This is a genomic window from Campylobacter sp. JH32 (assembly GCF_017846535.1).
In the GTDB taxonomy this organism is placed as follows: domain Bacteria; phylum Campylobacterota; class Campylobacteria; order Campylobacterales; family Campylobacteraceae; genus Campylobacter_D; species Campylobacter_D coli.
The window spans coordinates 57,253-141,206 of sequence record NZ_JAEQBS010000005.1 but is presented as its reverse complement, the minus strand read 5'-3'; the positions used below and the strand labels follow the sequence as shown (position 1 = coordinate 141,206).

General features: G+C 31.3%; 89 protein-coding genes, 4 tRNA genes and 2 pseudogenes. 40 read left to right on the top strand and 55 right to left on the bottom strand.

Annotation, left to right across the window (positions count from 1 at the left end; translation table 11 throughout):
• Positions 1-68: 68 nt before the first annotated feature.
• Together KAR67_RS05325 and KAR67_RS05320 are read left to right on the top strand one after the other, a co-directional pair.
• Complete coding sequence (locus tag KAR67_RS05325) at positions 69-923, top strand: hypothetical protein (protein WP_101348729.1); 855 nt, start codon at positions 69-71, stop codon at positions 921-923.
• Positions 908-1,507 carry a C39 family peptidase gene (locus KAR67_RS05320; RefSeq protein WP_002804181.1) on the top strand — a complete coding sequence of 200 codons (600 nt, stop codon included), beginning with the start codon at positions 908-910 and terminating at the stop codon, positions 1,505-1,507. Before KAR67_RS05325 ends, KAR67_RS05320 begins: the two co-directional genes overlap by 16 nt.
• Positions 1,508-1,555: 48 nt before the next feature.
• Here KAR67_RS05320 and fliY read toward each other — a convergent pair whose 3' ends face one another.
• Genes fliY through aroQ form a run of 8 tightly spaced genes read right to left on the bottom strand, consistent with a single transcriptional unit; the run spans position 1,556 to position 7,777 of the window.
• Positions 1,556-2,392 carry a flagellar motor switch protein FliY gene (gene fliY, locus KAR67_RS05315; protein WP_002778750.1) on the bottom strand — a complete coding sequence of 279 codons (837 nt, stop codon included), beginning with the start codon at positions 2,390-2,392 and terminating at the stop codon, positions 1,556-1,558.
• The gene (fliM, locus tag KAR67_RS05310) at positions 2,389-3,465 is read right to left on the bottom strand and encodes a flagellar motor switch protein FliM (protein WP_002778751.1); all 1,077 of its coding nucleotides are present in this window, start codon (positions 3,463-3,465) and stop codon (positions 2,389-2,391) included. Before fliM ends, fliY begins: the two co-directional genes overlap by 4 nt.
• On the bottom strand, positions 3,465-4,157 hold the full coding sequence (locus tag KAR67_RS05305) for an RNA polymerase sigma factor FliA (RefSeq protein WP_002778752.1): 693 nt from the start codon (positions 4,155-4,157) through the stop codon (positions 3,465-3,467). The genes fliM and KAR67_RS05305 overlap by 1 nt, the downstream gene beginning before the upstream one ends.
• Positions 4,138-4,494, bottom strand: a complete 357-nt coding sequence (locus KAR67_RS05300) for a hypothetical protein (RefSeq protein WP_002778754.1) — start codon at positions 4,492-4,494, stop codon at positions 4,138-4,140. The genes KAR67_RS05305 and KAR67_RS05300 overlap by 20 nt, the downstream gene beginning before the upstream one ends.
• 19 nt (positions 4,495-4,513) lie before the next feature.
• Positions 4,514-5,380, bottom strand: a complete 867-nt coding sequence (gene flhG / locus KAR67_RS05295; protein ID WP_002778756.1) for a flagella biosynthesis ATPase FlhG — start codon at positions 5,378-5,380, stop codon at positions 4,514-4,516.
• Entirely contained in the window at positions 5,373-6,803 is a 1,431-nt protein-coding gene (flhF, locus tag KAR67_RS05290; protein ID WP_002778758.1) for a flagellar biosynthesis protein FlhF, read from the bottom strand. The genes flhG and flhF overlap by 8 nt, the downstream gene beginning before the upstream one ends.
• The gene (gene folK / locus KAR67_RS05285) at positions 6,804-7,286 is read right to left on the bottom strand and encodes a 2-amino-4-hydroxy-6-hydroxymethyldihydropteridine diphosphokinase (RefSeq protein ID WP_002778760.1); all 483 of its coding nucleotides are present in this window, start codon (positions 7,284-7,286) and stop codon (positions 6,804-6,806) included.
• Between the two features lie 2 nt (positions 7,287-7,288).
• Positions 7,289-7,777, bottom strand: a complete 489-nt coding sequence (gene aroQ / locus KAR67_RS05280; RefSeq protein ID WP_002784836.1) for a type II 3-dehydroquinate dehydratase — start codon at positions 7,775-7,777, stop codon at positions 7,289-7,291.
• A gap of 92 nt (positions 7,778-7,869) precedes the next feature.
• Between aroQ and KAR67_RS05275 the strand changes: the two genes are divergently transcribed.
• The 3 genes from KAR67_RS05275 (at position 7,870) to KAR67_RS05265 (ending at position 11,122) form a co-directional block, all read left to right on the top strand.
• A complete protein-coding gene (locus KAR67_RS05275) occupies positions 7,870-9,099 on the top strand; it encodes a metal-dependent hydrolase (protein ID WP_002778764.1) in 1,230 nt (409 codons plus the stop codon).
• Complete coding sequence (sppA, locus tag KAR67_RS05270; RefSeq protein ID WP_002778765.1) at positions 9,087-9,983, top strand: signal peptide peptidase SppA; 897 nt, start codon at positions 9,087-9,089, stop codon at positions 9,981-9,983. The genes KAR67_RS05275 and sppA overlap by 13 nt, the downstream gene beginning before the upstream one ends.
• A gap of 107 nt (positions 9,984-10,090) precedes the next feature.
• The gene (locus KAR67_RS05265) at positions 10,091-11,122 is read left to right on the top strand and encodes a Cj0069 family protein (protein WP_002778766.1); all 1,032 of its coding nucleotides are present in this window, start codon (positions 10,091-10,093) and stop codon (positions 11,120-11,122) included.
• Here the strand turns inward: KAR67_RS05265 and KAR67_RS05260 are convergent.
• The 7 genes from KAR67_RS05260 to KAR67_RS05230 form a co-directional block, all read right to left on the bottom strand.
• Complete coding sequence (locus tag KAR67_RS05260; RefSeq protein WP_002782117.1) at positions 11,119-11,304, bottom strand: hypothetical protein; 186 nt, start codon at positions 11,302-11,304, stop codon at positions 11,119-11,121. The genes KAR67_RS05265 and KAR67_RS05260 overlap by 4 nt on opposite strands.
• A gap of 45 nt (positions 11,305-11,349) precedes the next feature.
• A complete protein-coding gene (locus tag KAR67_RS05255; RefSeq protein ID WP_002778768.1) occupies positions 11,350-11,961 on the bottom strand; it encodes a bacteriohemerythrin in 612 nt (203 codons plus the stop codon).
• Positions 11,942-12,631 carry a hemerythrin family protein gene (locus KAR67_RS05250; protein ID WP_002778769.1) on the bottom strand — a complete coding sequence of 230 codons (690 nt, stop codon included), beginning with the start codon at positions 12,629-12,631 and terminating at the stop codon, positions 11,942-11,944. The genes KAR67_RS05255 and KAR67_RS05250 overlap by 20 nt, the downstream gene beginning before the upstream one ends.
• A 222-nt stretch (positions 12,632-12,853) precedes the next feature.
• Positions 12,854-13,510: a lactate utilization protein C gene (locus KAR67_RS05245; RefSeq protein WP_060787510.1), complete on the bottom strand. Its 657-nt coding sequence runs from the start codon at positions 13,508-13,510 to the stop codon at positions 12,854-12,856.
• Positions 13,503-14,942 (bottom strand): LutB/LldF family L-lactate oxidation iron-sulfur protein, encoded by a 1,440-nt coding sequence (locus KAR67_RS05240; protein ID WP_002778772.1) that lies wholly within the window; start codon positions 14,940-14,942, stop codon positions 13,503-13,505. The genes KAR67_RS05245 and KAR67_RS05240 overlap by 8 nt, the downstream gene beginning before the upstream one ends.
• Complete coding sequence (locus KAR67_RS05235) at positions 14,939-15,676, bottom strand: (Fe-S)-binding protein (RefSeq protein ID WP_002778775.1); 738 nt, start codon at positions 15,674-15,676, stop codon at positions 14,939-14,941. Before KAR67_RS05235 ends, KAR67_RS05240 begins: the two co-directional genes overlap by 4 nt.
• A gap of 152 nt (positions 15,677-15,828) precedes the next feature.
• Positions 15,829-17,496: an L-lactate permease gene (locus KAR67_RS05230; protein WP_002781351.1), complete on the bottom strand. Its 1,668-nt coding sequence runs from the start codon at positions 17,494-17,496 to the stop codon at positions 15,829-15,831.
• Positions 17,497-17,883: 387 nt separating this feature from the next.
• Between KAR67_RS05230 and KAR67_RS05225 the strand changes: the two genes are divergently transcribed.
• From KAR67_RS05225 to cydB, 3 genes are read left to right on the top strand one after another with little or no spacing between them, the layout of a single operon-like run.
• Positions 17,884-18,114, top strand: coding sequence for a DUF4492 domain-containing protein (locus KAR67_RS05225; protein ID WP_002778778.1), 231 nt, complete (start codon positions 17,884-17,886; stop codon positions 18,112-18,114).
• Entirely contained in the window at positions 18,114-19,676 is a 1,563-nt protein-coding gene (locus KAR67_RS05220) for a cytochrome ubiquinol oxidase subunit I (RefSeq protein ID WP_002778780.1), read from the top strand. The genes KAR67_RS05225 and KAR67_RS05220 overlap by 1 nt, the downstream gene beginning before the upstream one ends.
• Positions 19,676-20,800 (top strand): cytochrome d ubiquinol oxidase subunit II, encoded by a 1,125-nt coding sequence (gene cydB / locus KAR67_RS05215; RefSeq protein WP_002778781.1) that lies wholly within the window; start codon positions 19,676-19,678, stop codon positions 20,798-20,800. Before KAR67_RS05220 ends, cydB begins: the two co-directional genes overlap by 1 nt.
• A gap of 199 nt (positions 20,801-20,999) precedes the next feature.
• Here the strand turns inward: cydB and KAR67_RS05210 are convergent, their stop codons facing one another.
• Complete coding sequence (locus tag KAR67_RS05210; protein WP_002778783.1) at positions 21,000-21,623, bottom strand: Crp/Fnr family transcriptional regulator; 624 nt, start codon at positions 21,621-21,623, stop codon at positions 21,000-21,002.
• A 130-nt stretch (positions 21,624-21,753) separates the two neighbouring features.
• On the opposite strand from KAR67_RS05210, the gene KAR67_RS05205 reads away from it, so the two are divergent.
• Complete coding sequence (locus tag KAR67_RS05205; RefSeq protein ID WP_002778784.1) at positions 21,754-21,954, top strand: DUF2892 domain-containing protein; 201 nt, start codon at positions 21,754-21,756, stop codon at positions 21,952-21,954.
• Here KAR67_RS05205 and KAR67_RS05200 read toward each other — a convergent pair.
• Positions 21,951-22,643, bottom strand: coding sequence for an aspartate/glutamate racemase family protein (locus tag KAR67_RS05200; protein ID WP_002781345.1), 693 nt, complete (start codon positions 22,641-22,643; stop codon positions 21,951-21,953). The genes KAR67_RS05205 and KAR67_RS05200 overlap by 4 nt on opposite strands.
• 134 nt (positions 22,644-22,777) lie before the next feature.
• Entirely contained in the window at positions 22,778-23,473 is a 696-nt protein-coding gene (ung, locus tag KAR67_RS05195) for a uracil-DNA glycosylase (RefSeq protein ID WP_002778786.1), read from the bottom strand.
• A gap of 263 nt (positions 23,474-23,736) precedes the next feature.
• Here ung and aspA point away from each other — a divergent pair, with 263 nt between their 5' ends.
• The 8 genes from aspA to obgE all read left to right on the top strand — a co-directional run bounded on the left by aspA (position 23,737) and on the right by obgE (position 31,451).
• The gene (aspA, locus tag KAR67_RS05190) at positions 23,737-25,143 is read left to right on the top strand and encodes an aspartate ammonia-lyase (RefSeq protein ID WP_002778788.1); all 1,407 of its coding nucleotides are present in this window, start codon (positions 23,737-23,739) and stop codon (positions 25,141-25,143) included.
• Positions 25,144-25,158: 15 nt separating this feature from the next.
• Positions 25,159-26,499, top strand: a complete 1,341-nt coding sequence (locus tag KAR67_RS05185; RefSeq protein ID WP_002843412.1) for an anaerobic C4-dicarboxylate transporter — start codon at positions 25,159-25,161, stop codon at positions 26,497-26,499.
• Positions 26,500-26,568: 69 nt separating this feature from the next.
• On the top strand, positions 26,569-27,921 hold the full coding sequence (locus KAR67_RS05180) for a hypothetical protein (RefSeq protein WP_002792566.1): 1,353 nt from the start codon (positions 26,569-26,571) through the stop codon (positions 27,919-27,921).
• Between the two features lie 30 nt (positions 27,922-27,951).
• A complete protein-coding gene (gene lpoB / locus KAR67_RS05175; RefSeq protein WP_002778802.1) occupies positions 27,952-28,575 on the top strand; it encodes a penicillin-binding protein activator LpoB in 624 nt (207 codons plus the stop codon).
• Entirely contained in the window at positions 28,575-29,561 is a 987-nt protein-coding gene (locus KAR67_RS05170) for a CsgG/HfaB family protein (protein WP_002778804.1), read from the top strand. The genes lpoB and KAR67_RS05170 overlap by 1 nt, the downstream gene beginning before the upstream one ends.
• A gap of 156 nt (positions 29,562-29,717) precedes the next feature.
• The gene (gene rplU / locus KAR67_RS05165) at positions 29,718-30,026 is read left to right on the top strand and encodes a 50S ribosomal protein L21 (protein ID WP_002778820.1); all 309 of its coding nucleotides are present in this window, start codon (positions 29,718-29,720) and stop codon (positions 30,024-30,026) included.
• Between the two features lie 10 nt (positions 30,027-30,036).
• Positions 30,037-30,291, top strand: coding sequence for a 50S ribosomal protein L27 (gene rpmA / locus KAR67_RS05160; protein WP_002778821.1), 255 nt, complete (start codon positions 30,037-30,039; stop codon positions 30,289-30,291).
• 104 nt (positions 30,292-30,395) lie between these two features.
• Complete coding sequence (gene obgE, locus KAR67_RS05155; RefSeq protein WP_162284587.1) at positions 30,396-31,451, top strand: GTPase ObgE; 1,056 nt, start codon at positions 30,396-30,398, stop codon at positions 31,449-31,451.
• 43 nt (positions 31,452-31,494) lie between these two features.
• Here obgE and KAR67_RS05150 read toward each other — a convergent pair whose 3' ends face one another.
• From KAR67_RS05150 to KAR67_RS05115, 8 genes are all read right to left on the bottom strand, one after another.
• Complete coding sequence (locus KAR67_RS05150; RefSeq protein WP_002829429.1) at positions 31,495-31,998, bottom strand: thioredoxin domain-containing protein; 504 nt, start codon at positions 31,996-31,998, stop codon at positions 31,495-31,497.
• The gene (locus KAR67_RS05145; RefSeq protein ID WP_002778824.1) at positions 31,959-32,447 is read right to left on the bottom strand and encodes a TlpA disulfide reductase family protein; all 489 of its coding nucleotides are present in this window, start codon (positions 32,445-32,447) and stop codon (positions 31,959-31,961) included. The genes KAR67_RS05150 and KAR67_RS05145 overlap by 40 nt, the downstream gene beginning before the upstream one ends.
• Positions 32,444-33,091, bottom strand: coding sequence for an ABC transporter ATP-binding protein (locus tag KAR67_RS05140; RefSeq protein WP_002781337.1), 648 nt, complete (start codon positions 33,089-33,091; stop codon positions 32,444-32,446). The genes KAR67_RS05145 and KAR67_RS05140 overlap by 4 nt, the downstream gene beginning before the upstream one ends.
• Entirely contained in the window at positions 33,091-34,209 is a 1,119-nt protein-coding gene (locus KAR67_RS05135; RefSeq protein WP_002781335.1) for an FtsX-like permease family protein, read from the bottom strand. Before KAR67_RS05135 ends, KAR67_RS05140 begins: the two co-directional genes overlap by 1 nt.
• Positions 34,199-35,497: an ABC transporter permease gene (locus KAR67_RS05130; protein WP_072212046.1), complete on the bottom strand. Its 1,299-nt coding sequence runs from the start codon at positions 35,495-35,497 to the stop codon at positions 34,199-34,201. The genes KAR67_RS05135 and KAR67_RS05130 overlap by 11 nt, the downstream gene beginning before the upstream one ends.
• Positions 35,484-36,887 (bottom strand): Fe-S-containing protein, encoded by a 1,404-nt coding sequence (locus KAR67_RS05125; protein WP_002781331.1) that lies wholly within the window; start codon positions 36,885-36,887, stop codon positions 35,484-35,486. The genes KAR67_RS05130 and KAR67_RS05125 overlap by 14 nt, the downstream gene beginning before the upstream one ends.
• 81 nt (positions 36,888-36,968) lie before the next feature.
• Positions 36,969-37,508 (bottom strand): iron transporter, encoded by a 540-nt coding sequence (locus KAR67_RS05120; protein ID WP_002778842.1) that lies wholly within the window; start codon positions 37,506-37,508, stop codon positions 36,969-36,971.
• A complete protein-coding gene (locus KAR67_RS05115; RefSeq protein WP_162284586.1) occupies positions 37,505-39,574 on the bottom strand; it encodes an FTR1 family protein in 2,070 nt (689 codons plus the stop codon). The genes KAR67_RS05120 and KAR67_RS05115 overlap by 4 nt, the downstream gene beginning before the upstream one ends.
• 177 nt (positions 39,575-39,751) lie before the next feature.
• Here KAR67_RS05115 and KAR67_RS05110 point away from each other — a divergent pair, with 177 nt between their 5' ends.
• The 6 genes from KAR67_RS05110 (at position 39,752) to map (ending at position 44,360) form a co-directional block, all read left to right on the top strand.
• Positions 39,752-39,934, top strand: coding sequence for a putative motility protein (locus tag KAR67_RS05110; RefSeq protein ID WP_002778846.1), 183 nt, complete (start codon positions 39,752-39,754; stop codon positions 39,932-39,934).
• 125 nt (positions 39,935-40,059) lie between these two features.
• Entirely contained in the window at positions 40,060-41,208 is a 1,149-nt protein-coding gene (nhaA, locus tag KAR67_RS05105) for a Na+/H+ antiporter NhaA (protein WP_162284585.1), read from the top strand.
• Positions 41,205-42,374 carry a Na+/H+ antiporter NhaA gene (gene nhaA / locus KAR67_RS05100; RefSeq protein WP_002783063.1) on the top strand — a complete coding sequence of 390 codons (1,170 nt, stop codon included), beginning with the start codon at positions 41,205-41,207 and terminating at the stop codon, positions 42,372-42,374. Before nhaA (KAR67_RS05105) ends, nhaA (KAR67_RS05100) begins: the two co-directional genes overlap by 4 nt.
• Before the next feature lie 8 nt (positions 42,375-42,382).
• Entirely contained in the window at positions 42,383-42,847 is a 465-nt protein-coding gene (locus KAR67_RS05095) for an NlpC/P60 family protein (protein ID WP_002778850.1), read from the top strand.
• A gap of 1 nt (position 42,848) precedes the next feature.
• Positions 42,849-43,592 (top strand): glutamate racemase, encoded by a 744-nt coding sequence (murI, locus tag KAR67_RS05090; RefSeq protein ID WP_002778852.1) that lies wholly within the window; start codon positions 42,849-42,851, stop codon positions 43,590-43,592.
• Positions 43,593-43,601: 9 nt separating this feature from the next.
• Positions 43,602-44,360, top strand: coding sequence for a type I methionyl aminopeptidase (gene map, locus KAR67_RS05085; protein WP_002799207.1), 759 nt, complete (start codon positions 43,602-43,604; stop codon positions 44,358-44,360).
• Between the two features lie 321 nt (positions 44,361-44,681).
• On the opposite strand, the gene KAR67_RS05080 is transcribed toward map, so the two are convergent.
• The 13 genes from KAR67_RS05080 to dnaG all read right to left on the bottom strand — a co-directional run bounded on the left by KAR67_RS05080 (position 44,682) and on the right by dnaG (position 56,717).
• Positions 44,682-45,182 (bottom strand): flagellar FLiS export co-chaperone, encoded by a 501-nt coding sequence (locus KAR67_RS05080; protein WP_023361697.1) that lies wholly within the window; start codon positions 45,180-45,182, stop codon positions 44,682-44,684.
• Between the two features lie 51 nt (positions 45,183-45,233).
• Positions 45,234-45,836: an ABC-type transport auxiliary lipoprotein family protein gene (locus KAR67_RS05075; protein ID WP_002807495.1), complete on the bottom strand. Its 603-nt coding sequence runs from the start codon at positions 45,834-45,836 to the stop codon at positions 45,234-45,236.
• Complete coding sequence (locus KAR67_RS05070) at positions 45,833-46,729, bottom strand: MlaD family protein (protein WP_002841568.1); 897 nt, start codon at positions 46,727-46,729, stop codon at positions 45,833-45,835. The genes KAR67_RS05075 and KAR67_RS05070 overlap by 4 nt, the downstream gene beginning before the upstream one ends.
• A gap of 2 nt (positions 46,730-46,731) precedes the next feature.
• Positions 46,732-47,454: an ATP-binding cassette domain-containing protein gene (locus tag KAR67_RS05065; RefSeq protein ID WP_162284584.1), complete on the bottom strand. Its 723-nt coding sequence runs from the start codon at positions 47,452-47,454 to the stop codon at positions 46,732-46,734.
• On the bottom strand, positions 47,455-48,570 hold the full coding sequence (locus tag KAR67_RS05060; protein ID WP_002781966.1) for an ABC transporter permease: 1,116 nt from the start codon (positions 48,568-48,570) through the stop codon (positions 47,455-47,457).
• A 1-nt stretch (position 48,571) separates the two neighbouring features.
• Entirely contained in the window at positions 48,572-50,470 is a 1,899-nt protein-coding gene (tkt, locus tag KAR67_RS05055) for a transketolase (protein ID WP_002797823.1), read from the bottom strand.
• Positions 50,471-50,479: 9 nt separating this feature from the next.
• A complete protein-coding gene (locus KAR67_RS05050) occupies positions 50,480-51,319 on the bottom strand; it encodes a polyprenyl synthetase family protein (RefSeq protein WP_002778862.1) in 840 nt (279 codons plus the stop codon).
• Entirely contained in the window at positions 51,316-52,407 is a 1,092-nt protein-coding gene (locus KAR67_RS05045) for a PDZ domain-containing protein (protein WP_002778863.1), read from the bottom strand. The genes KAR67_RS05050 and KAR67_RS05045 overlap by 4 nt, the downstream gene beginning before the upstream one ends.
• Complete coding sequence (locus KAR67_RS05040; protein WP_002778864.1) at positions 52,404-52,709, bottom strand: YbaB/EbfC family nucleoid-associated protein; 306 nt, start codon at positions 52,707-52,709, stop codon at positions 52,404-52,406. Before KAR67_RS05040 ends, KAR67_RS05045 begins: the two co-directional genes overlap by 4 nt.
• Before the next feature lie 3 nt (positions 52,710-52,712).
• The gene (locus KAR67_RS05035) at positions 52,713-53,996 is read right to left on the bottom strand and encodes a UDP-N-acetylmuramoyl-L-alanyl-D-glutamate--2,6-diaminopimelate ligase (RefSeq protein ID WP_052779288.1); all 1,284 of its coding nucleotides are present in this window, start codon (positions 53,994-53,996) and stop codon (positions 52,713-52,715) included.
• Positions 53,980-54,537, bottom strand: coding sequence for a hypothetical protein (locus KAR67_RS05030; protein WP_002781959.1), 558 nt, complete (start codon positions 54,535-54,537; stop codon positions 53,980-53,982). Before KAR67_RS05030 ends, KAR67_RS05035 begins: the two co-directional genes overlap by 17 nt.
• Positions 54,524-54,796 (bottom strand): NifU family protein, encoded by a 273-nt coding sequence (locus KAR67_RS05025; RefSeq protein WP_002778869.1) that lies wholly within the window; start codon positions 54,794-54,796, stop codon positions 54,524-54,526. Before KAR67_RS05025 ends, KAR67_RS05030 begins: the two co-directional genes overlap by 14 nt.
• A 94-nt stretch (positions 54,797-54,890) precedes the next feature.
• Positions 54,891-56,717, bottom strand: a complete 1,827-nt coding sequence (gene dnaG / locus KAR67_RS05020) for a DNA primase (RefSeq protein WP_162284583.1) — start codon at positions 56,715-56,717, stop codon at positions 54,891-54,893.
• A gap of 69 nt (positions 56,718-56,786) precedes the next feature.
• Here dnaG and KAR67_RS05015 point away from each other — a divergent pair, with 69 nt between their 5' ends.
• The 10 genes and pseudogenes from KAR67_RS05015 (at position 56,787) to KAR67_RS04970 (ending at position 67,479) form a co-directional block, all read left to right on the top strand.
• Positions 56,787-57,770 carry a CDC27 family protein gene (locus tag KAR67_RS05015; protein ID WP_002781957.1) on the top strand — a complete coding sequence of 328 codons (984 nt, stop codon included), beginning with the start codon at positions 56,787-56,789 and terminating at the stop codon, positions 57,768-57,770.
• On the top strand, positions 57,757-58,197 hold the full coding sequence (rnhA, locus tag KAR67_RS05010; protein ID WP_002778873.1) for a ribonuclease HI: 441 nt from the start codon (positions 57,757-57,759) through the stop codon (positions 58,195-58,197). Before KAR67_RS05015 ends, rnhA begins: the two co-directional genes overlap by 14 nt.
• Positions 58,184-58,858, top strand: a complete 675-nt coding sequence (gene rnc, locus KAR67_RS05005; protein WP_002778874.1) for a ribonuclease III — start codon at positions 58,184-58,186, stop codon at positions 58,856-58,858. Before rnhA ends, rnc begins: the two co-directional genes overlap by 14 nt.
• Positions 58,858-59,949: a chorismate synthase gene (gene aroC, locus KAR67_RS05000; RefSeq protein WP_002778875.1), complete on the top strand. Its 1,092-nt coding sequence runs from the start codon at positions 58,858-58,860 to the stop codon at positions 59,947-59,949. Before rnc ends, aroC begins: the two co-directional genes overlap by 1 nt.
• Before the next feature lie 261 nt (positions 59,950-60,210).
• Positions 60,211-60,759 (top strand): filamentous hemagglutinin N-terminal domain-containing protein, encoded by a 549-nt coding sequence (locus KAR67_RS04995; protein WP_057037093.1) that lies wholly within the window; start codon positions 60,211-60,213, stop codon positions 60,757-60,759.
• Complete coding sequence (locus tag KAR67_RS04990; RefSeq protein WP_002778877.1) at positions 60,759-61,898, top strand: hemagglutinin; 1,140 nt, start codon at positions 60,759-60,761, stop codon at positions 61,896-61,898. Before KAR67_RS04995 ends, KAR67_RS04990 begins: the two co-directional genes overlap by 1 nt.
• 23 nt (positions 61,899-61,921) lie before the next feature.
• Positions 61,922-62,914 carry a hemolysin activation protein gene (locus KAR67_RS04985; RefSeq protein ID WP_192801064.1) on the top strand — a complete coding sequence of 331 codons (993 nt, stop codon included), beginning with the start codon at positions 61,922-61,924 and terminating at the stop codon, positions 62,912-62,914.
• Positions 62,878-65,828, top strand: a pseudogene (locus tag KAR67_RS09895) (hemagglutinin repeat-containing protein). Before KAR67_RS04985 ends, KAR67_RS09895 begins: the two are co-directional and overlap by 37 nt.
• A pseudogene (locus KAR67_RS04975) lies at positions 65,829-66,115 on the top strand (hypothetical protein).
• Positions 66,116-66,135: 20 nt separating this feature from the next.
• Positions 66,136-67,479, top strand: coding sequence for a ShlB/FhaC/HecB family hemolysin secretion/activation protein (locus tag KAR67_RS04970; RefSeq protein WP_002787613.1), 1,344 nt, complete (start codon positions 66,136-66,138; stop codon positions 67,477-67,479).
• 2 nt (positions 67,480-67,481) lie between these two features.
• Here KAR67_RS04970 and KAR67_RS04965 read toward each other — a convergent pair whose 3' ends face one another.
• Positions 67,482-68,465 carry a 7-cyano-7-deazaguanine synthase gene (locus KAR67_RS04965; RefSeq protein ID WP_002783028.1) on the bottom strand — a complete coding sequence of 328 codons (984 nt, stop codon included), beginning with the start codon at positions 68,463-68,465 and terminating at the stop codon, positions 67,482-67,484.
• Between the two features lie 94 nt (positions 68,466-68,559).
• Here KAR67_RS04965 and KAR67_RS04960 point away from each other — a divergent pair, with 94 nt between their 5' ends.
• Positions 68,560-68,721: a hypothetical protein gene (locus KAR67_RS04960; RefSeq protein WP_002778908.1), complete on the top strand. Its 162-nt coding sequence runs from the start codon at positions 68,560-68,562 to the stop codon at positions 68,719-68,721.
• Positions 68,722-68,724: 3 nt separating this feature from the next.
• Positions 68,725-69,594, top strand: coding sequence for a hypothetical protein (locus tag KAR67_RS04955; protein ID WP_002778909.1), 870 nt, complete (start codon positions 68,725-68,727; stop codon positions 69,592-69,594).
• Positions 69,595-69,828: 234 nt separating this feature from the next.
• Here KAR67_RS04955 and exbD read toward each other — a convergent pair whose 3' ends face one another.
• Together exbD and exbB are read right to left on the bottom strand one after the other, a co-directional pair.
• Positions 69,829-70,218 carry a TonB system transport protein ExbD gene (gene exbD, locus KAR67_RS04950; protein WP_002778912.1) on the bottom strand — a complete coding sequence of 130 codons (390 nt, stop codon included), beginning with the start codon at positions 70,216-70,218 and terminating at the stop codon, positions 69,829-69,831.
• Positions 70,211-70,636, bottom strand: a complete 426-nt coding sequence (gene exbB / locus KAR67_RS04945; protein WP_002782436.1) for a TonB-system energizer ExbB — start codon at positions 70,634-70,636, stop codon at positions 70,211-70,213. Before exbB ends, exbD begins: the two co-directional genes overlap by 8 nt.
• A gap of 152 nt (positions 70,637-70,788) precedes the next feature.
• Between exbB and KAR67_RS04940 the strand changes: the two genes are divergently transcribed.
• From KAR67_RS04940 to KAR67_RS04925, 4 genes are all read left to right on the top strand, one after another.
• Positions 70,789-71,526, top strand: coding sequence for a DUF4261 domain-containing protein (locus KAR67_RS04940; protein WP_002783024.1), 738 nt, complete (start codon positions 70,789-70,791; stop codon positions 71,524-71,526).
• A gap of 68 nt (positions 71,527-71,594) precedes the next feature.
• Positions 71,595-72,011, top strand: a complete 417-nt coding sequence (locus tag KAR67_RS04935; RefSeq protein ID WP_002782432.1) for a PepSY-like domain-containing protein — start codon at positions 71,595-71,597, stop codon at positions 72,009-72,011.
• A 229-nt stretch (positions 72,012-72,240) separates the two neighbouring features.
• A complete protein-coding gene (locus KAR67_RS04930) occupies positions 72,241-73,563 on the top strand; it encodes an aromatic amino acid transport family protein (RefSeq protein ID WP_002799213.1) in 1,323 nt (440 codons plus the stop codon).
• Between the two features lie 10 nt (positions 73,564-73,573).
• The gene (locus KAR67_RS04925; protein ID WP_002799211.1) at positions 73,574-74,938 is read left to right on the top strand and encodes an L-serine ammonia-lyase; all 1,365 of its coding nucleotides are present in this window, start codon (positions 73,574-73,576) and stop codon (positions 74,936-74,938) included.
• Between the two features lie 59 nt (positions 74,939-74,997).
• Here KAR67_RS04925 and KAR67_RS04920 read toward each other — a convergent pair whose 3' ends face one another.
• The 12 genes from KAR67_RS04920 to KAR67_RS04870 form a co-directional block, all read right to left on the bottom strand.
• Positions 74,998-75,519, bottom strand: a complete 522-nt coding sequence (locus tag KAR67_RS04920) for a hypothetical protein (RefSeq protein ID WP_002778922.1) — start codon at positions 75,517-75,519, stop codon at positions 74,998-75,000.
• On the bottom strand, positions 75,500-76,480 hold the full coding sequence (gene ribD, locus KAR67_RS04915) for a bifunctional diaminohydroxyphosphoribosylaminopyrimidine deaminase/5-amino-6-(5-phosphoribosylamino)uracil reductase RibD (protein ID WP_162284582.1): 981 nt from the start codon (positions 76,478-76,480) through the stop codon (positions 75,500-75,502). Before ribD ends, KAR67_RS04920 begins: the two co-directional genes overlap by 20 nt.
• 9 nt (positions 76,481-76,489) lie before the next feature.
• Positions 76,490-78,214 carry a hypothetical protein gene (locus KAR67_RS09650; protein ID WP_223209524.1) on the bottom strand — a complete coding sequence of 575 codons (1,725 nt, stop codon included), beginning with the start codon at positions 78,212-78,214 and terminating at the stop codon, positions 76,490-76,492.
• Positions 78,215-78,308: 94 nt separating this feature from the next.
• The gene (locus KAR67_RS04905) at positions 78,309-78,638 is read right to left on the bottom strand and encodes a hypothetical protein (RefSeq protein WP_002794891.1); all 330 of its coding nucleotides are present in this window, start codon (positions 78,636-78,638) and stop codon (positions 78,309-78,311) included.
• Between the two features lie 75 nt (positions 78,639-78,713).
• Positions 78,714-78,801 (bottom strand) — tRNA-Ser (locus tag KAR67_RS04900).
• A gap of 31 nt (positions 78,802-78,832) precedes the next feature.
• Positions 78,833-78,906: transfer RNA gene (locus KAR67_RS04895), tRNA-Cys, on the bottom strand.
• 20 nt (positions 78,907-78,926) lie between these two features.
• Positions 78,927-79,015, bottom strand: a tRNA-Leu gene (locus KAR67_RS04890).
• A gap of 9 nt (positions 79,016-79,024) precedes the next feature.
• Positions 79,025-79,099, bottom strand: a tRNA-Gly gene (locus KAR67_RS04885).
• 59 nt (positions 79,100-79,158) lie between these two features.
• The gene (locus KAR67_RS04880; RefSeq protein WP_002778926.1) at positions 79,159-79,917 is read right to left on the bottom strand and encodes a hypothetical protein; all 759 of its coding nucleotides are present in this window, start codon (positions 79,915-79,917) and stop codon (positions 79,159-79,161) included.
• Positions 79,918-79,969: 52 nt separating this feature from the next.
• Entirely contained in the window at positions 79,970-80,206 is a 237-nt protein-coding gene (locus KAR67_RS09645; RefSeq protein WP_002778927.1) for a hypothetical protein, read from the bottom strand.
• Positions 80,207-80,226: 20 nt separating this feature from the next.
• Complete coding sequence (locus tag KAR67_RS09640) at positions 80,227-80,565, bottom strand: hemerythrin domain-containing protein (RefSeq protein ID WP_002778929.1); 339 nt, start codon at positions 80,563-80,565, stop codon at positions 80,227-80,229.
• Between the two features lie 3 nt (positions 80,566-80,568).
• A complete protein-coding gene (locus tag KAR67_RS04870) occupies positions 80,569-81,204 on the bottom strand; it encodes a bacteriohemerythrin (RefSeq protein WP_002783480.1) in 636 nt (211 codons plus the stop codon).
• A gap of 323 nt (positions 81,205-81,527) precedes the next feature.
• On the opposite strand from KAR67_RS04870, the gene mutY reads away from it, so the two are divergent.
• Positions 81,528-82,547, top strand: coding sequence for an A/G-specific adenine glycosylase (mutY, locus tag KAR67_RS04865; protein WP_004284483.1), 1,020 nt, complete (start codon positions 81,528-81,530; stop codon positions 82,545-82,547).
• Here the strand turns inward: mutY and KAR67_RS04860 are convergent.
• Positions 82,533-83,795, bottom strand: coding sequence for an MFS transporter (locus KAR67_RS04860; RefSeq protein WP_002781389.1), 1,263 nt, complete (start codon positions 83,793-83,795; stop codon positions 82,533-82,535). The two genes, mutY and KAR67_RS04860, sit on opposite strands and share 15 nt — an antisense overlap.
• Positions 83,796-83,954 lie beyond the last annotated feature (159 nt).

The window sequence follows — 83,954 nt, the reverse complement described above, 5'->3', positions numbered from 1 at the left end:
CTTTTCAATATCAAGGATTAAATTTTAAAATTAACTTGAGCTGATTATTTAAAATATAAGGATTGACAATGAAAAAAATTTTCTTAGCATTTATGGTTTTAGTTAATTGTGTTTTTGCTAGTGATGAACTAAATATAGACAGTTTATTTAAAAAGCAAATAGGCTTAAGAAGCATTACAAGCTTTTCTTTACTTAGCACAGGAAATGCAAACTCGTATTCTCTTTATCCTAATATAACAATAGGCGGAGATCCTACAATTTGGAATGATACAAAGCAAGTGTTTTTAACTCAAACTTTCATTTATACCCTAACACCTAAGTTTGACATACTTATTTCAGGGGGCGGAAGTTATGCAAGACAAGAATATACAAACTTTTTTACAAATGAGTATTCTAGTAAAAACAGAATAGGTTTTGATAATTTATGGCTAGGTTTTATTTATACAGGCGATAGCATTGCAGATTTAATTCCACAAATTACCTTTCAAACTGCAGTCGTTCAAAGAGAAAAAGCAATCAATCAAACCAAAAACTTTTATCTAAAATCACAAAGCTTACAAGCTAGTTTAAGGGGATATAGCGATCCTGTAGTTTATAGTATTTATACAGGATTTGGTTATAATCAATCAAGAAAATTTAAAACTCTTAAAATAGAGTATGGAAATAGTATTTATGTGGGTGGAAATTTATCTATTATTCTAAGCCCCAAAATTACTTTAGATTTAGGAGCAGAGCAAAGATTTCAAATGAAACAAAAAATCAATGGCTATCAAAATTCTGAAGTGCGTTCTATTCCAACTTTAAGTTTAGGTTCTACTTATAGCATTAATTCAGATACCGCAGTTTCTGTTAATGCTAGTTTTGGAGGAAGCTCTGCTTCTCCTGATAGCATATTTGGGATAAGCTTATGGAAAAAATTCTAAAAATTTTATTATTTTTACCCATTCTTGCTTTGAGTACAAAAGCCGAATGGGTAGTTAAGTCTTATCAAGAAATTAAAAACGAAAGAGTAATAAGACAAACTTATGAGCAATCTTGTGGGGCTTCATCTTTAGCAACTTTACTTAATATACTTGATGATCAAAAAAAGTTTGATGAACTTGAACTTTTAAAGATTATGAGCGGACAAGAACTTTATACGGATATGGTAAGCTTTACAGATTTAAACGATGCAGTTAAAAAACTGGGCTTTCAAAGCAATTCATATCAAATCAATAGAGAAAACTTGGATAAACTTGTAAATATTCCAATGCTTGTAAAAATTGAAGATGATCCACGCTTTCCACATTTTGCGGTAATTATTAATCATAAAGGTAATTATTTACAAGTGCTTGATCCAAGTCATGGAGAATATATAAGTTCCAAAAATCAATTTTTTAGTATTTGGGATAGATATAATAAAGGCGGTTATGCTTTAATTGTTGCTCCTAAAAAAGAGCTAAAACCTTTTAAGTTAAACACTCCAAAATCTTTACATTTTGATTTCAGCCCTTTTAGTTTGTTTTAGTTTTAATTCGTTTATATTTATTATTCTTAATTTGTAGGCTAAAACTTTTTATCTTAGTTGTTCTAATCTTTCTTTTTTAGAACCAATTTCTGTAATTTGAACGCCGAAGTTACCATCGACAATTACTACCTCGCCATAAGCAATTCTTTTATCCCCAATTAAAATTTCAAGCGGATCGTTTGCAAGTTGATTAAGCTCCACAACTGAGCCTATATCCATAGTTAAAACATCTTTTAAAAGCATTTTTTTATTGCCTATACGCACACGAACAGGCAAACGCACATCCATGATGAGATTGATATTTTTAAGTTCTTCACTTATCTCAAAACCTTTATTTTCTGAATTTGAGCTAGAGTGTGCATGGCCATCATCTGCAGCTTTGCCGCTTAAAATATTATGAAGAGTTTGATCTACAATTAAAGAAATTTGCTCTTCTAAGTCTTCTATTTTGACATCAAAGAAATAAAGTTTTGTAAAATCTTTAAAATCAACATTTTCTGCTACAAATTCGCAAGAGCTGATTTCAAAATCCATTTTTGGTATGTCTTTTTGTGCGCCTAAAGTGGTAGAAAAAGCCGAAATGATGTTTTGAATTGCTTCTTTAGCAGCGTCCATTTCATCAGGGCCTAGTTGATCGTTTTTAGAAATTTCTTCTTCGCCCATCATCCATTCACCAATAGCACTCATAAGTACAGCACCTGCTAATATACCTATTTTGCCACCTTCTTTGATGTTAAAAACCGCATAAACAAGAGGCGGTTTGAGTGTATCTTGTGATGAAACATCAAATTCTTTATATTCGCTAAATTCTGCACTTTTTCCTGTAAGTCCTTCTATGGTGCTTGTGCATTCGTTTGTAAATAATTTTAAAAATTCATTGATCATATTTCTTCTTCCTCCTCTTCAGGCTCATCATAAACACTGGCTTTAGCTTTACGCTCTTCTTCGTATTTTTCCAAAATTTCTTTGATTTCATCTTTATCTGTGCGTATAAGTTCTAAAATTTTAATAGATTTTCTAAAACGATGCAATCCAATTTGTGCTAAGAAAACATCTTTTTTATCGATACTTACTATAGCTTTATCGTCTGCTTCTCTATCAAGCCTTAAAATATCGCCTTGTTTAAGTTCTAAAAATTCATGAACATTAATTAAGGTTTTTCCTAAAATTGCCTCATATACCACTTCAGCACGACCGATTAAAGTTTTAAGTTCTTTGTTGCGTGATTTTTTGGCTGAGGTTTCACCCATCATAATATCACGGTTTGCTAAACGACTCAAGATACTTTCTAAATGGACAACAGGATAGCAGATATTTACCATACCGCTTGAATTTCCTATGATGATTTCCATCACCACCATGATAACGATTTCGTTTTGCGATACGATTTGTACAACATTGGGGCTTGATTCTTTAGCTTCTATACTAGGATAAATTTCAGTTACTGTAGCCCAGCTTTCTTTAAGTCTTTGCATGATGATACGCAAAATAGAATCAAGCAAATTAAGCTCTATATCAGTAAGCTCTCGCGAAGCCTCATAGCTATCGCCTTGACCTCCTAAAAGTCTATCTATCATAGGAAAAGCAATGCTTGGGTTAATCTCTAAAACGCAGTTTCCATCAAGAGGCTTGATAGAGAAAACGTTAAAGCTTGTAGGGCTTGGTAGCGACATCAAAAACTCACCATAAGTCATTTGATCCACCGAGTGAAGTTTGGTTTCAACAATACTTCTCATCATGGACGAAATTTGAGAAGCTAAATTTCTTGCTAGTTTATCGTGTATACCTTTAATTGTCCTAAGTTGCTCTTTAGATACCCTATTTGGACGCTTAAAGTCATATACAACTATATTTCTTTCATCTTTTCCATCTTTTTCAGAGGCTGTAGGCGTATTGGTATTATCATCGACAACTTCAAGTAGAGCGTCAATTTCTTCTTGGGAGAGTATTTCTGCCATTACACTAGCCTTTCTCTAAGTTTTTTTAAAAGTTTTTTATGAATTTGTGAAATTCTACTCTCGCTAATCTCTAAAATTTCACTAATCTCCTTAAGACTGAGTTCTTCATAATAATAAAGCTGTATGATGAGTTGATCGCGTTCTTTAAGATCTTCTAATACTTCGTGAATTTTTTCTAAAAGTTGTTCTTTTTCTAATTTTTCTAAAGTATCATCTTCATTATAAAGCTCTAATTGATCATCAATGGGTAAAGTATAGCTAATAGCATGTGCGGTGCGCACTTCTTTAATCTTTTCTACATCCAAATCAAGCTTTTTAGCTAGATATTCATCATCAGGCTCTTCTTCATGTTCTCTAAAATATTCGTCGATTAAAATATCAATATCTTTAATGATTTTACGGTTATTGCGACTCATTACATCTAAAGAGCGTAAAAAATCAAGCATAGCGCCATTAACACGCTTTCTAGCAAATCCCCAAAAACTATCATTTTGCTCTTTATCGTAGCGGCGTGAAAGCTTGATCATTTCTTCAACGCCAATGCTAATTAGATCATTTACATCAATGCTAGAAGGCAAGCGTTCTTTTAGTCTAAAAGCCATTGCACGAAGTGCAGGCATATAGGATAAAACTAGCTGATCTTGTTCATCTTTTATCATTTGAGCATAGGCTTTAGGCGGCTCTTTTTGCATTTTTGCGTCTTTCTTTTGATTCGTTTTTCTTAAGCTCTTCTCTTTCTTCGTTAAGCTTTTCTAAGATTATATCCATTTTCTTTTCACGAATGACTAAGTCATTTATAATATTATTGCTAGTCTTTTCATAATCATGTTTATTGAAAATTCGCCCACTGATTTTTTTAATATCGATAAAATTCATAATAGCAATGTGTATAAAAACATAAAACATAAAAGTAATAAAACAAGTAGAAATTAAAATATCAAAAGCTTCTTCTATACTAATAATACTAAAAGCCAATCCTATAAAAAATCCGCAAACGGTAAAAAATGCTACATAATTTTCAGGTCTCATAATATCTTCTCTTTATTGCTTAGAATCGTTCGATGATTTTCCTAAAGAAATTTGAAAAACTTCGACTTGTGACATTATCAAGCACTTTCCGTTCCAACCTATATAAAAGCTTGGAAGCTAGGGCTTTAAGCTCGTCACTTGAAGCAGAATTTTCATCTGTAAACAAGGTGCGTTTTTTAATGCTACCACTTACATCTTTTGAAGCGCTCAAGTGTCCTAAAAATTCTAAATTTAAACGATTTTTTATATTTGCATCAGCAACTTTTTTAATATTTTCAAAAACTTTTAAAGCCTCATTTTCATTTTTGACAACATTAAATAGCATCAGTAAATTTTCTTTTGTCTTAGAGGTGGTTTTAATGGTTGCATATGCATCGGTAATCGCAGCAGGATCAGGAACGGTTACTACTACAACTTCATCTGACATTTCTAAGAAATTCAGTATATTTCCTCCTATTCCTGCACCTGTGTCGATGATAAGAAAATCAAGCTCATCTAAAATACTTGCTTGATTTAAAAATCTTTCATAAATGTTTTTATCGTTGTATTTTAAAATTTCATCACCGCTTTCACCAGGGATGAGCCATAAATTTGGCTTTACTTCGATCAAAATATCTTCTAAAGAGCATTCTCCGCGCAAAACATGTAAAAGATTTTTTTGAATGCGAACATTTAAAATAACATCAAGATTTGCTAAGCCAATATCTGCATCAAAAAGTCCTACTTTATATCCATTATTAGCAAGTACATTTGCCAAATTTGCGCTAATGGTGCTTTTACCTACTCCACCTTTTCCACTTGTAATCGCTATAAAATGAGTGTTTTGTGATTTTTTTCCTCCATTTTGATTCATAAGGCTACGGAGTTTATTGGCTTGATTATTCATTATCTTTTCCTTTGTTAAAACCTTCTAAGATACAGCGAACTAAAAAATCGCTATTGGCTACTTCTATATCATCAGGCACTTCTTGTCCTGTAGAGAAAAAGCTTAGTGGGATATTAGTTTCATAAATTAAAGAGAAAATATTTCCAAAAACCTTAGTTTCATCAAATTTGGTGATGATAAGGGTGTCGATATTTAAAAATGAAAAATTTTTGTAAATTTCCATCAGGTCTTCATGCTTGGTATTAGCAGAAACGACTAGACTAACATCAATTTCAGCATTTGAATGCATAAGAAATTCTTTTGTTTTGGCAAGTTTGTTTTGATCGTATTGCGAATTTCCTATAGTATCGACTAAAATTACTTCGCAGTTATTAAGACTTTTAATCGCCTCGTCCAAATCTTTTGGTTCTATACTATCGATGATGGGAAGTTTCATCATTTTTGCATATTGGAAAAGTTGTTCTACAGCACCGATTCTATAAGTATCTAAAGTGATTATACCTGTTTTATAGCGCTTATCTCCATAAGCATAACGAAAAGCTAGCTTTGCTAAAGTTGTGGTTTTTCCAACCCCTGTCGGGCCTACAAGCATCATAATTTTTTGTTTTTTGATTTCACTTTCTACCCTGCAAGGTAAAATATTTCTCAAAAGAGAATAAAAATATCGTTGCACAGCGTCTTTGTTTGTTTTCATGGCCGCAGGCATATTTTCTATAGTGGCTTTCATGATAGCTTCTAAATGCTTTTCAAGCATACCGCTTTCTTTGGCTTTTTTATAAATGGTTGCAAATTCAGGAGGAATGATAAGATTGTTGCGAGCTTCTGCTTTTTCATCCCACATCATGTCTGCGAGTAAATCGATTTTATCATTAAGCTTATTGATTTGTTTTTCAAAATTCTCTATTTTTTTATTATAGTTTGGATTGGGTGCATAATTATCTACCAAAGGGGTATTGGTTACTTTTGAAATTTCATTGCTTACTTCACTTAAGCGTTCTTTAAAATCGTTAAAACCCATGGTGGGATTAGGATTGATTTTACTTTGTGGAAAGTCTTGGTAATTAGTGTCGCTAGTTTTGGTTTTTGCTAAATTTGCCCTAGTATTTGAAAAATCAAGAATCACATCTTCATCTTCGTTATTTTGTGGTATTGAAGCATTGACTTTTTCTTCAAGATTTTGTTTTTCTAAAGTTTTAGCGATAGTTTTTTTAGGAGGCAAGGATTTTCCCATTTTTTTCAAATGCTCTTCATAATCACTCTCTTCTATAGCAACCATTACTTCATAAAGAGCAGCGCGGTTAAGTGTTTTGGGACGAATTTGTTTATTGGTAATAATTAAAGCTTTGTCGCCATAATCCTCTTTTACTTTCGGGATAATTTGCTCTGTATCTTCTACAGTAAAGGTATGGATAAGTTGTCCCATTTACAATCCTTTTGTTAAGCCCAAGGGCAAAATTACACTTATTCTTTGATTAGCCCCTATATGAGGCACCATACACCCCTCATCACGCTTGACTTTTTGTGAAAAATATAAAAGATCTAAATCAAGTGTTCTAGGAGCGTTTTTGAAAGTTCTTTTTCTTTTAAATTTAAGCTCATAAAAAAGTAAAACTTTCAAAAAAGCTCTTGCGTGTAGGTTTGTTTGTATAAGCATTGCTGCATTCGTAAAATCTTTTTGAGCTTTAAAACCAAAAGCTTCATTGATCAAAAATGGAGATGTGGCTAAAATTTTAAACCTTCTATCCTCCATCATTACACGAAAAAGCTTGTTAAACCTTTTTTTTTCCGGCTCTATATTGCTTCCTAGACCTACTAGAGCAAGGTATTTAAATTCTTTTTTGTTTTGGCTAAAATAAGGAAAAAAACGGCTTGTTTCAAGTCGTCTTGCTCCTTTTATTTTTAGCATTTTTAATTTTGAGCCCCAGCTTGCATTTGCTGTGCTTGCGCAGCATGCAAATTTTTTACTTGCTCGCAAATTTGAATAATGCCCATTAAAGCTAAATGATAACCAAAAGGACCAAATCCTACTATAGATCCAGAACATACAGGAGCTATAAGGCTTTTTTGACGAAATTCTTCTCTGCGATAAACATTACTGATGTGTACTTCTATCGTAGGTAAAGCCACTGCAGAAATCGCATCACGAATGGCTACTGAAGTATGAGTATAGCCTGCAGCATTGATGATTATACCATCTACTGTACCAAGACATTCTTGAATTTTATCTACAATTTCGCCTTCAAAATTGCTTTGAAAAAAATCTAATTCAACATTGTTTTGAGAAGCTGCCATCTTCATTTGAGTATGAATGTCTTCCATTTTCATTGCACCATAAATTCTAACTTCCCTTACGCCTAGCATATTGATATTTGGGCCTTGGATGACCATTATTTTCATAATTTTGCCTTAAAATTTTTATTTTTAACCTTTTATTATAACATTTTAAAATAAATTTTCGCTACAATGTGATTTTATTCAAGGAAAAAAGAATGTATATAATCAGTGCAAAATATATCTTTTTATGTGACGAGCAATTTAGTATTTTAGAAAACAAAGCCTTTGTTTTTGAGAATGAAATTTTAGAATTAGGCGAATTAGAAGAATTAAAAAAACGATACCCAGAGGCTAAGCTTATAAAAACAAGCCCTAATTGCGTCATTTTGCCTGCTTTTATCAATCCGCACACCCATTTAGAATTTAGCGCAAATTCGACCACTTTGCATTTTGGAGAATTTTTAATTTGGCTTAAAAGCGTGATTAACTCTCGTTCTATGTTAAATGAGCAAGCTAAAGAAGAGCTTATATTAAAAAACATTCAAAAAATGCAAAAAAGCGGTATAGGTACTATAGGTGAAATTTCAAGCTTTGGCAGCGATTTAAATCCTTGTGTTAGAGCAAGTCAAAATGGAATGCGTGTTGTATTTTTTAATGAAATTTTAGGCATAAATGAAGCCCAAATTCAAGATAAAAAACAAGAGTTTTTAACAAGATTTGAAAAATCTTTAAAATTTAAAGATGAGTTTTTTATACCTGCTATTTCTGTGCATTCTGCTTATTCAACTCATCCAGAGCTTGCAAAATTTGCAATCAATCTTGCTAAAAAGCAAAAGTTATTAATCAGTACGCATTTTTTAGAAAGTAAGGCTGAAAATGCTTGGCTTAAAGAGGCAAAAGGAGGGTTTAAAGAATGGTTTAAAAACTTTACGCCAGATCCTAAGCCTCTTTATAAAGCTAGTGAATTTATTCAATTATTTAAAGGTGTTAGGACGCTTTTTACCCATTGTGTGTATTTAAAAGAAATGGATTTGCTTGATAAAAATTTACATTCTATTACCCATTGTGCTTTTTCAAATCGTCTTTTAAGTCAAAAAACATTTGATTTAAAAAAGGCTTTAAAAAGCGGCTTAAATATCCATTTGGGTACAGATGGTTTAAGTTCTAATATTTCTTTATCGATTTTAGATGAAATGCGTGCTAATTTGCTTGTGCATACAGATTTTGATTTGTTAAAATTAGCTCCTAAGCTTTTACAAATGGCAACGCTTTATCCAGCTAAAGCTTTAAATTTAAATTTAGGTGAAATCAAGCAAGGAAAAATGGCTGATTTTAGTGTATTTGAATTAGGAGAATGCAACAAGGAGCAAGCGCCATTGCAATTTATTTTAAATGCTAAAGAAGTGCAAAAATTATTTATAAAAGGAAAAGAATGCAAATTTTAAAATCATTTTTTAAGGGTTTGGGTAGCGTGATAAAATTTATCAATACTTATTTTAAAACTTTTGTTTTATTGTTGATCGTGATTTGGCTTTTGGTACCAAGCTCAAATTCAAGCTCATCATATGCAAATTTAGAACGCATTGACTTAAAAGGCGAGATATTAGATAGCTCAGAACTTTTGGAAAAAATTATCAGTGCTAAAAATAATGATAATATTAAAGGCGTGCTTTTTGTGATAGATTCTCCTGGGGGTGCTTTTGCTCCAAGTATGGAGCTAGCTTTGGCTATTAAGGATTTAAAGACTAAAAAACCTGTTATAGCTTATGCAAGTGGGACTATGGCGAGTGGGAGTTACTTGGCTGGAGTAGGAGCAAATAAAATTTTGGCAAATCCTGCTAGTTTTATAGGATCTATAGGTGTGATTATGCAGGGTGCTGATTTGAGTGAGTTGGCTAAGAAAATAGGGATTAAAGAACAAACCATACAAGCAGGGGAATTTAAGAGTGCAGGAACTTTTACAAGGGCTTGGAGTGAAGAAGAGAGAGAATTTTTGCAAAATTTGATTGATGAAAGTTATGATCTTTTTTCAGAATTTGTAGCCAAAGAACGCGATTTGGAATTAGATAAAAGAAAAGATTGGGCAAATGCAAGGGTGTTTTTAGCACAAAATGCAAAAGATTTAGGACTTATTGATGAATTAAGCAATTATGAAAATGCAAAAAAAGAACTTCAAGAACTTGCTAAAGTTTTAAATCCTGTTTGGAAAGAAGAGGGTAGAATCGATAGATTTTTAAATCGTTTAGAGAGTCAAAGTTCCAATTTTTTAGGTAAAGTGATAAGTGATACTGTGCTTAGATTGAATGCGAATTTTTTAGAATTAAAATAATTCTAAATTTTTTATATCTTATAGGAGAAAAAGCCTCTTATTCGTTTAACTTTTATAACATTTTTATGAAATAATTGTTTATATTTTAACTTAAAAGGAGCAGTGCAATGAAAAAAAATATAGTCTTTTTTGAGGTTAGAGGCGGTAGCGATAAGGGTGAAGATGGCTATAGAAAAGATACTATGCCTATGGTAAATGCTTTAAAAGCTAAGGGTTGGAATGCCGAGGTGATTTTTTTTGAAGTAGGCAAAAAGAATGAAATTTATAACTATGTAAAAGAAAATTTTGATGGTTATGTTTCGCGTATTAATCCTGGCAATCTTAAAGAAGAAAATGAGTATTTTGATATGCTAAGAAAACTTTGCCAAGAAGGTCTTGTGGGTATGCCTCATCCTGATGCGATGATAGGTTATGGAGCCAAAGACGCTTTAACAAAACTTGCAGATACAGATCTTGTGCCAAGTGATACTTATGCATACTATGATATCAAGACTTTTAAAGAAAATTTTCCAAAAAGTTTGGCTAAAGGCGAAAGGGTTTTAAAACAAAATCGTGGCTCTACAGGAGAGGGAATTTGGCGTGTGAGTGTAGAGGGCGAAGTAAAAGGAGATATTTTGCCTTTAGATACTAAAATCAAATGTACCGAAGCAAAAGACAATCATGTAGAGCATAGAGAACTGGGTGAATTTATGGATTTTTGTGAGCAATATATCATAGGTGATAATGGTATGCTTGTAGATATGACTTTTTTACCACGCATTAAAGAAGGAGAGATAAGACTTTTAATGCTTTATAACACTCCTGTAAATGTAGTTCATAAAAAACCAGCTGAAGATGCCGATGCTTTTTCTGCAACGCTTTTTAGTGGGGCGCAATACCGCTATGATAAACCCGAGGATTGGCAAAATTTGGTAGATATGTTTTTAGGAGAACTTCCTAAGGTGCGTGCAAAATTGGGTAATTATGATTTACCGCTTATTTGGACAGCTGATTTTATTTTAGATAATGATGAAAAAGGCAACGATAAATATGTTTTAGGTGAGATAAATTGCTCTTGCGTAGGCTTTACTTCGCACTTAGAACTTGCTGATGAAGTTGCTCAAAATATCATCAATATTGTAAGCAAGGCAAAAAACTAATCTTTAAGCTTAATGTCCATTTTTGTTTTGCAAGATGGGCATTCTTTTTCTATTTTTTTCAAATTTGAAGCAAATTCTATCGAGTAAAAATTTTTGCAATTAGAGCATTGAATATCCTTGGTTAAAATAGGATAAGAATACTTTGTTTTATTTGAGATATAATATTTTATTTTTTTGTCCATAGTAGAATCAATTATTTTTTATTTCATTCTACTATAGAATAGTTATTATTCAAAAGATTCGGAATGTTTTTTATAAAATTGTATGGCCATCTTGCATTTTTTACACTTAAATTTAGCACCTTTTAATTGTATTTTTTGATGAATTCCAAAAGGCACATCGTGAATTTGTCCAACACACTCGCAAGTATAAAAATATAAAGCTGTTTCATCATCTTTTTCTTCTTTTACTTCTTCAAAACTTACTTCACTATCATCTTCAGAGGATAAAGAAGAGCGTCTGTATTGTTCTACTTTCATATCTTCATAAAGTATATGTTCTAAGAGCCATTTTTTAGAAACCGTGTAAAGTTTTTCTTTTAAATCATTGGTTGATTTTATGTTTTTAATGAGGTCTATCATGGATTGGATGATTTCTTTATGTATCTTTTTATGCTCTTCTAAGCCAGGATATCCTATAAGCTTCATATATTTTTCTTCATCATTAAAATGATCTTTCATATAGTTAAAAAAATCAGCCAATAGAGCTTTGATATCATCTTTATACACGGGTCGATCAAACATAAATTCAACCTTACCTGCTAATTCAAAAAGTTTTTTGTGTTGCTCATCAATCTTGGCATTATGAACGCTATAATTATCATCCCACTTTGGAAACATCATTATTCCTTTTTTCAGTTTTGATTTCACTTCTTACATAAAATAGATTTTTTTGACATTTTTTACATCTTAGTTGTTTTTTATGACAAATAATATCAAGATGCTCTATATAGGAAAGAAAGTGATTTGTTCTACAAGGGCAAGAATAGATAAAATCGTATTCTTTTTTGATTTGAGGAGGGCTTGGATTTGGATTGTTTTCATATTGTTTTTCTTGTTGAAGATCCTCTTGTTGAAGTTTTTCTAGCTCTTCTTCTTGTTTGGCTAATAATTGCTCTGAAAGCCAATTTCCTATCATAACATCATGATGTAAAATATGTTCTAATAGCCAATCTGACATTATAGTATAAAGTTTTTCTTTTAAATCATTGGTAGTCTTTATATTTTGGATAAGATGCGACATATCGTGGATAATGTTTTTGTGCATTATTTTATGTTCATTTAAATAAGGATAAGAAATCTCTTGCATATAATCCTCTTCATTACTGAAGTGATCTTTCATATAATTAAAGAGTTCGGTAAGAATTTCTTTAAGCTCATCGCGTTGAACGAATTTATAAACAGCATTTTCAATTTTAGCAGCTAATTCAAAAAGTTTTTGGTGTTGCGCGTCTATTTTCTCATCATTTATGCTGTATTTTTCATCCCAAGCAGGAATTAATTTATCCAAAGTTTTCTCCAAATAAATCTCAATTATTTGTATGTTTTGATATTGAGGTATGTTATCGTATTTTATATTAAATCAATATTAAAAATGATATATAGTTAAATAGGATATAAATATTCCCATTTAACTATATTTAAAATATGAAATTTTTAATATATCTCGTATAATATTTATTTAACTTAAGCTGGTTTTAGCTCTAGTAAATAACACTAGAGCTAAAACTTTTTAATAAATAACAATATGAGCAATTTGAGGCCCATGAACGCCAAAAACAGTGATTAATTCTATATCTGCTGTTCTTGAAGGACCTGCGATAAATAAAATATTTGTAGGTAAAATTTCATTTTCTTTTTTTACCAAATTTAAAGCTTCGCTAAGGCTTTTTACTATGTCTTCTTCTTTTAATAACACTATACAAAGCTTAGGTGCAAGACTTAGCATTCTAGGTTGTCCCTTGCTTGAAGGTATCAAAGCAACGCCATGAGAGCTTACTCCAGCTCTTGCATGAACTATAGAAAAATCGCTATGAAAAACTTCATATCGTAAATTTTCAATTTCCTTATCAAAGCAAATTTTTTCTTCGGCTTGAATTTTGTTTAAATCTAAGCCTAAATCAGTGCCATATATCATTTTTTTGTAATTATATTTTGTGATAATTTCATTGATTTTTTCTTCCAAAGTTTCTTTAGTAGCATTTTCAACAATGTATTTATTATCACTCATTTTTTGCTTCATTTCAGCTAAGGCATCTTCTTTTGTTTGAATATGCTCTACAGGATCTATACTGGCTTGATAAGTAAAATCTTTTGCTTCATAAGCTTCATTGAGTGCTGATAAAATTTTTTCTTTGCTTTTGTTAGAAATTTCATTGATTTTACTCATAAATTACTCCTTCTATAGCCTGAATTTCTTTATATAGATCTTTTTTGATTTGAGGTAATTCTTTAAAAGCATACCATTTTTTAATCACTGGTAAAGCTCCTGATAAGTTTTGCACAAACCAATTAAAATAATGCGCTTTTGAAAGTGCAAAACGCCATCTTTCACCTTTTGTTGCTGCTTTTTTGAATTGCTTAAATGCAAAGGCTTCCATTGCATTATGATGGATATTTTTTGCACCCATAGGTGGATTTTCTCCTTGTCCTATCTTATCGCATCTTAGTTTTCTAATCAGATCAGCTAAAGGAATTTGCACCGGACAAACTTCTGAACAGCGTCCACAAAGCGAACAGAAATTTAAAATATCACCTGTGTGATCTATACCAAAAATATTTGGACTGATTACTTCACCAATAGGTCCTGGATAGGTGGTTTGGTATGCGTGTCCGCCGATTTGATCATAAACAGGGCAAAAATTCATACAAGCCCCACATCGAATACAACGCAAAGCCTCATAATAATCTTTATGAGCTAGCATTTTGGTTCTATTGTGATCAAATAAAATCACATGCACTTCTTTTGGGCCATCTAAATCCCCATTTTTTCGTGGGCCTGTGATAATGTTGTTATAAGTAGGTATAAATTGTCCTGTGGCTGAAGGAGTAAGTAAAGAAACCATAGTTGCTGCATCTTCAAAGCTTTCCATAACTTTTTCTACACCACAAAGTGCGATGTGAATATCGGGTGCTGTGGTACACATTCTACCATTTCCCTCATTTTCTATAAGCCAAAAAGCCCCCTCTCTTGACATGGCAAAATTTACACCACTAAGTCCTAATTTTAAGCCTTCAAAGTCTTTTCTTAAATGATCTCTTGCTATGGCATTTAAGCTTTCAGGTTCGTCATTTTCTAATTTTGCACCAAGTTTATCTTTAAAAATTTGACCTATTTCGTGGCGATTTCTATGAATAGCAGGGACAACTATATGCAAAGGCGGTTCTTCATTGAGTTGTAAAATAAGCTCTCCAAGATCGGTTTCTATGGCTTTTAAACCTTTTTTTTCTAAATAATGATTTAATCCTATCTCCTCACTCGCCATTGACTTGCCTTTTAAAAGCTTGGTGATATTTTTTTCACGCATGATTTCATAGACTATTTCACAAGCATCCTTATCGCTACTTGCCCAATGCACTTGTATGCCATTTTTTGTAGCGTTTTTTTCAAATTCTAAAAGCCTATCTTTTAGGCTCATTAAGGCATTGTTTTTAGCTTGTTTTGCTTTGGCTCTTAATCCTTGCCAATCCCTAAATCTTGCATCAATGACCCCAAGTCTATTTTTTTGCAAAGTATGCATAGCAGTCATCAAATTTTCACGCATTTGAATGTCGTTTAATTTAATATGAACAATTTCTTCGTGTGGAATTTTTTGACTCATAATCTCTCTCCTTCCAAACGCTTAAATAAAAATTCATACAAGTGTATGCCTTTAACATCTAAACCCATTCTGCGCATAGTTCCATCTATATTTAAAAGACAGCCACCATCTCCACTGATGAGGTATTTTACTCCGGTATTTTGTATATCTTTAATCTTATTTCTTACCATAGCATTTGAAATTTCAGGTTCTTTTACAGAAAAAGTTCCCCCAAAACCGCAACATTCTTCTTCATATTGTAATTCTACAAGTTCAACATTTTTAAGTTTTCTAATGAGATTTTTACTTGCTTGTATACTTTTTTGAACTCTTAAAGCATGGCAATTAGAATGCCAAGTCACTTTAATAGGTTCTCCTTTATCTTCATAATTTACATTTAAAACTTCATCAAGATATTGTGAAAGTTCTATAACACGCGAGCTAAAATCTTTTACTCTAGAAAATTCAGGTCTATCCTTAAAAAGCTCTTTATAATCATGACTCATCATACCCGCACAAGATCCACTAGGTACAACGATAGGATAATCTTTGTCAAATAAATCTACATTGTATAAGGCTATTTCGCGACTTTCATTAAAATATCCTGAATTAAAAGAGGGTTGAGCACAACAGGTTTGGTTTTTTTTAAAAATAACTTCCACTCCTTCTCGGCGTAAAAGTTTAATACCATTAAGAACGCTTTCTTGCATGGCAGCAGTTCCTAAGCATGTGGCGTAAAAATACACCTTTTTCATTTCTTCTCCTTCATTTTAAGAGATTTAATATAAACAATTATTCTAACTTTAGAAAAATAAAATCAAAATTAAATCAATGATAAAAATATTTTCAAAATTTTTTCATTTAAAACTTGCTTAAACTTGCAAGAATAAATCTTGCAAGTTTGTTTTTATTTGGCTACTACCTCTGGAATGATTCCTTGTAAAAAGAATGCGATAATGCAAGTCCAAATTCCTATTAAAATGATAAAAGCTATAGAATATTTGAGTGTGAATTTGAAAAGATCAGATTCTTTGCCTACAAGTCCAACGGCTGCGCAAGCAATAGCTATACTTTGAGGGCTGATCATTTTTCCTACTACTCCACCTACAGAGTTTGCTGCTAAGAATAAAGCTTCACTAACGCCTAGTTTTTGCGCACTTACTTGCTGCAAGGTTCCAAAAAGTAAGTTAGCACTTGTATCTGATCCTGTTAGGAAAACTCCAATCCAACCTATAATAGGCGAAAAGAATGCAAAAGCATCTCCTGTATGAGCAAAAGCAAGTCCTAAAGTAGTACTCATACCACTATTTTTAGAGATAAAAGCAAAGGCTACAACCAAACCTATAGTAAGACAAGGGATAGCCATTTCTTTTAGGGTTGCCCAAAAACATTCAGCAGCATCTTCAGCTTTTATTCTTAAAATAGCTATGGTTAAAAAAGCTGCAAGTAAAATCGCAGTTCCTGCTTGAGCTACACTTTTACCATTGATAAGATCGATTCCAAGTCCTAAAGAAAGAGGTTTAGCTTCGCCTATACCTGTGATAGAAGGACTTAAAATACCGCTTGTAAGATTGCTAAATTGCAAGCTAATGCTTGTATAGCTTAAAAAACCATCTTTATCAAAGATAGCTTTAAACCAAGGCTGAGTCCAAATGATAATACAAACTATAAGTAAAATAAAAGGTGTCCAAGCTTTTAACACATCACCAAAATTTAGGGTATTATCTTCGCTAAAATGAGTTTCTCCATCTAGTCTAAAAATATTTTTTGGTTTCCAAAATTTTAAAAAGATAGTTGTAACTGCTAAAGACACAATAGCTGAAATAATATCAGGAAGTTCAGCGCCTAAGTGATTTGAGCTCCAAAATTGCGTTGCTGTAAAGCTTAATGCGGCAACTAAAATAGCAGGGAAAGTTTCTTTTACCCCTTTTAAACCATCCATTAAAAACACTATAAAAAAAGGTATAGTAAGACTAAGTGGAACAAGCATTCTACCCACCATAGCAGAAACAGAATGAGCTTCAACTCCTACTAAATTTGCCATAGCGATAATAGGAATCCCCACAGCACCAAAAGCAACAGGTGCGGTATTGGCTATAAGACAAAGTCCTGCTGCTTGTAAAGGACGCAAACCAAGTCCCACCAAAAGAGCTGCTGTGATAGCTACTGGACCACCAAAACCTATAGCACCCTCTAAGAAAGAACCAAAACAAAAACCTATTAAAATCACTTGAATTCTGTGATCAGGAGTGATACTCATCACGCTTTTTTTAATGATTTCAAAAGAACCTGATTTGATAGAAAGTTTGTAAAGAAAAATAGCCGCGATAATAATCCAAGCTATAGGCCACATACCATTTGTAAAGCCTTGTACAAAGCTAGCACCTACTAAATTCCAAGGCATATCATAAACAAATAAAGCTATGACGCTTGCTAAAACCACGGTTAAAAAACCCGCTTGATAACCTTTTAACTTGAAAAATACCAAACAAGCTAAAAAGCAAAGAATAGGTAAAAAAGCAAATAAGGCACTGAGCCAAATGCTATTAAACGGATCATAAATTTGTTGCCACATAATGTGTCTTCTCCTTTGTTTTATTTTATTTAAAGTTTCTCTTCATTCTAGCAAATTCTTAAAATATATATAATGAAATTAAAATTTAAGAAAAATCATAAGGCTTCTTGTGTATCATTTTGTGCAATTTGGTAACATATAGAGTATATAAAAATATAAATATAATATAAAAATATAACTATAATGAGAGTAAAATCTTTTTTGTTTTGTCATTTTCTAGAATATTTTTGTTAGTTAAATACCAAATTTTAGAATTTATAGTCAAAACTGGCTAAAGTTTTGACAATTATAAAAGCAAGTTTTAAGGATTTAATAACATAAATTTCATTATAATTTCAAGCTTTTTTCCAATTTAAATTTTTCATTATTTTTATAAGGTTTAATTTAATGTATTTAAAATGTTTTTATTTCTTTTTTGTGCGAATTTTTAACTTTTATAAAGAAGGGTTTAAAAACCTTACCCTTGGAAAAACTTTATGGAAAATTATTTTTATAAAACTTTTTATAATGCTTATTGTGCTTAAACTTTTTGTTTTTGACGTAAATTTCAATTCTATTTTTAAAAATGATAATGAAAAAAGTAATTTTGTCATAGAAAATCTTATTAAGGAGAAATAATGAACGAACTTAGCAGTGTGGATTGGTCAAGAGCGCAGTTTGCATTAACCGCGCTTTATCATTTTTTATTTGTGCCTTTGACTTTGGGCTTATCTTTTATCATTGCTATTATGGAAACCATTTATGTAAAAACAGGCAATGAAAGATGGAAAAAAATCACTAAATTCTGGCTTTCTTTATTTGCTATCAATTTTGCTATCGGCGTAGCTACGGGCATTATTATGGAGTTTGAATTTGGAACCAACTGGGCAAATTATAGCTGGTTTGTGGGTGATATTTTTGGTGCTCCTTTGGCAGTTGAAGGTATAATGGCTTTTTTCTTAGAGGCTACTTTTTTTGCTGTTATGTTTTTTGGCTGGGATAAAGTTTCTAAGAAATTCCATCTTATTTCAACTTGGTGTGTGGCTATAGGCAGTAATTTATCAGCATTTTGGATTTTGGTTGCAAATGGCTGGATGCAATACCCTGTGGGAATGCAATTTAATCCCGATACAGCAAGAAATGAAATGCAAAGCTTTTTTGAAGTTGCACTTTCTCCTGTAGCGATCTCTAAATTTTTACATACCATAGGCAGTGGTTATGTGATTTCTGCTTTATTTGTGATGGGAATTTCGGCTTGGTTTATATTAAAAGGGCGTCATATTATCGAAGCTAAGAAAAGTTTAGTTGTGGGTGCTAGTTTTGGGCTTGTTTGTTCGGTTTTCTTATTTTTTAGCGGAGATGAGAGTGCTTATCGTGTTACCCAAACGCAACCTATGAAACTTGCGGCTATGGAAGGGGTTTATCAAGGTGAGCACCGTGCAGGACTTGTTCCTTTTGGAATTTTAAATCCTAAAAAAACTATAGATAATAACGAAAGTGTGTTTTTATTTGATATTACTATACCTTATGCTTTATCTATATTAGGAAATCGTGATCCTAATTCTTTTGTGCCAGGCATTGAGGATTTAATACACGGAAACGAAGATAGAGGCATAGAGCCTATGCAAGAACGCATCGATAAAGGAAAAATCGCTATACAGGCTTTAAAAGATTATAAATTAGCTAAAGATAATAACGATACAGCAGCCATGGCAACTCACAAAAGTATTTTAGAGGCAAATTTTAAAGATTTTGGTTATGGTTATTTAGAAAAACCAACAGATGCTATCCCACCTGTGGCTTTAACTTTTTATAGTTTTCATATCATGGTAGCTCTTGGAAGCTTATTTTTCTTACTTTTTATCGCAACGCTTTATCTTACTATGGCAAATGATATTGAGAAATTTAGAAAAATTCTTTGGCTTTGTTTATTGTGTATTCCTTTAGGATATATCGCAGCAGAGGCAGGATGGATAGTGGCTGAAGTAGGTAGGCAACCTTGGGCTATACAAGATTTAATGCCTGTTCATATAGCAGCAACCGAACTTGGCAAAGTCAATGTTCAAATTTCATTCTGGATTTTTGCGGTTTTATTTACTGCACTTTTGATTGCAGAGATTAAGATCATGCTTACTCAAATCAAAAAAGGTTTTGATGCGTATGCTGGACATAGTACTCTTATGGGTAAAGGAGAAAAATAATGTTTTTCGGTTTAGAACTTGAGGGGTTACAAATTTATTGGTGGGTGATTTTAAGTTTATTAGGCGGACTTTTGGTTTTTATGTTTTTTGTTCAAGGGGGTCAAACTTTAATTGATGAATTAAGTTCTGACGAACTTGAAAAAACAATGCTTGTAAACTCACTAGGTCGTAAATGGGAGCTTGGTTTTACTACTCTTGTGCTTTTTGGCGGTGCTGCTTTTGCTGCTTTTCCGCTTTTTTATAGCACAAGTTTTGGTGGGGCTTATTGGGCTTGGCTTTGTATTTTATTTTGCTTTATTTTACAAGCCGTTGCTTATGAGTATCGTAAAAAAGAAAACAATGTCTATGGTTCTAAAACCTATGAAGTTTTTCTTAAAATCAATGGTTATTTAGGAGTGTTTTTAATCGGGGTTGCAATAAGCAGTTTTTTTAGTGGATCGCATTTTGTATTAAATGAGCATAATTTTGTTTCTTGGCAAAATTCTTTACGCGGTTTGGAACTTTTGTTTAATCCTTTTAATTATCTTTTGGGTATTGCTTTGGTGTTTTTATCTAGAATTTTGGGTGCTGCTTATTTTATGAATAATATCAAAGATGAAAATATCAAAGCAAAAGCTGTTAGAAAACTGAGTATAAACAGTATTTTATTTTTGCCTTTTTTCTTAGGATTTCTTGCGTGGATTTTTATCAAAGAGGGTTTTGGAGTGGACGAAAAGGGCATTGTGAGTATGACTGAAAATGTATATTTATACAATTTTTTAGATAATATTCTTTTTGCTATTTTATTTATCGTTGGAGTTGTATTTGTGCTTTTGGGTATGGTACAAGGTTCAAAAGGATGTTCTAAAACGATTTTTACTTTAGGTTTTGGATCGGTTTTGGCTGTTTTTGCTTTATTTTTAAGCATAGGACTTGGATCAAGCGCTTTTTATCCTTCACTTAGTGATTTGCAAAGTTCTTTAACTATACGCAATGCAAGTTCGAGTTATTATACTCTAAGCGTCATGGCTTATGTATCTTTGCTTGTGCCTTTTGTTTTAGCTTATATTATTTATGTTTGGAATGCAATGGATAGAGTAAAAATCACTCGTGAAGAAATGAAAGACAGCGAACATTTATATTAATCAAGGAGAAAAAATGCTACACGCTTTGTTTTTATTGGTTTGGCCTTTGGTGATTTATGTAAGCTATAAATTTATCATGCTTAATATCAATCAATTAGAAAAAGACAATAAGCTATAAAGTTCTTAAAGATTTAACCGATTTAGGATTAAATCTTTTCAAAATATTGCAATTTTGCCCATATTTATATGGGCATTTTTATCATAAATCTTTCAAAAGTGTAATCTCTTTACGATTTTGCTGAATAAAACCTTCCTTTTGCATTGTTTTTAAAATTCGTGAAATAACTTCTCTAGTACTGCCTAAATGTAAGGCTATTTCTTCATGTGTAAAAGTGATTTTTCCTTCTTTTGCGTTTTCTTTAAGAAACATTTTAACCCTATGATGAAGAGGGGTGAAAAGAGCTTGCTCTAAAATATTAATCAAAGAATTAAAGCGTTTGGCAATAAGATTAAGAGTATAGTTTGCTATTAAAGGATATTTATCTTTTAGTTGAGAATATATTTTTACAGGAACAATTAAAATTTGAGTATCTTCAAAGCTTTCTAGGGTGAGATTGTAAGATATAGTTTCAAAAATACAATGAGAACAAATGACACATTCTTCATTTTGTTTCAGTTTAAAAACGGTGATTTCTTTGGCGTTTTGACCTAAAATAAATGCACGAAATCCTCCTTTTAAAACTATCACAAATCCTAAACAATCATCTAAAATTGTATTTTTGTCAAATTCTTTAAAGTATGATTTTTCCACCATAGCTTCAAAGTCTTTGTTTTCAAGATTATAGTTTTTAAAATATTCTTTTAAAATTTTTTCCTTATCCAAGATAGACTACCTTTGTGAATTTAATTTTTATTGTATCTTTTTTAGATTAATTATTTTTTAGTGACTTTTATCACTGACAAGAAAATTTTTTTTGTTTATACTTTGATTAAATTATACAAAAGGAGAAGAAATGGGTAAACTAGAAAGAATAATAAGAATAATCCTAGCATTGGTTATCTTTAGTGTAGGGGTTTATTATGCGTCTTGGTGGGCTTTGATAGGATTTATTCCTTTGCTTACAGGTATTTTTGGTGTGTGCCCTATAAGGGTTTGGACAGGAAAGCAAGCTTGTCCTTTGGGAGTTTGTCCTATCTCTAAAAAGAAAGATTAATCTTTTAAAGCTAAATTTACAGCATCAAGGGCGTGAATTAAGGCTGTATCGAAAATTGGGATATTTGTATCTTCTTGGGAAATCAACAATCCAATTTCTGTGCAGCCTAAAACTATACCTTGAGCACCTTCGTCCTTTAGTTTTTGGATGATTTTTAAGTATTTTTCTTTAGAATTTTCTTTCATTTGTCCTTTGCAAAGTTCATTAAAGATGATGTCGCTTAGTTCTTGCATATCGCTTTGATTTGGGGTGATTGTATTTATATTTTCTTTTTTTAATGCATTTTTATAAAAATCTTCCATCATAGTATATTGGGTGCCTAGTAAGCCTATGGTGTGTATGTTTTGTTGCTTTAGAATTTTGGCTGTGCTTTGAGCAATATGAATGAGAGGAATTTTTATATTTTTTTGAATTTGATCAAAAATTTTATGCATGGTGTTGGTGGCAATAAGTATAAAATCAGCTCCACCAAGTTCTAATTTTTTAGCACATTCTCCTAAAATTTGCGCAGCTTTTTCCCACTCGCCATTTTTTTGCAAATTTGCTATTTCTTCAAAATTGACACTATAGAGTAAAATTTTTGCAGAATTTAAATTGCCTAGTTGATTATTAATGGTTTCGTTTATAGTTTTATAGTAGGTTATGGTACTTTCAAAACTCATTCCACCTATAATGCCTATCGTTTTCACTTCTATCTCCTTAAAATTTTTATATATTTTAACGATAAATTATAAAAATCTATATTAATTATTTTATTTTTGAATAAAATATGAAATTGGGCTTAGTATTTTTAAATTATTAAAAAAACATTTATATAATTTTTCTAAGTCAATTGCCAATTTATAGGTTTTTTTCCTAAATTTTTTAAAATTTCATTAGCTTTTGAAAAATGTTTACAACCTAAAAAGCCTGTTCTAGCTAGTGGACTAGGATGTGCTGCTTCTAAAATAAAATGTTTTTTTGTATCGATTAAAGCTTTTTTGGATTTTGCATAATTTCCCCAAAGTATAAAAATAAGTCCTGATTTTTCAAGACTTAACTTTGAAATCACTGCATCACTAAATTCTTGCCAACCCCACGAGCTATGACTTGCAGGCTTTCCCGCTTCAACGCTAAGAATGGAATTTAAAAGTAAAACTCCTTGTTTTGCCCAAGAACTTAAATCCCCGCTTTTAGAAGGTTCTATATTAAGATCTGCTTTTAATTCTTTATAAATATTTAAAAGACTAGGAGGAATTTTAACCCCACAAGGCACAGAAAAACTAAGCCCCATAGCTTGATTGGGTTGATGGTAAGGATCTTGTCCTAAAAGTACAATTTTAAGCTCGCTCAAAGGAGTAAGATTAAAAGCATTAAAGGTTAAATTTGAAGGGGGATAGATAATGGCTTTATTGTTTAAAGCTTGTATATAGCGTTTTTTGATTTCTAAAAAATAGCTTTTGCTAAATTCTTCTTTTAAAAACTCTTTCCAATCATTATTTATTTTGATATCTTCAATGTTTATAGTAATTTCTTTCATAAAAACTTCCAAAAATAAATTAAAGGTATATTTTATCAAACAAGCCAAGAAAAATATATTAATTTTTACTGAAATAAATAAAATTAATTAATAAATAAAAATTAAATATAAAAAGAGTTAAATTATCCTAAAAATCTATTTTATAGTATTTCTAAAGAATAAATATTGTTAACCAATTATTAACTAAAATTACAATATGATTATACTGATATGAGTACAAGTAATAAAGCTTGTATGAAAAATTAAATTAAGAAAGGTTTCAAATGGGAACAAGAAAAGAGCACGATTTTATCGGGGAATTAGAAATTTCTGATGAGGTTTATTATGGAGTGCAAACCTTTAGAGCGGTGGAAAATTTCAATATTTCACACGAGAGGCTAAAGGATTTCCCACGCTTTGTAAGAGCTTTAGCAAGGGTTAAAAAAGCAGCTGCTATGGCAAATTATGAATTAGGTCTTTTAGATAAAGATATCCAAGATGCTATTATTAAAGCTTGCGATAAAATTTTAGAGGGCGGATATTACGATCAATTTGTAGTTGATATGATACAAGGTGGAGCTGGAACAAGTACAAATATGAATGCCAATGAAGTGATAGCCAATATAGCACTTGAGCTTATGGGTCATAAAAAAGGTGAATACCAATATCTTCATCCAAATGATCATGTGAATTTAAGTCAAAGTACAAATGATGCTTATCCTACTGCTTTGCATCTTGCTTTGCATGATTATCTAAGTGATTTAGCAAAAGCTATGGAACATCTTAAAAAAGCTTATGAGAGAAAAGCAGAAGAATTTAAAGATGTATTAAAAATGGGTAGAACCCAACTTCAAGATGCAGTACCTATGACTTTGGGTCGTGAGTTTAAAACTTTTGCAGTAATGATGGGTGAAGATATACAAAGAGTTTTAGAAGCTAGAAAACTGATTTTAGAAATCAATTTAGGCGGAACAGCTATAGGAACAGGTATTAATTCTCATCCTAATTATCCAAAAGTAGTAGAAAGAAAAATAAGAGAAGTAACCGGCTTTGAATACACTGTGGCAGAAGATCTTATCGAAGCAACTCAAGATACAGGAGCTTATGTCCAAATTTCAGGTGTTTTAAAACGCGTTGCAACAAAACTTTCTAAAGTATGTAATGACTTAAGACTTCTAAGCAGTGGTCCAAAATGCGGTCTTAATGAAATCAATTTGCCAAAAATGCAACCAGGTAGTTCTATCATGCCAGGTAAAGTAAATCCTGTTATCCCTGAAGTGGTAAATCAAGTTTGTTACGCTGTAATTGGAGCGGATGTAACCGTTACTTTTGCAAGCGAGGGCGGACAATTGCAGCTTAATGTTTTTGAACCTGTAATTGCTTATAGTTTATTTAATTCTATTGTTATGCTTGAAAAAGCAATGCATACTTTAGCAGATAAATGTATAGATGGTATTAGTGCTAATGAAAAAATTTGTTCTGATTTTGTTTATAACTCAGTAGGGATCGTAACTGCTTTAAATCCTTATATAGGTTATGAAAATTCAGCCAGTATTGCTAAAGAGGCTATGAGTACAGGTAAGAGAGTAGCTGATATCGCACTTGAAAGAGGACTTTTAAGCAAGGAGCAAATTGATGAAATTTTAACTCCTGCAAATATGTTAAATCCACATATGGAAGCTAAAAAATAATATAAAGGCTTAACCATGGATACAATAATGATAATTTTGCAAGTAATCGTCCTTCTTGGGGCGATTTTTATCGGTATTCGCCTAGGCGGCATTGCTATAGGCTATGCAGGAGGACTTGGTGTTGTTGTTTTAGGACTTGTTTTGGGAATGAAACCAGGAAATATTCCTTGGGATGTAATTTTAATCATAGCTGCAGCTATTGCAGCTATTTCTGCGATGCAACAAGCTGGTGGGCTTGATTATATGGTTAGGGTTACAGAAAAAATTTTAAGATCCAAGCCTAAATTTATTAATTATCTTGCTCCAGCTTGCGGATGGTTGCTTACTATCTTAGCAGGAACAGGAAATGCAGTATTTTCTTTAATGCCTGTTGTAGTTGATGTTGCAAAATCTCAAAATATAAAACCTAGTGTTCCACTTTCATTAATGGTTGTTTCTTCGCAAATTGGAATCACTGCTTCTCCTGTGAGTGCAGCTGTGGTTTATATGAGCGGGGTTTTAGAACCACTAGGATGGAATTATCCAACTTTAATTGGAATTTGGATCAGTACAACTTTTATAGCTTGTATGCTTACAGCTTTTATAGTGAGTTTAATCACTCCTATGGATTTAAGCAAAGATAGCGTTTATCAAGAACGCTTAAAAGCAGGACTTGTTAAAGATGCAGGAGCTATTTTACATGGTGAAGATAAACCGGGTGCTAAACTTTCAGTAGGAATTTTTTTGATCACTGTTTTGGCAGTTGTACTTTATGCAACCGCAATTTCAAGCAATATTAAATGGATTGATCCTGTTGTGGTTCCAAGAGATGCAGCTATTATGAGCTTTTTACTTACTGCAGCAACTTTGATCACTTGGCTTTGTAAAGTTGAACCAGGTAAAATTCTTGATACCAGTGTATTTAAAAGTGGTATGACTGCTTGTGTTTGCGTTTTTGGTGTAGCATGGCTTGGAAATACTTTTGTTGCAGGACACGAAGCTTCTATTAAAGAAGTAGCAGGCGACTGGGTTAAACAAACCCCTGCTATGTTAGCAGTTGCATTTTTCTTTGCAAGCATGCTTTTATATTCTCAAGCAGCAACTGCAAAGGCTATTGTGCCTGTAATCGTTACTGCTTTAGGAATTAGCGCAACAAATCCACAGGATTCTTATATGCTTGTAGCTTGTTTTGCAGCAGTTTCGGCACTTTTTGTGCTTCCAACTTATCCAACCTTACTTGGTGCTGTGCAAATGGATGATACAGGTACTACTAGAATCGGAAAATTTATCTTCAATCACTCTTTCTTTATACCAGGAGTTTTAGCTATCGCAATCGCTGTAGCTTTAGGCTTTGTAATCGCTCCTATGTTAATGTAATAGCCCTTTTTTGGGCTATTATCAATTTTATGATATATTAAAATTATAATTTTTATTTTTGGAATTATAATGAAATATAAAACAATTGTTTTTTCTATTTTAGCGATAATTTTTTCAGCATGCTCTACTCACCAAGAACAAAATGTATTCTATCAACAAAATTTATTCTCTCAAACTTGCAATAAGCAATTTTTTCAAGAGCAACAAGAAAAGATCAGTCAAAATAAAGATGTGATTTTTACAGGTTTAAATACAGGTTATATCGCAAGAGATTGTAAGGATTTTAACTTAAGTAATTCTATTTTTGATAAGGTTGAAGATTCTTATAAATACGATGTGGATTTGCAAAGTTTATCCAAGAAAAGCACAAGAGCACTTGCATCTACTTTGATAAATGAGGGTGTAAATGATTATCAAGGTGCTTGGTATGAAAGAACCATGCTTAATGTTTATAAGGGTTTAAATTTTATGAGTTTGGGAGATTTTGTTAATGCTAGGGTGGAATTTAACCGCGCATTGATGAGACAAGAAAAGGCAAAAGAGTATTTTGCTTCCGAAATTAAAAAAGCATATCAAGAGGCTAGCAAGGAAGAAAAATTAAGGCAAAATATCGATAATAATATAAAAATTGTTTCAAAACAATATGAAAATCTTTTTAAAGACTTTAATGCACAAAAAGATTATACCAATCCTTATGTAACTTATATTTCATCTATATTTTTCTTTATGGATTATGATTATAAAAAAGCAGCGGATTTACTTAAAGAAGTTTATGTGCTGAATTTAAATAAAGAAATAGAAAAAGAATTTAAGATTTTTGATCAATATTCAAGCAGTTTAAATCCAAAAAAATTAAAAAAATATATTTTTATAATATATGAAAATGGATTAAGTCCTGCTTTGGATGAATTTAATCTAACCTTGCCATTTATCTTTGATGATTATATTACGACTGCTAGTGTTGCTTTACCTATTTTAAAAAAGCGTAATGCTTCTTATGAAAATTTAAATATTGCAAACAATCATCAGAAATTTACAACTTCTAATGCTTTTGATTTTGATCAAATTGTTGCGAGTGAATTTAAAGCCAATTTGACTTCAATCATCATCAAATCTTTAATCTCAAGCACTTTAAAAACAAGTTTAAATATGGCTGTGGCTAAAAATGATGAGAGTGGAATTTTAAGTCTTGCTACAAATATTTTTAGCATTGCAACCACAAGAAGTGATTTAAGATTTTGGAATTTTTTACCTAAAAATATACAAATTATGATGATTGAAAATGATGGATCGGTACAAATTTATGATGATAAAAATCAAAAAATTTATTCTAGTGAAGTGGATATTGATAAAAATGTATTGATTGTAGTGCGTTCTTTTGCTTCTCAATTTCCCGCTAGGGTTTACAAAATTGAAAACTAAAAGAGTATAATTACAAAAAAAGGAGAAATAATGAAAAAAAATATTTTTATAATCTTTAGCGCATTTTTCGCAGTATTTTTTGCAGCTTGTGGAGCGCCTGTTTATACTGATGGTTATGCAAGTCAAAAAAAACAAGGTGATGCTTTAACCTTAGGACTTGATAGGGAAGATTTTGAAAAAACTGCTCAAATTATGATAGATAGTATGTTAAGCGATCCTGCTTTTGCCAATATTCAACCAGGTCAAAGAAAGGTTATTGCTATAGGTAAAATTATCAATGATACTCCCCAACGCATTGATACAGATAAGCTCATTAGTAAGATCACTATAGCGCTTAGAAAATCAGGTAAATTTGTCCTAACAACAGCTGTTGCAGCGGGTGGAGCTAGGGATGAAATGAGTGAAGCAGTAAGAGAATTAAGAGATAATGATGAATTTAATCAAAACACCATTTCTAGCAAAGGAACTTTGGTTGCACCTGATTTTTCAATCAGCGGAAAGATCCGCCAAGACAATGTCAAGCTTAAGAATGGCGATATACAAGCAGAGTATTTCTTTTATCTAAGCGTTACGGATTTAAATTCAGGACTTGCTTATTGGGAAGATGAAAGAACGATTGATAAAACAGGCTCAAGTAAATCGGTAACTTGGTAATGAAAAAAATCTTTTTATTTTTAACCATCTTGAGTTTTATGTGGGCGCAAGATGATGTTATTATTTATGATTATGTTCCGCTAGAGGATGTTAATTTAAGTTCTTTAGATCCTGTTCAGAGTCTTAAAACCTTGCCACACCAAAGAAATAAATTTCAAAAAGTGGTGCAAGGTAATGGAACAGGAGAAAGCAAGGAAGAAGCTTTAAATAATGCTTTAATAGACGCTTTATCACAATTTAAAGGAGTTTCTAATGTCAATTTAAGACAAGAGCTTCAAAGTATTGATTTAAGCTTCTCTCATTTAGGACAAATTTCACAAAAATCTAAAAGTGTCCTTCAAAATGTAAGTAAGGGTTATATCGATACTTATAAAGTAGATAAAATTGATCAAAACGGAACGCTTTGGCAAGTTGAAATTTCAGCTTTTAAATCTTTGTATCAAAACGATAATAAACCTAAATTAGTAATTTTAAACGATAAAAACAAAGAAGAATCATATTTAAAAAGAGCTTTGTATGATGCTTTTTCACAGGATGAGAATTTTACTCTTTTGGAAAGAGAGCATGATTTTAAAGATGAAAATAAAATTATAAAAAGCGAAGATGGTTCTAGCGAAGAAAGCTATAAATTAGGCAATGTTTTGGGTGCTGATTATATTTTAGAATTTGAGATTTTAGATATTACTCAAGTAAAACAAAGTAAGATAAGCTATCAAAATAATACAAAAGCAAGTATAAATATAGCCTATAAGCTTATATTTTATCCTACAAGAGAGCTTGTTTTTTCTAAAACCTTCAATACAACTTTTACTTTATCTGGCGACAGCAAAAAAGAGCAAAAAAATTGGGAAAACATTGCGTTATTTATGCAAAGAGAAATGGAAAAATCATTATTTTTTGATACTTTAGAAGAAGATAACAAACAAGAAGGGAAAGAAAATACTTATAAACTTCATGAAAATGGCGGGGTCAATCTTGGCTTTTAAATTGCTTTAGGGTTTATTTTAAACTCTAAAGTCTTTCTTAAATTCATCAAATATTAAAGAAAATTTTTGTAAAATTAAAACTTTTCTAGCCATTAAAGCTTTTAAATCCGAATTTCGGTGCTTTGTGGTACTTACCAAATTATTAAGGAAAAAGCAATGTATGCTATTATTAAACACAGCGGAAAGCAGTATAAAGTTAGCGTTGGCGATGAGTTAAAGCTAGATCACTTTGAAGCTGAAAGCAAAGCAAGTATTGAAGTAAGTGAAGTTCTTGCTATCAATGATAAAGAATTAAAGGTAGGTGCGCCTTTCGTAGCAGGTGCAAAAGTTGTTTTGGAAGTGATTAATCACGGAAAAGATAAAAAAGTTGTGATTTATAAAAAAAGACGCAGAAAAGATTCTAAACTTAAACGCGGTTTTAGAAGACAATTCACTCGCGTTGTAGTAAAAGATATTAAAGCTTAAGGAGTAAAGAATGGCACACAAGAAAGGTCAGGGTTCAACTCAAAATAACCGCGATTCTATAGGTCGTCGCTTAGGTGTTAAAAAATTTGGTGGTGAATTTGTTAGAGCAGGAAATATCATTATTCGCCAAAGAGGAACTGCAACTCATGCAGGAAATAATGTAGGCATAGGAAAAGATCACACTATCTTTGCTTTAATTGATGGTTTTGTGAAATTTGAAAGAAAAGACAAAGACAGAAAAAAAGTTTCTGTATATCCTGCATAAGTTTTTAGGGCGTTTTTACGCCTTAGAAACTTTAAATTTATAAATTTAACTTCTATAATTTATTCTAATTTAGCTTTATAAATTTAAAATCAAAGGCAATTATAATGTTTATTGATAGTGTTAAGATTACTTTAGCTTCGGGCGATGGTGGCAAAGGCGCGGTGAGTTTTCGTCGTGAAAAGCATGTTCCTCTTGGCGGGCCTGATGGTGGCGATGGAGGAAATGGCGGGGATATCATCTTCGTTTGCGATAATAATACACATACACTTGTAAATTTTAAAGGTAAAAGAGAGCTTTGCGCGCAAAATGGCGCAGGTGGAATGGGACGCAACAAAAATGGAAAAAAGGGTGAAAATTTAGAACTTATTGTCCCTGAGGGAACGCAAGTTATTGATGCGCAGACTAATGAAGTTTTATTAGATCTTACAAAAGAGGGGCAAAGAGAACTTTTTCTAAAAGGTGGCAAAGGAGGGCTTGGAAATACGCATTTTAAACATGCAACCAATCAGCGCCCTGATTATGCACAGCCAGGCATTAAAGGCGAAAGTCGTTTAGTAAGACTTGAGCTTAAGCTTATCGCCGATGTAGGACTTGTAGGCTTTCCAAATGTGGGAAAATCCACCCTTATAAGTGTAGTTTCAAATGCAAAGCCTGAAATCGCAAATTATGAATTTACCACGCTCACACCAAAACTAGGGCTTGTAGATGTGGATGAGTATAATTCTTTTGTGATGGCTGATATTCCAGGGATTATCGAAGGTGCAAGTGGGGGCAAAGGCTTAGGGCTTGCATTTTTAAAACATATAGAAAGGACTAGCTTTTTACTTTTTGTACTAGATCCTATGAGAGAAATGCCTTTAAAAGAGCAATTTATAGTGTTAAGAAAAGAGCTTGAGAAATTTTCAAATGAGCTTTTTGGACGTGAGTTTGGCATAATGATTTCAAAAAGTGATAGTGTGAATTTGGGTGAAGATTTTGCCGAGCAGATCGCCCAAAATATAGCGAATTTAGAAGAATATTTAAAAAGTATTGATAATCCACAAAGCTTTTTAATCAAAGTATCAAGCCTTGAAAAAACTGGACTTAAAGAGCTTAAATTTATGCTTTTAGAAGAGATTAAAAAATTAAGAGAAAAGCGTGAAAAAAAGGTGATAAAATAATCACCTCGAGATATTTTAATTATAATCTTGATTTATAGCAAAATTAAATTTTTAACTTTTTAATCTCATTTTCAAGCACACCATAAGGCGTTAAGCCTATGAATTTTTCATCTATCTTGCCTTCTTTAAAAAAGCTAAGTACAGGTACTCCGTATATTTCTCCAACTGCACCTGAGAGATATTTGGCTGCTTTTTTTTCATAAAATAAAGCCAGATGCGACAAACCCTTTTCATTTGCCCAAGCTTTAGCATCCTTTGCATCTTTAGCATCGCCTAGTACTATAAAAATATTAAAATCATAATTTTTAGCTAAATCTTGCAAAATAGGAATTTGCTCTTTACAAACCCCACAATCTTTAGTAAAAAATACTAATGCAAAATTTTGTGTTTGATCGTCTAATTTTAAACTTTTTTCAAAACCATTATAAGAGAAATTATAAATTTTATTGCTATTTAAAGCTTTAAAATTTTCTCCACTATCGCAAGCTATAAAAAATAAAGCTACAATTAAAGCAAAGAGATAAGTTTGGATTCGAAAGTTTGCCATGGTTTTTCTCCTAAAATTCTTTCTTTTATAATCCCATCTTTAAGTATGATGGTGGTTGGAGTTGCAAATACAGCGTAGCGATCATTGGTGATTTTAAGATCATCGGTTAAAACTTTGATATTTTTAAAATTTAATTGTTCGGCCAAAACCTGAACGACTTCAACTTTATCTACCGAATTTATAGCATAAACGCTGATTTTATTTGGGTGTTCTTGCATAAATTTATCCAAAGAAGGCAGCTCTTGCAAACAAGAAGGACATCCATTTTGAAAGAAAACTAAGACTTTTATATTGCTTTTATCATCAGCTAATTTAACAGCCTTTCCCAAAGTATCTTTGGCTGAAATTTCAGCTCCTATTTGGCCAATTTTACCTTGGTCTTGATTTGTGTCAAAAGAGCAGGCATTGAGCAAAAAAAGACTTATGAAAAATAAAAATACTTTTTTCATTTTAAAATTCCATGTTGCAAGATAAGGGTGCGATCTGCAAATTTTGCTAATTCGGGATTGTGTGTGATCAAGACTATGGTTTTACCCTCATTTTTTAATTTTTGCAAGGTTTCAAGAACGATTTTTTCATTGGCTTCATCCAAATTCCCTGTAGGCTCGTCAGCAAGTAAAATTTCAGGATTGTTAATCAATGCTCTTGCTATACAAACTCTTTGTTGCTCTCCACCGCTTAGTTGGCTTGGTAAATGGCTAAGGCGATGTGAAAGCCCTACTTTTTCAAGTACAGCTTTTGCATCCTCTTCATCTACGCTAGAATGATAGTATTGCGAAAGCATAACATTTTCTAAGGCACTAAGATAAGGAATGAGATGAAATTGCTGAAAAATAAGCCCAATTTTTTCTCGGCGCAAAGTGATTTTTTGCTCTTCATTTATTTGTTCTAAATCTTCATTATCTAAAATGTATTTACCACTGCTTGGATCATCCATAAGAGATAATATATTTAAAAGCGTTGATTTTCCACTTCCAGAAGGACCCATGATGGCAAGCCATTCTCCTTTGTAAATATTTAAATTTATATTATCCAGTGCTTTTACTTTACCAAATTTTTTGCTTAAATTTTTAATTTGTATAAGTTCTTTCATTATTCACCTTTCAAATTTTCACAGACATTGATTTTTAATGCTTTTTTTATAGGAAAAAAGGCAGCTAAAAAAGCAAAAAACAAAGAAACAATTAAAGCCATAAATATAGCCTTAAATCTAAAATCTATACTTGCATTAAAAATCAAATATCCAAATATATTTGCTAAAAATATCCCACAAAAAGCTCCTATAATGCTAGCAAAAAGACTAATGATAAAATATTCACAAGCAAAAAGCTTGAAAATTTCACTTTTTTTAGCACCCAAGGCTAAACGCAAGGCAATTTCTTTTTTACGCGAAAATATAATCGAGCTTAGAGTGGTGTTTACACTTGTTGTGACTATGATTAAGACAACAAGTATGATTAAAAACATTAAAGCTTTTATTTTGTCTAAAACTAGGCCTTCGCTTAAAGATACTGATGAAATAGGTTTTGCATTAATGCTTTCATTGCTAATATTTTTTGTTTTTGTATTTATCTCATCAAAATTCCCATAAACAACCGCATTAGCATACTGAATTCCAAAGGTATCGCTTAAATTTTGTACTACGCTTAAAGGCGCTAAAACTATGCTGTCTAATTCATCATTACTTAAGAGTATGCCTTTTATCGTAAGCTTAGTAGTTTTGCCATTTTCTGGGTTGTAAATTTGAAGTTCATTGCCTACTTTAAGTCCTAGTTGTTTGGATAAATTAATACCCAAAAAAGCTGAATTTTCATCAAAATCACTTAGAGAAAAGCTCCCTTCTTTAACTTCTATAAAAGGCTTAGTTATCTTTAAGGCTCTAAAATCTGTACCCAAAACTACTCCACTAGTGCTACCCAAATTTAAAAATGTATACAAAAAAGGAGTTAAGGCTCTAGCTTTTAAATTCTTTTTTGCTTCTTCATAGTCTTGATTTAAGATAAGTTCTTTATCATTTTTAGGCTCGATGATAACATTTGCTCCATAAGCTTTTAATTCTTTAGAAAGCTTTGTATCAATATCAAAATAAATATTTAAAAAAGCCGAGCAAGTTAGTGCTCCTATAAAAACACTTAAGACAATAATAAAAAGTCTTTGATAAGAAAAAGCAATGCTTTTAAAAAGCTCATTTAAAAAAAACTTATCTACCATAAAGAACTCCTGCGGGAGAAAGATTTGCAATATTTTTTATAGGAAGCAAGCATCCAAGTATAGCTATCAAACCTGCAAATACAAGACTTAAAGGCAAGGCTATAAAAGCAATGTTTATAAAATATCCAAAAATTCCAAGGCTGATAAGCTCTGAAAGTCCTATGCCAAAAATAAATCCAAATACAGCAGAAACTAAAGCTATGATCAAATTTTCACCTGCAAAAAGTAAGTAAATTTGAAATGTATTTGCCCCCAGTACTTTTAAAAGCCCTATTTCTTTTTTTCTGCGGTGAATTTCAGAACTCATTAAACTTGATATAGCAATACTTGCAACAATAAGACAAATAATACAAGTAATAGCCATCAAAGACTGAATTTTTTTAACAACCAAACTTTGTGCATCGCTTATGGCATTGAGTGCTTTTGCATCCGCTCCTGGCAAGCCATCGCTAATTTGACTAGCAATTGATCCTACATAAGCTGAGCAATACCATTTATCGTATTCTATTTGATCGAGTTTTTCCTCGCCCATTCGGCGTACCTTTTCAGAAAGGGCTGATTCAGGTATGGTAAAAGCTCTTACTTCAGCACTTGCATATAAGCCTTTTTTTTCTAATAATTCTTGAGCTAAATTTAAAGGAGTGATGATTTTGTTCGACATTTTAGGATTGGCGTGGAGTAAAATTCCTACAATTTTTACTTCTTTTGAAATTTTATTCTCTCCTATGAGTTGTATCGTGTCATTGATTTTAAGATCGTTATTTTTAGCAAAATCTTCGCCTAGCATGATTTCATTGCTGTCATCTTTAGCCCATTTGCCTTGCACTTTCAAATAAGGATAAAGACTTTTAATACCTGTGATAAAATCATCATCATCTTTTATTTCAATCGCTTTTTGAAAATAAGTACCATAAAGGAGTATTTTTTTTGAGGAATTATTGCTTTTTATTTCTATCTTTCCTTCTAAAAAAGGAGCAAAGGCTGTGATATTGTTTCGCCAATAAATATCTTTTAGCATATATAAATTTTTTTCTTCTAAATAGTTTTTATTTTTTAAAGGTTCGTAAAGCTCATTGCCTATTTCTATGCTAAGGCTTGAGCCTTTAGGCAAAACCAGTATATTAGATCCATAACTTTTAAGTTGCTTAGTTACTTCATCGCCTATACTTAGAGTGATATTTAACATTGTACATAGCAAAAGCGTAGCCAAAAAACAAGTAAGAAAAGCTAGAAATTTTTGAATTTTATTTCTAAAGATAGAATGAGTTATCATTTTAACTAGCATTATTTCTCCTTTGGATTAAAAATAAAGCTTCTGTATCTTCTACATATTTCATAGGATCTTTCTTAAATTCCTCATAGTTTTTTTCATTTGAAAAATAATAAGTTATACCTTTATAGCTGTAAGAAAAAGGTGCTTGAGTGTTAATGATCTTATCTTTTGAAACAGGATCTTGCACTTGTATATCTTTAATTTGACTAAAATAATTAGATCCTGCTACAACATCTTTAACATCTATGGTGATTTTTTCACCATCATAATCGTATTTTAATGGGATAGGATTGCAACCCCCTGTTTTTCCTACACTCGGTAGAAAAATTCGCACATTGCACGAAATGCAAATTAATTCCCCTTCTTTTTTAATATAACCCATATCCCCACAAATAGCACAAGCATCAAAAACAGCCACAGGAGAATCCCTATCTTCTCTTTTATTGATGAGGAAAAACCTTATCACTTTGCCTTGCTCGCTTATATAAGCAAAACGATGAAGTTTGTTATCTCTTAAAAGCGCTACATCAAAGATAAATTTGCCATTTTTATCAGGTAAAAGTTCTGTAGGCTCGTCTATGCTTAAGGGTTTAGAACTTACCATAAAAAAGTATAAGATGATACAAAAACTCAAAATACAAGAGATAAAAACACTAGAAAAATAGCGATTTATGAGAGTATTTTTTGCTTCATTTTTGCGGTAAACAATATCTAAAATTTGCTTTTTTACAATATTTTTTTTGCGAATTTGCAAACTTAAAAATGCTAAAAAAATGATGAAAAATAAATAAACATAAATTCCAAAAACACCAAAATAATTACTTTTTCCAACAAAACTTACTAAAAAAGTATGAGTTTCTATGAAAGAATTTCGCATCAGTGTAAGCAATATATTTGCTAAAACCTTATCTCCTTCTATAAAAATAAGGATTAAAAAAAGTATAAAACTTGCTTTTTTGTTGATATTCTTTTGCCACTTTAAAAAGAAGAAAATTAAAATACAAATTAATAAAGCTAAAGCAATAAAACCTAAAGAAGAAATGGCTTCGCTATCGATTAAAACACCATTAAATATAGGAAAATCTTGAGTTAAATTATAATAATGCAAAGCTATGCAAAAACTCAAAATTCCTAGTAAAATAAAACTTAAAATTTCTATTTTTTGCCAAAAATAAAACACAAAACTCAAAAGCAAACAGGCTATAAAAATAAAATTGAAATTAAATATCAAATTCTCAGTTTTTAGAAATTGTGCTGCAATAAAAAAAGCAAAATATCCAAATAAAAAGCCTAAAAAAAGAGCTAAAAAGCTTTTAAAAATATATCTTTTATCGGGCGTAATAAAAGCCATTAAAATGCTTAAGGGCAAGATACTAGAAAGAAAATGCACAAAATATATACTCATAATTTACTCTTTAAACATTGTTATTTTAATTTTTCAATAAAAATAAAAATATTTAAACACTCGGAAAATCCGAGTGTAAAATCATTTTGGCGTGCCTGTGTATTTGAATTTATAATCTACTTTAAAAGGTTCAAACCACTTACCCACGCCTGTTTCTTCATCAACATGGCGTCCAAAACCTTGTTTTTCTGGATTTGAGATATAAAAAGTAAGTTCATAATTTCCTACGCCAAAGCCACCTTTTTTATCTTTTTCCATAGCAATATTTGCACCATAGTGAGGACCATCATCAGCCACCATAGGCATCAAAGTTCCGCGTTTAATCGCACCTGTGTCGGTATTTTTAAGTTCATAGGCTATGGTTAAATAAGGCATCCAAAAACCTTCTGGAAAACCATTTGGATTGTTTTTAAGTGCGTGAATATCAGCTTCTAGGTGAATATCAGCTAAAGACGCAGCTAAATCAATACCTCTTGGCTCCATTTCAATAGGTTGTAAATAAACAGCAGCTATTTCCATGCCATTAAGTTCTTTTGGATCGCCAATTGGCACTTCGCCTGCAAATAAATTTGTACTAATAACCGCAGCTGCAGCAACTACTGATAAAACTTTTTTTATCATGATTTTACTCCTTTTTTTGAAATTTGTTTTGTTATTAAAATGCCAATAATTAGCATAATTAAAACTATAAATTGAGGGATTAAAGTCTCATAGTAAGGATAAATTCCAAGCCATAAAATCGGTTCAAAATTCATAGGTATAAGACTAGGAATGATGACTTTTCCTTCTATGAGTTCGGCTATGCCTTTGCCTGTAAAAACAAAAACCATGTAAAAAATAATGTAAGAAGTGATATAGAAAAATTGTTTTACAGGTATGCGAATGGCTCCTGCTTTTAAAAGAAAATATAAAACAATAAGTATTAAAATTCCAAGTCCAAGTCCGCCAAAAACAGCACCAAAATCAGTGCTTGTTTTAGCATCAAAAAGCAAGGCTTGATAAAAAAGCACAGTTTCTGCACCTTCTCTATAAACAGCTAAAAATACGGTAATCCAAAGGGTTTTTGCACTATTGTTTGATATAGCATCTATAGCACCTTGTTTGATAAAGCTTGTCCATTTTTTATTTTGTGCGTTTGAAAGTAGCCAAAAGCCCACATAAAAGAGTAGTAATACGGCTATAAGCATGGTAATACCCTCTATAAGCTCTCTACTTTGTCCTGCATTTTCTTTAAATAGCCAAGAAACTCCAAAAGCGGTAACAAAACTTAAAATTACTCCTGTAAAAAGAGCACTATAGGCGATATTTAAACGATTTTTGTTGCCACTTTGCACAAGATAAGAAACAATGGCTACAACGATAATCAAAGCTTCCAAGCCTTCACGCAAAATAATACCTAAAGCCCATATAAACAGCGAATAAGGAGTAGAATCTTGAATTTTATCCACACTGCTGGCTATGAGTTGTTCTAAGTCATTAAAAGTAGCTTCAAGCTCTTTTTTATCTGCACTTGCTTTAATCAGTGCCACGCCTTTGGAAAATAAACTTTCTATTTTAAGTTTTAAGCCGCTATCTACAGCACCGATTTTATTTTCCATACCGCTTGCTTCAAAAATATCTAGATAAATTCCTTGTAAATCATCTACTATAGAAGCACTAAAGCCATCATAATTTTTTAAAATTCCATCTAAAGCAAGTTTGATATCATTAGAAACTTTGGCATAATCTTTGCCTTTTGTTTCATCATTAAAGCCTGAAATTTGCAAACTTGAAAGTTCTGAATTTGGAATTTGTAAGAAAACATCAAAAATTTGTTCTTCTATGTTATCTAAGCCATCTCTTAAGCCTTTTTCATCTATTTTTGCATCGTTGATTTGGCGTATAAGGGTGCGTATGGCTTGTTGAATTTTTTGATCATTACCTGCTTTGGTGAATTTGTTGATCAAAACTTCAACTTTGGTATTGCGATAATCATTAAATAAAGCATCATTTAAAAAATCTTTACTTGTTTGATAATCTTTATTTTTAAAAGCATTGGCTGCTTGAGAGAATTTAGTAGATATATTATCTAATACAAATTGCAATCTTGCATCCATAGCCGCAGCCGCTTGTAAATCATTATTTATACTATCATTTATAGTTTCGTTTTGGGTACTAGAAGAAGAATTAGTTTTTGCTAAATCATTTTTATCAATACCCATCATTTGGGCAATCAAAGCTTCTGCTTCTGCTTCACGCTTGGCATTGGCTTGTATGCTTGATTTTTCAGCTGCTGCTTTATCGTAATTTGTATCACTTGCTTCTGCTTGTAAGCGATAACCATTTTGCAAAATCGGTGCAACTTCATCTAAATCATAATAAAGACTTTCAATTAAAGCATCAATTTGCTCTATGGGCGCTTTATCTTTATACAAGCGACGCAAATTTGTAAATTTTCTTTCCATGGTGATGGCTTTTTTGCCTATATTTCTTCCAATGGAACCTTCCATATTTTCAAAGTGTTGAAAATAAGCATCTTCGCTAAGTTTTTTAGCCTTTAAATTATCGCCCTTTTCATAGCTTTTTATACTCTCTTCTAATATATTTTTAATAGTATTAGCTTCTGCTACATAATCATCAACTCTAGCAAAAACAGAATTTGCTAGAAAGAGCATAGAGAAAAAAAACAAAATTTTAAAAAATTTCATACATTTCCTTAAAAAATATAAAAAATAATATTTATTATCAATATTGATAGAAGTATAATACAAACCATATTAAACAAAAATAAAAATTATTTTTATCGAATTTAAAGGGTTAAGTGTTTAAAATTTTTTCCGATACTACTTAAGTCTTCATACATAAATTATACTTAGGAGGGTGTTATGATTTCAGACGCAACTATGAGTAATGCTAATTTATTAACAGCGGTAAATACTTCAGTTTTGAAAAAATCAATGGATACAAATGAAGTGTTGATGAATGAGCTTATCAAAGGTATGGAGAGTGCATCGGGGGCTTCTGCTTTGCAAACTTCTAGCTCTAGCGGTTTAGATATTTACGCTTAAGTATCTTTAAATTTAGGGTGTGCTTTACACCCTAAATAAGGATATATCTTGTTAAAATAATCATTTCTTTAATATTTTTTGGTTATAATAATTAACATATTGAATTTTATAATCAAGGGGCGTAAATGCAAGCTGTAAAGAAAATAATTTTAAGTGAAACTTTTCCAGGCATTTTGCTCATATTTTTTACTCTCTTGGCTTTACTTTTTAAAAATTCTTCCTTAAGCGTTATTTATACAGATTTTTTTCATGCTAATTTTACTATAGGATTTGATCATTTTCAGATTGCTAAATCTTTGGATTTATGGATAAATGATGGTTTGATTGCTATTTTTTTCCTTTGTATAGGACTTGAATTAAAATATGAAATTTTACGCGGACAACTTAAAAATATAAGATCGGTTTCTTTACCTATATTTGGAGCTTTGGGAGGTATGATTGTCCCTGCTTTGATTTTTTCTGCTATTAATTATTCTCATGAATTTGCTATGAAAGGATGGGCTATCCCAACAGCTACAGATATAGCATTTGCAGTAGGTATTTTAATGCTTTTAGGAAATAGAATTCCTTCTAGTCTTAAGCTGTTTTTACTTTCTTTAGCTATTTTTGATGATTTGGGTGCTATTGTTATCATTGCTTTATTTTATACAGATCAGCTTTCAGCTTTAGCAATTATTATTTGTTTGTTTTGTATATTTGCTCTGCTTTTGTTAAATTATTATCACATCGCCCATCTTTCTTTGTACGTGTTGGTAGGTGTTGTGTTGTGGATAGCTATGCTTAAAAGTGGAGTGCATGCAACTTTAGCGGGTGTAATCATAGCTTTATTTATCCCTCTTGATACTAAAAATAAAAAACCCTATCTTCATGAAGTGCATAAGGATTTAAACCCTTGGGTGGTTTATTTTATTTTGCCTTTATTTGCTTTTGCAAATGCGGGTATTGATTTAAGAGATATGCATCTTGGTTCAGTATTTTCTCCTGTAAGTCTTGGGATTATTTTAGGACTATTTTTAGGAAAACAACTAGGGGTTTTTGGATTTTGTTATTTGGCTATAAAATTAAAGCTTGCAAAATTACCTGAAAATATTAAATATGGAAAATTTTATGGTATATGTATTTTAACAGGCATCGGTTTTACGATGAGCTTGTTTATTGATGGTTTGGCTTATAAAAATAGTGATATTTTTGAATATGCGGATAAACTTGCTATTTTAGTAGCTAGTTTTTTAAGTGCCATTGTTGGTTTTATTTATCTTAAGATTATTAAATGAATAATATAGTACATAAATTAAGAACTTTAGTTTTAAATGAGGCTTTTGGCGGCGTTTTACTTATAGTTTGCACTTTGCTTGCTTTGCTTGTGCAAAACGGGTCTTTTAGCGAACATTATCGAGAATTTCTAAATTTAAAAGTCGGATTTAGTGTAGGTGAATTTGAGCTCAACAAGCCTTTTTTACTTTGGATAAATGATGGGCTTATATCTATATTTTTCTTTGCTATAGGGCTTGAGCTTAAGAAGGAATTTTTGCACGGAGATTTTAAAAATCCTAAAAATATTGTTTTGCCTTTTATGGGGGCATTGGGTGGTATACTTATACCTGCTTTAATATTTGCTATAGTCAATATAGGCGATGCTTACACTTTAAAAGGATGGGCTATTCCAACGGCTACAGATACTGCATTTGCTTTAGCTATTTTGATGATGTGTGGCAAACATATTCCATCAAGTTTAAAAATTTTCTTACTTTCTTTAGCTATTTTTGATGATGTGGGTGCTATTTTAATTATTGCGATTTTTTATACAACCAAGCTTTCTGTGGCTGCTTTCGTAGTTGTGGGTATTGCTATTTTTATGATGTTGATTTTAAATATTTTAGGAATAACAAGAAAGTCTTTTTATTTTATTTGCTCAGTTATTCTTTGGATTAGTGTTTTAAAAAGTGGTGTGCATGCAACTTTAGCTGGAATTATTACAGCATTTTTTATACCGATGCAAACTAAAAATGGAGAAGCATTTTTAGAAGAAATCTATGAAAGTCTAAAATTTTGGCTCGCTTTTGTTATCTTGCCTTTATTTGCTTTTGCTAACGCTGGAGTAAATTTATCCAATATCGATATAGGAGCAATTTTTTCAGGTGTAAGTATAGGTATTTTCTTGGGGCTTTTTGTGGGTAAACAAGTGGGTGTATTTTTGTTTTCTTATTTGGCAATCCGCTTTAAATTTGCAGCCTTGCCCCAAGGTTCAAATTTGAAACAACTTTATGGGGTTTGTATACTTACAGGAATTGGTTTTACAATGAGTTTGTTTATCGATGGCTTGGCGTATGAAGTTAGCGATATTTTTAATTATGCAGATAATCTTGCTATTTTGATTGCTTCATTTTGTTCTGGGATTTGGGGTTTTATTTATCTTAAATTTTTTACCACGCGTCCTTAAGGAAATTTATGAGATTTGTTATTTTCTTTCTTGTTGTGATTGCTTTTTATATAGGTGGATGCAGTTTAGCTCAAAATGCAAGTCATACCCCAACAAATTATAATGTTGATAAAGAAACAAGATTAAGAATGATTGCTAATGAATGGAAAAAAACTCCTTATGTTTTAGGCGGAACAACAAAAAAAGGAGCCGATTGTTCGGGTTTTGCTCAAAGCACCCTAGCTCAGTTTAATACACGCATACCACGCACTACAACAAAGCAACTACGCTCGGGTATAAAAGTTTCTAAATCAAAACTAAAAACAGGAGATCTTGTTTTTTTTAAAACAGGTAGAGGACCAAATGGTATGCATGTGGGAATTTATATGAGTAAGGGTAAATTTATCCATCTTTCTACAAAGGGTGGAGTAAGAGAAGTGGATTTAAATAGTTCTTATTGGAAAAATCGATATATAGGTGCTAGAAGATATTAAGATGAAAATAGGCGTTTTTGATAGTGGTGTAGGTGGACTTAGTGTTTTAAAATCACTTTATGAGGCAAGACTTTTTGACGAAATTATTTATTATGGAGATACTGCCCGCGTTCCTTATGGGGTTAAAGATAAAGATACTATAGTCAAATTTTGTCTTGAGGCTTTGGATTTTTTTTCAAAATTTAATATCGATATGCTTATTATTGCGTGCAATACTGCTAGTGCTTATGCTTTAGATGCCTTAAGATTAAAAGCTGATTTTCCTATTTATGGGGTTATTGATGCGGGTGTTGAGGCTACTAAAAAAGCCTTGTTAGATAAAAATAAAAAAATTTTAGTTATTGCCACAAAGGCAACAATTCAGTCAAAAGAATATCAAAATCGTTTGCAAAAACAAGGTTTTAATAATGTAGACGCTTTAGCTACGGGTCTTTTTGTGCCTATGGTTGAAGAGGGTATTTTTGAAGGAGAGTTGTTGCAAAGTGCTATGCGGTATTATTTTAAAGGGATTGAAACTCCTGATGCTTTGATACTTGCTTGTACTCATTTTCCTTTGCTAGCAAATTCCTTGAGTGTTTATTTTGGTTCAAAGACAAAGCTTATTCATTCAGGAGATGCTATAGTAGAGTTTTTAAAACAAAGGCAAAAACTTTTGTTAAAAGAAGAGAAAGCAAAATTACATTTTTATGCTTCAAGTGATGTCAAGTCTTTAGAAAATACTGCTAAAATTTGGCTAAATTTATAAGGAAATACAATGATAGAATTAAAAAAACCAGCAGAAATAGAAAAATTAAGAGTAGCAAATCAAATCGTCGCTAAGACTTTGGATTTTTTAGAAAACGAGATTAAAGCGGGTATGAGTCTTAAGCAAATCGATAAGATGGCGGAAGATTTTATCTTAAGTCTTGGAGCAAAACCTTCATTTAAAGGGCTTTATGGTTTTCCTGGTGCAATTTGCACTTCTTTAAATCAGGTTTGTATCCATGGAATTCCTGATGAAAAAATCATCAAAGAGGGTGATATTTTAGGACTTGATGTGGGAAGTTTGATTGATGGATATTATGGTGATGCAGCGCGTACTATAGCTATAGGTAAAATTTCATCCACAGATGAGGCTTTGATTTCTTGTGCTAAAGACGCTTTATATCATGCCATAGATATTATTCGTGAGGGTATGCGTTTTAAAGAGCTTTCTGCAGCTTTGGGAGAATTTATAGATTCAAGAGGTTTTGTTCCGCTTCGTGGATATTGTGGCCATGGTATAGGACGCAAACCTCATGGAGAACCTGAAATTTTAAATTATTTAGAAAAAGGCGCAAGTGCAAAAAGTGGTCCAAAAATTAAAAATGGAATGGTTTTTTGTATAGAACCTATGATATGCCAAAAGGATGGAACTCCAAAGCATTTTAATGGAAAATGGGGTGCAGGAAGTGTGGATGAGCTTAATAGTGCTCATTATGAGCATTGTGTGGCTATTATTAATGGGCGCGCAGAAATTTTATCTAGCTTATAAGAGTTTTATTTGTAAAAATTGGGAAATTTTTACAAAAATTTTTCAATAATTTAAGTTACTAAATTATTTTTTTATAAATATTTAAGTAATTTTAAATTAAAATATTATTTTAAAAATGATTATTCCTATAAATTAAACTAAAACATAATGTAATATTTTAGTTTAAAGAGATCTTCAAAGATCTCACAGGCTAGGTTGCTTCCCTCCCCCTTTTTTTCAACCTAGCTTGAAAAAGAGCGGAATATCTCTTTAAGCTAAAATATGAAAACCTCTTAAGATTAATTTTAATGAGTATGTTTAAAGCGATAAGAGTTTTAACTCTTATCTGAAAAGATTTTTAAAGTTTGTTGCAGAGTCAGAAAAATTCATATTATCCATGCTTATTCCCATGGTAATAGCACTTGATAATTCGCATAAAATATCTTTAATTTCATCCCTTTTATCTTGAATATAAGCTAAAACTCCTTCATACCCTGCTTTTTCTAAAACTAAAAGAGGATTTGAAATTTCAAATTCAAAAAGTTTTTGACCTACATATATATTAAAAATATTTCCAAAAAGTGCTGTACCCATAAAAGAGCAGTTTTGGATAAGTTGAGAACTTGTTGCATCTAAGGTTCTTTTTTGTAAATCATCGTTTTGTTCATCAAGTCTTTCTGTGATACTTTTTTCAATTTTTTTAAGCGTTAAATCAAGTATTTGCAGAGCACCGATAAAATCATTTGCATCATTTATTTGTGAGCAAATTTGTGTAGCTTTAAACTCACTTACGCCTTGTATTTCACCCAAGTGCTTTTTAAAAACATCCAATTCATTTTTCATTTTACACCTTTCAAAAAATATTGCTAAAGGTTTAAAAAGCAAAAAGTGTTCCTATTTTTCATCAAGTGTGGCATTGATCCATAAAACTATTTCATTTCCTAGAGAATTTAAAGCTTTTTCAAAGGATTGATAGACATCAAAAATATCTATTTTTTTAACCCTTTCTTTGATTGAAAACAGGCGATGAGCGATGATTTTACTTTCTTTTGCGTCGATGAAATTTATACTAATAGAAATGCTTACATAATTTTCATTTTCATTAACCACTTGTTCAAAAGAATCTATCCTGCTTTCAAGTATATAATCACTTCCCACAGAGCTTCCTTGGGAAAGCAGGGCTTTAAAGATTTGACTTTGTTCAAATTTGGATAGCAGCAAGGATTGATAAAGATTATTGGGTAAATCTGCCCAAAAATGATACGCATAAGCCTTGCTTATACCTTTTTGCACATAAATAATTGATCTTGAATGAAGATATAAAGGCAAGGACGCATTTTGAATTTTAAGAATTTTATCGCTTTTAATAAAATTGGCTTGAAGAGGAAGTTCATCATTTTTAAGTATAAAGCTTTGCGTTTTATCAAGAGTGCTAGTTGGAATTGAACATCCATTAAATATAAGGGCTAAGATAGTAATGTATATGAATTTTTTCATTGTTTTTCTCCTGGTCCTAGTTTGGGTTTAGTTTCTTTAAAAATTAAATCCGATGGACTTTTTTGTAGATTTTGTATCAAGATATTGCTTTCTATAAGCACTTTTTTCAAAAGTTCTAAATTTTCTGCTAAGGAAAGTCGTAAGTCATCGTAAGAATCAAGTTTAACATTGGCTTTTTTTGCAAAAGAGCTAAGCGCTAAAGCTCCTTCTTGGATATCCTTTAAACTTGCATTAAAACCTTTTGCACTTAAGCTTACATTCTCTGCCATTTCTCCAAGTTTTAAGCTAGTGTTTGCGATATTGTGATTTAATGTTTTAGAATCTTTATTTAAAGTGGTGCTTAGTTGTGCTAAATTATCTAAAAGTATTTCTAAATTTTTTATATTTTTATCACTAAAAAGCTCTTTTGATTTATCATCTGCTCTTTTTATCAAAGAAAAGATGTGCTCGCTTTGTCTATCTATAGCAGCAAAAAAACCTTCTTTAAATTGAATCACGGGAAATTCTTCTTTACCTTTTACTTGAAGTTTTGGACTGTTTTTAGAACCTCCTTGAAGTTGTACAAATTTAAGTCCTGTAATGCCTTGAAATTGCAAAGTTGCAAAAGTATCTTCTTTTATAGGGGTTCCTTTTTTGATTTTAATTAAAATATTTACCCCTAAATTTTCTTTATCATAAATACTGATATTTTCCACATTTCCTATCTCTACTCCTAAAAGCCTTACAGGAGCTTTGATTTCAAGGCCTGCAACAGATTCTTGTGTATGAATTTCATAGTATTCAAAACTTTCTTCTTTTGAGTATCCTCCAAGCCAAAGTATGAAACCAATACTAGCAAAAAAAACTCCAAAAACAAAAAGCCCTACAAAAAAATAATTTGCTTTATTTTCCACTTTTACTCCATAAATCTTTTAAACAATCTTTCATTTTGCGCCCTTAGCTCCTCATAATTTCCACAAAAGGCAACTTTTTTATCTTCTAAGATGATAAAACGCTCGAGCAGATTTTTCATACTTTCTTTATCGTGTGTTACTAAAACAATATTAAGATCAAAGCTTTGTTTAAGTTCTAGTATCAAATCATCAAATTCACGACTACTATGCGGATCAAGTCCAGAAGTAGGCTCGTCTAAAAAAAGTAATTTACTATCAAGAGCCAAAGCCCTAGCAATAGCAACTCTTTTTTGCATTCCGCCACTTAGCTCGCTTGGAAGCTGTTTTAAAACAGCTTCATTTAAACCGACCATTTTGAGTTTCATCAATACCAGTTCTTTTATAGCAATGGAATCTAAATTCGTATATTCTTTAAGAGGGATAGCTATATTTTCATAAACGCTAAAAAAGCTAAAGAGTGCAGAAAACTGAAATACTACACCCCATTTTTTACGCAGCGCTAAAGCATCTTCCTCGCTAATGTTTTTTAGCTTAAAGCCTAAAATTTCGTATTCTCCCTCATCAAAATGTTCAAGCATTAGCATTTGTCTTAAGAGTACAGACTTGCCATTTCCACTTCCTCCTAAAATCCCAAAAATTTCGTTTTTGTTAATTTCAAAACTGACTCCATCATGGACAACTTTATTTCCAAATCGGGTGATAATATTTTGCGCTTTTATAATCATTTAAACTTCCATTATAGTTAAAACCACAGAAAATAAAGCATCAAATGCTATTACCCAAAATATAGCATTTACAACACTTTTTGTAGTATAAATTCCTATACTTTGAGTGGTATTTTTAACCTCAAATCCCCGAAAACAAGCAATAAGTCCTATTAAAAAACCAAAAATAGGAGCTTTTGCAAGCCCTATGATGATATGTTTCATTTCCACAGCTTCCCTAAAGCGCCTTAAAAATTCTCCAAAGGATATATCAAGATTTATTTTTGCTACTACCATTCCTCCTAATATACTGATCGCATCACTTAGAGCAACGATTAAAGGCATGGCAATAACTAAAGCCATGACCCGCGGAATGATGATGAATTCAAAAGAGCGAAAGCCCATGGTATTCATAGCATTGATCTCATCTGTGATTTTCATGACCCCAATTTGTGCCGTATAAGAGCTTGCACTTCTACCTGCTATGACTATCGCGGCGATTAAAGGAGCAAGTTCTCTAGTGGCTGAAATTCCTACTAAATCTACTATGAAAATATTAGCTCCAAATTGTGCAAGCTGATAAGCAGCTTGATATGCAAGCACAACCCCGACTAAAAGAGCGGTTAAAATAACAATAGGCAAGGCTTTAAAAGCTGAATTTTCAATATGATATAAAAAAGATATAAAGCGGAAATTTTTAGGATTTTTTATACATAAAAAAAGACTGGTAAAAAAAGCACCCGTAAAGTTAATAAATTTTTGCAAAATCTTTAAAAGATCAAAACTTAAAATTCCTAAAGAAATAAAAAAGTCTGTAAAATTGAATTTTTTCTCTTGTTTTTCATTAATTCTTTGATAGTTTTTTTCACAAAGCTCAAAAAGGCTTTTAAAGCGTGTGTTTAATCCTTGTTTTAAAATCAAGATATCGTTTTTTTTCAAATCATGCTCTAGAGCAAGAAAAAATCTCACTCCAGCCATATCGATTTCATTTAATTGACTAAAATCAAAAATACAATTTGTTTGAGAAATTTGGCTCAATAGATCTTTGATTTTAATCTTAGACACACTCGTTTTATCCCAAATTCCAAAAATAAAAACTTTATTTTCTTCTTTTTGAAATTTGAAATTTGCCTCCATTTTACTTATCGAGAATGAAATTTAAAATTTGTGGAACGCTAAAACCAAAATGCTCAAATACATCTTTATCTTTACCACTTTCTCCAAAACTTTCTATGCCATAAACCCTATCGCAGAATTTATAAAGCTCATTAGAATGTGCTGCTTCAACCCCTATAACTTCACCCTGTAAAAGCCTATCTTTATAAGCTTTATCTTGCTTTTCAAAGAGTTCAAAACAAGGCATGGAGATTACATTACAAGCAAAGCCTTGTTTTTCTAATTCATTTGCACTTTCTAAGCAAAGAGAAACCTCACTTCCGCTTGCTAAAAGCGTAAATTTAGCATCTTTACTTTCTTTAAGCAAATACGCCCCGTTTTTTACATCACCAAAAACAGGTTCATTTAAAGCCTTAAGCTTTTGGCGTGAAAGTACAAAAGCACTTGGAATATCTGCATTTAAAGCTATTTGCCAAGCTTTAACATTTTCCACTCCATCAGCTGGTCTAAAGGTTAAGAAATTTGGCATAGCTCTAAAAGTGCTGAGTTGTTCGATAGGTTGATGAGTTGGCCCATCTTCGCCAACGCCTATGCTATCATGTGTGAAAATGAAAAAATGTTTGACTTTCATTAAAGCTGCTATCCTAGCTGCGGGTTTTAAATATTCGCTAAAGATAAAAAATGTTGCTGAAAAAGGTAAGAAAATTCCATATCTTGCAAAGGCATTATTGATCGCAGCCATAGCGTGTTCTCTGATACCAAAATGAATATTTTTTCCTTCCGCAAAATCACCCATTCCATAAAGTTCGGTTTTATTAGATGGGGCTAAGTCCGCACTTCCGCCTAAAAATCCTTCCAAATCTTTAGCTAGAGCATTTAAAATTTCTCCATTACTATCTCTTGTAGCTAAATCCTTGCCTTTAAAATCAGGATAATTTATCTTGCTAAAATCAGGATTTAAAAGTTTTTCTAAGAGTTCTTTTTTTTCTGATTTTTCGAGCTTATCTTTCCATTTAGCTTCTTCTAAATCTCCAAGTTCTACAGCACTTTCGAAGCGAATTTTTGCTGCTTTAGGTATATAAAAATTTAAATTTGGATCAAATCCTGCTTTTTCTTTGGCTTTTTTAATAACCTCTTCACCCAAAGGTGCGCCGTGGCTTTTGTGACTTCCTTCAAGCTCTCCTGCGCCTTTTGCTATGGTTGTTTTTGCGATGATAAGGCAAGGTTTGTTGGCTTTTTTAGCTTGTTTTAGAGCCTTATCAATTGCTTCATAATCGTGTCCATCGATACTTAAAACTTCAAAGCCTTGTGACTCAAAACGCATTTTTACATCTTCATTAAAGGCTAAGCTTACATCTCCTTCGATAGAAATTTCATTGCTATCATAGATGATGATTAAATTATCAAGTTTATGAAGTCCTGCTAAAGAACACGCTTCATAAGAAATTCCTTCTTGTAAATCCCCATCTCCACAAAGACAATAAACCTTGTGATTGATTAATTCTTTTCCTAGTAAGTTTTGAGCTTTTTTAGCTGCCATAGCAAAGCCTACAGCATTAGCTATACCTTGTCCTAATGGGCCTGTAGCAATCTCTACTCCTTGAGTTGAAATTTCAGGATGGCCTGGAGTTTTTGAATGAAGTTGGCGGAAATTTTTAATATCATCTAAACTTAAATCATAACCACTTAAATGCAAAAAGCTATAAAGCAAAGCACTGGCATGTCCGCCTGAAAACACAAGCCTATCGCGGTTTAGCCAAGTTGGGTTTTTAGGATTATGAGAAAGATGATAACTTAAAACCGTTAAAATATCAGCCATTCCCAAGGGTGCACCTGGGTGGCCTGAATTAGCCTTTTGCACCATATCGGCACTTAAAAATCTTAAAGTATTTGCTTGTTCTTGTAATATCGATAGATCCATTTGTAACCTTTATAAATATTTAATCATTAAACTTTTAATCATGTGTGCTAAATTAGCATCAAGATCACCAAGATCATTTTTACACTCATTAATCAAATTTTCCTTACTTTGAATAGCCTTTTCAAGTCCTAATAAATTCACAAAAGAATTTTTATGCTCATCATGTTTGCTTGGCTTTCCACTTTCTTCTTCGCTCATTGTTTCATCGATGATATCATCATTGATTTGAAAAATAAGTCCAAGTTTTAGACCTATTTGATAAATTTTTTCGCTTTCTTTTTCATCGAGTTCGCAAATTTCGCAGCCCATTTTTAAAGCCGCTGCTATAAGTTTTGCGGTTTTATGTGTGTGTAAAAACTCAAGTTCTTCTAAATTTAATTTTTTATCTTCAAAATAACAATCAATAGCCTGACCCAAAATCATACCATTGATTCCTGCATTAAAAGCTAGAGTTCTAATCAGATTAATTTTAATGCTTTCTTTTAAATTTAAATTAGATAGAAGTAAAAAAGCTTCGGTATTTAAAGCATCGCCTACTAAAATAGCTGTAGTTTCATCATAGCTTTTATGCAAAGTAGGCGTTCCGCGTCTTAAATCTGCATTATCCATAGCAGGTAAATCATCGTGTATGAGCGAGTAAGTATGGATAAATTCTAAGGCCAAAGCCGCGTTTAGGGCATTGGGGATAAGATGAGGTGCTTTATTTTGAACAACTCCTAAGAGTAATTGAGCACGAAAGTGTTTTCCACCTGCTTTTAGCATCTTTGCCAAAGCTTCATTAAAAAAAGGATGGAAGCTTTGAACTTTTGGTAGATGATTTTCTAAATGTTTGATAAAGAGTTCTTTCACTTTACAAGCCTTATGAAAAATTGAAATTTTCCATCTCCACCTGAATGAACTCCTCCTAAATCATTGTTTAATCCCAATAAAGGAAGTTTATCACTTTTGCGTTCGATTAAAATATTAAAATCATTTCCTGTACCAAGTAGGGTTTGAAGTTCTTTAAAATCTTTTAGTGTCACATTGTTTGCGCGCAAAATTTTATCCCCTACCATAAATCCTGCTAAAGCAGCTTTAGAGCCTGCGTCTACTTTTGTAACTATAAGACTTGAATTTACACTTAGACCTATATTGCTTCTAAAATTGGTTGGTTTTGGTTTTGGTTTATTGCTTGGGAGATTAAATTTGCTTAAATCTTTGGCAAAAACTTCAGTAGAAATATTTAAATCCACATTATCTCGCAATACTTGAAAATAAAGTGTGCTTCCACGATCTGCAAAGAGAATTTTTTCATTTAGCTTTCTTATATCTTTAACTAGTGTTCCATCTACGCTTATGATTTCATCGTTGATTAGAAATTGCCCACTTTTTCGAACATTATTCACATAAATTTTATTTTCACGCACCGCAAAATCAACCCCTATATCGCCCCAATATACATCGTTATATTTCATAAAATGCTTTAAGTAACGATTTCCTATAAAGGAGCTATTATTAAGAGCAATTCCCATCATTTCGCAGCAAGGAGTGCCTAAAAGCCCCACTTTGGTAGAAAAATCAAGCTGATCTTTTTCATCAATATTTTGCGCAAGATATTTAATGTGACCTATATAAGCTCTATTAGGATCCCAAATTCCTATCCAATCATTGCGTGTAAGTTTTTCTTCATCTCCCATAGGTGTAGGGATTAAGCTAAAATCAGTTCTTACAAGATAAAGATTTAAAAATGGATCATATTTTACATATTTATTGAGTTTGACATTAGGTTGTTTTAAAACCGCAAGTAAATTTTCACTCAAGGCAAAAGCAGGCATTCCTTCATAATTAAGCATACTGGCTTTATTTCTTTCGTAGCCTGCAGCAAAATCTTCAAATTTAGGACGCTCGATTGCACTTAGGGATATTAAAAAGGTTACTAAAAAAAACAAAAATTTCATAATTTCCCAAATCCTCCTAAAACATCACTGGCCAAGCTTGATCGATTTTGTGCTACCATAGCTAAAACATCATTTATAGCAGAAATGAGTAAAATTTGTAAAGATTCTTTATCTTCAAGTAAAGAACCATCAATGCTAACATCGATAATCTCGCCCTTGCCATTAGCACTGACTTTCACAAGTCCTGCCCCACTTTTAGCACTAAATTCTCGATTGGCTAACTCTAATTCTATATTTTTTGCTTTTTCTTGAACTTGATTTAAAAGTTCTCCCATCTTAGAAAAATCCATATTTTCAAACATTTATTATCCTTGATTTTTTAAAATTTCATTCACAACCGCTTTGTCGCTAAAGGGGTGTTTTATCCCTTTGATTTCTTGGGTATTTTCATCACCCTTGCCTAAAATAACTACTAAATCGTCTTTTTCTTTAAGTTTTAAAGCTTTATTTATAGCTTCTTTTCTATCTTCTATCATCAAAGCTTTATCAGGGTTTTGAAAGCCTGATAGAATTTCATTCATGATATCTTTAGGTTCTTCGCTACGCGGGTTATCACTTGTGATAATGGCTATTTTTGCAAAATGCTCAACGATTTTTCCCATTAAAGGTCGTTTGGTTTTATCTCTATCTCCACCTGCTCCAAAAACTACTATGAGTTTTTTATTTTTGAGTGTATCAAGTACTTTTTCAATGCCATCAGGAGTGTGAGCAAAATCCACGATTACGCCATTAGCCACTTGCTCAACCCTACCACAAACCCCGCCAAAGCCACTGATAGCTTTTTCTAAGTCTTTTAAATTCGGCTTTACAAGTTCATTAACACAAGCACTAGCGGCTAGAAGATTATAAAGATTGAAAAGTCCTAGTAGGGGCGAGTCAATATGAAAACTTTGATCTTTTAATGCTACAATAGCACTGATACCATCTTCTAAAGAATAAGCTTTAACTTGATACAAAGAAGGATTTTCTATGCCATAAGTAAAAGTATTGCGCACATTAAATTTAATCATTAAAGTATCTTTGTTGATAAATTTTAAACTCTCATCGGTAAAAAAGAGCTCTTTTGCTGCTTTATAGTTTTCAAAATTGCCATGAAAATCCAAATGATCTTGAGTAATGTTAGTAAAAATTTTGGCTGCAAATTTCAAGCCTTCGATGCGATTTTGCACCAAAGCATGCGAGCTAACTTCCATAATAAAAAAATCACATTTTTTTTGTGTGGCAAGTTGTAAGTATTCTAAAGTTTTTAAAATAGGCGAAGTGGTTAAAGACTTTTCATCAATTTGCTCATCGTTGATAAAAGCTCCACGAGTGCCACAAAGTCCACATTTAAAACCTAAGTCAAGTAAAATCGAATAAATAGCCGCTGCGGTGGTGGTTTTGCCATTGGTTCCTGTAATTCCTATGATTTTGATATTTTCATCGATTTTTAAAAGTTTTTTGCATTCTTCTACATCAATGATTTTTGCACCTTTTTCTAAGGCATCACTAGCAAAATTCATATTTTGTGCAGTTTTTAAAAAATAGCAATCTTTTTCGCATTCTAAGGTATTGTCGGTAATAAAAGACTGATCAAGCTTTAATTTCACTTTTAAATCCTATAAGTTTTTCTTGGAGTTTTATAAAGCGTTCGTTTGCCCAAAAGTGCGGCATAACGCTTTCTATATAGTTTAAAGTCATATCTTTATAGCCATTATCAAGTAATTTTTCTAAAAAATCTAAAAAATCATCACGGTTATCAATGACTAATTTTGTGCTATGTATAATATTTTCAAAACTCTTTTTAAAGCCGATTTGCTCTTCACTTTTTAGAAAATCTTTGTAGTTTAAAGTATGAGCTTCTTGAATTTCATTTTCTGTTTCATCGGTATTTTTTTCATTTTTAAGCTCTATAGTGCTTAAAATTTCTTCTAAATCTTTATCGATATTTTTAATTTGATAATGTTCTAAATAAAATTCAAAAAGTAATAACGCTTCTTTTGGAGATTTTAAAGCTAGATCACAAAGAGTGATAAAATGAAACAAGCGTTTGTTTTTGCGTTTTTCATAAGCTAAAGAAAAATATATTTTTGCTGTTTTAAAGTCTTTGCGTAAAAAATGCTCGATTCCAAGTTTTTTATAATTTTGCAAAATCTTCAGCTCCACCGTTTAGATTAACTATAGTAATTTCTGGATGTATATCGATTTTAAGTTGTCTTTCAAGTCCGTATTTTAATGTCGTTCCACTTGAAGCGCATCCTTTGCAAGCCCCAATTAAATGAACATAAACCACACCATTTTTAATCCCTAAAAATTCAAGACCGCCTCCATCGCGTTCTAACATAGGCATACTTTTATCTAAACTTGCTTTTACAGGATTTATAAGCTCTTCATCGCTAAAAGGCATCATAATATATCCTTAATAAATTTTTCTATACTTTAGCGTGATTGTGTTTAAAAAAAGGTAAATCGGATAGTTTTTTCGTTATTTTTCTAAATGAAGCTTAAAAGGGTTCTTCATTGTAATCATTTTCAGAATTATTTTTTAAAATTTTAATATCCAAATTTTTAGCAGAAAAAAATCTATGCAAATTTTTAAATAAAGCTTCTAGTTTCTCTTCATCTTTTTCATTTTTCAGTAAAAACAAATTCTCTTTTAAAAATTCTACAAGTTCATGATCGTTTAAATTTTTACTAAGAAGGACAAAATTTTTTTCTATAAGGGTAAAAATTTGTTTTTTTAAAGCAAGATAAGAATTTGTGATATTAATATGATTTAAAAAGGCTAAATTAACCTTACAAATTCCCCATAAAAACTCAATTTGACTTAAATCTTTACTAAAATTTTTACTCTCAAATTCTCTTATATCACTATCTTCATAGCTTTTGTGTTCTAAAATTTTTTCTAATAATACTTTATGTTTAAAACATCTAATATCGCTAATTTTTATAAAAAGCTCGTGCATGTTAGGATTGTTTTTTAAATAATTTAAGAGTTCAAGCTCGGTGATGTGGGATTTAGGATTATGATTTTGCGTTTGTTGGAAAGAGGTGTTAAAATTGATAGTTTTACTTGGTTTTCGATTTGAAGTAAGAACGATGAGTTTTTCATCTACTCCTAAAAGTTTTGAAACCAAACCTACATAAGAACTAGCTACTAAGGGTTCAAGGCTAAAGGTGTATTTTTGTATATTTTCAAGAGCTTTTTGTTTATCTAGGGCGGAATTTAAAGAAAAGCTTGAAAGTATGCGTCTAATGTAAAACTCCCCTAAATCCATCCCTTTTTCAAGTAGGGTGTGAAGTTTCGCATTTTGATGATTAGCAACAAGTTCGGCAGGATCTTTTCCGCCTTCTAAAAGGGCTACTTTACCATCTATTTTATGAGTACTAAGTAAAAAGGCTGAACGAGTGGCCGCATTTAATCCCGCTTCATCATTATCAAAACATAAAATCACTTTAGCTTCATAACGGCGGATTAAAGGCAGATGATTTTCAGTTAATGCTGTTCCAAGCACTGCTACAGCATTGTTAAAACCTGCTTTATGAAAAGCTATAGCATCCATATAGCCTTCACATACTATCATTTCTTTTTTTTTGGCTATATTTTCTTTAGCTATATTAAAAGCATAAAAAATTCTACTTTTATCAAATAATATATTTTGAGGAGAATTCACATATTTTGCTGCAACATTAGGATTTAAAGTGCGTCCCCCAAAACCTACCAATAAGTCTTTATGATCATAAATTGGAAAAGTGATACGCCATATAAAACTTGCATAAAATTCATTATTTTTATCCTTTTTTAAAGCACCCACACTCATAGCATCTTCTAAAAGGATTTTTTCGTTATGAAACAATCTTATGCTGTCTTCGCTTGAGCCTGCAAAACCTAATTCAAATTTGGCTATATCTTGATCATTTAGCGTTCTTTTATACAGATAATCCAAAGCTTCTTTATGGTGTTTGAGATTGGATTTAAAATAAGCATTTAAGCTAGGCAGTATAGTTCTTAATTCTTTTTTATTTTCATTTTTTTCTTTGGTGTAACTTAGAGTAAAATTACAAAGATTTGCAATTTTTTCAACCGCATCAGTAAAGCTTAATTTTTCGTAATCCATTACAAATTTAAAAGCATCTCCGCCTGCTTTACACGCAAAACAATGATAAAATCCTTTTGCGGGATTTATATGCATAGAAGGATTTTTATCCGCGTGAAAAGGACACACGCAAACAAAGCTTGAACCTTGTTTTTTTACTTCTATATAATTTTCAATAATATCAACAATATTAAGTCTTTGGGATAAATTTTCTATACTTTCTTTAGTTATCATTTTAAAACCTTAAATAAAATTATACAAAGATTTAGCTATAATTTGGCATAAAATTTTTAGAGCAGGATGATGGATTTTTTCTTCGTAGAATACAGAGATCCCTTAGTGGGACTTATAATTTTAACTGTTTTAATCTTCGTTGTAGCTGTGGCAAATTATATTTGGAAAGTATTTGCGAGCAAAGATGAAGAACAAAAGCTTGAAAAATTTATTAAGAAATTTGAGATGGATAATATCCACAAAGATTTGTTAAGAAATGAGGGTTTGAGTTTTGGAAATTTGAGTTTTTTGGCCGAAATTTTTACCAAAAGTGGTGAATTTGAAAAAGCCACGCAAATTTATCTTATCGCCCTTGAAAAAAGTAAGGATAAGCAAGAGCGTGAATTTATCTTTTTTGCATTGGCAAAAGTATATTTTAAAGCAGGGTTTTTAGAGCGCGCAAAGGAAGTTTTATTGCAAGCTTTAAAAATTCGACCCAGAAATATACAAACCCTAAAGCTTTTAAAAATTGTTTATCTTAAATTAAGAAAATATAAGGAAAATTTAGAGCTTTTGGGTTGTTTGTTTGAGCTTGGAGAAAATGTAAAAGAAGAAAAAGAATTTTTAAAAGCTTTGGATTTTCTTGCTTCTAGTTTAAGTGATGAAGAAAAAAAAGAGCATATTTTAAAACTACAAATAGACAATAATCCTATGCTAGGACGCTTTGTTTTTGAAAAATATCATATTTTTTTAAATCAAGATTTTTCAAGTATTTGTGATTTGCTTTATAAAGAAAATAAAGCTTTTAATCTACAAAATAAAGAATATTTTGAATTTTTTTATGCCTTGGGTTTGATAGAGGATGAAGAGTCTAAAGATGTAAATTTTAAAAATTCTAATTTTAAAATGCTAAAAATTTTAAAAGAAAATTCCTTTAAAGCAAGGCTTGAATTTTCATATCGTTGCACAGAATGCAAAAGCGTAATGCCTTTGTTTTTTTATCATTGCCCTGTTTGTTATGAATTTAATACTTGTCAAATTATTTATGAAGTGAAAAATAATGAGACATATTGAAATTTATACTGATGGCTCTTGCCTTAAAAATCCAGGTTTTGGAGGATGGGCTTATATCTTACGCTATAATCAACATCAAAAAGAAGGTTTTGGAGCAGAAGCTAATACTACAAACAATAGAATGGAATTAAAAGCGATTATCGAAGCTTTAAAAGCCTTAAAAGAACCTTGTGAAATTTCACTTTTTACAGACTCTAATTTGATGGTTCAAAGTATTAATGAATGGCTAGAAGCTTGGATAAAAAAAGATTTCAAGGGTAAAAAAAATGTAGATTTATGGAAAGAATATATCGATGTGGCAAAACCCCATAAGATAAAAGCTTATTGGATAAAAGCACATAATGGGCATTTAGAAAATGAAAGGTGTGATACTTTAGCACGCGAAGCTGCTTTAAAAATTGCAAGGGAAAATGATGAAAAATATTGAATTATTAGAACAAAAATTAGCCTATAAGTTCAAAGATAAAGATCTTTTAATCCATGCTCTAACTCATAAAAGTTTTAAAAAACCTTACAATAATGAGCGTTTGGAATTCTTAGGCGATGCGGTGCTTGATTTAGTTGTGGGTGAATATCTTTTTCATAAATTTGCTAAAGACGCTGAGGGGGATTTGTCAAAATTAAGAGCGGCTTTGGTCAATGAAAAATCTTTTGCAAAGATCGCAAATAGTTTAAATTTGGGCGATTTTATTTTTATGAGCGCGGCTGAAGAAAACAATGGAGGTAAAGAAAAGCCTTCTATACTTTCTGATGCCTTAGAAGCGATTATGGGGGCTATACATTTAGAAGCGGGATTTGATTTTGCAAGAAATATCGCTTTAAAGCTTATAGAAAAAAACTTCCCACAAATTGATGCAAAAAATCTCATTAAAGATTATAAAACAAAACTGCAAGAAATTACACAAGCAAAATTAGGACAAACCCCACAATACGAAACCGTGCGTGCTTTTGGACCTGATCATTTAAAACAATTTGAAATCGCTTTATTCCTTAATGGACAAGAGCTTGCAAGAGCCATTGCGGGAAATAAAAAAGAAGCACAGCAAATGGCAGCAAAAATTACACTTGAAAAATTAGGAGCTTTATAGTGAATACTTTTGGTACAAGATTAAAATTTACAAGTTTTGGAGAATCCCACGGAGTGGCAGTGGGTTGCGTGATTGATGGAATGCCTGCAGGGGTTAAATTTGATGAAGAGTTTTTACAAAGCGAACTTGATAAACGCAAGGGTGGGAGCAAATTTGCAACTCCAAGAAAAGAAGGCGATAGGGCGCAGGTTTTAAGCGGGGTATTTGAAGGTTATACCACGGGTCATCCTATTGCTATGGTTGTGTTTAACGAAAACACACATTCTAAGGATTATGATAATTTAAAAGATTTATTTCGTCCTGCCCATGCTGATTTTACTTATTTTCATAAATACGGCATAAGAGATCATAGAGGAGGCGGAAGAGCTAGTGCTAGAGAAAGTGTTGCTAGAGTGGCTGCGGGTGCTGTTGCAGCTATGCTTTTGCGTGAATTTGGTATTTGTGTTCGAAGTGGGGTTTTTGGAGTAGGAAATTTTATTTCAAATTTAAAAGAGGAAGAATTGGATTTTGAATTTGCAAAACAAAGTGAGATTTTTTGCTTAGATCCTAATTTAGAAGATGAATTTAAAAAAGAAATTTTAAGCGCTAGAAACTCAAAAGATAGTGTGGGTGCTTCTGTTTATACTAGAGCTAAGGGAATGCTTGTAGGACTTGGAGAAGTGCTTTATGATAAATTAGATTCTAAATTAGCTCATGCCTTAATGGGGATTAATGCTGTAAAAGCTGTTGAGATAGGCGAGGGGATTAATGCGAGTAAAATGCGAGGCTCGCAAAATAATGATGCTTTAAAAGGGGGTGAGTTTTTAAGTAATCACAGCGGAGGGATTTTAGGAGGTATTTCAAATGGACAAGATCTTATTTTAAAGACTTATTTTAAACCTACTCCTTCTATTTTTTTAAAGCAAAGCAGTATGGATAAATTTGGAAATGATTTAGAATTTGAACTCAAAGGCAGACATGATCCTTGTGTAGGTGTTAGAGGTAGTGTAGTAGTGAGTGCTATGGTGCGTTTGGTTTTGGCTGATTGTTTATTGCTTCATGCAAGTGCTAATTTAAACAATTTAAAAAATGCTTATGGGATAAAAAAATGATAAAGCCCATTTTTGGGCTTTAATTTGCAATATTTTGAAAAGATTTAACTTCATATCGTCTCTTTTATAAATTTTTTAACACTTAATCTTTATATTTTTTATACATTTTGATAAGTTTAAAAAAATAAATTAATATTATTTTTATTTTAAGTGTATAAAAAAGGAATTTTTATTTAGGATTTTTTTAGTATTAATTAAAAATATTGATAAAAATTACTATTTTAATATTAAAATGGTTAAAGATATTACAAGGAGGGATTGATGGAATTTAGTAAAAAGAAAATTGTTCGTTTATCGTTGAATTTAACACTCCTTGGTGCTTTATTTCCTTGCGTATTGTTCTCAGCAGACTTGCGTCAAAGAAATGGTAATGTTATTGTTTCAAGAACAACAGATCTTACGCAATCAAGCAATAAAACTGATGTAATTAATATCAAAAACCCAAATCAAAATGGAGTATCACACAATCAATTTGATGAATTCAGTGTCCAAGATGGAGTAATTTTTAATAATAGTTTAAAAGATGGAAATTCTCAAATTGGAGGATGGGTAGGGAAAAATCCAAATTCAAAACAAAATGCCAATACTATTATAAATGAAATTTCAAGTAAGCAAGCTTCTAATATCAATGGCGCTGTTGAGGTATTTGGAAAAAGTGCTAATTTAATTTTTGCTAATGAAAATGGTTTTAGTGTAAATGGAGCGGCTTTTTTAAATACTAAAGGAGTTACACTTAGCACAGGCAAATTTAATGGAGATTTTACAGAAGTAACAAGCAATGGTAGGGTAGCCATTGGAGAAAAGGGGTAATGGTTGATGGGGATTATTTTAATGTAATCAGCCGTGGGATTGACCTTGCAGGTAGTATTGCCCACTATCAAAGTGGTAAAAATTTATCCGATATTAATTTTATAGCTGGGCTTAATAAGGTCGATTTAAGTACTCCAAATGCTCCAAAAATTATTGCTTCAAAACAAAAAGATGAAAAAATTGATTATGGTATTGATGGGAAATATTTAGGATCTATGTATGCAAATACAGTTACTCTTATTAGCACAGAAGAGGGTGTTGGTGTAAGACATAGTGGAGTAATACGCGGAATTGAAGATGTTATAGTAAAAGTAAAAGATAAGGCTGAATTTCAAGCTATAGGTGTAAATACAAATGGAAGTGTTAAGATAGACGCTAAAGATATTAAAACCTCTTTAATCAATGCAGATACAATTGATTTAAAAGCAAGTGGAAAAGTTACAAATGAAGGACTTTATAAAGGCAAGCAAATTCAAATCAATGCCAATAATTTTGAAAATGCAAAGCAAACAAATTTGAGCCAAGAAACAAAAGATATTTTTAAGATAAATCAAGAAAATTCAAGTATTTTTGCAGACAGTTTAACTTTAAATACCCTAGATAAAACTAGCAATTTTGGATTTATCAATGCTTTAAATGATATTAAAGTGGGTACAAATTCTTTTGACAATCAAGGAGAAATTTCAGCAAATAAAGATATAAGCTTAATGCTTAATGATGATGCTTTTATTAATAATGGCAAAATTTTAAGCCAAAATGATATTCAAATACAAGCTAATAAAGATTTAACTTTAAATCATGGAAATTTATACGCACAAAATTTGCTTCATATAAAAAGCTTGAATGATTTAAATATCAATTCAAAACTCGAAAATACTTCTTCAATAGAGCTTGATGCGAAAAATATTTATGTTAAAAACCTTGTTGCTAGTGGAAAAGAATTAAATCTTCATGCAGATGAAAATCTTGTAAATGATGCTTATTTATTTTCAAATGGTGATCTTAGAGCCCAAGCTACAACCCTTACAAATAATTCCACTTTTAATAGCTTAAATAATTTGTATTTAAACGCCCATACGATTCATAATAATGCTTTAATTTTTGCAGATAAAGTATCAATATCGAGGCAAATATTTTAAATAATAATGCAAATTTAACAGGCATGCTTGAGACTTCGACCGAGTATTCTCAAGGTTTTGGTCAAGTAGGGTACGGTGATACTGCTTTTAAACGATGGAATATGGAAGTAGGTGTTACGGGTATTGTAAAATATAATAATTTATTAGACAGCAAGCAAGCTTCTATCCAAGCAGGTAAAGATATAAATATCAATACCCAATCACAAGATAATGCTAGACAAATCAACAACAGCGGAAAAATTCTTGCTCAAGGCAATATCGTATCTTTTGGAAATATAGACAATAAGTCTTTAAGTAAAGAAATTTCTGTAGGTGAAATTTTAGAGCAAATTAGAGTTAATGGATTTTTTGCTAAAGAATATCTTGGTTCTTGGAATACAAATTCAACTTATTATTTTGTAGATCATGAAAGCTTGCTTGATGCTTTGAAATATTTTTCTACCACCCAAGCAAAAAATCATCAAAGAGAATCAGCGTGGAATGCGCTTAAAGATGCAGCAGCTAAAAATTCAGCTTTAAACCAATGTTTTTCTTTATTATTTGGTAGTGATTATGCTTCAAAAAGATTTGTTCCTGATCAAAAAGAGTGGAATCTTGATGCAAAGATTGTTTTTAAAGCAAAATCCGAGGCTGTTATTGCTTCAAAGGGTAAATTAGATCTTAATGCTAAGGAATACAATCAAGATTTAGTCAGTTCTTTGGATAAAAATTTTGCCTTACTTGATTCGGATTTAAAAAAAGCGACAAATAGTCAAGATTTAATTTTAAATTCTATACCTGATCTTATCAATTCAGGCTTATTTACTCTTGAAAATAAAACAAATGATAATATTACTTATGAATACACTACAAATACTTCTATCATAGATGAAAGCAAGTATTTTGGATTTTTAAGTATTTTAAATCAATTTAAAAATAAAAACTTCAACGAATTTATAGTTATAGGAGATCCTTTTTTGAAAATCAGCTTATTAACGCAATGTATACAAACGCACTACAATCCAATACTAAATTGAGCGAAGAAGAAATCAAAAAATTACTTGAAAATGGAGCAAAATATGCCAATGAAAATGGCTTAAATTTGGGTCAAGGTTTGGCTAAAAATCAAGCTGTTGATCAAGATATGATTTTATATGTAACAATCAAACAAAACGGTAAAAATATCATGGCTCCTATGTTGTATCTTTCTAAAGAGACAATTGGAAATAATGAAATAAAATCAAATCTTACAGGAAAAACAGGCGTAGATATTAATACGCAATCATTTAATTCTTTGTTAGGCGACATAGCTTCAGAGGGTCAGATTAATATCAATGCTGGCAACGAGATTAATTTGCAAAGTTCTAATTTAAATGCGCAAAATATAAATTTAAGTGCCAATAATGTCAATATAGACACTGTTTTAGGTATAGATGAAAAAGGCTCTTATAATTCAATTAAAAAAGGAGAGATTAAAGCAAATAATGTTGTTAATATTGATTCGGTAAATGATTTAAATATCAAAAATAGTGATATTTCTACTAGTGCGAATGATTCTAAAATTGTTCTTATATCTCAAAAGGGTGATGTAAATATCAAAAACGATTATTCTAAATCATCTTCATTTGAGCAAATTAATACAGATAGTCAAAAATCCAATACTACAACGAGTATAGATGGGGTTTTAAGCACCAATATCAAAGGAGCAAATGTAGGAATTGTTTCCAATCAAGATGTAAATATTATAGCTAGCAATATCAATGCTGATTCTAAAATAGATATCAATGCTAACAATGTTAATATTAAAGATGCACACGAACTTAGCAAGACTAAAACCGATGGTGTGTATTAAAACCCGTAGAGATCAGTTATGAAAGTGCTAATTTAGAAACTTCAAAATCAATAAGCAGTACTTTAAATTCAAAAGATGATATTAATATTAATACCAACGGCAATATAGCAATCACAGGCTCAACTTTACAAGCGGATAAATCTGCTAATTTAAATGGAGAAAATATTACAATAGAAAATGGAGAAAATAAAATTTCAAGTTCTTCTCATTCTTCAACAAGTTCTATTGCTGAATATAAGCAAAGTTCTGTAAATACTGATGCTTCTTTGGTGTCTTCATCACAAATTCAATCCGATATTTTAAATTTAAATGCTCAAAAAAATGTAAGCATTAAAGGAAGTGAGCTTAATGGAGGCGAGATTGATATTAAGGCTGATAAGGTTGATTTTATAGCTGCGTAAAATAAAACCCATACAGAAAGCGATTCGATTGCTATTGGGGTTTTTGCTAATGCTAATTTGGAATTAACCGGAAATGGGGTTGCTGTAAATTATAGTTTTGTGCAAGATAAAGCAAATGCTAATACCACAAATAGTTCTAATAGTATCACACAAGGTGGGGTAAGATCTGATCTTTTAGGAACTGCAGAGGCTGGTTTGGAATTTTCTAAAACGGAAAAAATAAGTGATGAGCTTTCCCATGTTTCAAATACTATCAAAGGTTCAAATATTAATATCAATGCAAATAATGCTTTAGATATAGGTGGAGCTAATTTTGAGGCTAATAAGGATATTAATTTAAGAGCAGGAGAGATTGTTAGTACTAAATATGAAGATATTAAAACACAAAGCAGTACAGGCTTTGGTTTGTATATTAAAGAAAGAATTGAAGCTACTAGTCCTATCGCTTCTGCTATCAATCAATCGGCTCAAAATGCAGCTGCTAAGAATGAAAATTTAGGCGTAAATTATGGAATAGTAGCTTCTCAAGCTTTAGCCAATACTGCTAATATATTTAGCAACAATCTCATAAATACCACTTCTAATCAAACTCTAGGTTTTAAATTCAATCAAGATAAAAGCCAAAGTTCTAGCGAGAATATTTCTAAAATCAATGCAGGCGATAATTTAAATTTAGAAAGCACAAAAGGAAGTATTGTTTTAAATGGAGTGGAAGCTAAGGCTAGTAGCATTAATATCGAGGCAAAAGATAATGTTATTTTAAATGCTGCAAAATCTAAAAATTCTTCTTCTAGCTCTTCTTTGGAAATTGCAGCAACTAACAAGCAAACCGCAGGATATCATGCAGTTGATGGTGGAACTGTGGGTGAAGGCATTGAAGGTTTTGCAAGTGCGTCGTATTCTAAATCAAACGAAACGCAATTTACCAATGCGAATTTAAATGCTAATAATATCAATATCAACACAGGTAAAGATTTTACACTCAATGGAGCCAATGTTAAAGCTTCTAATGATGCTATTTTAAATGTCGGAAATTTGGAAGTAAATTCTTTAGCTGATAGTCTTAATTCTCAAAAATATAGCGCTTTATTGAATGCATCAGGAACTGGAGGCTTATCAAGCAATCATCTTGTTACAGGAAGTGTTTCAGGCACTTTAGGTATAGGATATGCTAAAACAGATAAAACAACTGTTACAACTCAAAGTGGTATCAGTGCAGGAAATGAAATCAATGGCCATGTTAATGGAAATTTAAATTTGCAAGGGGGAATTTTAAATTCTGATAATCAAAAAGGAAATTTACTTGTTGATGGAAAAGTTACAAATTCTGAAGTAAGTGTCTATGAAAAAAGCGATGTGGCTACGATAAGATTAAGTGGCGGGACAAATCAAAGCTTTGGAGGAGTGGTTCATATAGATGATCATATTGACAAGACAGGCAGTGTAAATTCTGCAGCCAATATCAATATAAACAATAACAAAAATCATGGTATAAGTACAGATACTCAAAATACCACAGATACACAAGATCATTCTTGGGCAGGAGGTACTATAAATCTTAATTCTTCAATCTCTAAAATAAAAAATGGGATAAGCAAGGTTACTGGATCTGATTCTACTTCTAATCAACCATCAAACCAACCTTCTAAATCAGATGGACCTTATATCAATGAAAGCACACAAACTACAAGGTTATAGGTGAAATTTTTAAAAATTATTTTTTTGCTTATGAGTTTTATCTGCTTATTGCAAGCAGATGACTCTGCAAAAACGCTGAATTTACTAGATAAAAGACAACAACAATTACATATACAAAAAAATTTGATGAATTAGAAAAAAAGCAACAGCAAGAAAAGGATGTGTATTTAGAAAATCAAGATTCTGAAGATAAAATTTATATTTTCAAACAAATTCAATTTAAGAAAAACGATACGCTTACCATGCAAGCAAATAATATTTTAAAAAATACATTAATCAGCCTTTAAGTGTTAATGATATTTATAATATGATTAAAGAGCTTACAAATTTTATCGTTGCGAAGGGCTATTCAACTTCTAGTGTAACCATTGATGAGCTTGATCAAGAACGCGATATACTTTTTCTTGATTTAAAATATGGTTTTGTAGGAGAGGTGTATCTTAATGGGGATAATAATACAACAAGATTAGATTTTGGTATGCCTTTGAAAAAGGGTGATAAATTCAATATTTATGATTTAGATACAGGTATAGAAAATTTAAACAATGGCGCAAGAGATGTTAAAATCGCTGTTAAAGCGAGTGAAAATTATGGTTATTCTGATATATTTATCAATCTTAAATCAAAGCCACCTGATTTGATATTGGACTTTGATAATAGTGGCTATAAAGCTAAAGGAGAATATAAAGCTAGTGCCTATCTTTCTTTAAGTAATATTTTAAATCTTAACGACTCCATACGCTTTGGTTTTATCAAAGGATTGTTAAAAGATATGAGTCAAGAGCGAGAAAATGTTTATGTGGCAAATTATACCTTGCCCATACAGAGTTATCAATTGTCTTATTCTATGCAATATAGTGATAATATAAATATGATTGAGGGATATGATAATTCTTTTATAAAAAATACAGATACAAGCTTAAGACATAAAATCATGTTAAAAAAGATTTTACATTGCACAAGCAAGGATAAATTTTCAATTTATGCTAATTTAGGCATTAAAGATGATGTTAATGAGATTGATAATTTTCGTTTAGAGAGTTCAAGTGGTAGGTATTCAAGTATTGCTAGCGGGGTTGAGTATTCAACTCTGGCATTTGGTGGATTTTTGTTTTTAAATTTAGAATACGAAAAAGGAATTCCATTTTTGGGTTCTAAAAAAGATTCTAAAGATTCTTTATATAAAATCGAATTTAACAAAGTCAATTTTAATTTAAGCTATCAAAAAAGTTTTTATGCAAATGATGGCCTAGCATTTTTATATCAAAACAGCTTGGGTGCGAGTTATTCTAATGAACCCTTATTGTATGCTGATAAATTTTTAATCGGTGATGAATACACAGTTAGGGGATTTAAAGAAAGCTCTGCTGCTCTTGATTATGGAGCATATAGTAACAATACGATTTATTTGCAATTTCTAAATGCGCCTAAATATTTAAGAGCATTAAAGCCTTTTGTTGGATTGGATATGGGTTATGGTAGGGATTATCTTTTATCCAATAAAGATTTTTTAGCCGGTGTCGCCTTTGGTTTTAGATACAACTTAAATCATCTTTCTTTAAATTTAACAGCTTCTAAAGCCCTGCATAAATCTTCGAATATGCCAAGCGAAACGATTCCTATTTATCTCAGGGCTTCTGTATTTTTTTAAGTTTAAGAAATGAAAAATGGATTGATTTCTTTTTTATCCTCAAAAGCTATACTTTTATAGCTTTTATCTTTAAATCGAAGTTCATAGCTTTTGTTTGCTTCATGCTTGGTGTAAGTTAGAGCGATTTTTAAGGCGAGTTCTAAATCTTTTTCATCTGCATTTGCACTAAGTAAAGAGTAAGCTCCGATTAAATCTCCAAGTTCTATTACTTCATATTTAGGAGTTTTTAAACCTTTTAAAAGAGTATTTTCAAGTTCATTTCTACCTATGATCATTTTAGCTCCATTAGGTAGTCTTAAATGACGACCATATTTTAAAAGTTGCGCATCATTTACTTGCATATCTTTGTCAAATTCTATAAAATCTCGAATTTTTTTAGCAAAACTATCAAGAGTTAGCAAACAACCTCCACCTGGGCTTTCAAAGTCTTCTAAGCCAAATTTAGCTGCAAGTTCAAGTTGTCTTTTACGACTTCTTCCGCTAATGCCTTCAAGCTTTTCTCTATCCACCCAACCTTCTCTTTCAGGCTTGGTTAAAGGCAAATTTTTTGCGCACATAGGACGCAAGATTAAATCTTCTTCATCAAGAGCAAGTTTTTTAACCTTTGCCATCGCATCACTTCTTTGACTCATAGGGCGTTGTCCTAAAACTTCTCCTGTGATGATAAAACTTGCATTTTCTTCTTTTAACATAGCAAGAGCAGTTTTAAACATAAAAGCATGACAATCTATACAAGGATTAAAATGTTTGCCATAGCCATATTGTGGATTAAAAAGCACTTCTTGAAGATAGGAATTTCTTACATCTATCATTTCAAAATCTGCACCTACCATTGCCGCACGCTTTTTCATGATTTCGCTTTTATCACTTGTGCTTCCAAAACCTATGTTGATATTTAGAGCTTTAACTTCTATGCCTTGTGCAGTGATGAGTTTCATTGCAAGCATACTATCAAGCCCACCGCTAAAAAGAGCTAATGCTTTCATTGATTCCTTTCTGAGATTATAAAGTTTTTTAAGATTTTGTCGATTATAAAAGATATAATTTTAACTAAAAAATCTTTAAATTAAGGACTAGCAAGTGTTAAAAATAATTTTGGTTTTAAGCATTTTGAGTTCTTTTGCTTTTGCAAATTCTTGTGCTAACTACGAGCAAGAACTTAAAAAGTGTAATTCTTTAAAAAATTCACATGAGAGAAAAATGTGTCGTTTAGGTTTATTTGCAAAATGTAAAAAAGGATAAATAATGAAAATCGATACTTCTGCTAGTTTAACCCATTCTTTAACTAATAATGTTGATAAAAAAGAGCTTAGCGTATTAAAAAAAGAAGAGAAAGATAAAATTCCCGTGCAAGATCTTTCGAGTTTAAATAGCGATGGTGTTAAGGTTGTTTTTGAAAATAAGCAAGGTGAACTTATAGCTTTAAATTTAAGCGATGAAAATTATAGTAGTTTACAAAAAAATTTCGGTTCTTATACGAATTATGTTGCTAGAAATGATGGTAGTATAAGGCTTAATGGCGAAGCAAATCAATTTGTTTCAAATTGGTTTGAAAGTGTAAAAGATAATTTTGGTTCTTTAAATTCAAATTTAAATAATAAACAACAAAGTGTAAAATTAAATTTTAATACAAGTACCCTTCAACAAAGTATGCAAAATTTAGGCTTTAAAACAAGCGATGAAAAAATATCTGATGATGCAAATATAGAAGAAAAATTAAATTTTTTTATTGATAAAGATGTAAATAAAGATGGTAAAGTTGATGATAGTGATGTTAAAGAACCTAGCATGAGAGAAATTTTAAGCGACATTAAAGAAGCATCAGGTGGTGGAGCTAATGCTATGAAAACCATAGATCCGCAAAAAATCAATAAAAAAGATGATAAGGAAAATAATATCAAAGAAAAAGAAGACGAAGATTTGCTTCAAAAAGCTCAAGAAAAAGGTTTAAGTGCTTTAAGTGCTGATGAGCAAGCCAAACTTAAAGCAAGTAATCCACAAATTTTTGAAGAACTTCAAAATAAGTCTTTAGGGAATTTAGAGCAAAATTTAAAAAAAGATTTAATGGTGCAAATAAGTAACAATGAAGCCATATTTGTGAACAAAAGAGTGTAAAAATTTAAAAATAAATGAAATATTTATAGTATTTACTTTGGGTGTAGATTAAGCGCTCTTATTAGTTTTGTATCAGGTTTTTTAGCTTTTGTGATTAGTTTAAGTTATAGATTGTTTTAGAGTCAAAGCAAAGCTATTTAATTCTATTTTTCAAAAATTAGCAGAATTAAAAAACTAGAGCTAAGAAAAAAGATATATAAAAAGCTTGTGATTTGTGATTTGACAAAGTATTTTTCATCTATTTTTCTCTGTTATAATTTGGAAATTCTCATGCTCTTTAGCTTTTAATAAGTCAATGATTTGAACAAAGCTTTCAAATTTTGCATTCTTATCACTTTTTAATTCTACTATAGTTTTTTTATGAAGCGAAGAAATAGCATCGCTTAAGCCTTTTAAATCTGTAGTCTTATCGTCTAGATAGAAAATATTGTTTTCATCAATGCTAATGGATAATTTTTTTTCATCATTGTTAAGACTTAGAGCATTTTCGCTAACGGGTAGATTGATTTCAATTTTGCCATGAGCAATGAAAGTTGAAATACTAAGAATGATAGCAAGTAAAACAAGCATTATATCTATGAAAGGAACTATATTTAACCCTTCATTTTTAGGCAATTTAAGCATTTTTACTCACCTTATAAGCATTACTTAAAAGTGAAACCTTGCGAAGTAAGGCATTATAAGCCATTAAGGCAGGTATGGCGACTAAAAGTCCTAAAGCTGTAGCTTTAAGAGCTAAAGAAAGTCCTACGACTATGGATTTGACATCGATATTTCCCGCTATTCCCATTTCATAAAAAGTAATCATAATCCCTACAACAGTTCCTAAGAGTCCTATGTAGGGAGCGTTAGAATAAATAATATAAATGGTAGTTAAATTCTCGCTAATTGCATCATCAAATTGCTCTTGATTTTCATAATTTTTAAAATCTATTTTTCTAAAAAATAATACTCTTTCAATTACGCACCAAAAAGCTATAAATGCCATAACTCCTAAAATTATAAAGATAATTAAATCAATATAATCTTTTAAAAATTCCATATTTAACTCCATGATTTGATTAAATTTTGGCGATTATACTACAATAAAAATAAAATTATAATTAATATTAATTATCATAATTTTTTAAATAATCATATGGCTTAAAAATTTAGGTTATAATTTTTTAAATACTTTAACTCTTAAGGAAAAGCATGCAAGAAAATCATAATTTTATTTCTTTTGTTCTTCTTGATGAAGCCAAGTTTGATTTTTTGAAATTGAAAAAGATACTTGAAGATGATTTTGATATATGGATTGCTGATGAAAATTTTACTCAAGATGGAGTAATTTTTTCTTTTAAAAATATGATCGTTACTTTAAATTTGATTAAAAATCCTATACCCAACAACGAAGCAGAATATTATGCTAATTTTAATTTTATGTGGAAAGATGCTTTAGAGCAAACCCAAAAACATAAAGCACATCTTCTTGTATCCGTTTTAAGTCAGAGTGAATCAAAGCTAGATCAAGCTAAACTTTTTACTCAAATATCATCTGCGTGTTTGCAAGATGAGCATACTTTGGGATTTTATACAGGAGGAGTTGTTTTAGAGCCTAAGTTTTATATAGAAAATGCAAAAATGCTAGAAGATAATCGTTTGCCTATTTATAATTGGATTTATGTAAGCGTTTATCCAGGTGATAATGGCAATAATGCCTACACCTATGGTCTTAGAAATTTCGATAAATTAGAGCTTGAGGTTTGTGATGCAAATATAGAAGAAAAAGAGCTTTTCTTCACTTTGTATGACATTATTTTGCATATTTTAACTTATGATCTAAGTTTAAAAGATGATGATACTTTAAAATTTGAAGATGGTAGAATACTTTCTTTTAAGAAAAGTCAAGGCATAGGTGTTGAAAATGAGAGTTTAAAAATTATTTTTTAGTTTCACATTCACTTCACAAAGATAAGTTAAACTTCTCTCAACCAAAACACAAACAAAAAGGAGAAAAAATGAAATTAAAATTAGGTTTAGCGGCTTTATTGGGTGCTACGGTGCTTTTTGCTAGAGATATAATTGTTCCTGCGAGTGAACTTCCAAGAAATGCACAAGATTTTATATCTAAGAATTTTAAAACTGCACAAATTGCTTTAGTAAAAAAAGATATAGATTCTTATGATGTGACTTTAAATGATGGAACAGAAATTGACTTTATTATCACTGGAGAGTGGAAAGATGTAGATGGAAAATACAAAGCTCTGCCAAATAGCATTTTGCCAAATATTATGCCAAAAATCAGTGCTTCATCAAACGCTCAAATCATAGAAGTAAGCAGAGAAATCAACGGATATAAATTTGAATTAAGCAATCAATTAAAAATTTATACTGATGCACAGGGTAATATCTTAGGACAAAAATTTGATTATTAATTCTAAAAGCATGTAAATTTGGAGACTTTATGTTTCCAAGATGGTTTTTTATATAAAAAACCATCTTCAAAACTTACTTAAATTAAATCTTAAAATATAATTTTAATAAGACTAATATTTTACAAAATGTTACATAAATTAAAGAAAAATGCTAGAAATTTAGATTTTTTACCCAGTAAGTGTGTTAAAATAAGCTTAATTTTGCGATATCAAATTTTAAGGAAAATGTATGAATACTCCTAAGTGGACTCGTTATGACACGAGATGGGTTTTATCTCTTTTTGGAACCGCTGTGGGTGCGGGGATTTTATTTTTACCTATTAAGGCGGGTGTTGGTGGTTTTTGGCCAGTTGTTGTGATGACTTTGATTATTTTTCCAATGGTGTATTTAAGCCATAGAGCCTTAAGTCGTTTTGTATGTCAAGCAAATGGTAATGATAAAGACATTACCCATGCGGCTGAAGAGTATTTTGGTAGAAAAGTAAGTATTTTTATTTCTGTGCTTTATTTCTTTGCAATTTTTCCAATTTGTTTAGCGTATTGTGTGGGTATAACCAATACTTTTGAAAGTTTTATCTACCATCAATTTTTACCCCTTTTAAATTCAGAGGGTGTATTTGCAGATATTATTCGTGCCATGTATGAGGTAAGCACAGGTGATAAAGAAAAAGTTGTAGCGAGTTTATTTCCTTTTTATCGTTTGCTTTTAGCTTTTATTTTGGTAAGTATTTTTATGCTTATTATGCTTTTTAGCGAAGAGTTAATCACTAAAGTATGTGAATGGCTTGTGTATCCTTTATGTGCTATTTTATTTTTATTTTCTTTATATCTTATCCCACAATGGTCATTTGAAAGTTTTAGTGCTATTCCTGGAACAAAAGAATTTATTACTATAGTATGGCTAACTTTACCGGTTTTAGTGTTTTCATTTAATCACTCACCAGCAATTTCAACTTTTTCTCTAAGCGTAAAAAGAGAATATCCTGAAAATTCAGTACAAAAAGCAAATCAAATTTTGTTTAGAACCTCTGTCATGTTGCTTGCTTTTGTTATGTTTTTTGTGGTATCTTGCGTGCTTTCTTTAACTCCAGCTGAACTTGCTGAAGCAAGAGCACAAAACATACCGGTGCTTTCTTATTTTGCTAATAAGCTTGATAATCCATTTATTTCTTATGGTGGTCCATTAATCGCATTTTTGGCAATTTCTAGTTCATTCTTTGGACATTATTTTGGCGCTAGAGAAGGTGCTTATGGTATAGTTAGAAAATGCTGCAAATTAGCAGGTAATGAAAATCCTGATTTGAAAAAAATCGCAGTTTATTCTACTTTAGTAATGTATATTGTTATGTTAATTACTGCTTATATCAATCCTAGTATTTTAGGTTTTATTGAAAGTTTGGGCGGTCCAATTATCGCAGCAATCTTATTTTTAATGCCAATTATTGCAATTTATACGGTTTCAAAAATGAAAAAATTCCAAAATAAAGCTTTAGATGCTTTTGTTTTTATTACAGGTGTTTTAACAATCATCACTGTAATTTATACTTTTTAAGGTGTGGTGAATGAGTAATTTAAATATTTTTAAAATAGGTGTAGGTCCTTCATCATCACATACTTTAGGACCTATGCTTGCAGGAAATTTATTTTGTAAAAAAATTGCTAAAAAATTAGAAAAAATTGAAAGAATTCAAATCATTCTTTATGGCTCTTTGTCTTTAACAGGCAAAGGACACTTGAGTGATAAGGCTGTGATTTGGGGGTTAAATGGCTTAGAAGCTAAAAATTTAAGTGCGGCAATACAAGATGAAGTAAATAAAAATGCTATTGAAAATGCTCAAATTGATTTTTGTGGCGAGAAAAAACTTAGTTTTAATTATGAAAAAGATTTGATATTTTCTAAAGATTTTTTACCTTTACATGAGAATGGTATGAAAATTAAAGCTTATGATTGTAAAGGTGGGTTAGTTGATGAGGAAACTTATTATTCTGTAGGTGGAGGCTTTGTTTTAACAGCTGCGGAATTAGAAAAAAAAGGTAAAAATTCTAACCAAAATAAAAAGAAAAAACTAGATATAGAGCTTAATAACGCTAAAGAAGCTTTAGAGCTTTGCGATAAAAGAGATTGGGATTTGGCAGAGCTTTCTTATCGTTATGAATTGCAATTTCACACTAAAGAGGAAATTCGTGCTTATTGTCTTGAAATTTGGGAAGTGATGCAAGAAGTGTATTATAATGGTACGCACCCGAATGAAGATTATTTGCCTGGAAAACTTCATTTAAAGCGTAGAGCTAAAGGACTTAAAGAAAGAGTAGCGATGACTACTGATCCTATGGGGATTATTGATTTTATCTCTTTGTATGCTATTGCGATTGCTGAAGAAAATGCTAGCGGAGCAAAAGTCGTAACCGCACCAACAAATGGAGCATGTGCTGTTATCCCTGCTGTCATGCTTTATCTTAAAAACCATACCATAGGTTTTAGTGATGAAAAGGCAATTGAATTTTTATTAGTAGCTATGCTTATAGGTTCTTTTTATAAGAAAAATGCAAGTATTAGTGGAGCAGAAGCAGGTTGTCAAGCAGAAATTGGTAGTGCTAGTTCTATGGCAGCTGCGGCTATGGCCACAGTTTTAGGAGCCAATGCTTTTAAGGCTTGCAACGCTGCTGAAATGGCAATGGAGCATCATCTAGGACTTACTTGTGATCCTGTAGGGGGCTTGGTTCAAATTCCATGCATTGAAAGAAATGCTTTTGGGGCGATAAAAGCTATCAGTGCAGCTAGAATGGCAATGACACGCAAATCTATTCCTATAGTCAGCCTTGATGAGGTGATAGAAACCATGTATGAAACTGGTAAGGATATGAATTACAAATACAAAGAAACTTCTTTAGGCGGACTTGCTACAAATTTAAAAACAGTGTGCTAAGATTTTACTTTGCACACTTTTAAATAAATAAATTTTTATAAAATTTAAGGTATTTTTGTTTATTTTTTTGCGTATTTTTTCATTCTTTGGGTTAAAAATTCTTTCATTTCTTCTTTGCTAAAACTTTTTAAAATGCGAATTTGTTTAAAAAGTAAGCCAAGGTTGATGATACCCATAACCAAAAGCAACAAACAAATCATCAAAAAAACAAGATCAACAGCACCAAATTCATTGATGGCAGCCAAGCTTGCAAAAAATACACTCGCTAAAAATAAAAAAATTAAAAGCAAGACTTGTTTTAATTTTGCTTCAGCAAAATTATCACTATTTTGAGTAAAATTTCTAAAAAGTATGATTTTTTTGCCTAAATTTGAAATTAAAATTTCATCATTTTCTTTAAACAAATTTTCTTTCAAACTTTGATAAAAAAAGATTTCATTGTTTAAATTTAGCTCATCTTTGAAGCTTGCTAGCGTATAATCTTTATAAAAAAAAGATTTGATTTCGCTTTTCTTTTCTATTTTAAATAATCTTAAATCATTTCTTGCATAAAAAAATCCGCTAAAGCTCATAAATGCCATAAGTGTCACTCCCTAAAAAATTTCTATAAAGTGGCTTGAAATTCAAAGGCATTGTAACATTTTTTTCATCATTTAAACTTGAACTTTGAAAAATCAAAAACATATCCATCTCATCTTTGAATTTTTTTAGGAAATTTTCTCCACCCTCATACATTAAAAATTTAGCTTTATTAGGAATTTGAGTATAAATTTGACGATGAGGCACGCTAAATAAAGGAATGCTTTTGTCAAAATTTTCTAAATTTTGATGACTTAAAATACAAAGATTAGGCGCCTTGCCTTTACAAAGTCTTGCATCAAGTATGGGACGATCTTTTCTTATCGTTTCTCCTCCTAACACAAGCAAATCAATCACAGAACGAATTTTATGCGCATAAGTACGACTTAGCTCATTGCTTACGATTTTGCCAAAAGGCGAGCCATTCATAGAAAGAGCGAGTTTGAAAAGTTTAAATTGTCCTTTTTGCCATTTTAAAAAAGGTTTTAAAAGTTTTTTTCCCTCATCTTCAAGCACACCAAATTCAATCTCTACTCCTTGTTTTTTTAAAAACTCCGCACCTTTACTTGCAATCTCATTCTCATCTTTAACGCTGATGAAAATTTTTTTAAAACCTAGCTCGCTAAAGAGTTTTGCACAAGGAGGCGTTTTTCCTTGATGAGAGCAAGGCTCAAGTGTGACAAAAGCTATGCTATCTTTAAAAATACCTCTATGGTTTTTGCAAATAAACTCATGTAAGGCGTTTGCTTCTTTGGGCAATGAAATTTCAGGTCTTAAGCTTTTAAAAGCATGAGCTATGGCATTAAGTTCTGCATGAGCCAATCCAGCTTTTTCATGGGCTTTTATGGCTAAAATTTTTTCATTTTTGTCTAGTATAACGCAACCTACAGCAGGATTAGGGTAGGTTAAAAACTGATATTTCCAAGCTTCATTTAATGCTAAATTCATATAAAAATTTTTCATTTCATTCCTTTATATTATAGCTTTTATCTTAGCTCTAAGCTCTTCAGGAAAGTTAGCTCTATAAATAGCAGGGATTCTAGAATCAAGTTTGTGTTTGTTGTAAATAAATTCTAATCTTTCAGGACTATAGTATCTTGGTGCATTAGGATAGCCTTGAGGAGGAGTTAAAGCTGCGAGTTTGGCATGTAAATAAAGCTCTTCTAAATAAATTTCTACATCTGCTTCACTCCAGTGATTGGGTAAATCATAACTATAACTTCTTACAGAACCTTCTTTATAAGCATCTATTTCTTGGTCAAATTCCCATCTACTTTCAGGAGTAGAATCCACATCTCTTGGATCTTTATATTTACCCTTATCGATTCCATTTAGCATTGCCGTCACTACTCTATTATTAATATCGTAAATGAAATCATATTCATTTGGATCTATAATCCATTCTGTAGAGATTAACTCATCTAAAAAAGGAAGCATTCCGTATTTGTCATAAGGAGGATTTTTAGCAAAGTCTTTCATGAGTTGTCTTTTTAAAGGGTTTTCATGTATTCCATATAAAGGACGATACAATCCTTCTAAACATTTTTCATCTCCTAATTGCACTCCAAGCCAAAGAGCTTGAAAGGCTCTTGATTTTAAACCAGAATCACTAAGATATACAGCTGCTTCATAAAAAGCCTTTTTATTGCCCAATATACCTAAGCAAAGTTGATATTCTCCTGCAATTAAATCAGAATATATAGTATTTGCCTTAGCACCAAAAGCTCCATAAGCTCCATGTTCAAAAGCATTTTTATAAAGCTCTTCACTGCTATCTTTAAGCTGAGCAAAATAAAATCTATCATCAAATACTGTATCTTCTATTTTACGAGAATAAACATATAAACCCCAATAAGCATCCCCTAAGTCATACTTTTCTATAAGTTCTTCATAAATCCTTATGCTTCTATAATTAGCATTTAAAAATTCATTGATTAGTTTATCCAACAAAGCTTCATTGTTTTCATCTTGGTCTAATTTACCTATAATGGCTCTAAAATAATCTTTTGAATATCCAAGTTCTGCTAAAGCAAGTCCTGCTTTATAATCTTTACCCTCTTCATAAGCATAGCTTAAATTCTTAATGGCTTTTTGAAAAAGATCATATCCTTTATAATCTAGTCTCTTAGCTTCTTTATAATCTTTCATACCTTCTTTATAAGCATTTATAAATCTTTTTTCTTTAGGTCTTTTAGGTCTTATTAAAGCACTATCTTTTAAATCTATGGGAGTACATACTAAGCCACTTCTTTTTACTAAATAATTATACCTTCCTTCTCCATCTAAAGAATTATAATAAGCTTTTTCTGCTTTGGTCCAAGGAGCTAAGCTTCCTTTAACAGGATCTTTTAAATAGATCTTTTGCCAATCTTTAAATTCAAGCAAAGTGGATTTCTCTCCTGTGTGAAACTCTGGATCTAAATATTTAGGCTCATAAAATTTTTTATAAGGGGAATTATCGACTATATTGACAGCTTCTAAAAGGGCTTTGGTGTATTCTTTGGTGTATTTGCCAGTGGGTTTTTCTCGTTGATTAAATAAAAATTCATTGGTTTTTGTATTGAGTTTTATACCTCCTCCATTAGGAGTATAGACCATTTTAATATCTTTATTGGTATCTTCATTGTTATTCATATCCTCTCCTTTGCAAGCATTTAAGCCAAAGATTATTGATATGAGCAAAATAATTTTAAACATGCCTTTTCCTTAATGATATATAATTAAGAAATTGTAGCTTTTTTATAGTGAAAAAAACTTAAAAATTTTATATGATATTAATTTAAGTCAGGAATTAAAATTTATTGCATTTGTGAACTCTTTTTTGAGGTGTTCCTTTATAACAAATTTCAACCTTGCCTTTAACTCCTCTTGTTTTTCTGATGAGTTTTGCCATAGTTTTGGCATATTTTTTATAGTTTTGATTGTTAAGATATTTTTGAGTTGAGAAATTTAAACCCATGCCTTTTGCCCATGCTTCAAATTCTATCTTTTCTACTTTGTTTTTAAAATGTTCTTTGATAACTTTTACTTCGGGTTGGATTTTATCACTTGGCAGTTCATTTGCCTCGGCAAATATAAAAAAAGATGAAAGTATAGATGAGATTAAGATGAATTTTTTCATAAATTGATTTCCTTATTTTTTAGATCAAATCAATTTATCATAACAGAGTTTGTTAAACTAATGAAAATTTCAAAGTGGCCGGGAGAAAGGGATTCGAACCCCTGGAGGTGTGACCCTCAACGGTTTTCAAGACCGCCGCTTTCGACCACTCAGCCATCTCCCGAATTGAAGTTGTAAAAATTAATTGCCTTTTTTGGAGGCGACATCCGGATTCGAACCGGAGATCAAGGCTTTGCAGGCCCATGCCTTACCGCTTGGCTATGTCGCCCTGATAATTTTTAGAAAAAGTGGTGCCCGAGGCCGGACTTGAACCGGCACGGAAGAAAAATTCCGAGGGATTTTAAGTCCCTTGTGTCTACCAATTCCACCACCCGGGCGGGTGATAATGGAGCGGGAAACGAGATTCGAACTCGCGACCCCAACCTTGGCAAGGTTGTGCTCTACCCCTGAGCTATTCCCGCGTAAAGCTAAAGATGAAATTCTAGCAAAATAAACTTAAAATGAGTTTATTTTGCTTTGATTATTTGCAAATAAATAAAGCAGTACCGCTAATGCTTTGTTCTTCATCCTTTACTATAGGCAATGAAAGCTCCATATTATCAGCGCTTTTCATACTATTTAAAGCCCTTGGATAAAAATTTGGAATTGATTCAATATTTAGATTTTTTAATATACAAGTTTTGTTAAGATCTAAAGAATAAATTTTTTCATAAGAATAAGCTTTTTTTAGAAGTTCGCTATAAAGTTTTTCTTTATTGTCTTTTAGGGTTTGTTTGGAGAATTTAGGCTCTAAGGCAGGTGTAGAAATACCTATAAATTCACTTTTTGCAATGATGGAGTTTAAATCATTTAAAAGTTTGTTAAAATTTTCTAGTTTATCTGCTGTAAACTCACATTCTAAATTTGCATGAAGTCTTTGTCCTTTAGGGGTTTGAACTCCATCTTTATAAGAAAAATTAGGTTCAAGTGAAAAACTTCCGCCACTGCAAAAATTTTCTTTTTTAGAGCGTTCTAAAATTTGATTAAAAGTGTTAGAAATTTGAATTTTATCTTCATTGCTTAAAAAGGTTTGAGTGCTTAAATTTTCATTTGCCCAAAAGTTGATATTTGCATGAAAAATATCGGGTTTAGCTTCCATACTTGTTTCTATACTTCTTGAGAAATTTAAAGTTTGAGTAGTTTTGTTTTTATTTAAAAACTCTACATTAAAAATCACTCCAGCTACAAAAAGTACCAAACATAAAAATCCTATCCCTAAACCTTTAAAAAATGCTAACATTTCTTCATCCTTTAATAAAAATTAAATAATTTTAACAAAATAAATATAAAAATTAATACCCTTTTTTGAAAAATTCTAAAGGAAATTTACATTTTTTACATTTAAATTTTGCACCTTCATTTTGTATTTTTTTATGAATTCCAGAAGGTACATCATGAATTTGCCCTATGCACTCGCAAGCGTAAAAATAAATTACAGCCTCATCTTCATCATCTTTAATTTCTTCAAAAGTGATATCAGCTCCATTTTCAGAGCTTAAAGAACCTAATCTCCATTGTTCTACTCTCATATCTTCATAAAGTATGTGTTCTAAAAGCCATTTTTTACCATGATATAAAGTTTTTCTCTTAGGTCGTTGGTGGTTTTTATGTTTTGAATGATTTTTATCATGGATTGGATGATTTCTTTATGAATTTGGCGATGCCTTTCAAAGTCTGGATAACGAATGAATTGCATATATTTTTCTTCATCATCAAAATGGTATTTCATATAGTTGAAAAAATCTGTAAGCAAAGCTTTAATTTCATCTCTATGAACGGGTTTATCAAATATATGTTCAACTTTGGCTGCAAGTTCAAACAGCTTTTTGTGTTGGTTGTCTATTCTGCCATTATGAACGCTATAGATTTTATCCCATTTTGGAAGCAAGCTTTATCCCTTATAAGTTTTTTCTTGGCTTCTAATAAAAAATAAAAGCTCTTGACATTTTTTACATCTCATAACCTTGCCTTCATTGGTAATACTTTCATGCTCTTTAAAGCTTAACCTATGATCTATCTTGCAAGGACAAGAATAGATAAATTCGAAATTTTCCTCCTGTGTTAGGGTTTGTTTTGGTGGCAAATCGTTTAACTCAAGTGCTTTATTTTCATCTTTTTTTAAATTCTCATTTACCCAAGCAATAATCATAACATCATGGCTTAAAATATGCCTAGAAAGCCATTTTGACATGATAGAGTATAGTTTTTCTTTTAAATCATTTGTAGATTTTATATTTTGTATCAATTGAAACATTTCATGTATGATATTTTTATGCATTTGTTTGTGCTCGTAAAGGCGTGGATATTGAATTTCTTGCATAAATTCTTCCTCATCATGAAAATGTTCTTTCATATAAGCAAAGAGTTCGGTTAAAATTTCTTTTAATTCATCGCGCTTAACAAATTTAAAAACCGCATTTTCAACTTGTGCTGCAGGTTCGAAGAGTCTTTGGTGTTGGGTATCGATTTTTTGATGGTTGATATTATAGCGTTCATCCCAAAGGGGAATTAGCTTATGATGATCCATTGATTTAACCCTTTAAATGCGTTTAAAAATACTGATTTAAATAATTATAACAAAGAATATAATTTTGAAAATTAAAAATGTATTTTAAATATTTTATTCTAAATTAAAGCTTTGAAAATAACTATATTTCCTTACTTTTTTATTTTTTATTTGAATTTATATTTAAGTTGTGTTTATTTTTGCATTTTTATTATTTGTAGCTTTGTATTGTATGTAAAATGGGATTTTTATATAAATTGATAAAATGATTTTTGATTTTAATTATTAAAATATCACTATAATACATTATAAATTTTTATGCAATTTTTGTTATACTCTAACCCATGCAAAAACAAATGATTCAAAATTTACAAGATAAATTACTTCTTTGGTATGATAAAAATGGACGCAAAAATTTGCCGTGGCGCAATTTAGAAAGTAAAGATTGTGATGAAAGATTAAAAGATATTGATAGAGCTTATGGAGTTTATATCAGTGAAATTATGCTCCAGCAAACTCAGGTAAAATCAGTTTTAGAGAAGTTTTATTTTCCTTTTTTGCAAAAATTTCCTACCTTACAAAGTTTAGCTAAGGCAAACGAAGATGAGCTTTTAAAGGCTTGGCAGGGGCTTGGGTATTACACTCGTGCTAGAAATTTAAAAAAAGCAGCTTTAGAGTGTGTGGATAAATTTGAAGGCAAATTACCCAAAAAACTTGATGAATTAAAAAATTTAAGTGGTATAGGAACTTATACCGCAGGAGCCATTGCTTGTTTTGCTTATGATCAAAAAGTTTCTTTTGTAGATGGCAATATACGCCGTGTGCTTTCACGCCTTTTTGCCTTGGAAAATCCGAAAATGAGTGAGCTTGAAAGAAAGGCTAAGGAGCTTTTAAATTTGGCAGATGCTTTTAATCACAACCAAGCCTTACTTGATATAGGTGCTTTAATATGTGTGAGTAAAAATGCAAAATGTGGAATTTGCCCCTTGTATGATTTTTGCCAAGGAAAATTCAATACAGAGCTTTATCCTGGAATTAAAAAAACATCTTATGAGAATGCAAACTTAAGTCTTTTTGTATTTGAATGGGATAAAAAATTTGCTATACAAAAAAGTCAAGATAAGCTTTATAAGGGTATGTATAATTTTCCTTTTTTTAAGAAAGAGGAAGGCGAAATTTTTAAAAATATGAAATTGTTAGGAGAGTTTAAACATCATTATACAAAGTATAAATTAAATATTAAAGTTTATCATCAAATTTTAAAAGAGGAAAATAAAAATTATCAATTTAAAAGCTTAAAAGAATTAGAAAGTACCGCACTTTCGATACTTTCTTTAAAGGCTTTAAGATTAATTAAGCTCTGATTTTTTAGGCAGGCACAAAGTTGCTATAAACATAAGCAGAGTAAGCACGGCGATATAAACAAAAAAGCCATTTTCTATTCCTGCATTTTTAAATTGTAAAGCCACCCAAGGTGCAGATCCTCCAAAGATGGCATTAGATATCGCATAACCCAAGCCTGTGCCTAAGGCTCTTACATGTTCAGGGAAAAGTTTGGCTTTAAAAATTCCAGCCACTGAAGTATAAAAACTTAGAATAATAAATAAAAGCACCACTAAGATAAACACTAAAGAAGCATTGCTTTGAGCATTGCTTGATATAAGATTGAAAATAGGATAAATTCCTACAAAAGCTAAGATACAAAAGATGATTAAGGATCGCTTATGTCCTATCTTATCGCCGATATATCCAAAAAGCGGTTGTATAATCATAAGTATAAATAAAGCACCTAAAAAGAGATTATTAACCAGTGTTTTATCCATACCTGAATTTTCCATAAAAGTTTTGGTATAGGTAGTGATAGTATAAAATGCCAAAGATCCACCTGCAGTGATACCAAGTACCATTAAAAATTGTTTCCAAGAGCTTGTAAATAAAGCTTTGAGTGTCCCTCTATCCTCATGTTTGTGAATTTGTGTCGCGCTTTCATTCATCACTTTGCGCACAAGAAGAGAGCCAAGGGCTAAAATTCCACCCACAACAAAAAGTATTCTCCAAGCATAATCTTTCATTTCATCAATGCTAAAAAAGAAAAGCATTATACTAATACTAGCTACTGCTAAAAGCTGTCCGCCTATGAGGGTTACGTATTGGAAAGAAGAGTAAAAACCCCGCTTGCCTTCTGTGGCAAGTTCGGAAAGATAGGTCGCTGCTATGCCGTATTCCCCACCTACACTTAGTCCCTGTATGAGTCTTGCAAGTAAAAGCAAGATAATAGCAAAATCCCCCACCACATCTTTACTAGGTAAAGCTGCTATCATAAAAGAGCCTAAAGCCATTAAAACCACAGATACAACCATGGATTTTTTACGACCCACTTTATCAGCTAAAGAACCAAAAAGCCAAGAGCCTATAGGACGCATAAAAAAGCCCGCAGCAAAGACTCCAAAAGCATTGATTTGCTGCACGATAGGATTATCAGAGGTTGAAAAAGTATGAGCAAAATAAGTTGCTGTAAAAGCATAAATATAAAAATCAAACCATTCTACCAAATTTCCGCTACTTGCAGCTACAATAGAACGGATTTTTTTCGCTCGAGTAAGTTCTTGCATAAAATTTCCTTCATTTTAAAGTTTTAATTTTTTCAAGTATAATGTGGATTTTATTTAAAAGTTTTGAAAATATATAAAATAATTAAAAAATATATAAAAATATGTATAAAATGTTACTTATTTTAATCTATTTTTTAAAATATTGCTAAAAAATACTCT

Coding starts and splice junctions, on each gene's coding strand:
- KAR67_RS05325 (WP_101348729.1), top strand. CDS start 69: ATGAAAAAAATTTTCTTAGCATTTATGGTTTTAGTTAATTGTGTTTTT.
- KAR67_RS05320 (WP_002804181.1), top strand. CDS start 908: ATGGAAAAAATTCTAAAAATTTTATTATTTTTACCCATTCTTGCTTTG.
- fliY (WP_002778750.1), bottom strand. CDS start 2,392: ATGATCAATGAATTTTTAAAATTATTTACAAACGAATGCACAAGCACC.
- fliM (WP_002778751.1), bottom strand. CDS start 3,465: ATGGCAGAAATACTCTCCCAAGAAGAAATTGACGCTCTACTTGAAGTT.
- KAR67_RS05305 (WP_002778752.1), bottom strand. CDS start 4,157: ATGCAAAAAGAGCCGCCTAAAGCCTATGCTCAAATGATAAAAGATGAA.
- KAR67_RS05300 (WP_002778754.1), bottom strand. CDS start 4,494: ATGAGACCTGAAAATTATGTAGCATTTTTTACCGTTTGCGGATTTTTT.
- flhG (WP_002778756.1), bottom strand. CDS start 5,380: ATGAATAATCAAGCCAATAAACTCCGTAGCCTTATGAATCAAAATGGA.
- flhF (WP_002778758.1), bottom strand. CDS start 6,803: ATGGGACAACTTATCCATACCTTTACTGTAGAAGATACAGAGCAAATT.
- folK (WP_002778760.1), bottom strand. CDS start 7,286: ATGCTAAAAATAAAAGGAGCAAGACGACTTGAAACAAGCCGTTTTTTT.
- aroQ (WP_002784836.1), bottom strand. CDS start 7,777: ATGAAAATAATGGTCATCCAAGGCCCAAATATCAATATGCTAGGCGTA.
- KAR67_RS05275 (WP_002778764.1), top strand. CDS start 7,870: ATGTATATAATCAGTGCAAAATATATCTTTTTATGTGACGAGCAATTT.
- sppA (WP_002778765.1), top strand. CDS start 9,087: ATGCAAATTTTAAAATCATTTTTTAAGGGTTTGGGTAGCGTGATAAAA.
- KAR67_RS05265 (WP_002778766.1), top strand. CDS start 10,091: ATGAAAAAAAATATAGTCTTTTTTGAGGTTAGAGGCGGTAGCGATAAG.
- KAR67_RS05260 (WP_002782117.1), bottom strand. CDS start 11,304: ATGGACAAAAAAATAAAATATTATATCTCAAATAAAACAAAGTATTCT.
- KAR67_RS05255 (WP_002778768.1), bottom strand. CDS start 11,961: ATGTTTCCAAAGTGGGATGATAATTATAGCGTTCATAATGCCAAGATT.
- KAR67_RS05245 (WP_060787510.1), bottom strand. CDS start 13,510: ATGAGTAAAATCAATGAAATTTCTAACAAAAGCAAAGAAAAAATTTTA.
- KAR67_RS05240 (WP_002778772.1), bottom strand. CDS start 14,942: ATGAGTCAAAAAATTCCACACGAAGAAATTGTTCATATTAAATTAAAC.
- KAR67_RS05235 (WP_002778775.1), bottom strand. CDS start 15,676: ATGAAAAAGGTGTATTTTTACGCCACATGCTTAGGAACTGCTGCCATG.
- KAR67_RS05230 (WP_002781351.1), bottom strand. CDS start 17,496: ATGTGGCAACAAATTTATGATCCGTTTAATAGCATTTGGCTCAGTGCC.
- KAR67_RS05225 (WP_002778778.1), top strand. CDS start 17,884: ATGTATTTAAAATGTTTTTATTTCTTTTTTGTGCGAATTTTTAACTTT.
- KAR67_RS05220 (WP_002778780.1), top strand. CDS start 18,114: ATGAACGAACTTAGCAGTGTGGATTGGTCAAGAGCGCAGTTTGCATTA.
- cydB (WP_002778781.1), top strand. CDS start 19,676: ATGTTTTTCGGTTTAGAACTTGAGGGGTTACAAATTTATTGGTGGGTG.
- KAR67_RS05205 (WP_002778784.1), top strand. CDS start 21,754: ATGGGTAAACTAGAAAGAATAATAAGAATAATCCTAGCATTGGTTATC.
- ung (WP_002778786.1), bottom strand. CDS start 23,473: ATGAAAGAAATTACTATAAACATTGAAGATATCAAAATAAATAATGAT.
- aspA (WP_002778788.1), top strand. CDS start 23,737: ATGGGAACAAGAAAAGAGCACGATTTTATCGGGGAATTAGAAATTTCT.
- KAR67_RS05185 (WP_002843412.1), top strand. CDS start 25,159: ATGGATACAATAATGATAATTTTGCAAGTAATCGTCCTTCTTGGGGCG.
- KAR67_RS05180 (WP_002792566.1), top strand. CDS start 26,569: ATGAAATATAAAACAATTGTTTTTTCTATTTTAGCGATAATTTTTTCA.
- lpoB (WP_002778802.1), top strand. CDS start 27,952: ATGAAAAAAAATATTTTTATAATCTTTAGCGCATTTTTCGCAGTATTT.
- KAR67_RS05170 (WP_002778804.1), top strand. CDS start 28,575: ATGAAAAAAATCTTTTTATTTTTAACCATCTTGAGTTTTATGTGGGCG.
- rplU (WP_002778820.1), top strand. CDS start 29,718: ATGTATGCTATTATTAAACACAGCGGAAAGCAGTATAAAGTTAGCGTT.
- rpmA (WP_002778821.1), top strand. CDS start 30,037: ATGGCACACAAGAAAGGTCAGGGTTCAACTCAAAATAACCGCGATTCT.
- obgE (WP_162284587.1), top strand. CDS start 30,396: ATGTTTATTGATAGTGTTAAGATTACTTTAGCTTCGGGCGATGGTGGC.
- KAR67_RS05150 (WP_002829429.1), bottom strand. CDS start 31,998: ATGGCAAACTTTCGAATCCAAACTTATCTCTTTGCTTTAATTGTAGCT.
- KAR67_RS05145 (WP_002778824.1), bottom strand. CDS start 32,447: ATGAAAAAAGTATTTTTATTTTTCATAAGTCTTTTTTTGCTCAATGCC.
- KAR67_RS05140 (WP_002781337.1), bottom strand. CDS start 33,091: ATGAAAGAACTTATACAAATTAAAAATTTAAGCAAAAAATTTGGTAAA.
- KAR67_RS05135 (WP_002781335.1), bottom strand. CDS start 34,209: ATGGTAGATAAGTTTTTTTTAAATGAGCTTTTTAAAAGCATTGCTTTT.
- KAR67_RS05125 (WP_002781331.1), bottom strand. CDS start 36,887: ATGAGTATATATTTTGTGCATTTTCTTTCTAGTATCTTGCCCTTAAGC.
- KAR67_RS05120 (WP_002778842.1), bottom strand. CDS start 37,508: ATGATAAAAAAAGTTTTATCAGTAGTTGCTGCAGCTGCGGTTATTAGT.
- KAR67_RS05115 (WP_162284586.1), bottom strand. CDS start 39,574: ATGAAATTTTTTAAAATTTTGTTTTTTTTCTCTATGCTCTTTCTAGCA.
- KAR67_RS05110 (WP_002778846.1), top strand. CDS start 39,752: ATGATTTCAGACGCAACTATGAGTAATGCTAATTTATTAACAGCGGTA.
- nhaA (WP_162284585.1), top strand. CDS start 40,060: ATGCAAGCTGTAAAGAAAATAATTTTAAGTGAAACTTTTCCAGGCATT.
- nhaA (WP_002783063.1), top strand. CDS start 41,205: ATGAATAATATAGTACATAAATTAAGAACTTTAGTTTTAAATGAGGCT.
- KAR67_RS05095 (WP_002778850.1), top strand. CDS start 42,383: ATGAGATTTGTTATTTTCTTTCTTGTTGTGATTGCTTTTTATATAGGT.
- murI (WP_002778852.1), top strand. CDS start 42,849: ATGAAAATAGGCGTTTTTGATAGTGGTGTAGGTGGACTTAGTGTTTTA.
- map (WP_002799207.1), top strand. CDS start 43,602: ATGATAGAATTAAAAAAACCAGCAGAAATAGAAAAATTAAGAGTAGCA.
- KAR67_RS05080 (WP_023361697.1), bottom strand. CDS start 45,182: ATGAAAAATGAATTGGATGTTTTTAAAAAGCACTTGGGTGAAATACAA.
- KAR67_RS05075 (WP_002807495.1), bottom strand. CDS start 45,836: ATGAAAAAATTCATATACATTACTATCTTAGCCCTTATATTTAATGGA.
- KAR67_RS05065 (WP_162284584.1), bottom strand. CDS start 47,454: ATGATTATAAAAGCGCAAAATATTATCACCCGATTTGGAAATAAAGTT.
- KAR67_RS05060 (WP_002781966.1), bottom strand. CDS start 48,570: ATGGAGGCAAATTTCAAATTTCAAAAAGAAGAAAATAAAGTTTTTATT.
- tkt (WP_002797823.1), bottom strand. CDS start 50,470: ATGGATCTATCGATATTACAAGAACAAGCAAATACTTTAAGATTTTTA.
- KAR67_RS05045 (WP_002778863.1), bottom strand. CDS start 52,407: ATGAAATTTTTGTTTTTTTTAGTAACCTTTTTAATATCCCTAAGTGCA.
- KAR67_RS05040 (WP_002778864.1), bottom strand. CDS start 52,709: ATGTTTGAAAATATGGATTTTTCTAAGATGGGAGAACTTTTAAATCAA.
- KAR67_RS05025 (WP_002778869.1), bottom strand. CDS start 54,796: ATGATGCCTTTTAGCGATGAAGAGCTTATAAATCCTGTAAAAGCAAGT.
- dnaG (WP_162284583.1), bottom strand. CDS start 56,717: ATGATAACTAAAGAAAGTATAGAAAATTTATCCCAAAGACTTAATATT.
- KAR67_RS05015 (WP_002781957.1), top strand. CDS start 56,787: ATGGATTTTTTCTTCGTAGAATACAGAGATCCCTTAGTGGGACTTATA.
- rnhA (WP_002778873.1), top strand. CDS start 57,757: ATGAGACATATTGAAATTTATACTGATGGCTCTTGCCTTAAAAATCCA.
- rnc (WP_002778874.1), top strand. CDS start 58,184: ATGAAAAATATTGAATTATTAGAACAAAAATTAGCCTATAAGTTCAAA.
- KAR67_RS04995 (WP_057037093.1), top strand. CDS start 60,211: ATGGAATTTAGTAAAAAGAAAATTGTTCGTTTATCGTTGAATTTAACA.
- KAR67_RS04990 (WP_002778877.1), top strand. CDS start 60,759: ATGGTTGATGGGGATTATTTTAATGTAATCAGCCGTGGGATTGACCTT.
- KAR67_RS04985 (WP_192801064.1), top strand. CDS start 61,922: ATGCTTGAGACTTCGACCGAGTATTCTCAAGGTTTTGGTCAAGTAGGG.
- KAR67_RS04970 (WP_002787613.1), top strand. CDS start 66,136: ATGATTAAAGAGCTTACAAATTTTATCGTTGCGAAGGGCTATTCAACT.
- KAR67_RS04965 (WP_002783028.1), bottom strand. CDS start 68,465: ATGAAAGCATTAGCTCTTTTTAGCGGTGGGCTTGATAGTATGCTTGCA.
- KAR67_RS04955 (WP_002778909.1), top strand. CDS start 68,725: ATGAAAATCGATACTTCTGCTAGTTTAACCCATTCTTTAACTAATAAT.
- exbD (WP_002778912.1), bottom strand. CDS start 70,218: ATGCTTAAATTGCCTAAAAATGAAGGGTTAAATATAGTTCCTTTCATA.
- exbB (WP_002782436.1), bottom strand. CDS start 70,636: ATGGAATTTTTAAAAGATTATATTGATTTAATTATCTTTATAATTTTA.
- KAR67_RS04940 (WP_002783024.1), top strand. CDS start 70,789: ATGCAAGAAAATCATAATTTTATTTCTTTTGTTCTTCTTGATGAAGCC.
- KAR67_RS04935 (WP_002782432.1), top strand. CDS start 71,595: ATGAAATTAAAATTAGGTTTAGCGGCTTTATTGGGTGCTACGGTGCTT.
- KAR67_RS04930 (WP_002799213.1), top strand. CDS start 72,241: ATGAATACTCCTAAGTGGACTCGTTATGACACGAGATGGGTTTTATCT.
- KAR67_RS04925 (WP_002799211.1), top strand. CDS start 73,574: ATGAGTAATTTAAATATTTTTAAAATAGGTGTAGGTCCTTCATCATCA.
- KAR67_RS04920 (WP_002778922.1), bottom strand. CDS start 75,519: ATGGCATTTATGAGCTTTAGCGGATTTTTTTATGCAAGAAATGATTTA.
- ribD (WP_162284582.1), bottom strand. CDS start 76,480: ATGAAAAATTTTTATATGAATTTAGCATTAAATGAAGCTTGGAAATAT.
- KAR67_RS09650 (WP_223209524.1), bottom strand. CDS start 78,214: ATGTTTAAAATTATTTTGCTCATATCAATAATCTTTGGCTTAAATGCT.
- KAR67_RS04905 (WP_002794891.1), bottom strand. CDS start 78,638: ATGAAAAAATTCATCTTAATCTCATCTATACTTTCATCTTTTTTTATA.
- KAR67_RS04880 (WP_002778926.1), bottom strand. CDS start 79,917: ATGTTAGCATTTTTTAAAGGTTTAGGGATAGGATTTTTATGTTTGGTA.
- KAR67_RS09645 (WP_002778927.1), bottom strand. CDS start 80,206: ATGAGAGTAGAACAATGGAGATTAGGTTCTTTAAGCTCTGAAAATGGA.
- KAR67_RS04870 (WP_002783480.1), bottom strand. CDS start 81,204: ATGGATCATCATAAGCTAATTCCCCTTTGGGATGAACGCTATAATATC.
- mutY (WP_004284483.1), top strand. CDS start 81,528: ATGCAAAAACAAATGATTCAAAATTTACAAGATAAATTACTTCTTTGG.
- KAR67_RS04860 (WP_002781389.1), bottom strand. CDS start 83,795: ATGCAAGAACTTACTCGAGCGAAAAAAATCCGTTCTATTGTAGCTGCA.